Origin of the sequence: Ralstonia sp. Ralssp110 (assembly GCF_047325135.1) — a bacterium.
In the GTDB taxonomy this organism is placed as follows: domain Bacteria; phylum Pseudomonadota; class Gammaproteobacteria; order Burkholderiales; family Burkholderiaceae; genus Ralstonia; species Ralstonia mojiangensis.
This window is the reverse complement of the sequence record NZ_CP168610.1, coordinates 2,089,517-2,202,719: the sequence shown is the minus strand read 5'-3', so window position 1 is coordinate 2,202,719 and position 113,203 is coordinate 2,089,517. Positions and strand designations below refer to the sequence as shown.

The following is a 113,203-nucleotide window of genomic DNA, read 5'->3' as shown; positions in this document are numbered from 1 at the left end:
TTACTGAAGTTCGCGAAGCTACGGCTGAAGAAATCGAGCACGGCCACGTGCACGGTGAAAACGGCCTCGAAGTCGTGGACGAGGATGAAGACGACGACAAGCCGCACACGCTGCACTGATCGGCAAGTCCATCGAGATGCGAGAACGGGAGCTTCGGCTCCCGTTTTTTATTGCACCGGCGCTGGCGTGATTTCCGACGCCGGCGCGGGAGTGTTGTCGAGACGGCGGCTGCGGATATGGAACAGCGGCGTGCGGCCCGGCGTGACGGACACTTCCAGCCAGCGATCGAGCACTGGCGAACCATAAGTGCGTGCGCGCATGACGTGCGAGTCCGGGCGCCCGTCTTCGTCCTTGAGCGGGCGGTCGAGCATGAAGGTCTGGCTGGCGCCGTGGATGAGTAGGACGGCACCGTCGTAGTCGCGCGTGAGCGTTCGCAACTGGCGCTTGAGTGCCAGGTAACCGTCATGCGAACGCCGACGCAGCAAGCCGTCAAGCAGGTTGGGCGCACGGCGCCGTTCCCACCCGTCTTCGAAAAGCGGATCGGCCTGCATCATGATGACCACGCCGGCCATCTTGCGTTGGTGTGCGACGGCAAAGGCGCGCGCTAACCATTGGCGATTGGCTTCGAGGCGATCTTCGTATTCGCCGTTGCGGCCGCCCGCGATCTTGTAGTTGTTGTTGTCGCCAGGCACGTTGAGGGTGACGAACAGCACGTCGCTCATCGTCCAACGCGTGTTTTCGCGGTAGCTGCGGAACTTGGCCTGATCGGACTGGCGCATGACGGTCATGGTGCGCTGGCCGAGCGTGTTGTCGTCTGGGTAGAACAGCTCGCGCAGGCGCAACAGGCGTTCCACCGGGTCGAAGCTGCCGGCGGCGGGGCGCTGGCAGTCGCTCCAGTCGTGGTCGCCGGGGATGTAGATGACGGGCGCTATCAGGCTGTCGAGCAGGTCATGACGCGCTTCGAGCAGCGTGTCGGAGCACGATTCATCGCGGCCCTTGAGGTTGCCCAGGTGAACGACGAAGGCCGGATGTTCGGCGTCGATGGTGTCGAGCAGTGTGCGCACGGTCGCGACATCTTCGGGGCGTTCGGGAACGTTGCCGATGACCGTGAAGGCGAAGGCGGACGGCGCGTCATTTGCGGACTTTGCGGTCTTGGACGCCGCCAGCGCAGCCCCCGGCAGCAGCACCGCCAGTGCCAAGGCGATGCATGGAAGCATGCGGGAAGCTGCGCCGGGCCGGGTCATCGGGTCAGGCGGATGGGCTCGCCAGCGCCTTGAGCCGGTACAGCGCTTCGAGCGCTTCACGCGGCGTCATGTCATCGGGATCGATCCCGGCGAGTGCCTCCGTCAGTGCGCTGTCGGGTGCTTCGGCGTCGTCGTCTTCATCGTCGATGGGCGTATCCGCAGCGAGTGCGAACAGGTCCAACTGAGGCGTGGCGCCGGTGTCGGCGGAATGCTGCTCCAGCCACGCGAGCCGCTTGCGTGCGGCGCGAATGACCGGCTGCGGCACGCCCGCCAACTGCGCGACCTGCAGGCCGTAACTCTGGCTTGCCGGACCGTCCTGCACGGCATGCAGGAAAACGATGCCATCACCATGTTCGACGGCGGAGAGGTGCACGTTGGCAGCCTGAGCAAACTCCTGCGGCAGTTGCGTCAACTCGAAATAGTGCGTGGCGAACAGCGTGTGGCTGCGGTTGTGCGACAGCAGGTGGCGCGCAATCGCCCAGGCGAGCGCCAAGCCATCGAACGTGCTCGTTCCGCGTCCGATTTCGTCCATCAGCACGAGGCTGTTGGGTGTGGCGCGGTGCAGGATGGCAGCGGCCTCGGTCATTTCAACCATGAAGGTCGAACGGCCGCCCGCCAGATCGTCGGCGGCGCCGATGCGCGTGAAGATGCGGTCGATCGGGCCGATGACGGCCGCTTCCGCCGGCACAAATGCGCCCACGTAGGCGAGCAGCACAACCAGCGCGGTTTGCCGCATGAAGGTCGATTTACCACCCATGTTTGGGCCGGTGATCAGCAACAGCTTACGCGCCTCCTGCAGCATGCAGTCGTTGGCGACGAACTGTTCGACTTGCTGTTCGACCACGGGATGGCGTGCGCGCGTCAGCTCAATGCCCGGTGCATCGGTCAGCATGGGGCGCGACCACGACAGCGCGTGCGCACGCTCGGCGAGCGTTGCCAGCACATCGGCCTGCGCCAGCGCGGCCGCAATGCGCTTGAACTCGGCCAGATGCGGCAGCAGTTTCTGCAGCAACTCTTCGTAGAGGACTTTCTCGCGCGACAGGGCACGGTCCTGCGCGGACAACGCTTTGTCTTCGAACGCCTTCAGCTCGGGCGTGATGTAGCGCTCGGCGTTCTTCAGCGTCTGGCGGCGGCGGTAATCGTCCGGAACCTTGGCGGCCTGGCCGTTGGTGACCTCAATGTAGAAGCCGTGCACGCGGTTGTATTCGACGCGCAGATTGGCGATACCGGTGCGCTCGCGCTCGCGGGCTTCCAGATCGACGAGGAACTGGCCGCAGTTTTCCGAGATGTCGCGCAGCTCGTCGAGGTCGGCGTCGTAGCCGCGGGCGATGACGCCGCCGTCGCGCACCATGGCCGCCGGCTCGGCCATCACGGCGCGCTGCAGCAGGGCGTGGGCGTCTTCGGGCAAGCTGAGCGCGGCGTACAGCTCGGTCAGCAGCGGAGCCGCGTCACTCTGCGGCAGTTCTTCGCGAATCTCGGGCAGGCGCGCCAACGTGTCACGCAAGGACGACAGATCGCGCGGCCGCGCCGACAGCAGCGCCAGCCGCCCTGTAATGCGCTCCACGTCCGACAGCGTGCGCAGCGTTGCCCGCAACGTTTGCCAATCGCTGCCGAGCAGCACTTCAATCGCTTGCTGACGCGCTTGAGGCACGGCGCGACCCCGCAGCGGATGATGCAACCAGTGGCGCAGCAGGCGGCTGCCCATGCTGGTCGCGCAGGTGTCGAGCAGCGAGAACAGCGTCGGCGATTCCTGCCCGCGCAGCGTCTCGGTCAGCTCCAGGTTGCGGCGCGTGGCGGTGTCCAGGCCGATGAATTCGCTTTCATGCTCGACGGTCAGGCCGATCACGTGGCGCAGCGATTGGCCTTGCGTGGCCGCTGCGTAATTCAGCAGCGCGCCAGCAGCCGCCAAGGCGGCCGTTAGCGTTTCCGCGCCAAAGGCGACGAGGCTCGCCACGCCGAGTTGTTCGCGCAGGCGGCGGGTGCCGGCTTCCACGTCGAAGTGCCAGTCGGGCAAGCGCGTGCGGGCGACATCCACCTGGATGGTGTTGAGCGTCGCATCGTCGGCCAGCACTTCGGCGGGGCGGATGCGTTCGAGTTCGCGGTCGAGCTGGTCGGGGCTGCATTCCATCACGCGCAGTTCGCCGCCGACGAGGTTGAGCCACGCCAGACCGATCAGCGGCGCCGTGCCGCGTTTGCCAGGCAGGTGCGCGATGGCCAGCAGATGGTTGTTGACCTTGTCGGACAGCAGCGCGGCGTCCGTCAAGGTGCCCGGTGTGACGACGCGCACGACCTTGCGCTCGACCGGTCCCTTGGCGGTGGCGGGGTCACCAATCTGCTCGCAGATGGCAACCGATTCGCCCAGCTTGACCAGCTTGGCGAGGTATTGCTCGGCAGCGTGGAACGGGATGCCCGCCATGCGGATCGGGTGCCCATTGGAACTGCCGCGTGCGGTGAGCGTGATGTCGAGCAGGCGCGAGGCTTTTTCGGCGTCTTCAAAGAAGAGCTCGTAGAAGTCGCCCATGCGGTAGAAGACAAGCGTGTTCGGATGCCCAGCCTTCAAGCGAAGGTACTGCTGCATCATCGGGGTGTGCTTGTCGAAAGGGCCGTATTTCGGGTCGATCTCCAGAACCGGAGCGGAGTGTTCAGCCATGAGTGCTCAAAGCGCAGCGCGCCGCCCGATGTGATCCGATCAGGCCGCGCGCGGAAGGTGTTGAATCGCGCAATTGTTGCACACCCGCGATGCGGCTTCACCGTCCATCGTCGGTGAGCCGGGCTTCGAGAAAGTCGAGAAAGCACGCGATCCGCGAAGCCAACTGCGTGTTGCGGTAATACACCGCGTGAATCGGCTGCAGCACCTCGACCGTGGCATCCGGCAGCACCTGTACGAGATCGCCCGTGCGTCGGTCTTCAGCGCTCATGAAGTCAGCCAGGCAGACGATGCCGACGCCCTGGAGCGCGAGCTGCCGCAGCGTTTCACCACTGGACGCCTTGAGCGTGGGTTCGATGCGCAACCGGTCGCCGTGCGGGCCGCGCAGGGGCCATTGGTTCAGCGATTCCGGCTGCCCGAAACCGAGCAGGACGTGCTTCTGCAGGTCATCCACGTTGCGTGGCCGGCCGTGCGCTTTCAGATAGGCGGGGCTTGCCAGCACGCGAAGCTGCCGCGTGCCGAGCAGCCGCGCCCGCAGGGTGGAGTCACGTAGCGGGCCGATGCGGATCGCCACGTCGGTGTCTTCTTCCAGCAGATCGATGATCAGGTCGTCGGTGTTCAGCTCCAGTTCGATCTGCGGATACTGCGCGCGGAAGTCCGGCACCAGCGGCGCCACCACATGCAGCACGAACGGCATGGCAGCGTTGATGCGCAGACGGCCTGCGGGCTGCTGGCGGCGCAGGGCCATCTGCTCCTCGGCCTCGTCGACGGCGGCGAGGATGCTGCGCGCCCGCGCCAGAAATGTCGCGCCCTCGTCGGTGAGCGACAGCCGCCGTGTGGTGCGCGACAGCAGGGTGGTGCCCAGCTTCTCTTCCAGCCGGCGCAGTGCACGGCTTACGCCCGACACGGTCTGGCCGAGTTGCTCGGCGGCGGCCGTAACGGAGCCCGTGTCGACCACGGTGCGAAAGGCAAGCAGTTCTTCGAGCGTGGTTTTCATCGCTTATTGTCAATTCCAGATCAAAAGAATTCTGCCTAATGTGGCGCCATTTGCAAAGATCGCTGCCGGCGGTGTCCGCTCTGCACGGGTGCAAATGCACCGCGGCCGGCTCTCGCGCGGGTGTGCCCCCTCAAGATTGGCGCTCCGCCTGCCGATAGACCATCCGGACCCCTAAAACCATAGCGGAACCGCATTTGCGCAAACGGCGCCTCGCGGCTCCGCATCCGGAGACTCTGGAATGAGCAAGCTCAGCTTTCGCCAAAAGCTTTGGCTGCCGTTGGTCATCAGCCTTGTCGCGCTGACCTTGATCTCGGTATTCAACGCGTATCAGGCGCGTGAGATCCGCGTGGAGGAGCGCAAGAACAACCTCGTCAGCGTGACGACCATGGCCATGAACCTGGCCAAGCAGTACGACGACCTGACCAAGAACGGTACGTTGACCAAAGACGCCGCGCAGAAGGAGGCGCTCGACCGCTTCAAGGCGCTGCGCTACGACAAGGACGGTTACTTCACCATCACGAGCTCCAACAACGTGGTGGTGATGCACCCGATCAAGCCCGAGTTCATCGGCAAGGACCAATCCGGCTTCAAGGATGCGCAAGGCAATGCGGTCTACATGGGCCTGACCAACGCGGCCAAAGATCCCAAGGGCGGATTCACCAGCTACGTCTGGCCGAAGGTCGGTGGCACGGAACCGGTGCCCAAGACGGCTTTTGCAATGCGCTATGAGCCGTGGGACTGGGTCTTCTCGACCGGCGTCTACATGGACGACATCAATGCCGCATTCATGACTTCGCTGTACCAGACGGGCGGCCTGCTGGTGCTGGTGGGCGGCTTGCTGGTGTTGCTGGGCGGCATCGCGAACCGCGGCCTGCAGCGCACGCTCGGCGGGGACCCTGCCTACGCAGCCGATGTGGCCAATCGCATCGCCGGCGGCGACTTGACCGTCGAGATCGCCACCCGTGCCGATGACAACCACAGCCTGCTCTACGCCATGAGCCGCATGCGCGGCGCGCTGGTGCAGACCATCGGCCGCATCAAGGGCGCTTCGGAAACCATTGGCACCGCCACGCGCGAGATCGCCAGCGGCAACCTCGATCTGTCGTCGCGCACCGAGCAGCAGGCCAGCTCGCTCGAAGAAACGGCTTCGGCCATGGAACAGCTGATGTCGACCGTGCAGCAGAACGCCGACAACGCCCAGCAGGCCAACCAACTGGCCGCGTCCGCTTCGGATGTGGCCGTGCGCGGCGGTGATGTGGTGACGCGCGTGGTGGAAACCATGGGCTCGATCAACGCGTCGTCGCGCAAGATCGTCGACATCATCGGCGTGATCGACGGCATCGCTTTCCAGACCAACATCCTCGCGCTGAATGCCGCGGTGGAAGCCGCCCGCGCCGGTGAGCAGGGCCGCGGTTTTGCCGTAGTGGCCGGTGAAGTGCGCAGCCTTGCGCAGCGCAGTGCCGCTGCCGCCAAGGAGATCAAGGCGCTCATCGACGATTCCGTCGTCAACGTGGATGCGGGCAGCGCGCTGGTGGAAGAGGCCGGCACGACCATGCGCGAGATTGTTGCGAGCGTGAAGCGCGTGACCGACATCGTTGGCGAGATTTCGTCCGCCAGCCAGGAGCAGCGCTCGGGTATTGAAGAAGTCAGCCACGCCGTCACGCAGCTTGATGACGCGACCCAGCAGAACGCCGCACTGGTGGAGGAAGCCGCCGCAGCCGCGCAATCGCTCGAAGAGCAGGCGGTGAGCCTGACGCAGGTGGTGGCGCAATTCCGCCTCGATACACATGCGCTCCGTGCTCCAGCCATGGTCGCCAAGGTTGAGCCAGTGGTTGCGCCGGTCAAGCCGGTCGCAATTGCAGCGCCGGTAGCACCCAAGAACGAAGCGCCGCGCCGCGATGCCGCTAAGCCGAGCACCGATGCCGCCAAGCCCAGGCTGACCTCACGCAAGCCGCCTGTGCTGCGCAAGGCGGCGGCCAAGCCGGTCTCCCAGGCCGAGAAGAGTGCGCCCGCACCGGCAGTCATACCGGCAAGCCTGACCAAAGCGAGGCCGCTGGTGGCCGCCGGAGATGATTCGGACTGGGAAACGTTCTGACCCGCGACTGACTTTCACCTCGTTGATTTGACGCGCGCAATCGCGTGCTTGCCTGCCCGGATTCCGGAGACAAGATGGACCGCATTTTGAAGAACACCAGCGTGCGCGCTGGCCTGCTGGCGATTCTGATCACCTTTGCACTGATGATCGTGGTCGGGGCGGCGGTGGGTGTGCTGGCTTTGCGCACCACCAACGCTGCCACCGAGCGCGTGCATGAGATTTCCGACCGCAGCATGCTGTTGAATGACGCGTACAAGGACATGCAGCGCGCGCGCACCGGCATGTCGCGCTTGTACAGCGTGTTGCGCGAGAACATGGATGAAACGGCCAAGACGGCTGCGCTGGCCAGCTCGGAGAAAGGCTTGAAGAAGTCCATCGAACAGGTGGAGGCGTTCAAGAATGCGCCGCCCATCGAAGGTGTTGACGAGTCGCTGCGCCAGGCAATCGTCCAGGCCGCACAGACGCACATCGAAGCCGTGCAGCGCGCCCTTGCGGCCCTGCGCGCCGGTGATGCCGCAGCCTATGCCCCGATCAACTACAAGGACGTGACCGATACCGGTGCGGCCTGGTCGGTGCAGATCGAGAATTTCCAGCAGCTCGTCAAGAAGCTGTCCAAGGACGAGGCTGACAATGGCCGCTCGCGCTATGAAACGATCCTGAAGTTCGTCGCGCTCGGTATCGCCATGGCGCTCGCGTTGATCGTGGTGGTGTTCTACGGCCTCAAGGCCTTCGTGATCACGCCGCTCAACGAAGCGGTGACTGTACTCAGTCGCGTGGCCGAAGGCGATTTGGCCGTTCACGTCAAAACGGGTGGGCGCAATGAGCTGGGCAGCCTGCTGGCTGCCGTGGGCCGCATGCGCGAGAGCTTGGTGAACACCGTGCGTCAGGTGCGTAACAGCTCGGATTCGGTCAACACCGGCGCGCACGAAATCGCCAGCGGCAACCTTGATCTGTCCTCGCGTACCGAGCAGCAGTCGGCCTCGCTGGAGAAGACCGCCGCCAGCATGGAGCAGATGACCTCCACCGTCACCAACAATTCCGAGAACGCTCGCCAAGCCAGCGCGCTGGCGTCGAACGCGGCTGACTTGGCTTCGCGCGGCGGCGACGTGGTGCGCGGCGTGGTGGCCACTATGGACGATATCAGCGCGGGCTCGCGCAAGATGGCCGACATCATCGGCGTGATTGATGGCATTGCGTTCCAGACCAACATCCTGGCCCTCAACGCTGCCGTGGAAGCCGCTCGCGCTGGCGAGCAGGGCCGCGGCTTTGCCGTGGTGGCTGGCGAGGTGCGCGCGCTGGCTCAGCGCAGTGCTGCCGCTGCCAAGGAAATCAAGACGCTGATCGACGATTCGGTATCGCGCGTGCAAGCGGGCCACACGCAAGTCGCGCAGGCCGGCGAGACCATTACCGAGACGGTTGAGGCCGTACGCCGCGTCGCCAATATCGTTGAAGACATTGCTTCGGCATCGGCCGAGCAGACGCAGGGCATCCTGCAGATCGGCCAGGCCGTAACAGAGATGGAGCAGGTGACGCAGCAGAACGCCGCGCTGGTCGAGCAGGCGGCTGCCGCCGCGCAATCGCTCGAAGAACAGGCGCAGAACCTCTCGCAGGTGGTGTCGCAGTTCCGGTTGGACGGGGCAGAGACCCCTGCGACGGCCGCGCAGAAACTTGAGAAGGTCGCCAAGCCCGCTGCCAAGGCCGCGGCAAAGTCAGTTAGCGCCGCCAAGCCCGCGCGCGCGGTTGCGCGCAAGCTTGAAGCGAAGGTCGCTGCTCAGCCAGCGGCGTCTGCGCCGGTCGCGCCTGCCACTGCCGTTTCTGCTCCTGCCCGCAAGCAACCTCTGGCCGTGGCCAGTGGCGGTTCCGACGCCGATTGGGAAACGTTCTGATCGGTTGAGAGCTCAGGCATCAAGTGCTGGGCCATCGATGCGTTTGGCCCAGCTTTCCACCTCGCCGCGTGCGAGGCGACCCTCAACAAGTTTCTGCCATGACGGCGTGAGCGGCAGCGTCAGCATGTCGGCCAGCGCTGCACGATCGAGCATGTTGCGGTAAAGCACGTCGAGCACGCGCGCTAGCGGCCATTGCGGCCATGGGCGCTCGAGCCATTCGAGCGCATCGCCCGCGCGCAGTGTGCCGCCTTCCAACACCCGGTAGTACCAACCCGTGCGCCCTGTGTTTTGCACCCGGCGTGCCATGTCGCGCGCATTGAAACGGTCGTTCAGCTTCCAGCACGGCTGACGCAGTTGCGACACTTCCAGCACTACGCTGCCCGCTCGCAGGCGATCACCCACGCAGATGTCCACTTCGGTGATGCCCGTCGTGCTCAGGTTCTCGCCAAAGGCGCCGGGCTGTGCGAGCACGGGCTGCGCGCCGATGTCCGCTTGCCAAGCCGCGTAGTGGTCGAACGGGTAGTGGTGAATCGCCTTGTCGGGGCCGCCGTGCACACGCAGATCGCCTTGCTCGTCACCGACAATGCCGTTGATGTCCACCTTCACCACGCCGCTCACGGGGCGCTTATCGATGGCGCTGCGCGAGCCAGGGCGCGTGTAGTCGACAGCGCGCCCGGTGAGGAGGGCATCGATGCGGATGGGGTCGGGCAGCGTCATGCAGCCTCCGCGCGATCCAGCCAGGCGTTGAAGACTTCGCGCGCGCGTTGCGACAGGCGCCCCGCAATCGCCGGCACTTGCGTACGCAGCGCGCGTGGGTCGATGCCTGCCGCACCGAGTTCCGCCGCATGCCCGATTAGCCACGCTTCCAGCTCCTCCAGATTTGCCTCCAGATGGAATTGCAGCCCCAGGGCGTGGTTGCCAATGGCGAAGGCTTGCTCTGCGCAAACTGTCGTGAATGCCAGCCGCCGCGCGCCCGGCGGCAAGTCGTACCGGTCGCCGTGCCAGTGCAGCACCGGCGTGCCGTCTGCGAGCGGCGCGAGCGGCGAGTCTGCCCCTTCGGCCGTGAGCGTGATGGGCGCAAAGCCGATCTCCTTCACGCCCATCGGCTTGACCGCCGCGCCCAGTGCCCGCGCCATCAACTGCGCCCCCAGGCAGATCCCAAGCAATGGCTTGCATGCGGCCAGTCGCCGCGCAATGGCGGCGGCTTCATCGCCCACGAACGGATACGTTGCATCGTCATATGCGCCGATTGGCCCGCCCAACACGATCAGCAAATCGGCCGCGGCCATGTCGTCTGTGGGCACGGGCTGCACGCCCACGTCCACGGTGCGAACGGTGTAGCCGCGCCCTTCCAGCAGCGGCTGCAGGATGCCGAGATGCTCGAACGGAACGTGGCGCAGGGCGAGGGCGGTTTTCATGGCAGGCGATGACGGTTGGAGGCGAAGCACATTGTGAATGAGGGGCGCGGCTCGCAAAAGCCGTGCGGCTGGCGAGGATTTGTCTTGCGACATTAGCGCCTTGGGCCCCACGCTTGGCGATGCCTCGGTGGCGGACTCCTCCGCGCGCAACACGAAAGGCCTCGGCGGCGCGGCGTTAACCTGCGGACTAAGCGTCGCTTATATCGGTTGTTAGCAACGTGCATTGCAACCCCCACGAAAAACCCGGTTTGAGGGGATGTCAGTGTCACGTCATCTCATTAAGATCGCTCCCCACAGAGTGCCGCCTCGGTACCGATAAAAAGATTCTGGAGGGAGTTGTGCGAAAGCCAATGCTGCATTGGGCCGTGGCGTGCATTGCCATGGCTTGCCTGAGCGCGTGCGCGCCGATGATATCTACCGCGCCAGCCATGCTGTCCACCGACAACGCGACGGGTCCATCGCGGATTCAACTGAAATCGGCAACGGAGATCCGCCTGGAGACCGGCTATACGCGCACGCTTGCGGCCGGCTCCAACTGGCAGCGCGTGGGGACGCTGTCGCAAGGCGCTGTCTACCGCCCAGTCGGTACGATCTTCACCATTGAAGGCCGGCAGGTTCACGAAGCCTACCTCGTGATTGCCAGTCAACGTCTGGTCGGGTTTTACCTGCCCGGCGAGCAGGCGTACTCCCCGCTTTCCACAGCTGTATCCATCACAACAGGAGAATCAAAATGAAGGGAGTTTTGCGCGCATTGGCTTCGGCCATCGGTATCACCGTTCTGATGGCGGGTTGCGCGTCAGGCGTGAAGTATTCCGAGATGGCTTCGTCGATTCCGACGCTCAAGCAGGATGAGGGACGCGTGTACTTCTTCCGCTCGTCGTCGCTGATCGGCGCGGCACTGCAGCCGGACATCAAGCTGAACAGCGAAGTGATTGGCCAATCCAAACCGGGCGGCTTCTTCTTCGTTGACCGTCCGGCTGGCAAGTATGTCGTGTCAACAGCCACCGAGACCGAGAAGACGCTGAGCTTCGCACTGGACGCCGGTGAGACAAAGTACGTGCGCACGTCGCCGTCGCTGGGTCTGATTGTCGGCCGCGTGGTGCCAGAGCTTGAAACCCCGGAAAAGGCACAGGCCGAACTGCCGTCGTTGAGCTTTGCGCCCAATCAGCCGCCGGTCGCCAAGAAGTAAGCTGGAAGAAAAAAGCCCGCTTCGCGCGGGCTTTTTTATTGGCAGCTACCGGTTGGCAGCGATCAAGCCTCAGCCTTCGACCGCGAGAACGGCGAGGTGATCTTGATCATCTGCACGAAGGCCTTAGGGTTGCCCGCCAGGATTTCACCCTGGTCAAGGTAGCCAGATTCGCCGGTGTAGTTGCCCACCAGACCGCCCGATTCCGTCACGAGCAGCGAGCCGGCGGCCATGTCCCATTTGCTCAGGCCCTGCTCGAAGAAACCGTCGAGGCGGCCGCAGGCAACGTAGGCGAGGTCCAGTGCGGCGGCGCCGGGGCGACGCAGGCCAGCGCAGTTTTCCGTCATGGTCGCAAACAGACGGGTGTAGTCGTACAGGCCTTCCAGATCGCGGTACGGGAAGCCCGTCCCGATCAGGCAGTCGGCCAGTTTGTCGCGGCGCGTGACGCGGATGCGGCGGTTGTTCAGGAACGCGCCGGCGCCCTTGGAGGCGGTGAATAGTTCGTCGCGCGTCGGGTCGTACACCACGGCCTGGGTGACGACGCCACGCTGCATCAGTGCGATCGAGACGCCATATTGCGGGAAGCCGTGGATGAAGTTGGTCGTGCCGTCCAGCGGGTCGATCACCCAGACGTTTTCGCTGGCGGTTTCGCCGTCGGCCCAGGATTGGCCGGACTCTTCCGCTAGAATCGCGTGATCGGGGTAGGCAGTCTTGATGACTTCGATGATCGCCGCTTCAGCTGCGCGGTCGACTTCGGTGACGAAATCGTTGTGTTGTTTGCGCTCGGTGCGCAGGCTATCGACGTCGAAGGACGCGCGGTTGATGACGGTGCCGGCCTTGCGAGCAGCCCGGACGGCGATATTGAGCATCGGATGCATGTGGGATCTCCGCGCCTGGCGCGCCGATTTTTCGGAAGCGGCCGCAGGCGAAACAACACAACGAATTGTAGAAGAACGAGCGGCGGGCCAATCTCGCGATCCTGCCCGCCGTCAAAAGAGTGGCCGTATTGTATATGAACCCCGCCCCAGGCGCCCCGCGAATTGCGCCAATGAGCACGTCGAACACAACTCCTACCGACCCGGAAACGCTGCGCCAGCGCGCCGCGCGGTGTCGTTTCGTGCTGGTCGAGACCAGCCACCCCGGCAATGTCGGCTCCACGGCACGTGCGCTCAAGACGATGGGGTTCGGCGAGCCCGGCAGCTTCGTGCTCGTACGCCCCCGCGAGGCGGACGCCCAATGCCACGCCGATGCCGTTGCCATGGCAAGCGGCGCCGATGATGTGCTGGCCGCCGCCCGCGTGGTCGACGACATTGGCGAGGCGCTGGTCGGTGCCTCGCTCACCATTGCGCTCACCGCCCGCCCGCGCGAATTCGGGCCGCGCCGCATCGGCCCGCGTGCCGCTGCAGAAGAAGTGGCCGCACTGCTGGCCGCGCCGGACACCACCGTCGCCTTCGTCTTCGGCAATGAGCGGTTCGGGTTGCCCAACGAGGTGGTGGAGCGCTGCCATGTGGTCACGCACATTCCAGCCAACCCGGCGTATGCCTCGCTGAACCTGTCGCAGGCGGTGCAGTTGATTGCGTACGAAGTGCGTATGGCGCTGCTGGCCGGCACTGGCACGGGGGACACCCGCATGGAGGGCGTCGGCTTTGTTGGCGAACCGGCCACCGCCGAGCAGATCGACGGGATGTTCGAACATTTGGAGCAGGGCCTTGTTGAGATCGGTTTTCTCGACCCCGCCCAGCCGAAAAAGCTGATGCCGCGCCTGCGGCGTCTGTTTGCCCGCACGCAGTTGGAGGCCGAAGAGGTCAACATCCTGCGCGGGATCGCCAAGCGTATGCTCGGCCGCCACGCCGAAGCTGCCACGCCGCCCACCGGCGCAGCCGACGACTGTCGCTGACCGCCCTGAAAGCCACCCGTTGTTGAGCAAGCGGGGCGGCATCCCCCGCATGTCTGGTTAAAACCCTTGCCGCAGCGCGGTAAGGCAATGCCTTACACTGCCCTCAGCGCGTTGCGCATATAGATATAACGATCCACGCACCTCAAGATGTTCACACGCATTCGCGAAGATATCGGCGCCATCATGGAGCGAGACCCGGCCGCACGCAGCCGCTGGGAAGTGCTGACCTGCTACCCAGGTCTTCACGCCATCATCGTCCACCGGGTTGCCCATGCGTGTTGGTACGGCGGGTTCCGATTGCTGGGGCGGTGGTTCTCGCACCTTGGCCGCTTCCTCACCGGCATCGAGATCCACCCCGGCGCGACAATTGGCCGGCGCGTGTTCATCGACCACGGCATGGGTGTCGTGATCGGCGAGACGGCCGAGATCGGTGACGACTGCACGATCTACCAGGGCGTCACGCTGGGCGGCACGTCGCTCTACAAGGGGGCCAAGCGGCACCCGACGCTCGGCAAGGGCGTGGTGGTGAGCGCGGGCGCCAAGGTGCTCGGCGGTTTTGTCATCGGAGATGGCGCGCGTGTTGGGTCCAACGCGGTCGTGCTTAAGCCGGTGCCGCCGGGCGCAACGGCGGTTGGCATTCCGGCGCGCATCATCGAACGCGATGTCGCTACCGAGGCCCGGTCCGCGCTCAAGCAGGAGTTTTCCGCGTATGGCATTACGCCGGATGCGGATGATCCGGTATCGCTGGCGCTCAAGCGGCTGATCGACCACAGCGAGCTTCAGCAGGAGCGTATCGAGTCGATTCTTTCTGCGCTTGATCGACTGGGCGCGCACCTGGAGAACTCGCCGAACGATCCGTTCGATGCGAGCGAGCTGAAGCGGATGCTCAAGTAAGCAAAGGGCCGGTGGCGACAGCTTATGTCGTCACTTGCTCGACCGTGAGCGCGCCGTCTTGCAGTTTCAGAAAACTGCCGCGCGGTTGCTCCTGATCGAAATCCCAGTCGGAAAGTACCCAGCGGCTGCCCCTCGGCTCGTGATGCAATTGCGGGCGGTGCGTGTGGCCGTGGATGAGCGTGGATGTATTGGATGCCTTGAGCAACGCGTCTACCGCTTCGGGTGCGACGTCGCCCATCATCGCGGCGGCGCGCGGCTCGCCGGCGACATTGGCAGACATGGCGCGGCCAGCTTCGCTCTCTGCGCGCATCTTTTGCGCGATCTTCAGCCGCCAGCGCAGCGGCATCGTCAGGAATATCCGCTGCACCCAGCGCTTGCGCGTCCAGTGGCGAAAACGCATGTAGGCCGTGTCGCGCGTGCAGAGGGCGTCGCCGTGGGCGAGCACGATGCGCTGGCCATCATCCGCTTCCAGCACCGTGGGGTCGGGCAGCAGCGTGGCATGCGCAGCCTTCAAGAAACGCTTGCCGAGCAGGAAGTCGCGATTGCCGTGCATGAACAGCACGCGCGTGCCGCCCGCTGCAACTTCAGCGAGCAGGTTGGCGATGTGCTGGTGGAACGGATCAGCCAATTCTTCATCGCCGACCCAGTATTCGAAGAAGTCACCCAGGATGACGAGCGTGCGGGCCTCGCGGGCGCGCGTGCGCAGGAAGCGCTCGAACGCGGCGGCGGTGGCCGGCATGCTGGCCGTCAGGTGCAGATCCGAAATAAAAAACACCGGCGCGGAAACCCGGACCGGTGTCTTCAGCGCGGATGCCTGTGAGGCGTGCGCTGCGTCAATCATTCGATCACTTCAGCGCTTTCGATGATCACGTCTTCCATCGGCACGTCCTGGTGGAAGCCACGGTTGCCCGTGCGCACCGAGCGGATCTTGTCGACGACGTCCATGCCTTCGGTCACTTTGCCGAACACGGCGTAGCCCCAGCCTTGCGGCGTCGGCGACGTGTGGTTCAGGAAGTCGTTGTCGACCGTGTTGATGAAGAACTGCGCCGTGGCCGAGTGCGGATCGTTGGTGCGTGCCATGGCAATGGCCCCGCGTTCGTTCTTCAGGCCGTTGTTGGCTTCGTTGTCGATCGGAGCCTTCGTGGGCTTCTGGTTCATCTTCTCGCCCGGCTCGAAGCCGCCGCCCTGGATCATGAAGCCCTTGATGACGCGGTGGAACACCGTGCCGTTGTAATGGCCATCCTTTACATAGGCGACGAAGTTGGCGACCGACTTGGGTGCCTTCTCGGCGTCCAGGGCCAGGGTGATGTCGCCGTGGTTGGTGTGCAGCTTGACTTGGGTCATGGTGAATTCCTTGGGTGGGGCAAAAAGCGTTATTTGGAGACGACGGTGGCCGATTCAATCAGGATCGGCTTCACAGGCACATTCTGGTGCGGGAACTTCGTGGTGGTTTCCACCGCCTTGATCTTGTCGATGGTGTCGGTGCCATCAACCACCTTGCCGAAGACGGTATAGCCGTAACCGTCCTGACCAGGGTAGTTGAGCATGTTGTTGTCCACCACGTTCACGTAGAACTGCGCGGTGGCGGAGTTCGGGTCCATGGTGCGGGCCATGGCGATCGTGTACTTGTCGTTCTTCAGGCCGTTCTTCGATTCGATTTCGACCGGCGGGCGGGTGTCCTTCTGTTTCATGTCGGCCGTGAAGCCGCCGCCCTGGATCATGAAGCCGTCCATCACACGGTGGAAGATCGTGCCCTTATAGAAGCCATCCTTCACATACTGCAGGAAGTTGGCGACCGTCTTGGGCGCCTTGTCCGGATACACCTCAACGGTGAAGTTACCCATTGACGTCTTGAACTGGACACGCGGTGCGGATGCGGTGGCTGCCGTGGCTGCGGTGGCGGTCACGGCCAGTGCACACACGAGCCCGGCGAAGAGGGAGCGAATACGGAGCATGGTCAGAAAGAGAGAACTTGGGGTGGGAAAAGCAGGATCGGCCGCGTCTTCTTCTTACTGACGCTTCGCCGGCTTGGCGCCCACGCCGCTGGCTGCGGGCAGCGTGGTCGTGGCGGGTTTGGACGCAGGGTGCACGCCGGGCAGATCGGGCAGGGCATCCAGGCGTGCGCGCGCGGTGGCGTTCTTCGGGTTCAGCTTGATCGCACTCTGATACGACTGCGCGGCCAGGCGGACGTAGACGTCACCCAGGTTGGATTGCGCCATCGCATTCTCCGGCGCCACGCGGTTCGCCATGATCAGGCTGTCGCGGGCGCGGAGCAGTTCGCCGCGCTCGGCATACAGCGCAGCCAAATTGATATAAGGCTCGGGCAGTTCCGGGAAGTCCTGTGTCATCTGGCTGAAGGCGACGATGGCATCATCGGCGCGGCCCAGGCCGGCAAGTGCCACGCCGCGCTGGAAGCGTGCCTGCGCGTTGCGCGGCTGGGAGGCGACATCCTTGTCCAGCTCGGTCAGCGCCTCGGTGTATTGCTTCTTGGCCAACGCTTCGTCGATGCGCTTCTGGCGCGCAACCTGCGGCGCTTGCTGCGTGCTGGGCATCAAATCGGCCGGCAAGGCAAAGCCGGCGGTTTGGGCGAAGGCCGGTGCCGCCGACATGGCGAGCAGGCAAGCCAGGGTTGCAGCGGTCTGACGCAGCGGTCTGTTCATGAGAATCGGTTCCGTTATACTCCGCCGCATTCTAACAAACCGTCTTTGTGCGCAGCAGCGGCCGTGCGCGCCAGGAAAGGTTCTTGACGGGGAGCATGCCAGGCGTACCGGCAGGCGGCCCCGTCAGCGCAGTTCCGGTAAGATATGCCGCTAGTTTTGCAGGCGCCGCACCGGCGCCAATTGCCTCCAATTTGGTCCGCCCGCAACGTTGTACATCGCATGCGCGGCGCGCTGAGTCTCCCGACACCGCTTCATGGAATCACTCAAGATCTACAACACGCTCGCGCGTGAGAAACAGACGTTCGTCCCCATCGAGCCCGGCCGCGTACGCATGTACGTGTGCGGGATGACGGTGTACGACTACTGTCACGTCGGGCATGCGCGGGTCATGGTGGTGTTCGATATGGTGCAGCGTTGGTTGCGCGCGTCAGGTTACGACGTGACCTACGTGCGCAACATCACCGACATCGACGACAAGATCATCAAGCGCGCGGTCGAGAACGGCGAGACGATGAGCGCGCTCACCGGCCGCTTCATCGCTGCCATGCACGAAGACGCCGATGCGCTTGGCGTGCAGCGCCCCGACCACGAGCCCCGCGCCACCGAATACGTGCCGCAGATGCTGAACATGATCGGCAGGCTGCAGGCGAACGGCCTCGCCTATCAGGCGACCGACGGCGACGTGAACTACGCGGTGCGCAAGTTTCCCGGTTACGGCAAGCTGTCGGGCAAGTCGCTCGAAGACCTGCGTGCGGGCGAGCGCGTGGCTGCCAACGATGCCAAGCAGGATCCCCTCGACTTCGTGTTGTGGAAATCCGCCAAAGCTGAAGAACCGGCTGAATCACGCTGGGCCTCGCCGTGGGGCGAGGGCCGCCCGGGCTGGCATATCGAGTGCTCGGCGATGAGCTGCGAGCTGCTAGGCGAGCATTTCGACCTGCACGGCGGCGGCGCCGATCTGCAGTTCCCGCATCACGAGAATGAAATTGCGCAGTCCGAGGGCGCGACCGGCAAGACGTTCGTCAACACGTGGATGCACAACGGCTTCGTGCGTGTGAATGACGAAAAGATGTCGAAGTCGCTCGGCAACTTCTTCACCATCCGCGACGTGCTGAAGGTGTATGACGCGGAGGTCGTGCGTTTCTTCATCCTGCGCTCGCACTATCGGAGCGACTTGAACTACAGCGACGCGCACCTCGACGACGCGCGCCATGCGCTTACGCGCCTGTACACCGCGCTGAAGGATGTGCCCGCCGCGGCCGGTGCAAAGCCCGACTGGAGCGAGTCGCACGCTAAGCGCTTCCTCGAAGCGATGAATGACGACTTCAATACGCCGGTCGCCGTGTCGGTGCTGTTTGAGCTGGCGAGCGAGGTGAACAAGACGCGCTCGCCCGAGCTGACCAATCAACTGGCTGCGTTGGCCGGTGTGCTGGGCCTGCTGGGCCGGGATCCGCACGCGTTCCTGCAGAGTGGCGTGTCGGCCGATGGCCTGGACGGCGCAGAAGTGGAAGCGCGTATCGAAGAGCGCCGCGCGGCCAAGGCTGCCCGCGACTTCGCCCGTGCGGACGCCATCCGTGCCGAGTTGCTGGCCGCTGGCATCGTTCTGGAAGACAAACCGGGTGGCCTGACCGAGTGGAGACGCGCATGAACGCGGTGGCCAAGAAAGCCAACGTAGTGCGCAGCACAGCCGCCAAGAAAACGCCGGCGGTGAAAGTGCCGTCTGCCAAGAAGGTGGCCGCCAAGAAGGTCGATGGTGTGGCGAGCAAGTCGGTCGTCGCCAAGAGTGCGGCGATCAAGCCTGCCAAGTCCCCGGCCAAACGCATGCCTGCGCCTGCAAGCAAGGTGCCGCTGCCCGAAACGCTTGCCGCCAGCGAGGCACTACCTGTGCCAGCAGAAGTGGTCCTCTCAGGCCCACCCGAGTATTGGCAAGAAGCCTGCGCAGACCTGATGAAGCGCGACCGCATCCTGCGTAAGATCATCCCGACGTACGGCCCGGCGCACTTGGCTTCCCGTGGCGACCCGTTCGTCACGCTGGCGAGGTCGATTGTCGGTCAGCAGATTTCAGTCAAGGCCGCGCAATCGGTGTGGGAACGAGTTGTGACTGCGTGCCCCAAACTTGTGCCTGCCCAGTTCCTGCGCGCCGGCCAAGAGAAGCTGGCAGGGTGCGGCCTGTCCAAGCGCAAGGCCGAGTACATCCTTGACCTAGCCGACCACTTTCGTAACGGCACCGTGCACGTTGCCAAGTGGGCCGAGATGGAAGACGAGGACGTGATTGCCGAGTTGACGCAGATTCGCGGCATCGGTCGATGGACGGCCGAGATGTTCCTGATGTTCAATCTAATGCGCCCGAATGTGCTGCCGCTGGACGATATCGGGCTCATCAACGCGATTTCACAAAATTATTTCAGTGGCGAGCCCGTCACTCGCAGCGAAGCGCGTGAAGTGGCCGCCAACTGGGAACCGTGGCGCACCGTGGCCACGTGGTATATGTGGCGCAGTCTCGACACGGCGACCACCTATTGATCTGTTCATTCCGATGAAACGGAGCGCGTCGCCCGGCGGTCAAAATCCGGTAGAATGCGCGCCTTCAAGAGCCTTTCAGAAGATCCATGAAAACAACCTTCCTGGAGTTCGAGCAGCCGATCGCAGAACTTGAGGCGAAGATCGAAGAACTTCGCTTCGTACAAGACGATTCCGCTGTCGACATTTCTGAAGAAATTTCCCGCCTGGCTTCCAAGAGCCAGCAGCTCACCAAAGATCTGTACGCCAACCTGACGCCATGGCAGGTCGCGCAGATCGCCCGGCACCCGCAGCGTCCGTACACGCTCGATTACGTCCGCGAGATCTTTACCGACTTCCACGAATTGCACGGCGACCGCACCTTTGCAGACGACCTGTCGATCGTGGGCGGTCTGGCGCGCTTCAATGGCCAGGCTTGCATGGTGATCGGTCACCAGAAGGGCCGCGATACGAAGGAGCGCGCGCTGCGCAACTTCGGCATGTCCAAGCCCGAGGGCTACCGCAAGGCCAAGCGCCTGATGGAGCTGGCCGATAAGTTCGGTCTGCCGATCTTCACCTTCGTGGATACACCGGGCGCATTCCCGGGCATTGATGCGGAAGAACGCGGCCAATCCGAAGCCATCGGTCACAACCTGTTTGTGATGGCCGGCCTGAAGGTGCCCCTGATCGCCACCATCATCGGTGAAGGCGGTTCTGGCGGTGCATTGGCCATCGCCATGGGCGATTCCGTGATCATGCTGCAGTTCGCCACGTACGCCGTGATTTCGCCGGAAGGCTGCGCGTCGATCCTGTGGAAGACCGCAGAGAAAGCGCCGGAAGCCGCCGAGGCACTGGGCCTGACCGCGCATCGTCTTAAGGCGCTGGGCCTGATCGACAAGATCGTCAACGAGCCGCTGGGCGGCGCGCATCGCGATCCGAAGAACATGGCGACGATGCTCAAGCGCGCGCTGGCCGAGTCGCTGCGCCAGTTCCAGGGCATGAAGACATCGGAACTCCAGACGCGCCGGCACGAGCGCCTGATGGCTTATGGCAAGTTCAAGGAAACCGAAGTCCGCTGATTCGTCGGCTGATCTCGTCAACAAGGTCGCACAACGCGTTGCCGCGTGTGCGGCCTTTGTTGCTTCTGGCGGGTCCGAAACTCCAATTGTGGCGATTGCCCTGTCGGGCGGCCGTGATTCCGCCGCGCTTCTGCACGCAAGTGCTGCGTGGCGTGATTCGGGTGCACGCGTGCAGCTCGTTGCCCTGCACATCCACCATGGCTTGCAGGCCGATGCCGATGTCTGGGAATGCGCCTGCCAACGCATGGCAGAAGCAGCCGGTGTTGCGTTTTACGCGCGTCGCGTCCATGTGGCGATCGATGCGGGGCAGGGCGTTGAGGAAGCGGCGCGCGACGCCCGATATGCCGCGCTCGAAGCGCTTTGCGCGCAGACGGGGGCCTCCATTCTGCTGACGGCGCATCATCAGGATGACCAGGCTGAAACCGTCCTGCTGCAATTGATGCGTGGCGCCGGTCTTCATGGCCTCGCTGCCATGCCAATGGCTCGAGCGGGTGCTGTCACGTTGTTGCGTCCATGGGTGGATGCACCGCGTAGCGAGATCGAACTGTATGCGCACACCCACGCACTCAGTTGGGTCGAGGACCCATCCAACACCGACGCACGCTACGCAAGGAACGCGTTGCGTCCGCTGCTTTCGGGCATGGCGAATCATTTCCCGGCGTATCGCGAAGCGCTGTCCCGCAGCGCTGGGCACTTGGCGGATGCCGCCGCGTTGATCGACGAGATCGCACGGGCCGATTTGATGCATATCGCTTCGGCGGATGGGTTGGATGTGGCGGCGCTGATTGCGCTATCCGCGCCACGTCAGCGTGCGGTGCTGCGTGCCTGGTTGGCCGATTCAGGAATGCGCGCGTTGTCCACGCGTCGCCTTGAGGATCTGCGTACGCAACTGATTGACGCGCGAGACGATGGCGCGCTGTGCATTGAATTATCTGCGGTACAAGTCAGGCGCTACCGCGGGGTTGCTCGTGTCGACGCCGGCGCCAACGAAGCATTGGAGCCGGTCGCGGTAGCCATTGGAGCGACGGCGTTTGAACCGGAGCTTCGAACTGAGCAACGCGTGAATGTAGCCGCATGGGGCGGGACGCTGCTGTTTGCGCCCGTGGCAAGTGATGGCGTTGCTGCACAAGCCTTGAAAGCGCCGCTGTCGCTGTCGCCACGCCGCGGTGGCGAACGCATCGTGCTGCGCTCCGGCGCACCGTCCCGAGCGCTCAAACAGGCGTATCAGGAGGCCGGCATTCCGGCGTGGGAACGCCAGCGGTTGCCGCTGCTCTATGCGGGAGAGATGCTCGTGTTCGCAGCTGGGCTGGGAATGAATCGGGCCGCCACGCACAGCGGGGCTGGCTGGCAGATCACATGGACTGCAGCCGCCGAAGGTGCGCCCTGACACACATTGTCACGGAGTGAATTGCTTGCCGATCGATGCAAATTGCTGTATTTTCAAAAGCTTTTGCACCGCTTCGCCTCCTCCTGATCTTTCCAAGATGGCTCTCATCGTTCACAAGTACGGTGGCACCTCGATGGGTTCGGTTGAACGCATCAAGAATGTCGCCAAGCGCGTTGCCAAGTGGCACCGCGCAGGTCACCAGATCGTGGTCGTTCCATCGGCTATGTCTGGCGAAACCAATCGCCTGCTGGGCATGGCCAAAGAGATTTCGGCCCAGCCCGACCCGCGTGAACTCGACATGATTGCCTCGACCGGCGAGCAGGTGAGCGTGGGTCTGCTGGCCATCGCGCTGCACGCCGAAGGCATCGATGCCCGTAGCTACACCGGCTGGCAAGTGCCTGTGAAGACCGATTCGGCTTACACCAAGGCTCGTATCCAGTCGATCGACGACGAGCGCGTGCGCGCGGATCTCGACGCCGGTCGCGTGGTCGTCATCACGGGTTTCCAGGGTATCGATAGCGAAGGCCACATCACCACGCTGGGCCGTGGCGGTTCGGATACCTCGGCCGTGGCGGTTGCCGCTGCGCTCGAAGCCGACGAATGCCTGATCTACACCGACGTCGACGGCGTGTACACGACCGACCCGCGCGTGGTGGACGATGCCCGTCGCCTGGACAAGATTACCTTCGAAGAGATGCTGGAAATGGCCAGCCTCGGTTCCAAGGTGCTGCAGATTCGCTCGGTGGAGTTTGCCGGCAAGTACCGCGTGAAGACCCGCGTGCTGTCGTCGCTGACCGACCCGCTGATGCCGCTCGACATCGAGATGAACTCGGGCACGCTGATTACTTTTGAGGAAGATTCGAACATGGAAGCCGCCGCCATTTCCGGCATCGCCTTTGCCCGCGACGAAGCCAAGATCACCGTGATCGGTGTGCCGGACAAGCCTGGCATCGCGTATCAGATCCTGGGCCCGGTCGCCGACGCCAATATCGACGTCGACATGATCATTCAGAACCAGTCGGTGGAAGGCAAGACGGACTTCACCTTCACCGTGCCGCGTGGTGAATACCAGCGCGCCCTGGCGATCCTGAACGACAGCGTGAAGGCGCATATCGGTGCGGCCAGCGTGTCGGGCGACCCGAAGGTGTCGAAGGTTTCTGTGGTGGGTGTGGGCATGCGTTCGCACGTGGGCATCGCCAGCAAGATGTTCCGCACGCTGTCGGAAGAGGGCATCAACATTCAGATGATCTCCACCTCGGAAATCAAGATCTCGGTGCTGATCGATGAGAAGTACATGGAGCTGGCCGTGCGCGCACTCCACAAGGCGTTCGAGCTGGATCAGGCGTAATCGGCTGAGCTAGCACCGGATGGCCGGGGTGGCGACCCTCGGGGCCACAGATTCTCACCGCGTGTCGTGCAGTTGCCGTTGACCGGGTGGGGTGAAGTGGCTAGAATACGCGCTTCGTTGCACGGGCTCCTTCGTGTGACGCAAGTTTGGGAGACGTGGCCGAGAGGTCGAAGGCACTCCCCTGCTAAGGGAGCATCCGGGCCAAAACCTGGATCGAGGGTTCGAATCCCTCCGTCTCCGCCAGTTTGGCGCTTCTCGCGGGAAGCGCGCATAACAGGCGGATGCGAGTCGAGCTGACGTGACGGCTCGCATTGCACTGCACGTCAAAAAGCCCGCATGGTTTGCGCCATGCGGGCTTTTTCTTTGTCTGTTGCTCTGTATGAGTCGCAGTCTGACATGCGCGCCCCATCCGAAGATGGCGCGCGCATCATCAATGCATCAGCCTTGGCCGACGCTCTCCGGCACGCCTGCGGTCACGTTGAAGCCGCAATCGACGTAGGTGATCTCGCCGGTCACGCCGCTGGCCAGGTCCGACAGCAGGAACGCAGCCACGTTGCCGACTTCCTCGATCGTGACGTTACGGCGCAGCGGGGCCACGTCTTCCATGTACTTCAGCAGCTTGCCGAAATCCTTGATGCCGGAGGCCGCGAGCGTCTTGATCGGGCCGGCGGAGATGCCGTTGGCGCGAATGCCCTTCGGCCCGAGCGCGCCCGCCAGGTAGCGCACGCCGGCTTCCAGCGATGCCTTGGCCAGGCCCATCGTGTTGTAGTTCGGGACGATGCGCTCGGCACCCAGGTACGTCAGGGCGAGCAGCGAAGCATTGGGCGAGAGCATCGGCAGCGCGGCCTTCGCCAGCGCGGGGAAGCTGTACGCCGAGATGTCGTGCGCGATGCGGAATGATTCGCGCGACAGGCCGTCCATGAAGTTGCCGGCAATCGCTTCGCGCGGTGCAAAGCCGATCGAGTGCACGAGGCCGTCGAAGTGGCCCCAGTGCTGACCGAGGTCTTCGAACACTTTGGCGATCTGTTCATCGCTGCCGACGTCGCAATCAAACACCAGTTTGCTGTCGAACTCGGTAGCGAATTCAGTAATTCGGTCCTTAAAGCGTTCGCCGACGTAGGTGAAGGCCAGTTCCGCGCCCTCGCGCTTGCATGCGTTGGCGATGCCGTAGGCGATCGAGCGGTTGGACAGAAGGCCGGTAATCAGAATGCGCTTGCCAGCGAGGAATCCCATGGTTTCTCCGTACAAATGTGGGGCAACGTCGCGCTGTGGTCACTCGTCACTGCGCTTAGGCAGCGTCGGTATCCCGGGCGCGAGGCAATTAGGTGGGCGCGATCATACCGGAAAGCGCGGGGCGGCTCCGTATTTGCGCAGTGCCGCACAACCGCTGCCAGCCTTGTCAATGCGGGACGATCCCCGGGCCGGAATTGGTGGGATTGCCGTGTGAGGGCGTTAGAATCGTCGAAAACAGTTTTTCAGACAGCGATCAATCGGATCAACGCATGCAAGGACTTTGGGGGCAAGGGGCGCAATGAGCGTGCGCGTTGCGACACACAAGCGATTCATGGCGCTGGTCAGCCTGCTGGCGGCGATCTGCGCGACACCCGCCTGGGCGGCCCATGGCTACGCCGAATATGGCGACCTCAAGTATCCAGCCGGTTTCTCGAACTTCGGCTATCTGAACCCGAAGGCGCCCATCGGCGGCATGCTGCTGCTCGGCAACCCCGACCGGCGCACGAGCTTCGACAAGTTCAATCCGTTCACGATCAAGGGGACGTCGGCGCCGGGGCTCAATCAGCTTGTCTTCGAAAGCCTGCTCATTACGAGTTGGGACGAGACCGCCAGCGGCTATGGGCTGCTCGCGGACGACGTGACGGTCGCCCCTGACGAGCTTTCGGTCACGTTCCACATCAATCCGCGCGCGCGATTCTCCAACGGCGATCGCGTCCGTGCGTCGGACGTCAAATACTCCTACGACATGCTGATGGGCAAGGGCGCAAGCCCCGCCTACCGCAGCATGACAGCGGATGTGGCCAAGGTGACGGTGGTGGACGCGAGCACCATCCGCTTCGAGTTCAAGCGCAAGAACAAGGAGCTGCCGCTCATCGTCGGCGGGTTGCCGGTGTTCTCGCCAAAGTGGGGCAAGGGCAGCGGCAAGCCCGACGACCCGGATGGCGGCAAGGATGTCGCGTTCGACAAGCTGACCTTCCAGGATCCGATTGCCAGCGGCCCGTATGTGATCGAACGCTTTGATCCGTCGCGCGGCATTACCTTTCGGCGCAATCCCGAATATTGGGGCCGCGACCTGAACGTGCGCCGTGGCTCGTTCAATTTCGAACGCATCCAGTACAAGCTCTACAAGGATGAAACCGCCCGCCTCGAAGCCTTCAAGGCCGGCGAGTACGACGCCATGGTCGAATACCGCGCCAAGAACTGGGCCAAGAGTTACGTTGGCGTGAAGTTCCGCAGCGGCGAGCTGATCAAGAGCGAATTCCCGCATCGCAACGGCGCGGGCATGCAGGGCTTTGTAATGAACCTGCGGCGACCGTTGTTCCAGGATCTTCGGGTGCGCAAGGCGCTGGCGCTGGCGCTCGATTTCGAATGGCTCAATCGCCAGCTTTTCTATGGCGCCTATCGCCGGCTCGACAGTTATTTCGCCAATAGCGAGCTGGCCGCGTCCGATTCGCTGACGGGCATGCCCAGCAAGGGCGAATTGGCGTTGCTGGAGCCGCTGCGCAGCAAGCTCGATCCGGAGGTGTTTGGCGTGCTGCCGGCACCGCCTTCAACTGACCCTCCAAGCTCACTGCGTGACAACCTGCGGCAGGCGCGCCGCCTACTGGCCCAGGCCGGTTGGACGTACGCAGACGGCGCGCTGCGCAATAGCAAGGGCGAGCCGTTTGTCTTCGAGATGCTCGACGATGGGGGCGCCATGAGCCGCGTCATGGCTGCGTATGCGCGCAATCTTGAGAAGCTCGGCATTCAGGTCAACCAGCGTATGACCGATTTCGCGCTCTACCAGAAGCGGTTGGAAGAGTTCGATTTCGACATGATCTCGCTGCGCTTTCCCGATTCGCAAAGCCCTGGCAACGAGCTGAAAGACCGCTTCGGCTCCGCTGCGGCTGATGAAGCTGGCTCGGACAACGTGATCGGCCTGAAATCGCCGGCCGTGGACGCGCTGATCGACGACGTGCTACGCGCCGACAATCGCGACGAACTGGTCACCGCTTCACGCGCGTTTGACCGCGTGCTGATGCAAGGCTGCTATGTAATTCCGCACTGGTATTCGGCTTCGCACCGCGTGGCCTACAACAAGAACCTAATGTACCCGGATCGTCTGCCCTATTACTACTCGGCAGAGGCCTGGGTACTGACGGCCTGGTGGCGGACGCCGGAATCCGCCCAATCGGCTGCCAAATGACCGCATCGGTGACACCATGTTCGCGTACCTGATCAAACGGTTGCTGCTTCTCATCCCGACGCTGATCGGCGTGATCACGCTCACGTTTGTCGTGATCCAGTTCGTGCCCGGTGGCCCGGTCGAACAGATGATGATGGAGATGAAGGGGCGGGGCGCCGGCGGCGAGGCTAGCGGTGGCGGCGCGTTCGACTATCGCGGCCGTCGCGGCGTGGATGCCGAGAAAATCAAGGAAATCCGCGCCTTGTATGGTTTCGACAAGAGCCCCGTTGAGCGTTACTTCCTGATGCTTGGCCGTTTTGCACGCTTCGATCTGGGTGAGAGCTACTTCCAGCATCGCAGCGTGTGGGATCTCGTCAAGTCGAAATTACCGGTGTCCATTTCGATCGGGTTGTGGACATTCTTTCTCACGTACCTGATAGCGGTGCCGCTCGGCATTGCGAAGGCGGTGCGGGCGGGCAGCCGGTTTGATCTGGTGACCAGCATCATCGTGTTGGTCGGCTACGCCATTCCCGGGTTCGTGCTTGGGGTGTTGCTGCTGGTGCTGTTTGGCGGCGGCACCTTCTTCCAGTGGTTCCCGATCCGCGGCATCACATCCGACAACTGGGATCAGCTCAGCCTGCTCGGCAAGATCACGGATTACCTTTGGCACATCACGCTGCCTGTCATGGCGTCGGTGGTGGGCAGCTTTGCCGTCATCACCATGCTGACGAAGAACGCGTTCCTGGAGGAAATCCGCAAGCAGTACGTGCTGACGGCGCGCAGCAAGGGGCTGTCGGAGCGGCGCGTGCTGTGGAAGCACATCTTCCGCAACGCGCTGCTGCCTTTGGTGACAGGCTTCCCGTCGGCCTTCATCGGTGCATTTTTCACGGGGTCGCTGCTGATCGAGCAACTGTTCTCGCTCGATGGCATGGGCTTGCTGTCGTATGAGGCGGTGATGCGGCGCGATTATCCGGTCGTGCTCGGTACGCTGTATCTGTTCACGCTGATTGGGCTGGCTGCGCGGTTGATTTCCGACGTGTGCTATGTGCTGGTTGATCCGCGTATCCATTTCGGCTCGGTCGGACGATAGGCGGGCCGGCAACCATGACCCAGTATTCGCGCACTTCCACGCATCCAACCAATACGGCAGCGCCGCATCCGGTGAGACATTCGCCGTCCCCCCTCAAGCGTGCGTGGCGCCGCTTCAAGCAGCATCGGCTGGGCTATTGGAGTCTGCTCATCTTCGTGGTGCTGTTCGTGCTCAGTCTGGGCGCCGAATGCATTTCCAATGACCGCCCGCTAGTGGTCAAGTACCACGGTCACTGGTATTTCCCGATCGTGAAGGCATACCCCGAGACGACCTTCGGCGGCGATTTTCCGACCCCGACGGATTACCTCGATCCGTTCATCCGAGACAAGTTCAAGGAGCCGGGAAGCTTTGCGATTTACCCGCCCAATCCGTATTCGTACGAGACGCTGAACTACTTTTCGAAAGAGCCCAACCCCGCGCCGCCCTCTGCCGAGAACTGGCTCGGCACCGATGACCGCGGCCGCGATGTGTTTGCGCGGCTGCTGTATGGCTTCCGTGTCTCGGTGCTGTTCGGGCTGGCGCTCACGGTGCTGGGCGTGCTGGTCGGCACATTGACCGGCGCGCTGATGGGCTTCTTTGGCGGGCGCTTCGACATGGTGTCGCAACGGCTGATAGAAATCTGGAGTTCGATGCCGGAGCTGTACCTGCTGATCATCTTTGCGTCGATCTTCACCCCCAGCCTCGGGCTGCTGATCATCCTGCTATCGCTGTTCGGCTGGATGAGCCTGTCGGATTACGTGCGTGCCGAGTTCTACCGCAACCGCTCGCTTGACTATGTGAAGGCCGCGCGAGCGATGGGCCTGTCCAGTTGGCAGATCATGTGGCGCCACATCATGCCCAATAGCCTGACGCCCGTGATCACCTTCCTGCCGTTCCGCATGAGTGCAGCCATTCTTGCGCTCACCAGCCTGGATTTCCTAGGCCTCGGCGTGCCGCCATCCACACCCAGCCTTGGTGAACTTCTCGCACAGGGCAAGGCCAACCTCGATGCATGGTGGATCTCTCTGTCGACATTCGTGGTGCTTGTGCTGACCCTCGTGCTGTTGACCTTCATGGGCGACGCGCTGCGCGATGCCTTCGACACGCGCCTGTCATTCGCGCAACTGCGCACGCGCCAGAAACCGGCGGGGGTGAAATGACCCGCGTCGATCTGCGTTCTTCCGCACCGAAGTCCGACGGTCCGCTGCTGCGCTTGGATGACTTGTGTGTGCATTTCGAATCGGAGCACGGCGAAGTGACGGAAGCCGTCAAGCATGTCTCGCTCGACTTGCACGCTGGCGAACGCTTCGCTTTGGTGGGCGAATCCGGCTCGGGCAAGTCAGTGACTGCGCTATCGATCATGCGATTGCTGGCCGATGCGCAATACAGCGGCCGCATCCTGCTCGAAGGCCGCGACTTGTTGGCCGCGAGCGAGCGCGAGATGCGCGGCCTGCGTGGCGCCGATGTCGCCATGGTGTTCCAAGAACCGATGACGGCGCTCAATCCGCTGTACACGATTGGCAACCAGATCGTCGAAACGCTGGAGCTGCACGAAGGCCTGGACAAGCGCGCCGCTAAGGCACGTGCAATTGCGCTGCTGGAGCGCACCGGCATCGCCGAGGCGTCGCGCCGGTTTGACGCTTTTCCACACCAACTATCGGGTGGCCAGCGCCAGCGCGCAATGATCGCCATGGCCCTGGCTTGCTCGCCGAAGTTGCTGCTGGCCGACGAGCCGACCACCGCGCTGGACGTGACGGTGCGCATGCAGATCCTGCAATTGCTGCGCGAACTGCAGGCCGAGTTCGGCATGGCCATCATGCTGATCACGCACGACCTGAACATGGTGCGCGCCTTTGCCGAGCGCGTGGGCGTGATGGAGCGGGGCGTCTTGGTCGAAACCGGCAACACGGCCGACGTATTTGCCGCGCCTCAGCATCCGTACACCGTGCGCTTGCTTGAGAGCCGCCCGCAGCGCGACGTGCTGCCACTGGTGCCGCTTGCACCCGTGCTGCTCGAAGCCGACAAGTTGACCGTTACCTACGAACGCCATCGCCCCGGGTTTGCCGGCTGGTTCAGATCCGACCCGTTTACCGCGGTCGATTCCGTGTCGCTGCAACTGCGCGAAGGCGAGACGCTCGGCATCGTGGGTGAATCGGGCTCTGGCAAGACCACGCTCGCCCAGACGCTGCTCGGGCTGCAGGCGGCAAAGAGCGGCGACTTGCGCTTCCTCGGCAACTCGCTGCTACGTATTTCGCGCGACGAGCGCCGCGCTGTGCGTGCGCGCATGCAGGTGGTGTTTCAGGACCCGTACGGCTCGCTGTCGCCGCGAATGACGATCGAGGAGATCGTCGGCGAAGGGCTCGCGCTGCATCAACCGCACGTCAACGCTACAGAGCGCCGTCACCGCGTGATCGAAGCCCTGCGCGAAGTCGGTCTGGACCGCACGGCGCTGGGCCGCTATCCACATGAATTCTCGGGCGGGCAGCGCCAGCGCGTCGCCATTGCCCGTGTGCTGATCCTCAAGCCGCAGTTGCTGGTGCTTGATGAGCCGACTTCCGCACTTGATGTGTCGATCCAGCAGCAGGTGCTTTCACTGCTGTCAGCCCTTCAGAAAAAGTACAACCTGTCGTATCTATTCATCAGCCACGACCTTGCCGTCATCCGCGCGATGTCACATCGCGTGGTGGTGATGAAGGATGGAAAAGTGGTGGAAGAGGGCGACACTGAAGCGGTGTTGGCGTCCCCCTCGCACCCCTACACTTGCAAGCTGATGGCGGCTGCCTCACTCATCCCTGCGCGGGATAACCCGTAAAACCCACCGCTTGTGCCCCAAATCAGTGCAGTTTTGATGCGCTGTTTTTGTAAGAATGCGCATCTAAAGTCATGTCTAAGTGCCTGATTTGCATGTGGATTCCGAAGAATTTGTAACGACCTTTGACAAGTCAAAGTGTCACTTTTATCATCCTGCGAGATTGTTTTAACAAGATTCGGACTGTTCTCATTTGCGGCGGCATATGTTTGCCACATCATCACGAGTTTCCGAGGGAGAACCAATGCAGCATTTCGTACTTCATTCCATGGCGCGCCTGGCGGTAGGGGTTGTGATCGGCTGCGGCGTGATCGTGTCGAATGCAGTGCATGCTGATACGGTCTTCAAGGACACGGAAGTCCGCGCCGACGTCAAGCCCGAAGCCAAACCGGGCCTCATCTCCAACGTGATGAGCAAGACCGGCGACGTGGTCATGAACGCACTAGGCATGATCGGCCTGCGCTACCGTTTCGGTGGCAACACACCGGAATCGGGCCTCGACTGCAGCGGCTTTGTTCGCTATGTCTTCAACGACACCTTCGGCTTCCTGCTGCCGCGCCGCGCTGTAGAAATGAGCCGTGTCGGCACCAGCGTAGACACAGCTGAACTGCGTCCTGGCGATTTGGTGTTCTTCAACACCATGCGCCACACCTTCTCGCACGTCGGTATCTATATCGGCGATAACAAGTTTGTGCATGCGCCGTCCACGGGAAGCAAGATCCGCGTGGATGACATGACCGCCTCGTACTGGGTGACGCGCTACAACGGCGCCCGTCGCATCGAAGGCAACTCCGGTGCCGCCATCAAGGACGGCGCCGACAACTTTGTCGAGCAACTCAAGCGCGTCGACCCGAACGCCGCCGGCAAGCCCCTGGCCATGTACGGCGGTTGATTCGCTGTCACACAATAGAAAAAAGACCGCTGCGGCGGTCTTTTTTGTTGTCTCCCAAAGGGGGTATTTAGTGCGACGGCAGCGGGGTGCCGACGATGGTCTGCGTCAGATGCAGCTTCTCCCGCAGCAGCGGCATGGCGGCTTGGGCAGCCTGCTCGCCTGCCAGAATCGCCTCGTTGCGCGCGGTGAAGTCGCTGCCCTTAACGAACGGTAGCGACGGTGTGATCACCACGTCCGCCTGGGCCAGCTCGGTCTTGTTGATGCTCTGACCCATGATGGCCGTCGTCTGCAGCAGCATGCTCGCCTGCCCCGACACCGCCTGGTTGGACGGGTCTGCCGAGATATTCACTGCAATCACGAACGTTGCGCCCATCTGCTTGACGTACGTCACGGGCACGGGCGCCACCAGCCCCCCGTCCACGTACTGGCGGCCGCTGATCGTTACCGGCTGGAACACACCGGGGATGCTGCACGACGCACGCACAGCCTGACCAGTATTGCCGCGCCGGAACAGGATCGGCTTGCCGCTCGCGAGGTCCGTCGCGACGATGCCCAGTGGAATGTGCATCTGCTCGATGGACTTCTGCTTGACCAGCCGGTTGATGTACTTCTCCAGCGCCTCGCCCTTGAGCCAGCCGCCGAAGCGCGTGCCGAACGGCAGCGCCCAGTCGGCGATCATGGCCTCGTCCATCTTGAGCGCCATGCGGTTCATTTCCAGCCCCGACATACCCGATGCGTAGATCGCCGCCACCACGCTACCGGCGCTGGTGCCGGTGATGAAGTCGATCTGAATACCTTGGGCTTCCAGCATCTTGATGACGCCGATGTGCGCAAAACCGCGCGCGGCACCGCCGCCCAATGCCAACCCGATCCGCACGGGCTGTGTGGCGGGCTGGGCTGTGGGCGGCAGCACCGCTGTGGCGGGGGTGAGGGGCGTTTCGGTTTTGCCGGACGAGAAACCCGTCACGGTGCAGGCGGAGAGGACGGAGGCGCCGGCGGCGCCCAGGAAGAGGCGGCGTTGCATGAGGAGGTTGGGGCGGTTTGGTATGCCGCGCAGTGATGTTCAGTCGTAACCGAGCGCACTGCGGCCGGCCGCCATTGTGCCAAAGTTCAGCGACAGGTCGGCCGGATATGCGTGGCACGGTTGCTATAATTTCGGTTTTGATAGAGGCCGCTCAGGATCCGCGCTCGCGGTCCGACTACGCGGCCTTATTCGTTCAGCCATTCCTATGACACAGCGCGTCCGCACTCGTTTCGCTCCCAGCCCCACCGGCTTCATCCACCTCGGCAACATCCGCTCGGCACTCTATCCGTGGGCTTTCGCACGCAAGATGAAGGGAGACTTCATCCTGCGCATCGAAGACACCGATGTGGAGCGTTCCAGCCAGGAAGCTGTCGACGTGATCCTCGAGGCGATGGACTGGCTGGACATGGACATCGATGAAGGCCCGTTCTACCAGATGCAGCGCATGGACCGTTACCGCGCCGTGGTCGCGCAGATGGTTCAGCAGGAACTGGCTTACCCGTGCTACATGAGCACCGAAGAACTCGACGCCCTGCGCGAAGCGCAACGCGAGCGCGGCGAAAAGCCCCGTTACGACGGGACTTGGCGCCCGGCACCGGGCAAGGTTTTGCCGACGCCGCCGGCGGGCGTGCAGCCGGTGATCCGCTTCAAGAACCCCATCGGGGGCAGTGTCGTGTGGGACGACGCAGTGAAGGGCCGCATCGAGATCTCCAACGACGAACTCGATGACCTCGTGATCGCGCGTCCTGACGGTACGCCCACATACAACTTCTGTGTGGTCGTGGATGACATGGACATGCAGATCACCCATGTGATTCGCGGCGACGACCACGTCAACAACACGCCCCGCCAGATCAACATCCTGCGCGCGCTGGGCGGTACGCCGCCGGTCTATGCTCACCTGCCGACCGTGCTCAACGAGCAGGGCGAGAAGATGAGCAAGCGCCACGGTGCCATGGCTGTTACGGGTTATCGTGATGCTGGCTATCTGCCCGAAGCCATCGTCAATTACCTCGCCCGCCTGGGCTGGGCGCACGGCGATGCCGAAATCTTTTCGCGCGAGCAGTTCATCGAGTGGTTCGACCTCGAGCACCTGGGCAAGTCGCCTGCGCAATACAACCCTGAGAAGCTCGCCTGGCTGAACAACCACTACATCAAGCAGGCCGACAACGCGCGTCTGGCTGGTCTGGTGAAGCCGTTCATTGAAGAGCTGGGTGGCAAGGTGGATGGCGGCCCCGTGCTGGCAGATGTGATCGCCCTGGTAAAGGATCGCGCCAACACGCTCCGTGAAGTCGGCCAGACGGCGCTGCTGTTCTATCGTACGGATATCTCTGTCGAGCCGGAACTGGCCGCACAGCACCTCACCGACGATGTGCGTCCGGGCATTGCCGCGCTGGCTGAGAAACTCAGCGCGCTGCCCGAGTGGAAGCGCGAGGCCATTGGTGTCGTCTTCAAGGAAGTGCTCGCGGCAAATGGCTGGAAGATGCCGAAGCTGGCGATGCCGGTGCGCTTGCTGGTAGCGGGACAACTGCAAACACCGTCGATTGATGCAGTGTTGGAACTGTTCGGCCGCGACGTTGTTCTGCATCGTCTCGCGGCGTGATGTGTGCGGCGCAAAAAATTTTGCGAAAGGGTATTGCCAAGCGCTAAACACTTCCCCTATACTCTTGTTTTCGCTGCAACACGAAGCGAAATGCAGTAAGAAGCAAGCAGTAAAAGGCAGTACCTTGGGGCTATAGCTCAGCTGGGAGAGCGCTTGCATGGCATGCAAGAGGTCAGCGGTTCGATCCCGCTTAGCTCCACCAAAATGCCGGAAGATTCGATTCAAAAAATAATTTGAAAAGAGGCTTCCAAAACGCAAAAAAGTTCGTTATAGTAGCGGACTTCGCAGCGTAAGACAGAAAGCGTTGCAAAACAGTTTCTGTCCCCTTCGTCTAGAGGCCTAGGACATCACCCTTTCACGGTGAGTACAGGGGTTCGAATCCCCTAGGGGACGCCAAAACAAGAGCTTAACCAGAAGCTCATTAGCAGAATCAGTCGCTAGCTGATTTTGCAACCGACACGGAGCGGTAGTTCAGTCGGTTAGAATACCGGCCTGTCACGCCGGGGGTCGCGGGTTCGAGTCCCGTCCGCTCCGCCAAATCAAAACCCGCTGCTTGCAGCGGGTTTTTTCTTTTGCGCTTTCAATTCAATCCACGCAAATCAAGATTGATACTGCTTTAAAGGGGGGAATACCTCGCTTTAATCGGCAGCGCGGCTTACGCGATTGAAATAGCTGACCAGCAGCGCACCTGCCACCATCAAACTCAGCCCATTGGCGGCCCAGAAACCAGCTGCGCCGCGCAGTGCCGCAGCAATGTCCCCCAACAGCCCAAAGCCGAGCACATAACCGCCGCCAAGCCCTACGCCCCACAGCGATAGCGCATAGATCACGGTCGGGATGAGCGCGATCTTGTATGCGCGCAGGATGAACGCTGTCATGACCTGCAGGGCATCGAACATCTGGTAAAAGGCGATGAAAGGCAACAGCGGCACCGCGATTGCCAGGACAGTGTCATCGTGCGTGTAGAGGCTGACCAGCTCGCGCCGCAAGAACAACACGGCCGCGCCAACGATGACCGCGCACATCACCGCCAACTTGATGCCATTCAGCGAGATGCGTCGCGCTGCTACGCGATCGCGGGCGCCGATTGATTGCGCAGCCAACGTGGACGTTGCGATTGATAGCGAGAGCGGCACCATATACGCAACCGCTCCAAGGTTGGCGGCAATCTGATGCCCGGCCAGGACCACCGTGCCAAGGCGCGCGATGAAGATCGCCATCAGCGTGAACGACGTGATCTCGATCAGGTAGGTGAAGCCCATCGGCACCCCCAGACGTACCAGCGCCCACAGCCGCGCACGGTTGGGTGGTGAGTAGTGCGTGAAAATCGCGAACGGCTTGTAAGCCGGATTGCGCATCAAAATGGCAGCCGCTGCGACGAACCATAGCCAGCTGATGATCATCGAGGCGAGTGCGCAGCCGGGGCCACCCATCGCGGGGACGCCCATGCCGCCGTACAGAAACAATGCGTTGAGCGGAAACTTGATGGCGAGCCCGGCGAGCTGCAGTACTGTCACCATCACGGGGCGCGACAGCGCGTTGTTCAACGCAGAGTAGATCCGGAAGCCGAGCGCTGCAGGCAACGCGAGTGCTTCATACCGCAAATAGGCAGTGGCTTTCTCGGCGAGCTCTGGCGTGGCGTCTGCCAGGTGCAGCAGTGGGGCAGGGAACCACAGGATCAGCATGCCGATCGCCGCGAGCACCAGTCCGAGCCAGACGGCCTGGCGAACTTCTTCGCCGATCTCGCCGTACCTTTGTGCGCCGTAGAGTTGTCCGGCGATGGGCGAGACCGCTTGCAGCACGCCCATCAAGCTGATGTACACCGTGACGTAGATCGACCCGCCGAGCCCGATCGCAGCGAGGTCCGCTGCAGAGGCGCGGCCAGCCATTGCCGTATCGAGTACGCCGAAGGCGATAACAGCCAACTGGCCGATCAGTACTGGCCAAGCCAGTTCGGTAATGCGGCGGACGTCGGCGACAAACATGTAGGCTACGGAAACGTTACTGACGCAGCTTGCGTCGGCGTGTGGTTGCCTGTGTGGGCGGCGGATGTGTGGCGGCCGCTGCCTCCGTCAAGCGGTACATGCGGAAGTGCTCGTCGCGGTCGGCGGGGCGGCGACCTTCCCAGATCAGGCGCCACTCGTAGTTGGAGACGCTCGTCGGTGCGCCGTAGTCGTACGGGTCATGACGCAGCAGGATGTCGCAGTTGTCCTCGGCGCTGCCAAAACGGATGTGACCGAAGTATGCGAATGAGGCAAGCTGCGCATCGCCCATGCGGATCGGCTGCACACATGTGTAGGTGCGCGGCAGCGCCAGGGCGGCGGACTGCGCGACATCGCGGTACGTCTTGGCGTAGTTGATGGTGGGCAACCACAGCGTCATCATCAGCACCCACATGAGCGTGGTGCCGGCGGCCGAGATGACCACCGCGCGCCAGATGGCCTTGGGCGCCCGCGATGTGCGCCAGACGACGATCAGCACCCACGCCGCGGTCACGAGCAGCGCGCAGACCAATGCGGTCCAGCTGAACTCGGGTCGGTAGCCCGGCACGATGCGGTACACGTTGCGTGCAAGCTGGGGCGGAAAGCCCGTCATTTTGGCGATCCACAGCAGCCATAGCGTGCCGCCCAGGATGGTGAAGGCCAGCAGTGCAAACCAATCGATTGCGCTGATGGCGCCCCGCTTGAGCGTTGGCAGCGCGAACGTGGCCATCACGGCCATCGGCGGAATCAGCAGCAGGAAACCGTCGTCGCCCGGGTGAGGCTGCATGAGCAGAAGCACCAACTGCGGCAGCAGGACGGCCAACGGCAACGTGATATGCGGAGCGGTGCGCATGCCGCCCCAGCTCTTCCACGCCCATGCGGCCAGCGGCCAGACGGGCCACGCGAACAGCGGCAGGTTGCGCGCGACAAAGCCGAGCGAATGCGCTGTCGGGCCAGCGTATTGGTGGCGATCGAAGCGTGCCCATTCGCGGACGTAGGTCACGGCGTCAGTTGGATTATTTGCCAGCAAGTAGGCCGCCGCCGGCCATGAGCACCCCAGTGCGAGTGACACGGGCAGCGCCACTGTCAGCAGCGGACGCAGCGGCAGCACGCGCGTGCCATGCGCGGCGATCAATACGGCCACAGTAATTGCCAATGGCAGGATTGGGCCGCCGGCCAGAGACAGGCAGCCGATGCCGACGCCATAGATAAGGCTGCCGTGTACCGGCTTGTCCAACGCCCGGATCAAGCCATACACCGCGACCGCCACGAAGCACAGCGCCCCGACCAACGGTGTTGTTTCGTGGCCGCGTTGCGCCAAGCCTACGCAGGCTAGGAAGATCAGCAGTGCGCCATCGGCCAGCGTACGGCCGTAGTCGCGCGTGTTGGGTTGGCCACCGAAGACGAATTCAAACGGTTGAACTTCCGCGCGGCGGCCCAGCAGATAGGCGCCATACCAGATGCACGCGCTGGTGGCGAAGAAGAAGAGGGCGGTGGCCAGGCGCGATGCATCCGCTGGACCCAGCCATTGTCCGAAGAGGCGAATGAACGCGCCGCCGATCCAGAACACCAGCGGCCCCGATTGCACGACGGGACGCCCGACGATGTTCGGCATCAGCCAGTCCTGCGCGTTGCCGGTGGCCAGCGTCCACATCGCGCCGAAGCCGGCGGCGTCTTCGTTCTTCCACGGGTCGCGCGAGAACAGGCCCGACAGGCCGTAGATCACGCAGATGGCGAGCAGCAGCCAACGCGGCAACTCGCGGGTGGCGGCAGCAGTCAGGCGGATGCGCGAGACGCGGGTGGTGTTCATCGAGTGTCAGACCGGGCGAGCCCGATCGGGGTTGCACAGCGACGTGCGGATCGTAAAAAGGGGCCGAATCAACGGCCTACCATGTGCCGAGAAACAAAAAAGGCAGCCGGAGCTGCCTTTTTCTGACCAGTGAGACGGTCCATCTGATGAGCCGTCTCCGGCGCCGATATTACTTGGCAGCCTTGCCGATCTTGCTGCCGAACTTGTTGCGGAACTTTTCGACGCGGCCGGCCGTGTCCAGAACCTTTTGCTGGCCCGTGTAGAACGGGTGCGATTCGGACGAGACTTCGATCTTGGCCAGCGGATATTCCTTGCCGTCCAGCGTGATCATTTCCTTGGTCTGGATGGTCGAGCGGGTGATGAACTTGAAGTCGCTGGACATGTCCTGGAACACGACTTCGCGGTAATTCGGGTGAATGCCTTCTTTCATGATGAGCCCTGGGGTAGAGGTAGCCAATTCGCGGCGCGCTTCAGGTGCTCACATGGTAGGAGCCACCGTGCGACCAGCCCTCGAATCACTTGCCGGGTGGAGAAACGAGGATTATGCCAGAGAAACAAAGGCTTGGGCAACGCGCTTGCCACAAAAACCGTCGTGCCGTCGCGCTGAAAAGTGACCCAAGAAGCCTATTTCGATCAGGGTTTGGCCAAGCGCTCGATCGTGAGCACGCCGTGACCATCCAGATCCATGGTCTTGGTGTCGCCGACGCGCAACGAGGTGTCGAGGTTGCGCGCCCAGGTGTCGACCCGTGCGGGGGCCTCGGCGTCCGGCGAGGGCTGAAACCGATGCAGCGTTACGCCGATGGACAGCGTCTGGAACTCGCCCGACACGACCATCGGCCGCAAGGTGAGGTCCACGCCGGTCTTGGCCCAGCGGTGGCGCATGAATTGGCAGGTGGTGGTGTCGCAGCCTAACGGGATCGTGTCGTCGGGCAGGCCGGCGGCGAAGCGCGCCTCCCATTCTTTGCGCGGCATCGAGCCGTCCACGTCGTACGTGTGGGTGCGTTCGAGCAGTGCCACATGCTGGCCCGTGGTGGATTCGTCGGCTGAAAGTGTGACGCGTTTGGTTTCGGATTGCCCATCGAATTGCGCGGTGACGCTGAGGACCACGGGCACGGTTGGTTGCGCCCACGCTGCGCCGACAGCGAGACAACAACCGAGCAGCGTTGTGCGAAGTGCTTGGCGAATCGTCATGGCAGGAATCCCTCCTGGCGTTGCTCAGCGTCCAGCACGCGCCGTGCCGGATCTTGCAGGTAGAAGGCGTGCAGGAGCGCGTACAGCGATGGGAGCGTCTCCAGCAAGGCTACCGGTTCGACGAAGAACACTTCCGACGCTACCGCAAAGAACTCGGCCGGATGCTGCACGCCATAAGGGTCGAGCAATGAAAGGATCGGGTCGTCGCCCCACCGGCGCTCCGGAATCTGCTCGCAACGATTGGCAAAGGCGTCGTATTCAGCATAGAGGTCATCTGCCCATTGCTCGCGGTCAACATTGGCATGCAGGCGCGATGAAAACGCCGGGATACCATCCGACTCGCCGTTGAGCATGTCGAGCTTGTGCGCGAACTCGTGTACGACCACGTTGTACGGCTGCGCGCCTGGCTCGGCCAGCGCACCCCCCAGTTCGATGTCCTGCCACGAGAGGATGACGGGGCCGTGCTCCCATGCCTCACCGGCAGCTTCTTCACGCACGTTGTGCACAACGCCGTCTTCATCCATGACTTCCTTGCGGATGACGAACTCGCCCGGGTAGATGACCACGCCGTGCCATCCGCCGTACCACGACATGCCCAGCTCCAGGATCGGCACACTGGCTTGCACGGCAATGCTGATCACCATGTCGTCGGTGAGCGGCAAATCGTGCGCGGTGGTGAATTCCTTTTCGGCGATGAAGAGCGTGGCCGTTTCACGCAGACGTGAAAGGTCCGCGTCAGACCAGTCGAGCAGGAAGGGCAGGCCATCGAGCGCGCGCGACCACAGCGCGTCAGAGATGGCGTAGCGGGTCAGGCGCCGCGTGCGTGCGCGGCCGGAGAACCACCGGAGGACGGACGAAAGCATGCGTCCAGTATATCGGCCGTCGCCAGCAGCTTTGCGACGCTCGCGTGCGCTCTTGTCGGAGGATCAAGCGACCGAGAGGAGCCGCGCGCCGCGCTGATTGGCGACGTACACCGCCTCGGTGCGGCTGCGGACTTTCAGGCGCCGATACAGCGTGCTGATATGCGCCTTGGCCGTTGCCTCGGAGATGTTCAGCATGCGGCTGATGGTCTTGACTGGATGCCCGCGCGAGAGCAGGACCAGAATTTCGTACTGGCGCGGCGTAATGCCGAGCAGCTTCGGATCGGTCTGCGGATCGCCTGCGAGCGCCGGATTGGGCGCGCCATCCAGGCGTGATTCTGGCAGCAACGCGCTGGCCGGAATGTATTGACCGCCCACCAGCACCAGCTCCAGCGAAGCCGCAATGACTTCGCCCGGCGAGTGCTTGAGCGTGTAGCCTGACAAGCCCATCTGCATGAGCGTGCGGATGATGTCGGGCGATTCGGATTCGGCCAGCACGACCACGTGGCGCGCGTGAGGCCGGTGCATGATCTCGCCGATGGCCGACAACTCGTCCAGATGTGGCAGCGGAAGGCCGATGACAAGAAGGCCCGCGTCGGCATTGGTTTCGATGGCGTCGAACATCCCTTCGTCCGGTTCGACGACTGTGACGCCAGTGACGCCCTTGAGCGCCCGTAGCAGGTGCGCAATGCCTGTGCGCACCAACGGATGGGCTTCGATCAAAACAGTGTTCATCGTTGTTCTCGACCTGTTACCGATCTTGCGAACATCCTTGTCGCCCAGGCGAGATACAGGCCGGAGCAGACCCCCGTTCCGAATCATTTTAGTGGCGGAAGTCAAAAATGACAGCCGCCGCGGCCATGCCCCGGGACCCTCGTTGCTGCCTCTTGGCTACTGTAGCCCAGCGTTCGCCAAGGCGCGCACTTCAACCAACGGAAAGCCAGTACCCGATAACGGCGGTTTTCATGGCGACAGCTGTTTCAGTCGCGACACAAAAATCGCATGCCATGCCGGGTTGGACAGCTCTCCGTGTGGAAAATATCCCGTTAAAACAAGGTGTTAGCCGTCATGGCATGGATGTCGCTCTATACCCGTTGGGGAGGAGCGAGCCATGCCGACAATCGCGCAGCGCTGTGCTCGACGTTTGCCGTTCGGGTGGACGGTCGAGAAGACCGGAGTGGTCGCAAGCCGCACGGCCATGACCGCCATGGCGCCTGCGCTCGCAGTAGACGGCGATTTCGTCGTGCAGCGTGCAATCACACTGCTGATCGCCCTTCGAAGCGTTCTCGCCGATACGTTGCCGGCGCGACTCGCATTCGGTCTTGTTCCCACCCGCGCATTCGATCCATCCACCGGTTCTATCGTGTCCGCGCTCTCGGACGGCGAACTGAGTACGTCGTATGCGTGGCTTAACAATCCAACGGCGACGGGGCTTGTGCAACCCCCCTGGAAGTGGGGTGTGCCTCCGGTTACGCCAGCTATGGCGCCGCGTTACCGGCGCCGCGACAGTCTCTTGGCAGGGACCGTCGCTCGTTGCCCGACCCCGAGCGCACCAAAATGTGGCGCTTTCGCAACGTGCGCCGGACACATCGGCGTAACGGCTGTTCAACGGTTTCGTGCTCCGTCCCCCGGCGGGCACTCTTTTCTCAATGGCCATCCTCGAACGGGATCCCGATGCAAACCAACCTGACCGCGTTTGCAGCACTGGCGCCGCCGGCCCATTCGGGCGGCCAGCAGCAAAATTCAGCGCATTGAACCAAGTATTGGAGGGATCAGATGAGGAATGTGGGAGGCAGGCCCTGTCGAGCCGTTCCTCCCTTTTCCCAAAACACATCTGGGGGCGCAGCTGCCACGCTAGGCCGGATGCAGCGGATGCTCCGCCCGAATGCCGTGCTTCTGCATCAATCGATACAGCGTGACGCGCGACACCGCCAGTTCGCGTGCCGTCATGCCCATATGGAAGCCGTTGCGGGCGATAGCCGTGCGGATAGCATCCGACTCGGCGCCTTCGCGCGCTTCTTCGAGCGTCTGGCCCGACACGGATGCATAGCCTTCGAGGTGCAGATCTGCAGCGGAAATCTTGCGGTTGTCGGTCATCACCAGTGCGCGGCGCACGCGGTTGATGAGTTCGCGTACGTTGCCCGGCCACGGGTAATGCATCATCGCGTGCAACGCGCAGGGCGTGAACCCGCGGATGCGATGCGAGGCTTCGCTGGCGTGCTGGGCGAGGATGTGTTCGGCCAGCAACACGATGTCGCTGCCGCGCTCGCGCAGTGGTGGCACTGACAAAGTCAGCACGCACAGTCGATGGAACAGGTCGGTGCGGAATCCGCCGTGATGTTGGGCTGCTTCCAGATCCACGTGCGTTGCCGAGATGATGCGGAGGTCCAGCGGAATCGCCTGGTGCCCGCCCAGCCGCGTGATCGTGCCTTGCTGCAGGAAACGCAGCAGGCTGACTTGGCTCTCGAGCGGCAGGTCGCCGATTTCATCGAGGAACAGCGTGCCGCCATTGGCATGCTCAACCCAGCCGATATGACGTTGATGCGCGCCGGTAAATGCGCCTTTCTCGTAGCCGAACAATTCCGACTGGATCAGGTGCGGCGGAATCGCACCGCAGTTGATGGCGATGAACGGCCCGCCCGCGCGCGAGGAGGCTTCGTGAATGGCCTGCGCAGTCAGTTCTTTGCCGGTGCCGGACTCCCCTGCGATAAAGGCCGGCGCACTATTCTGCGCGACCTTGCGAATGGCGCGGAACAGTCCGTGCATGGCGGGGCACTCGCCCAGCATGTGCGCATGATTGGCCTTCGGTGCCGGCGTGGCCTCCTGGGCGAGCGAGGCCATGCCCCAGGCGTGACGCAGCGAATACGCAGCCTCGTCCGTACGAAGCGGCATCTGGACGTAGTCCACGCAGTAATCGCGCACCAGCTGGCGTACGCGCTCCTGGTTCAACATGGCCGGTGGCAGCGCTGCCACCCAGCCAACATGCGAGACCTGCATGCAGCGTTCGAGCAAATCCAGCTCCGCAGCCGAGAACGCGCTGCCGAAATCGACCAATCCTGCCTTGGGAGCGCTGTCGCGAATGGCGCAGCCCAGTTCACGCATCGACGTTACGCGCCGCACGTGCCAGTCTGCCCCTAGAATCGTCTCGTCGATCTCCCCCATTCCCGCGCGCGACGCCACTACGACGGTTCGGCACGCAGCAGTACATTCCAGCGACTCTTCGCGCATGGTTTCCCCCGTTCGATTTTTGGTGTGGTTCCTTCTTTGCCGAGGCGGCTCAGCCCGGGCAGGCTTGCAGTATGGTTGCCGGGTTTCTGTTTTGCGATGACGTTTAAGGACGATGGTTGCAAACGCTTGCGCGCCCGACCTGTAATGCAAATGAACTAGCGAATTTCACAACTTTGACGAGAAAATCCGCTGGAAAAACAGACAGTTGACGCAGCAATAAAAAAGCGCACCACAATGGGTGCGCTTTTCGCTATGCAGGCAGGAGACTTAGCCGCCGCGTCGCATCATGTCGAAGAACTCGGCGTTGTTCTTGGTCGTCTTGAGTTTGTCGAGCAGGAATTCCATCGCCTCGACTTCATCCATGTCATGGATGAACTTACGCAGGATCCACACCTTCTGCAGGATGTCCGGCTTGATCAGCAATTCTTCGCGGCGCGTGCCTGACTTGTTCAGGTTGATGGCGGGGTAGACGCGCTTCTCTGCCAGGCGGCGTTCCAGGTGCACTTCCATGTTGCCGGTGCCCTTGAATTCTTCGTAGATCACGTCGTCCATGCGGCTGCCCGTTTCGATCAGCGCCGTGCCGATGATGGTGAGCGAACCACCTTCCTCCAGGTTACGTGCCGCACCGAAGAAGCGCTTCGGACGCTGCAGCGCGTTGGCGTCGACACCGCCGGTCAGCACCTTGCCAGAGGTCGGCACCACGGTGTTGTAGGCGCGGGCCAGACGCGTGATCGAATCCAGCACGATCACCACGTCCTTCTTCAGTTCGACCAGGCGTTTGGCCTTTTCGATGACCATTTCAGCCACTTGCACGTGACGCACGGCAGGCTCATCGAACGTCGATGCCACCACTTCGCCGCGCACGGTGCGCTGCATTTCGGTCACTTCTTCCGGACGCTCGTCGATCAGCAGCACGAACAGCTCCGCTTCCGGATGGTTGGTCGCGATGGCGTGCGCAATGTGCTGCAGCATCACGGTCTTGCCCGACTTCGGGCTTGCCACCAGCAAGGCGCGCTGGCCGCGGCCGATCGGGGCAATCATGTCGATGATGCGACCGGTGATGTTCTCTTCGGCTTTGATGTCGCGTTCGAGCGTGAGCGGCTTGTTCGGGTGCAGCGGCGTCAGGTTCTCGAACATGATGCGGTTCTTGACCGCTTCAGGAGGCTGCGTGTTGACCTTGTCGACCTTCACCAGCGCGAAGTAGCGCTCGCCATCCTTGGGCGTGCGGACTTCACCTTCGATCGTGTCGCCGGTGTGCAGATTGAAACGGCGGATCTGCGACGGGCTGATATAGATGTCGTCGGTGCTGGCCAGATACGAAGTTTCCGGTGAGCGCAGAAAACCGAAGCCATCAGGCAGCACTTCAAGCGTGCCGTCACCGAAAATCGTTTCTCCCTGTTTCGCCTTCTTTTTCAGGATGGCAAACATCAATTCCTGTTTGCGCATGCGCTGCGCGTTATCGATCTCCAGCTGCCCCGCCATTTCCAGCAATTGGGACACGTGCAAGGATTTCAGTTCTGTCAGATGCATAGACGAAAGATGAGGGAAGGGCCCGAACGGGCGGCGAAACGAGAGACGGGGGAGGGGGGAACGGTCGAGCGAACGCTCGGGGAAACAGATTGGCTGCCATCTTAGCACAACGCTGGCGAGCTTCCAGGCGGAAGTGCGCCAGCGTGTGTGGGGGGCAACGCGAAGGGTCGCCCTCAGCCGAAAATGGCTTACAGGTGGCTGTCCAGGAATGCGGTCAGTTGCGACTTGGACAGTGCGCCCACTTTCTGGGCGGCCACAGCGCCATTCTTGAACAGAATCAGCGTCGGGATGCCGCGAATGCCAAACTTGGCCGGCACGCCCTGGTTCTCATCGACGTTGATCTTGGCGATCTGCACCTTTTCGCCGTAGTCCTTGGAAACTTCGTCCAGGATCGGGGCGATCATTTTGCAGGGGCCGCACCATTCGGCCCAGAAATCGACCAGCACGGGTTTGTCGGACTTGAGCACGTCTGCCTCGAAGGACGCGTCGCTCACATACTTGATCTGTTCGCTCATGGCGGGAACCTCTGTTATTTCGTAAAAGCTGGCGACGTGCGCCGAACCCATACATTACACGATTACACGAACCGGCGTGTATTGGGACCACTGTCGGCGCGGGTGCTGCTGATATAGTACCGACGCCCCCATTTTCAATCGATTCAGCCGTTGATTCTGCCTATCACGCCGATAGCCGCAGGGTCTTCGCTTTCCGGTATATCGCCATATTCCCTCGCATGCAGACGCTCGCCTTCGCGCCTGGCCCAGCATTCCTTTCCCGTGCCGCCGACGCTGCATGGCGCTTTCTGGATGCGCATGCACAATCCTCGGGCACGGCCACGATTGTTGTGCCGACAGCCGCGCAGATTCCGGGTGTGCGCAGTGCTCTGCATGCCAGCGCGCAAGCGGCCGGCGCGCCGCGTTTGCTACCGCGCATTCTGACGCTGGGGCATTGGCTGCTTGATTTGCCGCCGGAAGCGGATTCGCCCGCGGCGCGCACGCCGCTGTCTCGACTGCTCGCGGTGCAGCAGGCCCTCAAGACTCAGGCATGGCTGCGTGAAGCGCTTGGCGCGCAGGACGATGCAGCCCTTTGGGGCGTGGCGCAGGTACTCGTGACGGTGTCGGATGAGCTGTCGCAACGTTGGCTGACGCTGGACGCAGCACACAGCGGGGCAGATGGGCGCCCCGACGAATTGGAGTCGGCGCTGGCTGAGGCGTTGGAGCGCACCTACGCACAGTTGTCCGAACGCTTTCTCGGTACCGAATCGCGCATCGTGCTGACGTTCTGGCGGTTGCTTTCGGGCGCGGCGGACCCGATTCCAATGCGGTTGCGTGCCATGCGCCGCTTGCTGGACGAACTACGCGGGCCGATCGTGTGGATGAGCCCGACCGATCCCGAGGCGGTCGATCTGGATTTCCTGCAGCGCGCCGCCGAACGCGTGCCGGTGCTCAGCATCGGCTATGACTGGAACGCGCCTGAAACCGCCGCGTCTGCGGCGCCTTCCACACACGCGGATTTCCGCGATCTGCTGCTGCACGCCTGGCCCGAATGCGCCACGCCCTTTCAGGCGCCTGAAGATGGTGCCGATGCGCTGATTCCGGCGCCAATCCTGCGCATTGCCGGCGCTGCCCGCTTTGAGGACGAGGCCGCCTTTGCCGCGCATACGCTGGTCGATTGGTTGAACGCCGGACGCCGCTCGTTGGCGTTGGTGGCGCAGGATCGCATCGTTGCGCGGCGTGTTCGCGCGTTGCTGGCACGTGTGAACGTGCCGGTGCGCGATGAGACTGGCTGGAAGCTCTCCACGACGCGCGCCGCTGCGGCGCTTATGCGCTGGGTCGACGTGGTGCAGGGGGATGGCGATACCGCGGCGCTGCTCGATCTCATCAAAAGCCCGTTCTGTTTGCGCGATGCCGACGCCGGCACCGCCACGCCCGCATGGGTTGCAGAATTGGAGCGCCGGGTGCGCCGGCATAACGTTTCGGGTGGCTGGGGACGGCTGCGCCGGCTGGTGGCCGGTCGTCCGGCCGAAGATGCCGAGGGCGTAGCAAAGGTCAGCCGCCTGGCCGATCGCCTGGGCGTGCTGGCCGACGAAGCGGCGCTGTGGCGCCGTGCCGGCAGCGCCACGCTCGACGCGTGGATAACGCTGTTGGCAGGCACGCTCGATCGTCTGCATATGCGCACCGGTTTGCAGAACGACGACGCAGGGCGCCAATTGCTGGATTGGATTGACCGCCTGCGAATCTCCATACATGGCAGCACCGATGCGGGTGCGAGGTTCTCGCTCACGGAGTGGCGCGCGTTGCTCTCGATGCTGCTTGAGTCCGCCGTCTTCAGCGAGCCTTCACCGCCAGCGGACCGGCGTGTTGTCATCCTACCGTTGAATGGTGCTCGGATGCGGCGCTTTGATGGCGTCGTGGTGGTGGGTTGCGACGATGCGCAGTTGCCGTCGACGCAGCCGGAATGGCTGTTCTTCTCCAACGACGTGCGACGTGAGCTCGGTTTGCCCGATCGCGCTCAGCGCTTTGCGCAGCAGGCGCGCGACCTGGCCGAAGTGCTGCTCAATCAGCCCGAGGTGGTGCTGACCTGGCAACGCCACGGCGGACGCGGGGAGCCGCATCGCCTTTCCGGTTGGCTCGAACGCTTGCAGCGCCGGTTGGCGGTGAGCGGCGTGCGTATCGATACGTCGGTCTCGTTGCCCAGTTTGCAGACGACGAGCCAGCCAACCGATATGCCGGCGCCCGCCGCGCCGACGCTGGTGCCGTCCACGCTGAGTGCGGCTGCATACAACAGTCTGCGCCGCTGCCCGTACCAGTTTTTCGTCGGTCGCATGCTGCGGCTGGGCGAGTTGGAAGAGGTTTCCGACGAGCTGGAGAAACGCGACATCGGCGAAATTTTGCACGCGATTCTGCATCGCTTTCACCGGCAGTTGCTGGAAGCGCCAATGCACGATCCGGCCGATCGTCAGGGGCTGCTACAGACCATCACCGACGAACAGTTCGGCCCTCTGTTGGCCGAGGACGGCAACGCGTTGCGCTTCTATCGGCGCTGGCTCGGCGTGATGCCGTCGTACTTGGCGTGGCAGGCCGCGCGTGAGGCCGACGGCTGGCGCTTTGAGGCGGGCGAGGTCGATGTCGATACGTCCATCACGTTGCCGGACGAGCGCCCGCTGCGCCTGCGCGGTCGCATCGACCGCATCGACGTGCACGACGAACACGGCGTGGCGGTGCTCGACTACAAGACACAATCGCAAATGGTGCTGGTGCGTCGTGCCAAGACGCCGTTTGAGGATTGCCAGCTACCGTTTTACGGCGTGCTCGATGCGCGTGCAGATTCGGGCGGCTGGGTTTCGCTCGACGGAGAGGCGCGCGGCGACAAGCGCGACGTTGCATTGCCCGACTTCACGCAGGTTGTCGACTGGCTGATCGAACAGATGCAAAAGGACATGACTGCCCTTGCAGCGGGTGCACCGCTGCCTGCGTTCGGCGATGAATCGGCGTGCCGCTACTGCGCGGCGCGCGGCCTCTGCCGCAAGGGGTATTGGACAGACGGCGCACCGCGCGAGCCGGAGGGTGCGGCATGAGCGATCACGCTTACGAACGCGACGGCGCACCCGTCTCGCCTGAAGCTTTTTCGCGCGCCGCGTGCGACCCGGAGCGCTCCGTTGTGGTGGAAGCGTGCGCGGGCAGCGGCAAGACGTGGCTGCTGGTCACGCGCATGTTGCGTTTGCTGCTGGCAGGCGCCGCGCCGTCGGACGTTCTCGCCATCACGTTTACACGCAAGGCCGCCGAAGAGATGCGCCAGCGTCTGCTCGACATCCTCGCGCAGCTGGCCAGCGCCGATGATGAGGGCGTCGTGCGCGAGCTGATCGCCCGCACGGTGGACGAGCGTGATGCGCCCGCACTGATTGAAACCGCCCGTGGGCTGTATGCGCGCGTGCTGGAATCACCATCGCGCATGGCGATTGATACGTTCCACGGCTGGTTCGGGTCGCTGCTGCGTGGGGCGCCGCTGTCGTCTGGCGTGCAGCAGGGCGCGTCGTTGCGTGAAGATGCCGGGCGGCTGAGGCGTGAAGCCTGGGCGCCTTTCTGGCGCGGCTTGCTGGCCGAAGATCACGCTGACTTGCGCGCCGCGTACGAAGCGCTTGCCGATCTGGTTGGCGATTTTCAGGCCAGTCGCCTGCTCGATGCCATGTTCCACCAGCGCAGCGACTGGTGGGCGTACAAGTCGCAGGCGGGCGGGCGTCCGCTGGATGCGTTGGACGCACTGCTTGGCGACGATGCGACAGTCGATCCGCTGATCGAAGCACTGCAGGATGCGGCGTTGTTGGCCGACATGCTGCGCGTGTCCGGCTGGCTTGGGCGGGGCGGTGCGGCCGAGGGCAAGCGCGCGGTGACCATCGAATCGGCGGTGACCGCGGCGCGCGGAATGAACGTGTCGGACGAGGCCGCTCGCGCGCAAGCATTTGATGCGCTCTTCGCCGCTTTCCACACGCAGGCCGGCAAGGCACGCGCCTGCAAACCGACCAAGGCACTCGTCAAAGCCGTCGGCGACGAGCACGCACAAACGCTGGTGACCTTGCACACCACGCTCTGCGAAACGCTGACGACAATTCAGGCGCGCCGGCAGGAAGCCCTGGTGCGCGCCGTCAACGCAGCATTGTTTGCGTTGGGCGACGCGTTGATCGATCGCTATCAGGCGTACAAGCGCCAGGCGCGCGCGATGGATTTCACCGATCTCGAATGGGAAGCGGCGCGCCTGATGCAGCAAGAGGACACAGCTGCTTACCTGCAGGTGCGGCTCGACGCGCGCTACAAGCATCTGCTGCTCGACGAGTTTCAAGACACGAACCCCATGCAGTGGCGCATCCTGCAAGGTTGGCTGGCCGGCTACGCGGGCACTGGCACGCAGCCGAGCGTGTTTCTTGTGGGCGATCCTAAGCAATCGATCTATCGTTTCCGGCGCGCCGATGCACGGCTGTTCGACGCTGCGCGTGAAATGCTCGTTGCGGAATTCAACGCGACTGTGCTGCGTACCAATCGCACGCGTCGCAACGCGCCGGCCGTGCTGGAGTGGGTCAACGCCGTGTTCTTGCAAGCGCGGGCGCGCGGCGACTATCCCATCTACGCCGAGCAAAGTACCGCCGTGGACGCACCCATTGGGCAGGCGCTGCTGTTGCCGCTGGTGCCGGTGTCCGAAGCCGAGCAGGCCGACGAAACCGCCCCCCGGGATACGCTCACCGAACCGCGCGAAGAGACCGGCGATTCACAGCGATATGCCGAGGGCCGCCAAGTGGCCGCTTGCCTGCACGCATTGCACGCCAATGAGCGCATTCGCGAAGGTGGTGTCGAGCGCCCCGTGCGGTGGAGCGATTTCCAATTGCTCGTCCGCCGCAAACGCTATCTCGCCGATTACGAACGTGCGCTGCGGGACGCCGGCGTGCCGTATCTGAGCCCGCGCCGTGGCGGTTTGCTGGCTACGCTCGAAGCGCTTGATCTGTGTGCGCTGCTCGATTTCCTTATGACGCCGCAGGCCGATTTGTCGCTCGCGCATGTGCTGCGTAGCCCCATCTTCGCCGCCACGGACGGCCACCTCATCGCACTGGCGCAGTTTGGCGAAGGCGCGGTCGCATTGACATGGTGGGAGCGCCTGACAGCGCTGGCCGGCCAGACTGATGCGGCGGCCACCTTGCGCTACGCGCATCGCATGCTCTCGCGCTGGCTGGCGGTGGCGCCTACGCTGCCCGTGCACGATCTACTCGATCACATCGTCTACACCGGCGAACTCAAGCGCCGCTATGCCGAGCGCGCACCGGCCGCAAACCGCGACCAAGTGCTCGCCAACCTGGACGCGTTTTTGAAGCTCGCGCTCGATCTGGATGGTGGTCGCTATCCGAGCCTGCCTAAGTTCATGGCCGAGCTGCGCGCCATCCGCCAGGGTGACGAGGACGAAAGCCCTGACGAAGGCATGCAGGGCGACACAGAGGTGCCGGATGCAATCGACGCCGAAGTCGCCAGCGAAGGTCTTGATGCGGTACAGATCCTGACCGTGCATGCCTCCAAGGGGCTGGAAGCGCCGTTCGTTGCGCTGCTCGATAGCCACCACAGCGACGCGCGTGTCGATACGGCCGGCATCCTGATCGACTGGCCGCCCGGCGCGCAGGCGCCTGCGCATTTTTCCGCGTTCAGCAAGGCGTCCGAGCGCGGCCTCGCGCGCGAGCCTCTCTTCAAGCAAGAAAACGAGCTTGCCGAGCGCGAGAACTGGAACCTGCTCTACGTAGCGATGACGCGTGCGCGGCAAGCGCTGATCGTGTCCGGCGTGGCGAACAAGCGTGATGCCACGGCGGCCCAATCTGTCGACGAAGGTGATGCGCCCGAGGTGGACGGCACGGCGAGCTGGTACACGCTGCTCGCCGCGGCAGGCGTAGCGTCACCCGCTCCGGTAGTTGATGGCGCAGCCGATGCGGCTGTCAGTGCATCAGGGCAGGAGGCAGTCTCGTATCACGATTTCCGCGCGCCGCTTACAGTGACGGTGCGTGTTGGCGCTGCCGGCGCTGTCGCTGAGGGCGCTGCCGATATCGTTTTTGACCAAGGTGCTGTCGTGCAGGGCGAATTGCTGCATGCGGTGCTCGAGCGCCTGACGCGCCGAGGTTTGCCCGAACAGGCACCTGACGCCGAGACCATCGCGCGCTGGTTCAGCGCCACCGGCGTCACGCAAGCCGACGCCACACGCACCGCCGATGCCGTGCGCCGGATGCTTTCAGCCGAGACGCTAGCGCATGTCTTCGACCCCGTGCGCTTCGACGTCGCGCATAACGAGATCGAACTTTTCGGCCCTGACGGCGCGCTGTTGCGCATCGATCGCCTGATTGAACGCGGCAACGACATCCTCGTCGTCGACTACAAGCTGCGCTTGCTGCCGGTCGAACGCGCCGCCTATGCAGATCAGTTGCGCGGCTACGTGGCTGCCGTCACGCCGATGTATCCAGGGCGCACCGTGCGCGCAGGCGTGGCTACCGCACAGGGCGAATGGATCGATCTGGAATCGTTGCCGAAGCCCGTCCAGGCATCACATGACGACAGCCAAGGCGCGCTGTTCTGATGCGGGCGGCAAAAACAAAAAAGGGGAGGGGTGATGCAGAGGGGAAAAGAGAAGGGGGACGAGCCTGACCCTCGGCACTGGCGGAAAACGGCTGTGGCTGCTTCGTTCCCGACCTGACCAGGTTGACCGCGCCACCATGCGAGGAGGCCCGTCCGACCGGCATTGTAACCGACTCCCGCGTCCCCACCTGAATATCCTTGCAATTCGCTCGGCGCGCATGGCGGTTGACCCCTCCGAAACCGCGTCGGAAATCCACCTCGCTTTGCTACAATCCGCCGCATGAGTTATCAAGTGCTCGCCCGCAAGTGGCGCCCTCGCGATTTCACCACGCTGGTCGGTCAGGAACACGTGGTGAAAGCGCTCACGCATGCGCTCGAACAGCAGCGCCTACATCACGCATACCTGTTCACGGGCACGCGCGGTGTCGGCAAGACGACGCTGTCGCGCATCCTTGCTAAATCGCTCAATTGCGTCGGCGCGGATGGGCAGGGCGGCATCACCGCGCAGCCGTGCGGTGTGTGCCGCGCCTGTACCGAGATCGATGCCGGGCGCTTTGTCGATTACATCGAGATGGATGCCGCCTCCAACCGCGGCGTCGACGAGATGGCCCAGTTGCTGGACCGCGCGGTCTACGCGCCAACCAGCGGCCGCTTCAAGGTCTACATGATCGACGAAGTGCACATGCTGACCAACCACGCCTTCAACGCGATGCTGAAGACGCTGGAAGAACCGCCCGAGCACGTCAAGTTCATTCTCGCGACCACCGATCCGCAGAAGATTCCGGTGACGGTGCTGTCGCGTTGCCTGCAGTTCAACCTCAAGCAGATGCCGCCGGGGCACATCGTGTCTCACCTCGACCGCATTCTTGGCGAAGAGGGCATCGCCCACGAGCCGAATGCGCTCCGTCTGTTGGCTGCCGCTGCGCAGGGTTCGATGCGCGATGCGCTATCGCTTACCGACCAAGCCATCGCGTACAGCGCCGGCGAGGTGAGCGAGGCTGCCGTACGGGGCATGCTCGGCGCGATTGATCAAAGCTACCTTGTGCGTCTGCTCGATGCGCTGGCCGATGAGAACGGCGCGGCGCTTGTCGCGATCGCCGACGAGATGGCCGGGCGCAGTCTGAGCTTCTCGGGCGCGCTGCAGGATCTTGCATCCTTGCTGCAGAAGATTGCGCTGGCGCAGGTCGTGCCTGCCGCTGTGCAGGACGACTGGCCCGAGGCCGACGATGTACGTCGCCTTGCGGAGCGGTTCGACGCGCAGGCGGTGCAACTGTTCTACCAGTTTGCCAACCTGGGCCGGAACGAACTGGCGCTTGCGCCGGACGAATACGCCGGCTTCACGATGACGCTGCTGCGCATGCTGGCGTTCCAGCCCGGACAGTCGGGTGGGAACGCGCCGCCGCCTTCAGGCGGTGGCGGCGGGAAACGGGCGATGCCGCTGGCGGTAACGCCGGCCGCATCGACGCGCCCGGCCGCCACAGCGACCGCGCCCGTGGCGGCACCGGTTGCTGAGGTTGCGCCAGTGGTGGTGCGTCCGGAGCCGGTGGTCGAGGCGCCGCGTGCGACTTACCAGGCAACTCCGCCGGCGCCGGCGCCCGCTGCGGCCGTTGCAGATACGCCGGCTGCTGCGGCCCCAGCGCGTCGCTCGCCGGCAATGGAAGCGTTGGCCGCTGCGCGTCAGGCGTCAAGCCGGGGCCGTGGTGGTGCTTCGGCGCCTGCTGCTGCACCGGTAGCCGCGCCTGCGCCTGTGGCTCGTCCTGCTGCTCCCGTCGCTCCCGTCGCGGGTCCACGTCCGAATCCGGCTGCTGCTGTTTCCCCGCCGCAACGCCGTGAACGGCCCGTTGCAGTTGCCACGCCCGCCGATGATGGCCCGCCGCCCTGGGATGAAATGCCGGGCGAATTTGCTTCGCCGTCGCTTGAAGAGATGGACGCAGCCTTTGCCGGTTGGGATTCCGCTTCGAGCGTGCGCCCTGGTGCGCCTGAACCGGCGGCAACCCGTCCAGCACAGATCGAGACGCCGGCAGCCGCACCCGTGCCGGTCAAGACGGTCGCCCCGGAGCCGGTAGCCGCTGCTACGCCGCCTGACTTGAGCGCCAGCAGCCTTGCCACATTCGACGGCAATTGGCCGGCGCTGGCAGCGAGCCTGCCGATCCGCGGTCTGGCCCAACAGCTGGCTTACCAGAGCGAGTTGGCAGCCGTGGAAGGCGTCACGATGCGCCTTCGCGTGCCGCTGCCCCCACTCACCGATGCCAACGTCGTCGAGCGCCTGGAGGCGGCACTGACGGAACATTTCGGTACGCCCGTTCGCGTGGCGTGCGAGATCGGACCTGCACGCGCCACCGCGGCGGCTTTGGATGCCGAGCAGCGTGCCGAACGCCAACGCAATGCGGAAGACGCCATCGCCGCCAACCCGTTTGTGCAGGCGTTGGTTCGGGACTTTGCCGCTCAGGTCGTCCCCGGTTCGATCCAACCGCACGCGCACTGAGCCCCATTCCAAGACTGAACATTGAATACCGGCGCGCCAATCTGAACAGCGCGCCTTGCACGACCCATTTCAAGGAGCAACGACCATGATGAAAGGCCAGATCGCCGGGCTGATGAAGCAGGCCCAGCAGATGCAGGAAAACATGAAGAAAGCGCAGGAGCAACTCGCTCTGATCGAGGTGGAAGGCGTGTCCGGCGCGGGCCTCGTGAAGGTGGTGATGACCTGCAAGAACGACGTGAAGCGTGTGTCGATCGACCCCAGCCTGCTGGCCGAAGGCGAAGACAAGGATCTGCTGGAAGACCTGATCGCCGCCGCGTTCAATGACGCCGTGCGCAAGGCCGAGGCAACCGCGCAAGAGAAGATGGGCTCGCTCACTTCCGGCCTGGGCGGCATGGCGAGCATGCTGCCGCCCGGCTTCAAGCTGCCGTTCTAAGCGACGCTCATCGGGATCGCGCCATGGTGCTGGAATCTGCGCTGCTGCACGTCAGGCCCGGCCAGGAAGCTGCCTTTGAGGCGGCCTTCGGTGAGGCTCGCCACATCATCGGCGCGATGCGGGGCTTCGTTTCGCTGTCGCTGTCGCGCTGCATGGAGAAGATGAGCGATTATCTGCTGCTGGTGCAGTGGCAGACGCTGGAAGATCACACCATCGGCTTCCGGCAATCGCCCGAGTACCAGCGCTGGCGTGCGCTGCTGCATCACTTCTATGATCCGATGCCGGAGGTGCTGCACCACACGACCGTTCTGGAGCACGCGTGATGCGTAACGCTCCAGGCACGCCGTCGGCGCTGCAGATGTTGGTTGAGGCCCTGCGCGTGCTGCCGGGCGTTGGCCCCAAGTCTGCCCAGCGGATGGCGTACCACTTGATGCAGCACGACCGCGAAGGCGCTGCACGGTTGGCGCAGGCGCTGTCGGATGCGACCGAATCGATCCAGCATTGCAGCCGTTGCAATACCTTCACTGAGCAGGAAATCTGCGAAACCTGCCTGGATACGCGTCGCGATGCGTCGGTCCTGTGCGTGGTGGAAACGCCCGCCGATCAGATGATGATCGAGCAAACGCTGACCTATCGCGGCCAATACTTCGTGCTGATGGGGCGGCTTTCGCCGCTGGACAACATCGGCCCGAAAGAGATTCACCTCGAACGGTTGCTAGCCCGCGCGACCGATCCTGCGCTGGGCGGGCCGTGCGCCGAGGTCATCCTCGCCACCAATTTCACCAGCGAAGGCGAGGCGACAGCCCACTACATCGGCGAGATGTTGAAGGCGCGCGGAATCAGGGCGACGCGTCTGGCGCGCGGTGTGCCGGTGGGCGGTGAGCTGGAATACGTGGACGCGGGCACCATTGCCCGCGCGGTGCTGGATCGGCGCCAGCTCTGAGCTGGCACACACGAACCTCAGAATTCGGTATGCAGGCGTGTACCGAAGAACACCGCAGGACCGCGGTCCGCGTTGTAGCCGGGATTGCGAATCCATTGCGCGTCGGCGCTGATCCACAGGTGCTTGGCTGCCTGGAAGCTATAGAAGGCCTCGACGATCTGCTCGGGCGCATAGTTGAGCTTGCCGTCTCCCAGAAATACGCCCACGCCGCCTTGCTGCAGATAGCGGCGGTGATCCGGCGATAGCATGTTGATGGCTGCCGCCAGGCCCACCGTGTCTTCCGAACGTCCCCACTTGCTGCCCTTGACGAGCGTGCCGAACGACACCGAACGGTCGATTTCCGTAAAGGCGTAGGTTTCCGTCTTGCCATCTGCCCACGATGCGCGTGCGAAGACGCCAACGTCATCGTTGATCTGCTGTTCGCCGCCAATACCGATCCCCACCTTGGTGTTGTCGCGTCGCGCGAGGCTGATGTCGGGCGCGCTGCCCGTCGACTGGCCAAGGGCAAGGGCATCGTCGTAGCGCGCCATGTTGGTCCTGTTGCGGAACAGCATGACGCGCAGCTTGCCGGGCTGGCCGGCAAGCGTGTGGCTGCGCTCCACCTCAAATACGTCGCCGTAGTGACGGCCGATTCGCGTGTCCAGCGGTAGGCCGTTGGACTCTTCGGGTTGGATGAAGCGGCCAATGCGGTAGGCCCAGTCGCCGTCGTAGTACTCCAGCGCCGCGCCCCATGTGTAGCCACGCGCATCGGCGGCGTAGTCGAATGCGCCATGCGTGAGGAACGACCAGTTCAGGAATTGCGTGCGGGGGTCGTGCGCGTAGGTCACGCCGTCGAACACGTCCAGCACCGAAAAATTACCGGCCGTGAAGACCAGGCGACGCTTGTCGACCGGGCCGGCAAACTGGTTCATCGCGGCTTCCTGGTCTTCGGTGCCGCCGCCGAGTCCGACCGTCTGGCGGAAGAAGGCGCGTGCGCGGTAGAGCGTCGGGTTTGCACCGGCGGTCTTGGCCAGCTCGCCATTGGTGAATCCGCCCAGGCCATGCAGACCTGAGAAGGGCTGACCGAGCGCCATTTCCGGATTGATGTGCACTTCAGCGCCTTGCCACAGGCGCATACCCAGATCGAGCGTGGTCGTGACCGAATAGCTGGTGGTGGATTTACCCGACAGGCTGTTCGGACCGCTGTATGGCGAGTGGAACGACAGGTCGTGCTGCCACACGTAGGTCGCTTGGCCGTGCACGGCAAAACGATCGGGATCGTTGATCGCCCAGTGGGTGGTGTCGCCTGTGCCGCTTTCGGCTGCCAAGGCACGGCCGGCGCTCAGGGAAAGGACACACAAGGCGGTCAGGCGGGCAAGACGGAACGGAAGCAACATGGCAGCAAGCAGAGAGAACGCCGTTAGAATCCCTTCTCGGATCGGGGAACGGCCAAAAGCCCGCCATGTTAACCGTGGGCGGATGACGGCCGAATGAAACACGCAGGAAACATGCCCCGATATTGCATCGATGTTGTGTATTTCCCACCTTCAGCTCTCCGCGATGAATCTCGCCCGCTTCGATCTCGTCACCCTTGGCCTGTTTGTGGCGGTGGCCCGGCTGGGCAGCATCTCGGCTGGGGCCCGCCAATCGCACTTGGCCGTGGCCGCGGCGAGCAAGCGGATTTCCGATCTGGAGGCCGCCGTAGGCGCGCCGCTGCTGTATCGCCATGCCGCGGGCGTGGAGCTGACCGAGGCCGGTCAGGCGTGCTTCCGCCACGCTGTCGGCATCCTGCAGGACGTCGAGCGCATGGCGGGTGCGCTGTCGGACTTTGCCGCCGGCACGCGGGGGCTGGTGCGCGTGTGGGCCAACACCTCGTCGATTACGCAATTCCTGGCCGATGACCTGGCCGCGTTCATGCTGGCCAATCCGGCCATCCGCATCGCGCTGGAGGAGCAGGACAGCGGCGATATCGTCGCCGCGCTGCGCGAGAACCGGGCGGATCTCGGCATCTTCGCGGCCGGTACGCCGTGCGATGGGCTGCAATCGTTCGACTACCGCGAAGACGATCTCGCCTTGGTCACGCCGCGCGGGCATCCGTTGGCCGGGCGCAAGCAGGTCCATTTCGCCGACGCCGTGGATTTCGATTTCGTCAGCCTGCCGCCGGGCACGTCGCTGGCCGCGCAACTGGTCGACGAAAGTCTTCGCCTGGGCAAGCCGCTGCGCCTGCGCATCCAGGTGCGCAGCTTCGAAGCCGTCTGCCGGATGGTGGCCTCCGGCCTGGGCGTGGGTGTGTTGCCGCGCATCGCCGCACAAGGGCATGTATCGAGCCTGCCGGGCGCGGGTCTGGCGCTCGTGGCGCTCCAAGACGAATGGGCTCATCGCCGCTTGCTGGTGGGCGTGCGCGACCCCGATGCGCTGACCAGCTCCGCGCGCCTGTTGATGACGCATCTGCTCGGCAACCCCGCCGCACTCTGAATTCAACGCTCTCTATACGACCATGCCGACACAGGTTTTGCAGGACATCCGCGTGCTCGAACTCGGGCAATTGATTGCCGGGCCGTTTGCCGCCAAGACGCTCGCCGACTTTGGCGCCCAGGTCATCAAGATCGAGCCGCCGGGGCAGGGCGATCCGCTGCGCAAATGGCGGATGCTGCATGAGGGCACGTCGGTCTGGTGGGAGGCGCAATCGCGCAACAAGCAGTCGGTCTGTGTCGACCTGCGTGTGCCGGCAGGGCAGGAAGTCGTACGCAAGCTGGCCGCCGAAGCCGACGTGCTCATCGAGAACTTCCGACCCGGCACGATGGAAAAGTGGGGGCTGTCGTACGAGGTGCTTTCCGCCGTCAACCCGAAGCTCATCATGCTGCGTGTGTCCGGCTACGGCCAGACGGGCCCCAAACGGGATGAACCTGGCTTTGCCGCCATTGCTGAAGCCATGGCGGGCCTGCGCTATTTGACCGGCGAGCCGGGGCGGCCGCCTGCCCGCGCTGGGCTGTCACTTGGCGACACGATCGCCGGCTTGCACGGCGCGCTAGGCGTGTTGCTGGCCTTGTACGAACGGGATGCGCGTGGCGGCAAGGGGCAGGTGATCGACGTGGCGCTGTATGAGTCCGTGTTCAACCTGACGGAGAGCCTGCTGCCCGAGTACTCCGTGTTCGGCGCAATTCGCCAGCCCGCGGGCGGGGCGCTGCCGGGCATCGCCCCGTCGAACGCGTACCGCTGTGCCGGTGGCGAATACGTGTTGATTGCCGCCAATGGTGACAACATCTTCCGCCGCCTGATGCAACACATGGGCCGGCAAGATCTGGCCGACGATCCTGATTTGGCCCGCAACGACGGCCGCGCCGCCCGGGCGGACGAAATCGATGCCGCCATCAACGCCTGGACGGGCACGCTGCCCATCGCCGATGTGCTGGCCGCGCTGCATGCTGCCGAGGTGCCCAGCGGCCCGATCTACACCGTTGCCGACATTGCCGCAGACCCTCACTACCGCGCGCGCGGCGTGATCGAAACGGTGCGCGCGCAGTCGGGCATCGATGTGGAGATGCCGGGGGTGGTGCCCAAGCTTTCCGTCACGCCGGGCGCCGTGCAGGCCAGCGCGCCGCACCTGGGCCAGCATACGCGCGACGTACTGCGCGGCCACGGGCTGACCGACGCGCAGATCGACGGGCTGGTGTCGCAAGGCATCATTGCCGAAGCCAAAAGCTAAACAGCTAGGACGATCCCGCATGTTGTGTTGCAAATCGTTGCGGTAATATCGCCGCCAAGGCAGTGAATGCCACACAACAGGAGACAGGCATGGGGACACGAGTCATTGGGCGCTGGGCAAAATGGATGAGCGCAGCACTGTGCGCGACGAGCCTGCTGGCTTCCAGCCCCGCCGTTCTGGCACAGGGCAAACCTGAAAAGAGCAAGGTCACCATCGCGGTGGGCGGCAAGGCGTTGTTCTACTACCTGCCGCTCACGATTGCCGAGCGCCTGGGCTACTTCAAGGACGAAGGCCTGGACGTTGAGATCGTCGACTTTGCCGGCGGTGCGAAAGCTCTGCAGGCGGTGGTTGGCGGCAGCGCCGACGTGGTGAGCGGCGCGTATGAGCACACACTGGTGCTGCAGGCCAAGGGCCAGATGTACCAGGAGTTCGTGCTGCAAGGGCGTGCGCCGCAGATCGTGCTGGCGGTCAACAACAAGACGATGCCCAACTACAAGTCGATTGCCGATTTGAAAGGCAAGAAGATCGGCGTGACGGCTCCGGGTTCGTCGACCAACATCATGGTCAACTACGTGCTGGCGCGCGCCGGCATCAAGCCGAACGAAGTGTCGATCATCGGCGTGGGCCCGAGCAGCGGGGCGATTGCCGCCGTGCGTGCCGGCCAGATCGACGCCCTGGCCAACCTGGATCCGGTGATGTCGATGCTCACGCAGAAGAATGAAGTGCGCGTGGTCTCGGATACCCGCACGCTCGCCGATACCAAGGCAGTCTTCGGCGGCAACATGCCGGCCGGCTGCCTGTATGCATCCACCGCGTTCATTCAGAAGAATCCGAACACGACGCAGGCGATGACCAATGCCATGGTGCGCGCGCTCAAGTGGCTGCAGAAGGCGGGCCCGTCGGACATCGTCAAGACGGTGCCGGAGGCCTATCTGCTGGGCGACCGCGCGCTGTATCTGGCGGCGTGGGACAAGGTGCGCGAAGCCATCTCGCCAGACGGCACGATGCCCGCCGACGGCCCCGCCACGGCACTGCGCACGCTGTCGGAGTTTGATGCGGAAGTGAAGGGCAAGCAGATCAAGCTCGACCAGACCTTCACCAATACGTTCGTGCAGAAGGCCAACGCCAAGTACAAGTAATTTCGACAGGCTTTCAGCAACGCGCCCGGTTTCACCCGGGCGCATTGCTTTTGGACCGCAGACCATGTCCCATCCCGCGCTTTCGTTCGATCAGATCACCTGTACGTTCATCTCACCCGACACGCCGGGCCAGCGTTACACCGCTGTGCAAAACACCTCGCTGGAGGTGCAGGCCGGCGAGTTCGTCTCCGTGGTGGGCCCGACTGGCTGCGGCAAATCTACGTTGCTGAATCTGGCTGCGGGCCTGCTGCAGCCGTCTTCCGGACAGGTGCGGGTCTTTGGCGAGCCTCTGCTCGGCATCAACCGTCGCGCCGGCTACATGTTCCAGGCAGAGGCGTTGATGCCATGGCGCAGCGCGCTCGACAACGTGATGGCCGGGCTGCAGTTTAGGGGCATGCCCGACAAGGAAGCGCGTGACCTTGCCATGTCGTGGCTCGCGCGCGTGGGTTTGGCTGGGTTTGAAGACCGCTATCCGCATCAGCTTTCCGGCGGCATGCGCAAGCGCGTGAGCTTGGCGCAAACACTGGTGCTCGACCCTGACATCATCCTCATGGACGAGCCGTTCTCGGCGCTCGACATTCAGACGCGCCAGTTGATGGAAAACGAGGTGCTCGATCTCTGGGCTGCTAAACGAAAGGCGGTGCTGTTCATCACGCACGATCTGGACGAAGCGATTGCCATGAGCGACCGCGTGGTCGTCCTGGCTGCCGGCCCTGGCACGCACCCGATCGGCGAATTCACCATCGACCTGCCGCGCCCGCGCGATGTGGCCGAGATTCGTGATCAGGCCGGCTTTGTCGACCTGCATTCGCGCATCTGGGATGTGCTGCGCGAAGAAGTTCTCAAGGGCTATGCGCAGCACCGCCGCGTGGCTTGACCTGAATCTGATCGATTGCATCCATGGCTAACCGTCCGCTTTCTCCATTCGCGCTGCGCACTTGGCAGCTTGGTCTGCTGGTCCTCACGTTGGGCGTGTGGCACTTCGCCACGCGCTCGCAGGAAGTTGCGTTCTTCTTCGGAGAACCGCTCATTGTTGCCCAGCGCGTCTGGGCGTGGTTCGTTACCGAAGGCGATATTTATCAGCACCTTGGCGTGACATTGGCCGAGACGGTGCTGGCATTTGCCATCGGCACGGCCACCGGCCTAGGCGCAGGCCTGTGGCTGGCGCTGAGCCCGGCGGCTTCGGCGGTGCTTGATCCGTACATCAAGGCGGCCAACTCGATGCCGCGGGTGATCCTGGCGCCGATCTTCGGCGTGTGGTTCGGACTGGGTATCTGGTCGAAGGTCGCGCTGGCGGTGACGCTGGTGTTCTTCATCGTTTTCTTCAACGTCTACCAAGGCGTGAAGGAAGTGAGCCCGGTTGTGCTGGCCAATGCGCGCATGCTGGGCGCATCGCAGCGGCAACTGCTGCGCTTTGTCTACCTGCCGAGCGCGACGAGCTGGGTGTTCTCATCGCTGCATACGTCGGTCGGTCTGGCCTTTGTCGGGGCGGTGGTGGGTGAGTATCTCGGCTCGGCGCGCGGTGTCGGTTACTTGATCCTCCAGGCCGAAGGAACCTTCGACATCAATACCGTGTTTGCGGGCATCGTCGTGCTGACGGTATTTGCGCTGGTACTCGACTGGCTCGTCGGCTTGATGGAAAAACGCCTGATGCGCTGGCAACCGAAGAGCGGCGAGACTGAAAAACTCTAAGCAAGCGCGCTAACGACGCAAGCGTCACATCGACCCTGCCGTGAGCAGGGTCATGCAACTAGACGGTCGGTCTACTACAATGCCATCCATCATGAGCAAGCACCCCGAACCCGTCACCGCTGAAGGCGCCGAAGCCCGGCATGACACCCGCGACCGCATCCTGGACGCCGGTGCCGAGCTGATCCTCGGGCGCGGCTTTTCGGCCGTCGGGTTGGCTGAAATCCTCGGCCGCGCACAAGTGCCCAAGGGTTCGTTCTATTACTACTTCGGGTCGAAGGAAGATTTTGGCGTTGCCATGCTGGAGCGCTATTTCCAGGACTACGACGCGGGCGTTGTGAGCCTGTTCAACGACACGCGCATCACCGCCCGCGAGCGGCTGCTGCGCTATTTCATGGCCTGGATCGATCTGCACGAGCGCAGCGCGTGCGAAGTCACCTGTCTGGCGGTCAAGCTGTCGGGAGAGGTATCGGATTTGTCGGAGCCGATGCGCAAGGTGCTGTCGACTGGGATGACGCGCATGGTCGAGCGCATCGCCACGGCAATCGAGGCAGGCGTCGCCGACGGTTCGTTAGCGCCTGTGGAGGATGCGCGTCAGCTGGCCGAAGGGCTGTACGCCATGTGGATGGGCGGCGCGCTGTTGGCCAAGGCGCACCGCACGGTCGCCGCATTCAAGAGCTGTGTGGCGCAAACTGAAATCCTGCTGGCCAAGCCGAAACACTGATTGCAACCCAAACCATTGCCGGCGAGGCATGTTCCTCGCTTTTTCTTTGATTCCGGTTCTAGATGACCGGTCGAATAGTCTCTCTTTCAGGAGCTGATATGACCCAACAATTGCTGTCCCCGATTCAGACCGGCCGTACGACTCTCGCCAATCGTGTCGTGATGGCGCCGCTCACGCGCTCGCGCGCGGGTCAGCCTGGCGACGTGCCGACCGAGCTGAACGTGACCTATTACGCGCAGCGTGCAACCGCTGGCCTGATTGTCACGGAAGCCACGCAAATTTCCCGCCAGGGCCAGGGCTACGCCTGGACGCCGGGCATGTACACCGACGAACAGGAAGCCGGCTGGAAGACGGTGGTGGATGCCGTGCACGCCAAGGGCGGCCGCATCTCGCAACAGCTCTGGCACGTGGGCCGCATTTCCAATACGTTGCTGCAGGAAAATGGCCAGGCACCTGTCGCGCCGTCGGCCATCGTCGCAAAGGGCGCACAGAGCTTTGTCGTGCAGCCCGACGGCACGCCCGCCAATGTGCCGACCAGCGAGCCGCGCGCGCTCGCCACGGAAGAAATCCCTGGCGTTATCGCGCAATATCGTCAAGCCGTGCTGCGTGCACGCCGTGCAGGTTTCGATTTCGTTGAAATCCACGCCGCCAACGGTTACCTGCTGCACCAATTCCTGTCGACAAACAGCAACCAGCGCACCGACCAATACGGCGGCTCCCTGGAAAACCGCGCCCGACTGATTCTCGAAGTCGTCGATACCGCTATCGCGGAGATTGGCGCAGACCGAGTCGGCATCCGCCTGTCTCCGCACTTCGTCGCGCATGACATTGCCGACGCACAGGCTGAAGAAAGCGCGTTGTACCTCGCCCGCGAGCTGACCAAGCGTGGCATCGCCTATTTGCACATTGCCGAGCCGGATTGGGCCGGCGGTCCCGAGCTGACCAACGATTTCCGTCGTCAACTGCGCGACGCCTTCAAGGGCACGCTCATCGTGTGCGGCCAATACACGGCGGAAGAGGGCGAGCAGATGATCGCCTCCGGTCTGGCGGATGCCGTTGCGTTCGGTCGTCCGTTCATCGCCAATCCCGATCTGGTGGCGCGCTTCCGTGCCGGCGCATCGCTCAACCAGCCAGATCGCGCAACGTTCTACGGTGGCCAGGAAAAGGGCTACACCGACTATCCGACGCTGGAAGAAGCGGCCTGATAATCCGTTGCACCAAAGAGAAAGCCGCGCAGGCGATCAACCTGCGCGGCTTTTTTGTCTCCAGCGCGTGCGTTCTTTAAGGCTGGATCACCACCTTGCCCGTCACCTTGCGCGCCGCCATGTCCAGCAGCGCTTGTGTCGTCTGCTCCAGCGGATAGCGCGCCGAGATATGCGGACGGATCTTGCCTTCCTGCATCCAGCCGAGCATCTGCATCATGTTCGCCAGATTCGCCTTCGGCTCGCGACGAGCAAACTCGCCCCAGAACACGCCGACCAGCGACGCGCCCTTCAGCAGCGCGAGGTTCAGCGGCATCTTCGGAATCTCACCGTTGGCAAATCCGACCACGAGGTAGCGGCCGCGCCAGGCAATTGAACGGAAGGCCGGTTCCGCATAAATACCGCCGACCGGGTCATAGATCACGTCGGGGCCTTTGCCATCGGTCAATTCCTTGATGCGCTCGCGCAGGTCTTCGGTCGAATAGTTGATAAGTGCATCGGCGCCGTGGTCTTTGCAGACCGCCAGCTTTTCGTCGCTCGACGCCGCCGCGATGACGCGTGCGCCGATCGCCTTGCCGATCTCGATGGCCGCCAGTCCAACGCCGCCGGCCGCGCCGAGCACAAGCATCGTCTCGCCGGCCTTCAGTTGTCCGCGATCGACCACCGCGTGGTGCGACGTGCCGTACGTAAGCGTGAATGCGGCGGCGGTGTCGAACGCCATGCCAAGCGGCATCGGCATCACCACTTTGGCCGATGCTTTCACCTGTGAAGCAAAGGCGCCCTGGCCAAGGAAGGCGATCACGTGGTCGCCGGCCTTGAGGTGTGACACGCCTTCGCCTACCGCATTGACCACGCCCGCGACTTCCGAGCCGGGCGTAAACGGCAACTCCGGCTTGAACTGGTACTTGTTCTGGATGATCAGCACGTCAGGAAAATTCACCCCCGCGGCCTTTACGTCGATCACGACTTCGCCGGTGCCCGGCGAGAGGTCCGGCAGCGTTTCGATCACCAGCGATTCGGGCGGGCCCCAGGTCTTGCAGACGACGGCTTTCATCTTGTGTCTCCTCAACAGTCTTGCGTTGGATTGTTCGCCATCTCGCATGCATTGCACGCGATCTCGTCTGGCAGTGTAACCGAATAAAAGCACGATCGTTCGATTTAACCGGATGCGATGAATCGTGCGGCTTGTCGATGCATTTTTTGTAAGCGTGCAGAACGTATGCCCGAGCACGATTCGAGAACGTTGCTCGGTTACAATCCGCGCCATGCATATTCTCATTGCCAACGACGACGGATACCTCGCGCCCGGGCTCGCGGCGCTGCATCGTGCGCTGAGCCCCCTGGGCCGCGTGACGGTGGTCGCACCGGAGCAGAACCACAGCGGCGCGTCGAACTCGCTCACGCTGCAGCGCCCGCTTTCGGTGTTCGAAGCGACCGACGGTGCCCAGAAGGGCTTTCGCTTCGTCAACGGCACGCCGACGGACTGCGTGCACATCGCGCTTACCGGCATGATCGAGGAGAAGCCCGACCTGGTCGTCTCCGGTATCAACCAGGGTCAGAACATGGGCGAAGACGTGCTGTATTCCGGCACCGTCGCCGCTGCCATCGAGGGCTATCTGTTTGGTATTCCGTCGATTGCGTTCTCGCAGGCCGACAAGGGCTGGACGCACCTCGACGCCGCCGAGCGTGTTGCCCGCGAGGTGGTCGAGCGCTATTTGACCGATCCACTGGACGGCCCGGTCCTGCTCAACGTCAATATCCCGAATCTGCCCTACGGCGAGCTGGCCGGTTGGCGCGCGACGCGTCTGGGCAAGCGACATCAATCGCAGCCAGTGATCCGCCAAGCCAATCCGCGCGGCGAGCCGATCTTCTGGGTCGGTGCCGCCGGCGATGCGAAAGACGCCAGCGAGGGCACCGATTTCCATGCCGTCGCGCATGGCTTCGTTTCGCTGACACCGCTGCAGCTCAATCTGACCGATACGGCCCAACTGCGCACCGTGCGCCGCTGGCAGACGCCATGATCGTCACGGTGGCTCATGTCTGAACGCCCGCGAGACCGGCGCTTTCCGTTGACGCTTGACGCAGTGGTCGAGCGCAAGCCCGTGGAGCGTCAGCGTGAAACGCGTATCTCGTCGGGGGTGAGCGCAGTGTCACGCCCCACGCCAGTGCGTATGGCATCCGTCGAGCGCGCGTCGCCCGCATCCGCGCCTGCGCCTGTGCCACAGCGTGTGGCAGGTGTCGATGCGACAGTGGGTGCTGTCGCAGCGAGCGCCGTCCAGGCACGCGCCGCGGCAGCGCACGCGGCGGCCGGCGGCATGGCGTCGGACCGTGCGCGTCAGGCGCTGGTTGGCCGTGTGCAGGCGGGAGGCGTGAGTGATAAGCGCGTGCTCGCCGCAATCGGCACGGTCCCGCGTCATCTGTTTGTCGATGCCGGCCTTGCCTCACAGGCATATGAAGATTCCGCTTTGCCGATCGGTCATCAGCAAACGATCTCCAAGCCGTCAGTGGTCGGACGGATGATCGAGTTGTTGTTGAGTGGACGGTCCGGCCGCACTGGCATGCCGCTGGCGCGCGTGTTGGAAATTGGCACCGGCTGCGGCTACCAGGCAGCCGTGCTGGCGCAGCTCGCCGATGAGGTGTACTCGATCGAGCGCGTCCGCCCGCTGCATGAAAAAGCCAAAGCGAACTTGCGGCCACTCCGTGTGCCAAACATCCGTCTGCACTATGGCGACGGCATGCTGGGGCTGCCGAAGGCCGCGCCGTTCGACGCCATCATCCTGGCGGCGGCAGGGCTAGAGGTGCCGCAGGCGCTTCTCGACCAGCTGACCGTCGGCGGCCGGCTGATTGCTCCGGTGGCTACCGATCGCAACAGCGGCCCCGCGCAGCAGCTCGTTCTCATCGAGCGCCGCAGCCGCTTCCAGTTTCACAGTACCGCGCTTGAAGGCGTTTTCTTTGTCCCGTTAAAATCAGGAACTGTTTAGCATGTTCATTTCCCGGAGCTCCATGAACCGTCCAAGCCCCGCACGCGCAGGCCGGCTCGCCGTGGCGATGGTGTCGGCCGCACTACTGGCGGCTTGCGCATCCTCCGGCAACCAGGCCCCTGTTCTCGACCGCACCTCGCGTGCCGGCAGCACTGGCACCGTGTCGCAAGAGCCGCCGCCCCCTGGCTACTATCGGGTCAAGCGTGGCGATACCTTGTACAGCATCGCCTTGCGTAATGGCCAGGCGCCGCGCGACCTGGTGGCCTGGAACAACATCGCCAACCCGAATCAGATCGAAGTCGATCAGCTGTTACGCGTGGTTCCGCCAAACGCGGAGGTCAGCAGCACCGGGGCAGTGGTCACGCCGGTTCGCCCCGCCAACACGACCACCCCGCCGGCCGATTCCACGCCGGTGACGCCGCCGCCCGCAGCGTCGTCCAGTGCTCCTGCCGGGGCAAGCGACGGCGCAATCTCGCTGGCCTGGCCAGCACGCGGCTCGCTCATCAACCGTTTCGATGACAAGAGCAACAAGGGCATCGACATTGGTGGCAAACGTGGTGATGCTGTGGTCGCTGCCGACGACGGAAAAGTGATCCACGTTGGACCCTTGCGTGGGTACGGGAATCTTGTCATCATCAAACACAACGACACGTTCCTGACCGCCTACGGCAACAACGACAAGGTTCTGGTCACCGAGCAATCCACGGTTAAGAAAGGGCAGAAGATCGCCGAAATGGGCAGTACCGATGCGGATCGCGTGAAGCTTCATTTTGAAGTGCGCCGCAACGGTAAGCCGGTCGATCCGATGCGCTACTTGCCGCCTCAATAGAGGAATGCATGCCGCGCCAGAAAGCCGCCACGCCCGTCACCCCCGCCGATGACAACATCGACGCTGCTGTAGAGGGCCAGCGCACCCCAAATGGGCGCGCGGGGCGGCGCGCGCGCGGCGAGGCGCAGCCTCCTGCTGAAGAGATCGAAGTCGTCGACGCGCTTGTCGACGACCTGCCTGTTTCCGATTCCACCGAACTCAGCGACACGTCGGACAGTGCCGACGAGCCGGACGAAGAAGAGGAAGAGGCCGAAGAGGCCGAGGAAGCCGCACCCGAGGAAGATTTCCGCAAGGTGCTGCAGGCTGAACTGGCCGCAGACACCGTTCAGCACTATCTCAATCGCATCAGCATCAAGCCTCTTCTGACACCGGCTGAGGAATTGCATTTCTCAACGCTGGCTAAAGCGGGCGAGTTTGCCGCGCGCCAAGTCATGATCGAGCGCAATCTCCGCTTGGTCGTGAGCATTGCGAAGGGCTATCTGAATCGTGGTGTGCCACTGCTCGATCTGATCGAAGAGGGCAACCTGGGTCTGATGCACGCGATCGAAAAGTTCGATCCGGAACGCGGATTCCGCTTCTCCACGTATGCAACGTGGTGGATCCGCCAGAGTATCGAGCGCGCGATCATGAATCAGGCGCGCACAGTTCGTTTGCCCGTGCACGTAATTCGCGAGCTCAACCAGGTGCTACGCGCCAAGCGCCATCTGGAAAAGAGTGGCGTGGATGGCCGTGACGCAAGCCTCGAAGACATCGCCCACCTGCTCGGCAAGACCACGGAGGAAGTGCAGGACGTGCTCTCGCTCAACGAGCACACGACTTCACTGGATACGCCGTTCGATCTTGATCCCGGCACGAGCCTGCTCGATTTCTTGTCGGACGAGCATGGTGCCTCGCCCGATCAGGAGGTTGCACATCGCGAGCTGTCGCAGTTGATGAAGTCGTGGCTCGCACGCTTGTCCGACAAACATCGCTATGTGGTTGAGCGCCGCTTTGGCCTTAACTACATTGAGCCTGCAACGCTGGAAGAACTGGCCGCCGAGATGGGTTTGACCCGCGAACGTGTACGCCAGATTCAGCAAGAGGCGCTGGTCAAGCTTAAGCGCCATTTCGCCTCGCAAGGCGTGCGCAAGGACGCGGTGCTGTAAAGCGCCGCAGCCTCTTTTTCTTTCTCCTCTGTTTTCAGTCGTTCCGCAGCTCCAGCAGCATCGGTTGGTGATCCGACGCCTGCGTGGCGCTGTTGACTTCTGCGCGCACTACCCGCGGCTTCAGTGGCTCACTGATCAGCATGAAATCGCACGCATAGGCCGGTTCGGTCCAGCCGGCGCGGTCGTGCACGCCGAAAGTCGGTGGCTGCGGCGTTGCGCCGTGCGCAATCTCCCACGCATCATGCAAAGCGGGTTCGCGAGTGAATGGCACGGTGGCCAGGCGCTTGGGCGTCGAATCCGGCTTGCAGTTGAAATCGCCGCAAACGATGGTTGCTGACGTCTGCGCAAGCGGGCGGAAAGGCCCGGCTTCAGGCTCGGTGCCTAGCACGGACGGTTGATTCGTACGCGCGCAACCTTCCGTGTGGATGGCTCGCAGTGCATCGATCTGCGCCACACGCTGAGGCTCCGAGTAATACTCCAGATGCGTTGTAACGACGCGCAAGGCACCAAACGGCGCCTGCACGATCGCCTCAATGGCCATGCGTGGAATGTACGGCGTCGCATCGGGCGGGCAGGGCAATGCGTGGCGCCGTATGTAATGCACGGGCAGACGCGTGGCAATGGCGTTGCCGAAGCACTGTACATGCCCGCCGTTGTGGCGCTCCAGCGCGAATCCGCTGATGATGGTGTATTCGCTGCCAAGCGCGTCGGCGAGTTCGCTCCATTGGTCGGGGCCGGGTTGGCCCGGCAGATCGCTGAAGCCTGAGGTGACTTCCTGCAGGCACAGCACGTCGAATTCGGCCATTGCTCGGGCTTGCGTGAGTTGGCGCTCGAGGCTGACGTGCCCGTCGACGCCGCGGCCCCACTGGATATTCCACGTCAGGATGACGGTGCCCATGCTGGTCCTCCGGTGTCTTACAATGCCGCCCTTGTCCTCATTTTGCCCAGGCTCGCTCGTGTCTCAAGCTGCACCCAACGTCACGCCTTCCTCTTCTGCTCCAGCAACGGTTGCGCCGGACACGCCGTCAGGCAAGCCCCGCGGCCGACGTAAGCCCGAAATGCCCGTGGTAGGGCCGCTGGAAATCGTCTCTCTCGATGGCGAAGCGCGCGGCATCGGTCGTTTGATGAACGAGGATGGCACGCCGGGGAAGGTTGTCTTCGTGGAAGGCGCGTTGCCGGGTGAGCGGGTGATGTACCGCAGTCACCGCGTCAAGCCGTCGTACGAGCAGGCGAGCGTTGTGAACATTCTGCGCCAGTCAGCTTCGCGCGTGACGCCGCAGTGCAAGTTCTTTGGGGTGTGCGGTGGCTGCTCGATGCAGCATCTGGATTCGAGGGCGCAGGTTGCGATCAAACAGCGCGTCCTGGAAGACGATCTGTGGCATTTGGCTAAGCTGCGTCCAGACGTGGTATTCCGGCCAATTGCTGGCCCCGATTGGGGCTACCGCTATCGCGCGCGTTTGACCGTGCGTCATGTTGCGGCCAAAGGCGGCGTGCTGGTGGGTTTTCACGAGCGCAAAAGCAGCTATGTGGCGGACATGACGTCGTGCGAGGTGTTGCCGCCGCACGTGTCCGCGCTGTTGGTGCCGTTGCGCGAGTTGGTGGGGCGCTTGTCAATCGTGCAGCGTATGCCGCAGATCGAGCTGGCCGTCGGCCAGGATGTGACCGCGTTGGTGTTGCGTAACCTCGAGCCAATCACCGCGGAGGATGAGGCTGAGCTGCGCGCTTTTGCCGATCATCACAACGTTCAGTTCTGGCTGCAGCCCAAAGGGCCGGATACGGTTTATCCGTTCCATCCGCTCGATCGTACGCTGACGTACACGCTGCCAGAGTTCGGCATCAGCATGCCGTTCAAGCCGACGGATTTCACGCAGGTCAATCACCAGATCAACCGGGTGCTGATGTCGCGGGCGCTGAAGCTGCTCGACGCACAACCGGGCGATCGGCTGCTCGACCTGTTCTGCGGTATCGGCAACTTCACGCTGCCAATGGCCACGCGTGCCCGCGAGGTTATGGGTATCGAAGGCAGTGAGGCGCTGACGACACGTGCGCTTGCCAACGCCCAGCACAACGGCTTGGACGCGAAGACGACATTCGCTTGCCGCAATCTGTTCGAAGTGACGGCCGATGATATTGCCGCGCTGGGCAAGTTTGACCGTTGGCTGATCGATCCGCCGCGCGAAGGCGCGCTGGCTGTGTCCAAGGCGCTGGCTGAGCTGTCTCAGCGTGGCGATGATGCGGCTGATCTGCTGCCGAAGCGCATCGTTTACGTGTCATGCAATCCGGCCACGCTGGCGCGCGATGCGGGTTTGCTTGTGCATGAAGCTGGCTACAGGCTGGCGGGGGCGGGCGTCGTGAACATGTTCCCGCACACATCACACGTGGAATCGATGGCAGTATTCGAGCGCGACTGATCGCCCATCATGTAGTCTTGCGTGCAAAAGAAAACCGGCGCACTCGGCGCCGGTTTTTTATTTCATTAGCCGCAGCGATGAAGCTTAGTTGCGGTTGCCGCCGAAGATCCCCAGGATCGCCAGCAGGTTCGTGAAGATGTTGTAGACGTCCAAGTAGATCGCCAGAGTGGCGGTCACGTAGTTGGTCTCGCCACCGTTCACGATGCGCTGCACGTCGAACAGAATGTAGGCAGAGAAGATCGCGATGGCCAGCACCGAAATCGTCAGCATCATCGCCGGCAGCTGCAGCCAGATATTGGCCACTGAGCCAACGATCAGCACCAGCACGCCCATGAACAGCCATTTGCCCAGGCCGGAGAAATCGCGCTTGCTGACTGTGGCCACCGTCGCCATCACACCGAAGATGATCGCCGTGCCGCCGAACGCCGTCATGATGAGCGACGCCCCGTTCGAGAAACCCAGGATCATACCGATCAGTCGCGACAGCATGAGCCCCATGAAGAACGTGAAGCCGAGCAGCAGCGCCACGCCGACTCCACTGTTCTTGAAGCGCTCAATGGCGTAGAAGAAGCCAAAGGCCACTGCCATGAAGATGACGAAACCCATCAGCGGGTTGCGTCCCATCAGGTTGAAGCCGGTAGCGACACCGATCCAGGCACCGAGGATGGTGGGGATCATGGAAAGCGCGAGCAGCCAATAGGTATTGCGCAGCACGCGGTTGCGGACCGCCAACGCGCCGGCGGTGCCGGAAGCGCCAAAACCGTACGTGTTGAGTTGGTTGTCCATGCGAACTCCTTGGGGTGAATGACATTGCAGACAATGCGACGACACAGCGAATGTGGCATCCGAAGCCGGCTTTTGCAAGCCGCATCGTCCTTACTTGGAGGGTCAGCATGCCATGCGGTTCCGGTTGGTGGCGGGCAATCGCGGCGGAAAACACCGTTCGCAGGTGACTTTTCGTGCGCCCAATAAGGGGATGCTAAGGCGCGTTCATCGAAAGCCAGTCTGTTCAGGGTGAAGTGATCGCTGCGCCTCTTTTCTCTCCCGACATGCGCGGCATCGGGTTGCACCGCTTGACATCCAATCTGGCTTCCTCCCGTGTTAGAATCTAACGTTTATCTTTCACGTAACACCTTCATTTTTTGGAGTTTTTGATGGCGCTCGAACGCACTTTGTCGATTATCAAACCGGATGCCGTGGCCAAGAATGTTATCGGCCAGATCTACGCCCGCTTCGAAGGCGCAGGCCTGAAGGTCGTCGCGGCCAAGATGATCCATCTGTCGCGCGCAGAAGCTGAGCAGTTCTACGCCGTGCACAAGGAGCGCCCGTTCTTCAAGGATCTGGTGGACTTCATGATCTCGGGCCCCGTGATGGTGCAGGCGCTGGAAGGCGAAAACGCAATCGCCAAGAACCGTGACCTGATGGGTGCAACCGATCCGAAGAAGGCTGAGAAGGGCACGATCCGCGCCGACTTCGCCGACAGCATCGACGCCAACGCCGTGCACGGTTCGGACGCTGCTGAAACGGCTGCTGTGGAAGTCGCTTTCTTCTTCCCGGGCTTGAACATTTACAGCCGCTAAGCGTCAACACTAGACTGGAATTGGTAGTTTTGGGTTGCAAGTCATGAGCGATGTGGTGAATCTTCTCGATTTCGACGCACAGGGTCTTCTCGCGTACTGCGAGAGCCTGGGCGAGAAGTCGTTTCGCGCCAAGCAGTTGCAGCGCTGGATTCACCAGTCGGGTGCGTCCGACTTTGGCGAGATGACCGATCTCGCCAAGTCGCTGCGCGAAAAGCTCGCGACCCGCGCCAACATCCAGGCACCGGCGGTCATTACCGATCACCTCTCGTCGGACGGCACGCGTAAGTGGCTGGTCGACGTGGGGCAGGGCAATGCCGTCGAGACGGTCTACATCCCCGAAGAGACCCGTGGCACGTTGTGCGTATCGTCTCAGGCGGGATGTGCCGTCAACTGCCGGTTCTGTTCAACCGGCAAGCAGGGTTTCTCCCGCAATCTCAGCACTGGCGAGATCATCGGTCAGCTGTGGATGGCCGAGTTCGCCATGCGCAAGCAGCTCGGTCGCGGCCCCAAGGACGACCGCGTCATCACCAACGTGGTGATGATGGGCATGGGCGAGCCACTGCTGAACTACGACGCCGTGGTGCCGGCGCTGGCTTTGATGCTGGATGACAACGCGTATGGCCTTTCGCGCCGGCGCGTAACGGTATCTACCTCCGGCGTGGTTCCTATGATGGACCGCCTTGCGCGCGATGTGCCCGTGGCGCTTGCTGTGTCGCTGCATGCGTCCAACGATGCGCTGCGCGACGTGCTCGTGCCGCTCAACAAGAAGTATCCGCTGGCCGAACTGATGGCTGCCTGTCGCCGCTATCTTGAATTCGCGCCGCGCGATTTCATCACCTTTGAATACTGCATGCTCGATGGGGTCAACGATACCGTCGAGCACGCCCGTGAACTGCTGCGCGTCGTGGCCGACGTGCCGTGCAAGTTCAATCTGATCCCGTTCAACCCGTTCCCGGAATCGGGGTTGAAGCGCTCGAACAATGAGCAGATCCGCCGCTTCTCACAAGTGTTGCTGGACGCCGGTATTGTCACGACCATCCGCAAGACGCGGGGCGACGATATCGATGCGGCCTGCGGCCAGCTCGCTGGCGAGGTCAAAGACCGTACGCGCTTGGCCGAGCGCGGCAAGTTCGGCAAGATCGTCGAGATCCCCGTGGTCGGGGCCGACTCAACTCACCGCATGGGTACCGCATGAAGCGTTGGTCGACAGCTGTCAGTCTGGTCTTCACGCTGGCAGCCGCCGGGTGCGCATTGTCGCCGCCGGTCCAGACACAGACACGAGAAGTCACGACCGTACCCGATCAAAAGGCTGACGCCGGCCGTCGCGCCGCGATCCGATTGCAACTTGCGACGCAGTATTTGGAAGCCGGCCAGAGTGCGACAGCGTTAGAGGAAATCAAGAACGCCATCGCGATCGATCCGAATGTCCCGAACGCGTATCACATCCGTGCGCTGGCTTATATGAATCTCGGTCAACGCGAACAGGCTGACGAGAGTTTCCGCAGCGCTCTGGCCGCAACACCGCAAGATGGTGACCTGCTGAACAACTACGGCTGGTTCCTGTGCTCGCAAGGAGGCAAGCCAGATCAAGGCATGGCGATGTTGCGCCAGGCCATCGAGGCGCCCGCCGCCGGCAGCCCCGCCAAACCGTGGACGAACCTTGGCGTCTGCCAGATGCGTCAGGGCGATCTGGACGGCGCGGAGAAGAGTCTGACGCGCGCCACGTACATCGACGCAAACAATCTGCTGACCAACCTCACGTTGGCGCAGCTTTACTACAAACGCCGCGAATATGCGCGTGCCATGCCGTTTATCGAACGTGTGAATGGCCGTGGCAATGCGACGGCAGAAAGCCTGTGGCTGGGCGCTCGCATCGCGCGCCGCCTTGGCGACACTTCGCAGCAGAACGCATGGAGCGCGCAATTGCAGCGTCGCTTCCCCAATGCGCCCGAAGAGGCGGCATTCGAACGAGGAGCCTGGGATGACTGATCGCGACGTGGCAAGCGCTGCCGACTTCTCTCATGGGACGGTGCCTGCCTCGAATCCGCCTGCGGCCGCGTCGCCGGAGCGCGACGAAGCGCTGCGCGAGATTGCCGAACGCCTGCGCGGCAGCCGTGAGCATCAGCGTCTGACGGTCGACGATCTAGCCACGCGATTGAAAGTGGCGCCGGGCAAGTTGTTGGCGGTGGAATCGGCAGATGTCGGAGCATTGCCCGACATGACGTTTACCAAGGGGCTCATTCGTGCCTATGCACGCGCGCTGCAGGTCAATGTAGATGATCAGCTTGCGCGTTTGAACGCGCGTGCGCCGGTCACCAACATCGGCTTGCGTCCTGAGGGTGGGCTGGGTGAATCGTTCTCCGACAAACCGAGCTTTGCCAAGCGTCGGAGTGGCAGTGGCCGCTGGCTGATCGGCGTGCTGGTTGCGGTGCTTGTGGCGGCTGGCGCGCTGGCCGGTATGGACCGTCTCAAGCAGTGGTTCGCCACGCAAACTGCGGCTACGCAAAACACCGACTCCACCGCGAAGGAAGCACCGGCGGTGGAGCAAGCCGCCCCCGCGCAAGTGGCTCCAGCGGTTGAGCAGGCGCCCGCAGAAACGCCGGCTGCTTCGATGCCGACACCGTTGACGCCCGTTACGCCGGCCGCTCCGGCCTCCGGTGTGGTGACTGCGCCGCTGGCTCCGCCGCCCACGCTGCCGCGTTCGGACAATGGCGCTGCGCCGGCGCCTGCTGTAGCAGTTGCGGGTGCCAAGCCGGCTGTGATTAATGTCGACGCTCCGGTCGCTGCGCTGCCGACAGAAACCGCCAAGCCGGCTGAATCGGGCGGTGGCTCGGTCTCGATACGCTTCTCCGGTTCGTCCTGGTACGAGATCAAGGACAAGACTGGGAAGACGCTTGCCAGTGGCATTTCCAAGGAAGGTGACGCACGCGATCTGACCGGTACGCCGCCCTTCAAGGTCGTCTTCGGCAATGCGGAAGCCGTTGAGTCGCTGGCCGTGGGCGGTGCCACCGTCGATCTCCAGAAGTACGCCCGCAATCGCGTGGCACGGGCCACGTTGCCCTGAACCGTTTTGTAATGGCGTGACGCCTGCGGGCGGTACGTCTTGTCTGATCATGGAAATCACCACGCCTCTCGATTGCGCTCCAGCCTTGGTGGGCCCATTGCCGCGCCGGAACTCCCGCGCGGCCGAAATCCGCTGGGGCGACCGCGTGGTGCATGTCGGCGGAGACGCGCCGGTCTGTGTGCAATCGATGACGAATACCGATACGTCGGACGCCATCGGTACCGCAATCCAGGTAAAGGAGCTCGCGCGTGCAGGCTCTGAGTTGGTGCGCATCACGGTGGATACGCCGGCCGCTGCCGCCGCGGTGCCGGCCATCCGCGAGCAGCTTGACCGCATGGGTGTGGATGTGCCGCTGGTGGGCGATTTTCACTACAACGGCCACAAGCTGCTGCAGGACTATCCGGAGTGTGCGCAGGCGTTGTCCAAGTACCGCATCAACCCGGGCAACGTCGGGCAGGGTGCCAAGCGCGACACGCAGTTCGCGCAGATGATCGAGATCGCCTGCCGCTACGATAAGCCGGTGCGTATCGGCGTGAACTGGGGCAGCCTCGATCAGGATCTGCTTGCGCGCATCATGGACGAGAACGCGCAGCGTGCAACTCCATGGGATGCGCGCGCTGTGATGGTCGAGGCGCTGATTACCTCGGCGATCCAGTCCGCGCAAAAGGCCGAAGAGCTGGGCTTGCCAGGCAGCCAGGTCATCCTGTCGTGCAAGGTCTCCGCCGTGCAGGATCTGATTGCCGTGTACCGCGAGCTGGCGCGCCGCTGCAATTACGCGCTGCACCTCGGCCTGACCGAGGCCGGTATGGGTAGCAAGGGCATCGTCGCTTCCACGGCGGCGTTGTCGGTGCTGTTGCAGGAAGGCATTGGCGACACGATCCGCATTTCGCTCACGCCGGAACCGGGTGCGCCCCGCGAGAAGGAAGTCATCGTCGCGCAAGAGATTCTGCAGACCATGGGCCTGCGCAATTTCACGCCCATGGTGATTGCGTGTCCGGGTTGCGGGCGCACGACCAGTACGGTGTTCCAGGAGCTGGCGGCACGCATCCAGTCGTACCTGCGCGAGCAGATGCCGACGTGGAAAAAGCAGTACCCCGGTGTCGAAGAGATGAACGTGGCCGTGATGGGCTGCATCGTCAATGGCCCCGGTGAGAGCAAGCACGCCAACATCGGCATTTCACTGCCAGGCACGGGCGAGTCGCCGGCGGCGCCGGTGTTCGTTGACGGCGTGAAGGTGAAAACGCTGCGCGGCGAGCGCATCACAGAAGAATTCCAGACGATCGTCGACGAGTACGTGCGCACGCATTACGGCGCACAGACCCCGGCGACGGTCTAATGCGGCACAGGCTTCGAAGCCCGAAGCCAGAGCAAGAAACGACCGGTCGGTCCCGCATTCAGGTAGATGCGAGACGCAGGCTTTCAACGTGACATCATGAGCGATACACAAAAACAACGCGTGCAGAAGATCGCCGGCGTCAAAGGCATGAACGATCTGCTGCCCAGTGACGCCCCGCTGTGGGAGCACTTCGATAACGCCGTGCGCAGCATGCTGCGCGCCTATGGCTACCAGCAGATCCGCACGCCGATCGTCGAGCAGACGCAATTGTTTGTGCGTGGCATCGGCGAGGTGACGGACATTGTCGAGAAGGAGATGTACACCTTCACCGACGCATTGAACGGCGAACAGCTGACCATGCGCCCGGAAGGCACCGCTGCCGCCGTGCGCGCCGTGATCGAGCACAACCTGCTGTACGACGGCCCGAAGCGCCTGTGGTACACCGGCCCGATGTTCCGCCACGAGCGCCCGCAGCGCGGCCGTTACCGCCAGTTCCATCAGGTGGGCGTGGAAGCACTGGGCTTTGCCGGCCCGGACATCGACGCAGAAGTCATCCTGATGTGCCAGCGCCTGTGGGACGATCTCGGCCTGGTCGGCCTGAAGCTGGAGCTGAACTCGCTCGGTCAGGCGGAAGAGCGCGCTGCGCACCGCGCCGACCTCATCAAATATCTGGAAGGCTTCCAAGACATCCTCGATGAGGACGGCAAGCGCCGCCTATACACCAACCCGCTGCGCGTGCTTGACACAAAGAACCCGGCGCTGCAGGACATGGCCGCAGGTGCCCCCAAGCTGATCGACTACCTGGGCGACGAATCGCGCGCGCACTTTGAAGGTGTGCAGAAGCTGCTCAAGGCGAACAACATTCCGTTCACCATCAACCCGCGTCTGGTGCGGGGGCTGGATTACTACAACCTGACCGTCTTCGAATGGACGACGGACAAGCTGGGCGCGCAGGGCACCGTGGCCGGCGGCGGCCGCTACGACCCGCTGATCGAGCGGATTGGCGGCAAGCCTGCCCCCGCGTGCGGCTGGGCGATGGGCGTCGAACGCATCATCGAACTGTTGCGCGAGGAAAAGCTCGAGCCCGAAGCGCAAGGCTGTGACGTCTACATCGTCCACCAGGGCGATGAGGCGCAGGTGCAGGCGCTGATTGCGGCAGAGCGACTGCGCGACGCCGGCCTCGACGTCATCCTGCATGCCTCGCCGGAAGGCCGCAACGGTAGCTTCAAGTCGCAGTTCAAGCGCGCTGACGCTAGTGGCGCATCCTATGCGGTTATCATTGGCGACGATGAAGTCACCCAAGGTGTTGCGCAGATCAAGCCGCTGCGTGGTGATCCGACCGCGGATGCCCAGCAGACCGTGCCGTCGGATCAGCTGGTCGACCGCCTGATCGATGCCATGGTGGCCAACAACGATTAACCGCGCCAGTGCGTTCGGCAGCGAACCACCGCGACCCACATCCAATATCAAGCTCTGCAAAGCATGGCCTACGATCTCGAAGAACAGGAACAAATAGAGAGTCTCAAGCACTGGTGGCGTGATAACGGCAACGTGATCACGTGGATCGCCATCGTGGTGCTGCTGGCTGTGGCCGGCTGGTTTGGCTGGAAAAACTGGCAGCGCAAGCAGGCCGGCGAAGCGTCCGTGCTGTACGAACAGGTGCAGAAGGCCGTTGATGGCAAGGACGCTGAGAAGATCAAGCGCGCCGCGACTGACATGGAAGACAAGTTTGGCGGCACGGCCTACGCGCAAATGACCGCGCTGGCCGCGGCCAAGGCGCTGTACGAGGCCAACGATGCGACCGGCGCCAAGGCGCAGTTGCAATGGACGGTTGATCATGCGCGCGACGATGAATACAAGGCGCTCGCCAAGCTGCGCCTGGCTGGCCTTCTGCTCGACGAGAAAGCCTACGATCAGGGCATCGCGCTAGTCTCCGGCGACGTTGCGCCGGCGTTCGCCGGGCTGTACGCCGATCGTCGCGGTGACCTGTTGGCCGCGCAGAACAAGAACGAAGACGCCCGTGCTGCCTACAAGTTGGCGCTGGAAAAGTTTGGTCCGGCCGACGCTTCCGCGCGCCAGATCGTGCAGTTCAAGCTGGATGCCCTGGGCGGCGCCTGATTGGCGCACCCGGTGCAATTCAACGCATAACAAAAGGATCCCGATTTCATGATTCACGCACTTGAGCAGGGTGGTGTCGCGCGCGGTGTTGCACAGGCGGCACGCGTGGCAGTGCTGGCACTGGCAGCGACGGCTGTCCTCGGCGGTTGCTCGCTGTTCAGCAGCAAGAACAAGCATGAGCCGGCCAAGCTGAAGGACGTTCAGCAGGTGCTGGCCGTGCGCCAGGTGTGGAGCGTGAGCGTCGGCAAGAGCGGCCGCTACGTGATGCAGCCAGCGGTGGCAGGCAACAATGTCTACGTGTCGGCTGCCGGCGGTACCGTGACCGCCCTGGATGGCGCCACCGGTCGGGCAGTCTGGCAAGGCAAGGCGGACGTGGACCTCACCTCCGGCCCAGGCAGCGACGGCACGCTGACGGCGGTGGCAGGTGAGAAGGGCGCGGTCATCGCGTTCGACGAAAAGGGCGCGCAGAAGTGGAAGATCGCCGTCAACGGTGAAGTTCTGACAGCGCCGCTGGTGGGCCAGGGATTGGTGATCGTTCGCACGACTGATGGCCGCGTCCTGGGTCTGGACCCCAGCAACGGTGAACGCAAGTGGATTTATCAGCGTTCTCCGTCGGCACTGAACCTGCGTAGCAGTCTGCCGATGATTTTCGCCGGCGATAACATCGTCCTCGGTTTTGCCGGTGGCAAACTCGGTGCGCTGTCGGCCAGCAATGGCGCGTTGCGCTGGGAAGCTGCCGTGTCGTATCCGCGTGGTGTATCGGAAATCGAGCGCCTGAACGATGTGACCGGTGCACCGTCGATCAACGGTTCGCAAGTCTGTGCGGCCAGCTTCCAGGGGCGCGTGGCTTGTTTTGATCTGAGCACCGGCGCTCCGCGCTGGGGTCGTGATTTCTCGTCGCCGACCGGTGTGACGCAGGATGATGACGGGCTGTTCGCGGCGGACGAGAAGTCGGTGGTCCACGGTTTTAACGCACAAAACGGTGCCGATCTCTGGAAGAACGACGCACTGCTGTGGCGCGACCTCGGTACGCCGCTGGCGTTTGGCCGTGCGGTCATCGTGGGCGATTCCGAAGGTTGGCTGCACTTCCTATCACGTGACGACGGCAAGTTCGTCGCCCGCGTGAAAACCGACAGCAGTGCCATTGGCGCAGCACCCGTAGTGGTTGGCCAGACGCTGGTCGTGCAAACCCGCGGTGGCGGCGTTTACGGCTATCTGCCGAAATAACATCGGCCGCCTCGGCCCGGATGGGCTGCGGCGGTACACGCATCACATCGGGGCGGCCTCGCCGCTTTGAACTTGCGCCCGCGTACCCCGCGGGCGTCTTGCATCTGTGTCGTCAGGCATTCAGCCGTGCAGATGCCAACCGCAGTTGCAACACTCAGAATTTGCCGTGGCGCCTTTCGCGTGCGGCACACAAGCATGAAACCAGTCATTGCCCTCGTAGGGCGGCCGAATGTCGGCAAATCGACCCTCTTCAACCGTCTGACGCGCTCGCGTGACGCGTTGGTCGCGGATATCCCTGGCCTGACGCGCGATCGCCACTACGGCGAAGGCCGCGTGGGCGACCGTCCGTTCATTGCCATCGATACGGGCGGCTTCGAACCCGTCGCCAAGGACGGCATCGTTGCGGAGATGGCGAAGCAGACGCGCCAGGCCGTGGTCGAGGCCGATGTCGTGATCTTCATTGTCGATGGTCGTCTGGGCTTGGCGCCGCAGGATCGTGTGATTGCCGACTACCTGCGCAAAACCGGGCGCCGCATCCTCCTGGCCGTCAATAAGGCCGAAGGCATGCGCTACACCGCCGTCGCCAGCGATTTCTATGAGCTTGGTCTGGGCGACCCGGCCGCCATCTCGGCCGCGCACGGCGATGGGGTCAACGACCTTGTGGCCGAGGCGCTGGATCTGGCCTTTGCCGAGCGCCCTGAGCTTGCCGAGGCAGCCGACGCGCACAACCATGGCACCCGTATCGCCATCGTTGGCCGCCCGAACGTAGGCAAGTCGACGCTCGTGAACGCGCTGATTGGCGAAGAGCGTGTGATCGCGTTCGATATGCCGGGCACCACGCGCGACGCCATCTATGTGGATTTCGCGCGTAACGGCAAGCCTTACACGCTCATCGATACGGCCGGCTTGCGCAAGCGTGGCAAGGTGTTCGAGGCGATCGAGAAGTTCTCGGTGGTGAAGACGCTGCAGTCCATTGCAGATGCCAACGTGGTTGTGCTGATCCTCGACGCGCAGCAGGACATTTCCGATCAGGATGCACATATCGCCGGGTTCATCGTCGAGTCTGGGCGCGCGCTGGTGATCGGCGTGAACAAGTGGGATGGTCTGACCGGCCATGCTCGTGATCGGATCAAGCACGATATGGAGCGCAAGCTGCAGTTCCTGTCGTTTGCCAACGTGCATTACATCTCGGCCAAGGAGCGCACGGGCATTGGTGCGCTGATGAAGTCTGTGGACGCCGCTTACGCAGCTGCCATGGTCAAGCTGCCGACACCCAAGCTCACGCGCGTGCTGATGGAGGCAGTTGAGTATCAGCAGCCGCGTCGTGCCGGCGTCTCGCGCCCGAAGCTGCGCTACGCGCACCAGGGCGGTTCCAACCCGCCGATTGTGGTGATTCACGGCAACGCGCTGTCGAATATCCCCGAGACCTATCGCCGTTTCCTGGAGGGGCGTTTCCGCGAGGCCTTCCAACTGAAAGGCACGCCGCTTCGGATCGAATTTCGTACGAACAAAAACCCGTACGCTCAATCGAACGATTGAGCGTATGGGCGGTGCTCGACAACGGGGGCGTGTGACGCGGGGGCATTCGAACGGGGGATCACCAAAATGGCCGAGCCATTTCATATGGCGGGGTCATCGGTTTTCCGTTTGCTTTCCCTGATTTCTAAGGCTAAATTCTCGAGACATGGCGCTTGGAGTCTGCAAACCCAGGCGCCATTGGCGTCATTTGGACGCGTCTGGCCGACTCTTTTGACGAACTTTTTTTGCGTCGCCTGCTTGAACCCGGGCTTCCTAGCCCCATAACCCATCACTAAACCTATAAATCTGGAGTGTGCCATGAGCAACAAAGGGCAATTGCTACAAGACCCGTTTCTGAATGCGCTGCGTAAGGAGCATGTGCCGGTGTCGATCTACCTCGTCAACGGTATCAAGCTGCAAGGCAACATCGAGTCGTTCGACCAATACGTCGTGCTCCTGCGTAACACCGTGACGCAGATGGTGTACAAGCATGCGATCTCCACCGTGGTGCCGGCCCGTGCCGTGAATTTCCGCGTGGACGAAGCGCCTGACGCCTGATTCTGCCTCGCTCCCGCCGCCGTCCGCGCGGCGGGACGCACCCACCCCCGTTTCTCCCTTCTCTATTTCCCGTTTGGCATCCCATCCCACCTCCAGCTCGGAGCCGACGCGCGCTATTTTGGTCGCCGTCGATTTTGGCAAACATGATTTCCAGGAAAGTCTGAGTGAACTGGCACTGCTAGCCTCCACAGCCGGCTCTGAACCTGTGCGCTCGGTTACGGGCAAGCGTTCCCGGCCTGATGCAGCGCTATTCATCGGCGCGGGCAAGGCGGAAGAGGTGAGGATTGCCGCAGACGAGGAAGACGCGGAAATCGTCATCTTCAACCACGCGCTGAGTCCTGCTCAGCAGCGTAACCTCGAGCGTTTTTTCGGGCGCCACGTGGTGGACCGGACCGGCCTCATCCTCGATATTTTCAGCCAGCGCGCCCAAAGCCACGTCGGCAAGGTGCAGGTGGAACTTGCGCGCGTGCGATATCAGGCAGCACGTCTCGTGCGGGCGTGGAGCCATTTGGAGCGCCAGAAGGGCGGCGTGGGCCTGCGCGGCGGCCCGGGCGAGCGTCAGCTCGAACTGGATCGCCGGATGCTGGACGAACGCGCCAAGCGGCTGTCGTCCGAGTTGGACAAACTGCAACGTCAGCATGACACACAGCGCCGTTCGCGCAGCCGCAACGACGCGTTTTCTGTCTCCCTGGTCGGCTACACCAACGCCGGCAAATCGACGCTGTTCAATGCGCTGACCAAGGCACGCGCGTACGCGGCCAACCAATTGTTCGCCACGCTGGATACGACCTCCCGCCGGCTGTACCTGGAAGGGCTGGGCAATGTGGTGTTGTCGGATACTGTCGGCTTCATCCGCGATTTGCCGACGCAACTGGTGGCGGCTTTCCGCGCCACGCTGGAAGAGACCGTCCACGCCGACGTGCTGCTGCATGTGGTGGACGCCGCCAGCACCGTCAAGCATGAGCAGATGGAGCAGGTCGATCGCGTGCTAGATGAAATCAACGCCAGCGGTATCCCGCAGATTCTTGTGATGAACAAGATCGACGCGGCGGAGGAGCTGCGTGCGGCTGGCCCTCGCATTGAGCGCGACGAAACCGGCGCCGTAAGGCGTGTGTTCGTTTCTGCCATCGAAGGTACCGGGCTCGATTTATTGCGGGAGGTGCTGGTTGAGACGGCAATCCGCCTGCGTGAGCACCCCGCGCCGCATGACGGCGATTTCGATCCGCGCTTCGATACCCGCCGTGATTCGCTGCCGGCGCACCGTGACGAACTGTCGCAAAGCTTGCCGAACAGCGGTTCTTCAGCCAAAGGTGACGAAGAGGGCTGATAGAATGCCCCGTTACTCCTTCGCAGTCAGACAATCAGGACAAGCCCGACCGCTCATGCCCGAGATTTCGACCCAGTCTTCTTCCATGGCCTCGCCGCGTCACGCGCGAGGTTTGTGGCACCGCTTGCGTGTGCTGCTTTCGCTGAACGATCCGCGCTGGGGTCGCGGCGATGACAACAACGCCGAGCGCGAAGACAAAGACGAACCGAAACGTCAAAGCAAACCGCCCCAGGATGGCCCCCCGGACCTCGACGAGTTGTGGCGCGACTTCAATCGCCGTCTGAACAACCTGTTCGGTCGCAAGGACAGCGGTAACGGTAACGACGGCCCCACGCCGCTGCGTCCGGGTAACGGCCGCGGTGGTTCGGGCCTGGGCGTCGGCGTGCTGCTGGCGGTGCTCGTCGGCCTGTGGCTGGCCAGTGGCTTCTTCATCGTGCAGGAAGGCCAGACGGGCGTGATCCTACAGTTCGGCCGCTTCAAGTATCTGGCAACGCCGGGTATCAACTGGCGCCTGCCGTATCCGATCGAATCGCACGAGATCGTGAACCTGTCGGGTGTGCGCACGCTTGAAATCGGTCGGACTACCCAGATCAAGGACACGAACCTGAAAGACTCGTCGATGCTCACGCAAGACGAGAACATCGTCGACGTACGGTTCTCGGTTCAATACAACATTGCCAACCCGGTCGACTACCTGTTCTACAACCGTACGGACCGCGGCGGCGATGAAGAACTGGTGACGCAGGCGGCCGAGACGTCGGTGCGCGAGATCGTCGGCCGCAACAAGATGGACGCGGTGTTGTACGAAGGGCGCGATGCCGTTGGCCGCAACCTGGCCGAGTCGATTCAACGCATCTTGTCGGCATATAAGACCGGCATCCGAATCCTTAGCGTCAACGTACAGAGCGTGCAGCCACCCGAGCAGGTCCAGGCCGCGTTCGACGACGTGACCAAGGCGGGCCAGGACCGCGAGCGTGCTATCTCCGAAGGCCAGGCTTATGCCAACGACGTGGTGCCGCGCGCCAAGGGTACGGCCGCACGTCTGGGTGAAGAGGCGCAGGGCTACAAGGCGCGAGTCATCGCACGTGCGGAAGGCGATGCGGCCCGCTTTGCCTCGGTGCAGCGTGAATACGCGAAGGCGCCGCAGGTCACGCGCGACCGTATCTATCTGGAAACCATGCAGGACATTTACGCCAACTCAACTAAGGTGATGGTCGACCAGAGCAACGGCAGCCTGTTGTATTTGCCGCTGGACAAGCTGATCGCGCAGACGCAGGGCGATACATCGCGTCCCGCTGTCGCGCCTGGTGCGTCGCCTCAGGACAGCGGTTCGGCGCAGGGCGTGCCGACTCCCTCCAATCCGTCACCGGCCAATGACGCAGACTCGCGTTCGCGCGAAGCACTGCGCAACCGTGACCGCGATTCGCGCTAACAGGAGGGCACTATGAATCGTCTGATTTCTGCCTTCGTGGCGCTGGTCATTGCCCTGGCGGTGTTTTCGTCGGTGGTGTTCGTGGTGGACCAGCGGCAGTACGCCGTGGTGTTCGCCTTTGGTGAGATCAAGCAGGTCATCAAAGAACCGGGCCTGCACTTCAAGCTCCCGCCGCCGCTGCAGAACGTGGTGTTCATGGATAAGCGCCTGCAGACCATCGATGTGGCCGGCGCTGATCGCTTCATCACAGCAGAGAAGAAGAACTTGCTGGTCGACTGGTTTGTAAAGTGGCGTGTATCTGACCCGCGTCTGTTCTACGTGAGCTTCAAGGGCGATAACCGTCTCGCGCAAGACAGCATGACGCAGAAGATCAACTCCATCGCTCGCGATGAGTTTGCGCGCCGCACCGTTTCTGACGTGGTCTCGACGGATCGTGAAGCCGTGATGCAGAGCATCCTCAAAGGCGTGCAGGAGTACGGCAAGTCTGTCGGCGTAGACATTATCGATGTACGCCTGAAGCGGGTGGACTTGCTGGCTAGTGTGACCGAATCGGTCTATCGCCGCATGGAAGCCGAGCGCAAGCGCGTGGCCAACGAGCTGCGTTCGACCGGTGCTGCAGAGGGCGAAAAAATCCGTGCCGATGCCGATCGTCAGCGCGAAGTCGTCCTGGCGGATGCCTACCGCGATGCGCAGAAGATCAAAGGTGAAGGCGATGCCCGTGCCGCGGACATTTACGCCGATGCGTTCGGCCGCGATCCGCAGTTCGCCGCATTCTGGCGCTCGATGGAGGCGTATCGCGCGTCGTTCCGTGATCGGAAGGACGTGATGGTGCTGCAGCCGAACAGCGATTTCTTCAAATACATGCGCAGCCCGAACGGCGGCAGCTCGACGCCAGCGCCGGCTGCCCAGACGGGGCGCCATCGCTAGTACAATGCGTCGCTGATCATTTGAGGCGGACAAACCCCGGCTTGCCGGGGTTTTGTTCGTTCGCCAACCGCATCCCATGGAAGAGTCACTCCCCACCGTTTTGCTGGCAGCGTGCGCGCTGGTGCTCGTATTCGAGGGCATCCTGCCGTTCGTGGCGCCGCGGGCTTGGCGACGCGCCTTCCAGACCTTGATCGAGCTGCCGGACGAGAAGCTTCGCGTGATTGGTCTGGTGTCGATGGCGATCGGGCTGATCCTTCTGCGGTTGTTGCATCGCTAGCCCACTTCCTGCGTTTTTACGAATTTCTGCCGTACCAAGACTCCCGAGCGAGACCGCCATGCCGACCAATTGGCTGCTACCTGAATCCATTGCTGATGTGCTGCCTTCTGAGGCGCGCAAGATTGAAGAGTTGCGCCGCCGCATGCTCGACCTGTTCCGCACTTACGGCTACGAACTGGTCATGCCCCCGATGCTGGAATACATCGAGTCGCTGCTCTCGGGCACCGGTCACGATCTGGACCTGAAGACGTTCAAGCTGGTCGACCAACTTTCGGGCCGCACCATCGGTCTGCGCGCGGACATCACGCCGCAAGTCGCCCGTATCGATGCGCACTTGCTGAACCGTGCTGGCGTGACGCGTCTATGCTATGCGGGATCGGTATTGCATACACGCCCGAGTGGATTTCACGTCACGCGTGAGCCGCTGCAGATTGGGGCCGAGATCTATGGCCATGCCGGCCTGGAAGCCGATCTGGAAATTCAGGAGTTAATGCTCGCCGCGCTGTCGGCCGCTGGTCTAGCGGATGTGCGCCTGGACCTTTGCCACGTTGGGGTGGTCGCGGCGTTGCTGGAGCAATCGCCAGTTGCCGTCCGCATTCAGGATGACCTCTTCACGGCGCTCGCCGCCAAAGATGTCCCCGCTTTGCGTGCTATTACGGGCGACTTGCCGCCGACACAGCGCGACGCCATCAACCTGTTGCCGGCACTGTACGGCGGTGTCGATGTGCTGGACCGTGCGCGTAAGCAGTTGCCCGCGCTGCCCGCCATCGGGCGTGCGCTGGACGATTTGGCTACGTTGGCCGAGCGCGCAGGCGGTGCAACCGTCAACATCGATTTGGCCGACCTGCGCGGCTACCACTACCACAGTGGTGTGATGTTCACTGCCTATGTGGCCGGTGTGCCGAATGCCGTGGCGCGTGGCGGCCGGTATGACAAGGTCGGAGAGGCTTTCGGCCGTGCTCGCCCGGCGACCGGTTTTTCGCTGGACCTGCGCGAGGTCGCCGGCATTTCGCCGGTGGAAGCGCGCGCCGCTGCCATCCACGCGCCGTGGTCTGGTGATGCCAAGCTGCGCGAAGCGATTGCCGCGCTGCGCGCCGCGGGCGAAATTGTCATCCAGTCGCTGCCGGGCCACCCGGAAGATCTGGAGGAGTTTGCCTACGACAGGCAACTCGTCGAAGAGGGCGGTCGCTGGATCGTCAAGCCCCGCAACGCTTCGGTCTGAGGTTGTTGCATAACGTTGTGTAAATACCCGGTAATTTCAGGGAAGGCCCTGGCAACAAGGGTAGAATACGTTTTTAACCCATCTGCAAATTCAACATGTCCGCACCAGCAGTGAGCCAAGGACGCAATGTCGTCGTCATCGGCACCCAGTGGGGTGACGAAGGTAAAGGGAAAATCGTCGATTGGCTGACCGATCATGCGCAAGGCGTGGTTCGTTTCCAGGGCGGACATAACGCAGGCCATACCCTCATCATCGGCGGCAAGAAGACGATTCTGCGTCTGATCCCGTCGGGCATCATGCGCGATGGCGTCGCGTGTTACATCGGCAACGGTGTCGTGCTCTCGCCTGAGGCGCTGTTCAAAGAAATCGACGAGTTGGAATCGGCCGGCGTGCAGGTGCAGAACCGCCTGCGCATTTCGGAAGCAACCAATCTGATCCTGCCGTACCACGTGGCCATCGACAAGGCGCGCGAAGCCAAGCGCGGCGCCGCCAAGATCGGCACCACCGGTCGCGGTATCGGCCCGGCATACGAAGACAAGGTGGCCCGCCGCGGGCTGCGCGTGCAGGACCTGTTCGACCCGGCATACTTTGCCGAGCGTCTGCGCGAAAATCTGGACTTCCACAACTTTGTTCTGACGCAGTACCTGAATCACCCGGCGCTGGACTTCCAGCAAACCCTGGACGAGATGCTGTCGTATGCAGGCCGCATTGCTCCGATGGTGACGGATGTGTCGGCCGAACTGTTTGCCGCCAACGCAGCCGGCAGGAATTTGATGTTCGAAGGCGCACAGGGCACGTTGCTCGATATCGACCACGGTACTTATCCGTTCGTCACGTCGAGCAACTGCGTGGCAGGCAATGCCGCCGCGGGTGCTGGCGTCGGCCCGGGTCAACTGCATTACATCCTTGGCATCACCAAAGCGTATTGCACGCGCGTGGGCTCGGGCCCGTTCCCGAGCGAGCTGTACGACGCGGACAACCCGGCGCGCCAAGATCCGATCGGCGTGCGCTTGGCCAATGTCGGCAAGGAATTCGGCTCGGTTACGGGGCGGCCGCGTCGCACGGGCTGGCTGGACGCCGCCGCTCTGCGTCGTGCGATCCAGATCAACGGCGTGTCGGGCCTCTGCATGACCAAGCTCGATGTGCTGGATGGCTTGGAAACCCTCAAGCTGTGCGTCGGCTACATGCTTGATGGCAAGGAAATCGACATCCTGCCGCGTGGCTCCGATGCCGTGGCGCGTTGCCAGCCGATCTACGAAGAATTCCCCGGCTGGAACACCTCGACCTTCGGTCTGAAGGAGTGGGATGCGCTGCCCGAGACCGCTCAGGCTTATCTGAAGCGCGTCGAAGAAGTGGCTGGTATTCCGATCGCTATGATCTCGACCGGCCCTGATCGCGACGAGACCATCCTGCTGCGCCACCCCTACAAGGACTGATGCGCTGCTCGCAAATTCGCCCGGTGATTCGCCGGGCGAATTTGCATGGAGCGCCGTTTTTCATAGAACACGATAGCGGCCACTCGCGCCGCATTCACGATACGACGAGGTACACCATGAACCAGCCGATCAACGACGACTCGCATCTGTGGGTGTCGTGGGATGACTACCACGGCCTGATTGAGCGCTTGGCGCTCGTCGTGCACGAGTCGGGCTGGAAGTTTGACAAGATTCTGTGCTTGGCGCGCGGCGGCTTGCGTGTTGGCGATCAGCTTTCGCGCATCTACGATCTGCCGTTGGCCATCCTAGCGACCAGCAGCTATCGCGAAGCCGCTGGCACGCAGCAGGGCGATCTCGACATCGCGCAATACATCACGATGACCCGCGGCGAGTTGTCGGGCCGCGTGCTGTTGGTGGATGATCTGGTGGATTCGGGCATCACGCTGGAGCGCGTTGGGCGTCACCTGAAAGAGCGCTATCCGGCCGTGACCGACGTGCGTACCGCTGTGCTGTGGCACAAGGGGTGCTCGAAGATCAAGCCTGACTATGCTGTTCAGTTCCTGCCAACCAACCCCTGGATCCATCAGCCATTCGAGGAATACGATACGCTGCGCCCGCATAACTTGGCGGCGTGGATCAAGCGCGGCAAGTCACGTTCGGCCGGCAACGGTGAAGTGCCGAGCGTTTAAGGCGTTGGTCGATCGCGTCGAGGTGTGAATGGAGTGGCGTGTGCGGCTTGCGTCGTGCGTGCCACTTCGGTAACCTGCTGTCACGGGCTGCAACATTGGCCCGAAACCCGCGTACGGATTGGCTTTGCAGGAATTAGCCAATGCGAGCTGCGCGGTTGATCGAAGCGTGGTGTGTCTTTATGGATGCGCCGGGCTTCGAGCCCACCCAGCGTTTGGGCGGTGAGACCGGAGCCCCGGCCTCGGCCCTGGCGCGAGAGCCAAGACACAATGCACGTCGCCCTTCGCGGAATGTCGCATCAGCAACCAAGCAACAGCAATCTGGCCGCGGAAAAGAAAAACGGCGCAACTTGCGTTGCGCCGTTCCTAAACTCTGGTGCCCAGGAGAGGACTCGAACCTCCACGGAGTTACCCGCTAGTACCTGAAACTAGTGCGTCTACCAATTCCGCCACCTGGGCAGGTGTGCGTGTACCGAAGCTGTAATTATTACGGGATCCTGCGATCCTGTCAACACTCTAGAAGAAAAAATTGAATCAACCGACTTATCCGATCCCGAGCCGCGAGGAAATCCTCGGTGTGCTGCGCACGTCGGGGTCTCCGCTGTCTGCCACCGACATTGCCAAGGCGCTGTCGGTCACGCGCAAGGAGCATGACGGCTTTATCAAGCGTCTGACCGCCATGGAGCGGGATGGTCAGATCGAACTCAACCGCAAGGGGCGCTACGAATTGGCGCACCAGCCCAATTTTATCGAGGGCCGCGTGATCGGCCATCGCGACGGCTTCGGCTTCTTCGTGCGCGATGACGGCGAGCCCGATATCTTCCTGCCCGAACGCGAGATGCAGAAGGCCATGCACGGTGACCGCGCCCTGGTGCGTGCCGTCGGCTACGACCGCCGCGGGCGCTCGGAAGGGCAGATCGTCGAGATCCTGCAAAGGGCCAACAAGCGCGTCATTGGCAGGTTGCTGTCCGAAAGCGGCACGCTGGTTGTGGCGCCTGAAGACAAGCGCCTCGGCCGCGACATCCTGATCGCCCCGAAGGGGCAGGGCAAGGCCAAGGTCGGCCAAGTAGTAAGCGTTGAGATCCTGGAATATCCGGACCGCTACGTACAACCGATTGGCCGCGTGGTCGAAGTGCTGGGTGAGATTGACGACCCTGGCATGGAGATCGAGATTGCCGTGCGCAAGTACGGCGTGCCGCACGAGTTTTCCGAGCCGACGCAACGCGAGGCGGAAGCGCTGCCCGACGTGGTCCGCGATGCTGATCTGGCCGGTCGCATCGACTTGCGCGATGTGTCGCTCGTCACCATCGACGGCGAAGACGCACGTGACTTCGATGACGCTGTCTACGCGGAGCCCGTCAAGATCGGCCGCAGCAAGGGCTGGCGCCTGATTGTGGCAATTGCCGACGTGTCGCATTACGTGCGGCCTGGGCATCCACTGGATGCGGACGCCATTGATCGCGCGACTTCGGTCTATTTCCCGCGCCGCGTGATTCCGATGCTGCCGGAGAAGCTCTCCAACGGCTTGTGCTCGCTGAACCCGGAAGTGGACCGCCTGTGCATGGTCTGCGACGCGGTGATCACTGCCAAGGGTGAGATCAAGGCTTATCAGTTCTATCCGGCGGTGATGCACTCGAAGGCGCGCCTGACCTACAACGAGGTCTGGGCGATTCTGTCGAACGTGAAGGGCCCGGAAGCGGCCAAGCGGGCGCCGCTGGTGCCGCATCTGCAAGACCTGTACGAGCTGTATCAGACGCTGCTCAAGGCGCGCCGCGAGCGTGGCGCGATCGACTTCGACACCACCGAGACGTACATCGTCTGCAACGCGCAGGGCAAGATCGAGCAGATACTGCCGCGCACCCGCAACGACGCACATCGGCTGATCGAGGAGTGCATGCTGACGGCCAACGTCTGTGCGGCCGAGATGCTCGAGAAATACAAGCACCCGGCGCTGTACCGCGTTCACGCAGGCCCGACCGAAGAAAAGCTGCAGGCGCTGCGTGCGTTCCTGAAAACCAGCGGCTTGACGCTGGGCGGCGGTGACAAGCCGCAGGCGGCCGATTACGCCGAACTGATGGAGAAGGTGGCCGCGCGTCCTGATGCACCGATGCTGCAGACCATGCTGCTGCGCTCGATGCAGCAGGCGGTCTACAGCCCGGACAACATCGGCCACTTTGGCCTGGCGTATCCGGCGTATGCGCATTTCACGAGCCCGATCCGCCGCTACCCGGACTTGCTGGTGCATCGCTCCATCAAAGCGATCCTGCACCGCACGCGTTACGTGCCGGCGCTGGCACCAGGCGTGCAGTTGAATAGCGCGCTGTCGCCCAAGGCGCGTCGTTTGCAAGCCGAAGCCGAGAAAGGCGTGCCGGCAGCGGTTGTCAACAAGGCCAAGGCGGAAGCGATCTGGAATGAACTGGGCGTGCACTGTTCGGCCAACGAGCGTCGCGCCGATGAAGCCTCGCGCGACGTCGAAGCCTGGCTCAAGTGCTACTTCATGCGCGACAAGCTCGGCAACGAGTTCTCGGGTACCGTCAGCGCCGTCACCTCGTTCGGTATCTTCGTGCAGCTCGACGAGCTGTACGTGGAAGGCCTCGTGCACGTGACCGAGCTGGGCAGCGATTACTTCCAATACGACGAAGCCCGCAACGAACTGCGCGGAGAGCGCACGGGGATCCGTTATCGGTTGACTGATCGCGTGCGAGTGCAGTTGCTGCGCGTGGATCTGGATGCGCGGAAGATGGATTTCCGCCTGATCCAGGAGCCCTCAACCAAGGCGCTGCGCCCGGCCAAGGTGACCGGTGCGCCGGAAGCCGCGACCGCGCGTCAGTCCGCCGGGGCAACGCCGGCGCCCTCGGTTGGCCGCAAGAAGCCGCGCCAGTTGGCCGCATTGCTGGGCGGGACGGCCAAACCGGAGGAGTCGTTCGACGAGACGCTTGATCGCGTCATCGAAGAGCAGCCGGTGTTCGAGCCGGGTGGCCGTGCACTGCCCCCGGGCCATGCCCACGCCAAGCCAGCGCGCAAGAAGCAGCCGGCGCGCAGCACGAAGCCCAGGGGCGGCGCCAAGACCACCGCGCCGCGCAAGGCAGCAGGCAAGGCCCCGCGCAAGACCAAGGGGCGTTAAAGCGGGCGGGGAGCGTGGGCAGACGGGTACAATCGCGCCATGTCTAAATCCAAGCTCCTCATCGGCTTTCACGCCGTTACCGCCCGACTGCGCCACGGCGCCAAGTCGATCGACGAAATCTACTTCGAGGCCAACCGCCGCGACCGCCGCATGCAGGATTTCCTGAAAGCTGCGGAAGCAGCGGGCGTGCGCCTCATTCCTGCTGACGCCGACCGCTTGCGCGGGATTGCCGGCACCGATCGCCATCAGGGCGTGGTTGCCAAGGCAGAGTCGCTTTCGCTGGCGCTCAATCTGGATGAACTGCTCGACGGCATTGAAGGCACGCCGCTGCTGCTGGTGCTCGACGGTGTGACCGATCCGCATAATCTGGGCGCGTGCCTGCGCGTGGCCGATGCCGCTGGCGCGCACGCCGTGATTGCGCCGAAGGACCGCAGCGTTGGCATCAACACGACGGTCGCCAAGGTGGCCAGCGGCGCGGCCGAAACCGTCCCGTACATCACCGTGACCAACCTGGCGCGCACGCTGCGCGAGTTGCAGGAGCGTGGCGTATGGGTGATCGGCACGGCTGATGAAGCCGAACAGGGTCTCTACCAAGCCGACTTCAAAGGCCCCATTGCCATCGTGATGGGCGCCGAAGGCGAGGGCATGCGTCGCCTCACGCGCGAAACGTGCGACGCGCTGGTCAGCATTCCCATGGCGGGCAGCGTGGAAAGCCTGAACGTATCGGTGGCCAGCGGCGTGTGCCTGTTTGAAGCTGTGCGCCAGCGGGCAGCGGCACCTGCCAAGAAGTAATGCGCGTCGAACCCACGGCCGCATCCGATGCGGCTGCATTGGCCCAGGCCCACGCCTGGGTCGAGGCCGCCCAGCACGTTATGGTGCTGACGGGGGCTGGCGTCTCGGCTGAATCTGGCGTGCCCACGTTTCGTGATGCCTTGACCGGCCTGTGGTCGCGCTTCAACCCCGAAGACATGGCCACCGAGGCCGCGTACCGCAAGCACCCACGCATGGTGTGGGACTGGTATCAGGAGCGCCGCGAGCGCGTGTTGCAGGCGCAGCCGAATCCCGCCCATCTTGCGATTGCCGCGCTGGCCAAGCGCAAGACGGTGACGCTCGTCACGCAGAACGTCGATGGTTTGCATCAGCGCGCCGGCAGCGAAGGGGTGATCGAGCTGCACGGCAACCTGTTTGCTGACAAGTGGCTGGGTGGCTGCGGCAAATGCGATATCGCCACCGCCGAGCCGGGGCGCCCACCGCGTTGTGCGGCGTGTGGCGCGATGCTGCGCCCGGGCGTGGTGTGGTTTGGCGAGCCACTGCCGCTGGTAGCGAACTACCGCGCAGAAGAGGCCGCCAATACCTGCGACCTTTGTCTGGTGGTCGGCACATCCGGCATGGTGTATCCGGCGGCCGGGTTGCCGGGGTTGGCGAAGGACCACGGTGCCAAGGTGATCGTCGTGAATCCGGAACCGAGCGCCCTGGATGCAACGGCCGACTTGGTGATCCACCAGCCGGCGGGCGTGTGCCTGCCCGCCATGCTGGGATAAGACCCGGTTTTTTTCTTACGCCGCTGCGCGCAGCGGCTCAATCAGCGCTTCCAGCTTGATCGCGTCCGCCGCAAACAGGCGGATGCCTTCTGCCAGTTTTTCGGTGGCCATTGCGTCTGCATTCATGTGCCAGCGGAACGATTTCTCGTCGGCGGGCAGCCGCACGATATTGGCTGCGTTGGCGTTGTCGGGAGACAGCTTGCGCTCGACCGGCGCATCGGATTGCTGCAGCTGGGCGAGCAGATCCGGGCTGATGGTCAGGAGGTCGCAGCCAGCCAGTTCGACGATCTGCGAGATATTGCGGAAGCTCGCGCCCATGACCTCGGTGGGGTAGTCGAACTTCTTGTAGTAGTTGTAGATGCGCAGGACGGACTGCACGCCGGGGTCGTTCGCGCCGCCCTGCGCGACCGGATCCCAGTTGGCGCCGGCATCTTTTTTGTACCAGTCGTAGATGCGGCCGACGAAGGGCGAGATGAGCTGCACGCCCGCTTCTGCGCACGCCACCGCCTGGGCCAGCGAGAACAGCAGCGTCATGTTGCAGCGGATGCCTTCTGCACGGAGCTGATCCGCCGCGCGGATGCCTTCCCAAGTCGACGCGATCTTGATCAGCACGCGCTCACGCGCCACGCCCCGGGCTTCGTACAAGGCGATCAGATGCTTGGCCTTGGCGACCGTCGCCTCGGTGTCGAACGACAGGCGCGCATCGACTTCGGTCGACACGCGGCCGGGGATGATCGACAGGATCTCGCAGCCGAATGCCACGAGCACGGCATCGATGATGTCTTCCACACTGTCGCTGCGGGCGTCGCGCACGGCTTGCTCCAGCAGCGGGCGGTATTCGGCCTTTTGCACGGCCTTGAGGATCAGCGACGGATTGGTCGTTGCATCGTGCGGCGCGTAGGCGCGCATGGCCTGGAAATCGCCCGTGTCGGCGACGACGGTGGTGAACTGCTTGAGTTGATCGAGCTGAGTCATGAAGCGAGTCCGAAGTACGTTCCAGCGTTGCGCTGGAGGTGGAAAGGTGAATCGATTGTACTCCGCAGGTTTGGCTCCGCCAGCCGGCCGGGAGCCACCGCATTGATCCGGTACACTACCGGGTTTTCCGATTCCGACCGAGTGTTTGCGATGACGCAGGATGAACTGAAGGCGCTGGTGGCGCAGGCTGCAGCAGATTACGTATTGGCCAACGTGCCCGAGGGCGCCGTGCTGGGTGTCGGCACCGGCTCGACGGCCAATCTGTTCATCGACGCGATGGCGCCGCACAAGGCGCGCTTTGCCGGCGCGGTGTCCAGCTCAGAGGCGTCGACGCGCCGGCTGCAGGGCCATGGCTTTACGGTGCTCGATCTGAATGAGGTCGATGCCATTCCCGTCTACGTGGACGGCGCTGACGAAATCGATGGCTCAGGAGCCATGATCAAGGGCGGCGGCGGTGCGCTCACGCGTGAAAAGATCGTTGCCTCGGTTGCCAGCGTGTTCGTCTGCATTGCTGACGGCAGCAAGCTCGTTGAGACGATGGGCGCCTTCCCGTTGCCGGTGGAAGTGGTGCCCATGGCACGCGCTGCGGTGGCCCGCCAACTGGCTGCGCTGGGCGGTCAGCCGCGTCTGCGCATGACCAAGGAAGGCCAGATCTACAAGACTGATAACGGCAACGTGATCATCGATGTGGTGGGCCTGCGTATTGCCGATCCGAAGGGCCTCGAATCGATCGTCAATGATATTCCGGGTGTGGTGACGGTCGGCCTGTTTGCAAAGCGCGGCGCCAACGTGCTGCTGCTGGGTACTGAAGCGGGTGTGCAGCGGCGTGATTTCTGATCGCCAGGTGTTTCGCGTCGAAAAGCCGCTCGCGTAAATGGGCGGCTTTTTTTATGCTCGTTGCGGCACTTCGGATGAGCGTTGTCCAAACAAAAAGCCGTTCAGTTTGTGCTGAACGGCTTTTTTATTGGTAACGGCAAATCAGGCCGAGGGCGGTGGCACGTAGCCGGCAGCCTCGTCTGCGCCGTCGCCAAAGAAGTACTTCTCGGTTTGCTTGAGCAGGTACTGGCGTGCGCGCGAATCGGCCATGTTCAGGCGGTTTTCGTTGATCAGCATGGTCTGGTGCTTGAGCCAGCCAGCCCAGGCTTCCTTCGAGACGTTTTGCCAGAGTTTCTTGCCCAGTTCGCCGGGCAGGGGCGGGAAGTCGAGACCTTCGGCTTCCTTGTTGAGCTTGACGCAGTGGACCATGCGGGCCATGGGGATTCCTCTTGTGTGGCGGGAGCGCCGCTCGAGCGCGACGCAGGTGCCGCTATTGTAAAGGCCGCGCGCCGCCGGGCTTGGATTCCACGACGCGCGCCAAGGGTTTAGAGCTTCTTCATCAGCACCATCGAGCGCCGCTGCCAGTTGTACAGCTTGCGGCGGTCTTCCGGCAGGTCATCCACGCTGGCGCGCACGAAGCCGCGCTTGAGGAACCAATGCTCCGTCCGCGTGGTGAGCACGAACAGGCGCTTGAGGCCCAGCGCACGGGCGCGCACTTCGGTGTGCTTGAGCAGGCGTTCGCCGTCGCCGGTGCCTTGGCTGTCTGGGGAGACGATCAGACAGGCCATTTCGGCCATGCCGTCTTTCGGGTACGGATACAGCGCCACGCAGCCAAAGATGATGCCGTCGTGCTCGATGACCGAGAAGTTGGCGATGTCGCGCTCCAGCAGACGGCGTTCGCGCGGCACCAGCGTGCCGTCCGCCTCGAGCGGTTCGATGAGCGAGACGATGCCGCCCACGTCATCCAGCGTGGCCTCGCGCAGGTATTCCAGATCGGTGTGCGACACCATAGTGCCCACGCCGTCGTGCAGGAACAGTTCCAGCAGGATGCTGCCGTCCAGCGCGAACGGGATTACGTGCGCCCGGCGCACGCCGCCGCGCATCGCCTTGACGATGTGCTGCAGGTAATAGGCCGTGTCGTGCGACAGGCTACCGTCGCGCAGGCGCTCGATGGCTGTCTCCATCGACAGGTCCTGCTGCAGCTTGCCCACGCGGTCCATGATGCCGGGCAACTCCGTGATGAAGATGAGCTTGTCGGCCTTAAGCGCCGTGGCGGTGTTGGCGGCCACGTCTTCCATCGACAGGTTGAACGCCTGGCCCGTGGGCGAGAAGCCCAGCGGCGAGAGCAGCACGATCTTGCGATTGGACAGGGAGTGCTGGATCGACTCCGCATCGATCTTGCGCACCAGCCCCGTGTGCTGGAAGTCCACGCCGTTGACGATGCCCACCGGCCGCGCCGTCACGAAGTTGCCGGATACCACCGACATGCGCGCGCCGGCCATCGGTGTGTTGGGCAGGCCCTGGCTGAAGGCCGCTTCGATATCCAGACGCAGTTCGCCGGAGGCTTCCTTGGCGGATTCCAGCGCGGCGGCGTCCGTCACGCGTACGCCATCCACGAACTGTGTTTTCACATTGCGCAGGGCAAGCTGTTCTTCCACCTGCGGGCGCGAGCCGTGCACCAGCACGATGCGCATTCCCATCGCATGCAACAGTGCGACGTCGTTGACGAGCGCGCCCAGCATGCCGGCCTGGACCAGCTCGCCGCCAAAGCCGATCACGAAGGTCTTGTCGCGGAAGGAGTGAATGTAAGGCGCCACCTCGCGCAGCCAATCCACAAACTGCTGCTGTTCGGGCGTGGGCGGAATTGGGGCGACGTCGACGGGGGCGGGCGTGTGCGCCGCCAGCGAAACGCCGGAGGCGGGGGCGGAGGAGCGAGCGGTCACGGACGGAGGAGGAAAAGCGGCACGGGGCGCGGGCCGGCGTAGGAAAGATGCGCGGATTATAATCCCGCCCGATGTCAGATTCCCACGCCCAGCCGCCCCGGCCACGCCCGGCGGCGCCCTCCCAGAAATCGCCGAAAGACACGCCGCCGCCCGAGCGCAAGCCCGGTGGCAATGCTCGTCCGCAGCGCCGCCAAAAGCCCACGCCGGAAGAACTCGCCGCGGCGCTGGAGGCGCGCCGCGCACGAGCGAACCGCGTCCCGCCGATCACGTTTCCCGAAGCGCTGCCCGTGTCGGCTCGGCGCGACGAGATCGCTCAGGCCATCGCCGCTAATCAGGTGGTGATCGTCTCCGGCGAGACCGGCTCGGGCAAGACCACGCAGTTGCCGAAAATCTGCCTGTCGATCGGGCGGGGTATCGGCGCGGGCGGCACGGGGCTGATCGGGCATACGCAGCCCCGTCGGATTGCCGCGACGTCTACGGCCAAGCGCATCGCGCAGGAAATCGGCACGCCGGTGGGCGAGCATGTGGGCTTCCAGGTGCGCTTTAACGACACGCTCTCGGCGGGTGCGTCGGTCAAGCTGATGACCGACGGCATCTTGCTGGCCGAGACGCAGAACGATCCGCTGCTGCGCGCCTACGACACGATCATCATCGACGAGGCGCACGAACGCAGCCTCAACATCGACTTCCTGATCGGCTATCTCAAGCAGCTTCTGCCGCGCCGGCCCGACCTGAAGGTGATCATCACTTCGGCGACCATCGACGCGCAGCGGTTTGCCGAGCACTTCGCAGGCCCAAAGGGGCCAGCGCCAGTCATCGAAGTCAGCGGTCGGTTGTATCCGGTTGAGGTGCGCTATCGTCCGATTCAGCGCGACGAGAAGGACAAGGAGCGTGATCTCTACGAAGCGCTCGTCGATGCGGTGGATGAGCTTGCCCGCGAAGGCCCGGGCGACGTGCTCATCTTCCTGCCCGGCGAGCGCGAGATTCGCGAGGCTGCCGAGGCGCTGCGCAAGCACCATCCCGCGCATACCGAGATCCTGCCGCTGTTTGCGCGCTTGTCCGTGCAGGAGCAGGAGCGTGTGTTCCGGCCGTCCAACGCCCGGCGCATCGTGCTGGCGACGAACGTGGCCGAGACCTCGCTCACGGTGCCGGGCATTCGCTACGTTGTTGATACGGGGCTGGCGCGCGTGAAGCGCTATTCCTATCGCAACAAGGTCGAGCAACTGCAGATCGAGCCGGTGTCGCAGGCCGCTGCCAACCAGCGTGCCGGTCGATGCGGCCGGGTGGCCGACGGCGTTTGCATCCGCTTGTATGAAGAGGCGGATTTCATTGCGCGGCCGCGTTTTACCGATCCGGAAATCCTGCGTTCGTCGCTGGCGGCGGTCATTCTGCGCATGAAGGCGCTGCGGCTGACGGACGTCGAGCAGTTTCCTTTCATCGAGCCGCCGCTGGGCCGCGCAATTGCCGACGGCTACCAGCTCCTGCAAGAACTCGGCGCCGTCGACGATGAAAATGCGTTGACTCCGCTGGGCAAGCAGGTCGCCCGCCTGCCGCTGGACCCCCGCGTGGCGCGGATGATTCTGGCCGGCCGCGACCACCAGTGCCTGCGCGAGATGCTGATCATCGCGAGCGCCTTGTCCGTGCAAGACCCGCGCGAGCGCCCGCAAGAACTCCAACAGCAGGCTGATCAGGCGCATCGCCAGTTTGCCGATGAGAAATCGGAGTTCCTCGGCTGGGTGAAGCTGTGGAAATGGTTTGAAGAGGCCATCGCGCACAAGAAGTCGAACAAACAATTGCAGGATCAGTGCCGCGCGCATTTCCTGTCGCATGTGCGGCTGCGTGAATGGCGCGACGTGCATTCGCAGTTGCATACCACGGTGGCGGAGCAGGGCTGGAAGCTCAACGAATCCGATCCGACGTATGAGCAGTTGCATCTGGCACTGTTGACGGGCTTGCTCGGCAATATCGGTGTGCGCATCGAAGAGGCGGATGGGAAAGGCCGGGAATACCTCGGCGCGCGTGGTATCAAGTTCTTCCTGTGGCCGGGTTCGGTCATTGCGCGCAAGGCGGGCAAGTGGGTCGTGGGTGGCGAACTGATCGAAACCAGCCGCCTGTTCGGCCGCACGCTGGCACGTATCGAGCCCGAATGGGTGGAAAAGGTCGGCGCGCATCTGCTGAAGGTGTCGTGGAGCGATCCGCATTGGGAAAAGAAGGCTGGCCAGGTGATGGCCTTCGAGCGCGGCACGCTGTACGGGCTGCCGGTCTATCAGCAGCGCCGCGTGCACTTCGGGCCGATGCAGCCGAAGGAAGCGCGCGAGATGTTCATCCGCCGCGCGCTGGTCGATGGCGAATTTGAAACGCGTCTGCCGTTCTTCACGCACAACCAGCGCCTGGTGCGCGAGATCGAAAACCTCGAACACAAGTCACGTCGACAAGACGTGCTGGTGGACGACGAGCTGATCTACGCGTTCTACGACAGCCAGATTCCGGCGGACATCTACAACACTGTCTCGTTCGAGCGCTGGTATGCCGAAGCCGCCAGCGCGGGCGGCAAGAGCGGCCAGAAGCTTTTGTACCTGAATCGCGATGACCTGATGCGGCATGAGGCGGCCGGCATCACGACCGAGCTGTTCCCGAAGATGCTGCCGATTGCCGGCATCGACATGGGCTTGACGTACCACTTCGAGCCCGGCAGCCCGCGCGATGGCGTGACGCTCACAGTGCCGCTGTACGCGCTCAACCAGGTGCCCGCGCAGCGTACCGAATGGCTGGTGCCGGGCATGCTCAAGGAGAAGGTGCATCTGCTCTTGAAAAGCCTGCCGCAGAAGCTGCGCCGCCACTGCGTGCCGCTGCCGGACTACGCCGCGGGGTTCGTCTCGCGCGTGCGGTTGGGGGATGGCGAGTTGCTGGACCGCTTGATCGCCGATGTGCGCGAGCAGACTGGCATCGCGCTCAAGCGTGCCGACTTCAAGCTCGAGACGCTGCCTGCGCATCACTTCATGAACTTCAAGGTGATCGACGAGCACGGTCGCCAGCTCGACATGGGGCGCAACCTGGCCCAGTTGCGGGCGGAACTCGGCGGCCGCGCGCAGCAGACATTCCAGTCGATCGCCGCGCAGGACGCTGCCGTGGCTGGAGCCCAGAACGAGGGCGCCAAGCCCGGCAAGGCAGGCAAGTCTGAAGCTCCGGCAAACGCCGCACTTTACTCGGGCCTGACCACGTGGAATTTCGGCGAGTTGCCGGAACTGCTGGAAGTTCGCAAAGGCAGCCAGACGCTGTTCGGCTATCCGGCGCTCGTCGATGCCGGTGACCACTGCGATGTGGAAGTCTTCGATGATCCGGCAGAAGCCACGCGCATCCATCGCCTGGGCTTGCGGCGGTTGTTCGCAATCCAGCTGCGCGAGCCGTTGAAGTATCTGGAAAAGAACATCCCGGGCCTGTCGCAGATGGCAATCCAGTTCATGAACTTGGGCACGCAGGATGATCTGCGCGACCAGATCCTGAATGCCACGCTGGAGCGCGCCTGCCTGCAAGACCCGCTGCCGACCGATGACGCCAGCTTCGGTGCCCGCAAGGACGAAAGCCGTGCGCGCCTGACGTTGCTGGCGCAGGAAATTGCGCGGCTGGTTGGCGCCATCCTAGCCGAATATGCGCAACTGCCGCGCAAGCTGCAGATCGCCAAGCCATTTGCCGCCGCCACCGCCGATATCGACGCGCAGCTCAAGACGCTGATGCACAAACGCTTTATCGAGGCGACGCCGTATGCGCAGTTGGCGCACTTCCCGCGTTACCTGAAGGGCATCGCGCTGCGCATCGACAAGCTCAAGGCTGACCCGACGCGCGACACCCAGCGGATGCAGGAGATGGCGCCGCTCGTCCAGCAATATCAACGTGCGGAAAAAGCGTTGCGCGTGCAAGGGCAGGGCGGCAATGACCCGCGCATGGAGGAATTCCGCTGGATGCTGGAGGAGCTCCGCATCGCCCTGTTTGCACAGGAGCTGCGCACGCCGGTGCCGATGTCGGTCAAGCGGCTGCAGAAGGTGTGGGAATCGATGCAGCGATAGCTGCAATGCGTTGTTGGGAGCGGGGAAAGTTCCCGCTTTCTTTTTTTGATTTGTGTCAGCGACGGCGTAAATGCGAGCGTTAGAATGGCTGGCTAAGTTGCTGAATCTTCTCGATATGTCTGCCTTGCGCGCCTCGTTTGCCTCCCGTTGGTTTTCCACGCTTGTCCTCTCGGCCGCTGCTTTGATGGCAGCGCATGCGGCGCGTGCCGAAGTCGTCACCGTGCTCAACTCGGGCGACGCAAGCGTCTCTTTGATCGACAAAGACACCCGCAAGGTGCTGGAGACGTTCCCCATCGGCAAGGAGCCGCACCACCTGATCGCGACGCCTGACGAAAAGTCGTTGATCGTCGCCAACGCCGTCGGCAACGACCTCGTTTTCCTCGATCCCGTCACAGGCAAGATTCAGCAGCGCGTGCCGCGTATCGACGATCCGTACCAGATCGGCTTCTCGCCCGACCAGAAGTGGTTTCTGACCACGGGCAACCGTCTGGACCGCATCGACATTTACCGCTGGGACGGCCATGCGCTGACCATCGCCAAACAGATTCCAGCGGCCAAGACGCCCAGCCACATTGCCTTCACTGCCGACAGCAAGATCGCGTTCGTCACGGTGCAGGATTCCAACGAGGTGATGGCCATCGACCTGCCCACGCAGAACGTCATGTGGCGCATGACCATTGGCTCCGCGCCCGCCGGCGTGTGGGTGACGACCGATCAGAAATACCTGCTGGTTGGCATGACCGGCGCCGATTACGTCGAAGTGATCGACTGGCACAACCGCACCAGCGTCAAGCGCATCCCGACCGGCAAGGGCGCGCACAACTTCCGCGCGCTGGGTGACAAGCGCCACTTGTTCCTGTCGAACCGCGTGTCGGGCACGATCAGCATCATCGATCAGCAAACGCTGACCAAGGTGGGCGACATCACGGGCCTCCCGCCCGGCCCCGACGACATGGAGTTGACCGCCGACGGCAAGCAACTGTGGGTGACCTGCCGCTGGGCCAAGCGCGTGGCGATTGTCGACGTGGCAAGCCGCAAGGTGGTGGAAGAGATCAAGGTTGGGCGCTCGCCGCACGGTATTTACTTCCGCACGCGCGCTCCGCTGATTTGAGCGTGACGAAACGACGACGATGAAATCCGGCCTGTCGATGTTGCGTGCTGTAGCGGCCTCGGCTGCGCTGGCGCTATGTGCGCTGGCCACGGCTGCGCCCGGTGGCGTGAATGCCGGCGCGTGCAAAGGCACCGTCTACCTGACATTCGACACCGGCAGCATGAGCCAGGCGCAGTTGATTGCCGACACGCTGCGCCGCCATCGCATTCACGCCACGTTTTTCCTGGCCAACGAGAAAACCATCCACGGCGACAGCACGCTGGATGACGGCTGGGCACCGTATTGGAAATCGCTTGCTGCCGACGGCCACGCCTTCGGTACGCACACCTTCGATCACGTCTATTACAAGGGCGAGGCGGGTGCGGGCAAGGTCCGCTTCCGCCCGCAGTTTGGCGAGCAGGGCGGCCGTAATGTCGTGTGGGGCGAGCCTGAGTTCTGTGCGGAACTGAAACACAGCGCCGAGCGCTTCAAGGCCATGACCGGTCAGCCGATGGATCCGCTGTGGCGTGCGCCGGGTGGTCATCTTTCTGCGACGACCGAGGCCTGGGCCAAGCAATGCGGGTTCGCCCACGTTGCATGGGCGCCCGCCGGTTTCCTGGGTGATGAGTTGCCGTCCGAGCGCTATCCGAACGACGCGTTGCTGCAGAAGGCGCTGTCCAACTTGCGCGATGGCGACATCACCATGGCGCATCTGGGAATCTGGTCGCGCAAGGATCCGTGGGCGCCCGCGGATCTGGAGCCGTTGATCACCGGCCTGGAACGCAAGGGTTTCTGCTTCGCTACGCTGCGCGATCATCCGCAGTACCAAGCGTGGTTTGCTGCCCACCCGGCACACACTGCGGCCCGCTGACATGTTTGACTGGATCGCCGACACCTTCACGCAAGCGCAGGACGTGCTCTTCCAGCACCTCGTGATGCCGATCACCTATGCCGTCGGCCTGGGTGGTTACGTTGAAGATGCCTATCCCGGCACGGAATGGCTGCTGATGGGGCTGGTGCAGATCGCGGTGCTGCTGCTGATCTTCCGTCCGCTGGAACGCTGGCGCCCGGTGGAGCCGCTGCAAGATCGCAAGGCCGTGCGTGCCGACATTTTCTACACGCTCTTTCACCGCCTGGGTTTCTTCCCGTTGCTGATGTTTTTCACGCTGCAGCCGCTGATCGACGACCTTGACGGCAAGCTGCGCTTCTGGGGCTGGGCGCATCTGAACGTGGAAGACTGGTGGCCAGGCGTCACGTCCGTCGCCGTCGTCAGCTTTCTGATCTATCTGGTGTTGTTCGACCTGCTCGACTACTGGTATCACCGCCTCTCACACAAATTTCACTGGTGGTGGAACCTGCATTCGCTGCATCACAGCCAGCAGCAGATGACGCTGTGGTCCGATGACCGCAACCACATCCTCGATGATGTACTGCGTGGTGCGGTGTTTGCCGTCGCGGCGCTGGTCATCGGGGTTGAGCCTTCGCAGTACGTTCTGTTGGTTGCCATTTCGCAATTGCTGCAGAGCCTGCAGCACGCCAACGTGCGGTTGCATTTCGGGTGGCTGGGCGACCGGCTGCTGATCTCGCCACGCTTCCATCGGTTGCATCACGCGATTGGGCTGGGCCATGAAGTGCCGGGCAAGCCGGGCGTGCTGGGCGGCTGCAACTTTGGCGTGCTGTTCCCGTGGTGGGACATGCTGTTCGGCACCGCCATCTTCTCGCCCGAGTATCACGCCACCGGTATCCGCGATCAACTTCCCGCACCGCAAGGGCGCTCGCGCGACTACGGGCGCGGCGTGCTGCGTCAGCAGTGGCTTGGCCTCAAGCGCTTGTTCGGCCGAGCGTAAAGCTCACGCGCGACGGCGCCAGCGTCATTTCTGCACGCTGTGCTAGGCTGTTCGCTCCCTGATTTCCCGATTTCTGCATGAACGACCTGATTCGCTCATTTGGCCGGGCGCTGCTCTCGCAACTGCATCCGCGCATGCTGTTCCTGACGGTCCTGCCTTTCGTCGTGGCCGTGGTGGTCTGGGGAGGGGTGCTGTATTTCGGCTGGGATGCCATGAACGGCATGGCCCGCAACGCCGTGGAAGGCTGGGCCTTCATGGGCTGGATCAAGAGCGGCCTCAACGCCATCGGCATGGCCGGATTGTGGTCGGCCATTGCGCCGCTGCTCGTGATCACCTTGCTGGTGCCTGTGATTGTCGTATCAATCCTTGTGCTGGTGAGCGTGGCATCGGTGCCGGTGGTCATGCGTTTTCTTGATCGCAGCTATCCGCAGCTTGAGCGTCGCAAGGGCGGCACGGTACTGGGCAGCCTGATGCATGCGCTGCTATGCACGCTGGTGGTCATTCTGGTAGCGATCGTCACGCTGCCGTTGTGGCTGATCCCCCCGTTTTTTGCACTGATTCCACCGTTGCTGTGGGGTTGGCTCACGTACCGTTTGATGACGTACGACGCGTTGGCTGACCACGCTACAGCCGAAGAGCGCCGTGCGATCATGCAACGCTACCGGCTGCCGCTCCTGGGCATTGGCGTGGCCGTCGGCATGCTGGGCTCCGCGCCCACGCTGCTGTGGGTATCGTCGGTGGTGACGATTGTGCTGTTCCCGATCATCGCCATCGCCGTCATCTGGCTGTACGTGCTGATCTTCATTTTCTCGGCGCTGTGGTTCGGCCATTTCTGCTTGCGCGCGCTCACACGCCTTCGTGCTGAAGCGCCGCCTGCGCGCATGGTCGAGGCCATCGAGATCGAGGTCACTACCATTGAATTGCCTCGCGAATAATCAGAAACCATCGGAACTGACATGGCTTTCGGCATGATCATCATCGGCGACGAGATTCTCTCCGGTCGCCGCGAAGACAAGCACCTGCGCAAGCTGATCGAAGTGCTCGGCGAGCGCGGCCTGGCGTTGGAGTGGGCGGAATACGTCGGCGACCAACCCGCGCGCATCACCAGCGTGCTCAAGCGTACCTTCGCCAACGACGACGTGGTGTTCTGCACTGGCGGTATCGGCGCGACGCCCGATGACCACACACGCCAATGCGCAGCTGCTGCGCTGGGCGTGCCGCTGGAGCTGCATCCGGAAGCGCGCGAGCAGATCACGTTGCGCATTTCCGAGTCGGCTAACGGTGACCCGGTCAAGGCAGATGTCTCCACGCCCGAAAACCAGCACCGCTTCAAGATGGGCGAGTTTCCGCAGGGCGCACGCATCATCCCGAACAGCTACAACCGCATCCCCGGTTTCTCGGTGGCACATCACCATTTCATGCCGGGTTTTCCGGTGATGGCGTGGCCGATGATGGAGTGGGTGCTCGACACTTATTACGCCGATCAATTTCACCGCGCGCCGCGCGAAGAGCGCTCGTTCCTGGTATTCGGCTTGCCGGAGTCGCGGCTCACACCGCTGATGGAGCGCGTCGAAGCCGAGTTCGATGGCGTGAAGGTCTTCAGCCTGCCCAGCGTGGGCGATGCCGCGCGCGGCGAGCGCTATGCCCGCTCGCACATCGACCTGGGCGTAAAGGGCTCACCGGAGGCTGTGACGCGCGCCTATGTGGTGCTGCGAGAGGGCGCGTTGGCGCTGGGCGGCGAGATCTTCGAGGCGGACGCCCCCGCGGCGTCCTGACGTTCAGCAGCGTGCCTCAGGCGCCGTGCCAGGGCAGGCCCCGGAAGCACCAGCCTTCCACGGTCTTGCGATGGCCCTCGGTGTCTTTGGCGCCCTCAAAACCTTCGAGCACATCCATCGCTGCCGCATAGCCCGCCTGCGCGGCCGCCACTGCAGCATGCTTGGAGCGCGCGGCGCTACGGCATAGGAACAACACCGGCACGTCCTTCGGCACGGCGGCTTCCAGCGCGCTCAGGAAGTTGGCGTTGCGCACGCCGCCTGGATACTGATTCCACTCCACATGCACAAACTGGCTTGGCGAAACGTCCGGCGTGCCAACCCAGTCGAGTTCGGCACGCGTGCGCACGTCCACGAGCCGCGCTTGCGGGTCGGCGGCCAACAGCGCGGCAGTCTCTTGCGGCGACAGCGCGCCAAAGTACGGCAGCTGATCTGCCTCGCGGCGAGCGGCGGCGGCCTCGAGCAGGGACTCGCGAGTGAGCGTAGTGGCAGTCATGGTGATTGAGCGTGTGAAATGGGAAACAATCATTTTAGCGCTGCCGTCACATCGGTCGGGCGGAAATCACCTAAACGGTGCGGGCACAGCCTTAACGCACTACAACGGTGCTATTTAAGTTTTTATGCACCTTTTTCGTGCGTTGACTATGCTGCTTGAACAGCCTTGCTCATATGGGCGAGGATTTTGCCTGACACCGTTCGGCTGGATTGCGGGAGCACGCACCGTGTCAGACATGGGTTGGCGCGGCACTGCACTGTTTGCGGGAGTGCTTGCCCATTGTCGGGCCGGAATTGGCATAGTTTCTGCTAAGATTCCCGCGGTCTTTTTCGGGGGCGTCCGTTTGTCGGACGACCTTGCTGGAAAGAAGATGTTTCGGAGTGAGGGCGAGTTGCAGCCGATGTGCAGCGATCCGTCACACAACCGGCTCACAATACTTTGCGTTATTGCGCTACCAGGAGAATGGCATGTCCCAAAGCATTGCAGACGTGATGAAGCTCGTGAAGGAAAACGACGTCAAGTTCGTCGATTTCCGCTTCACCGATACCAAGGGTAAGGAGCAGCACGTCTCGGTCCCCGTTTCGCACTTCGACGAAGATAAGTTCGAAAGCGGCCACGCATTCGACGGCTCGTCGATCGCCGGCTGGAAAGGCATTGAAGCGTCGGACATGCTGCTGGTGCCGGATGCAAACACCGCACACATCGACCCGTTCTACGAAGAGCCGACCCTGGTCCTGACCTGCGACGTGGTCGAGCCGTCGGACGGCAAGGGCTACGACCGCGACCCGCGCTCGATCGCCAAGCGCGCTGAAGCCTATCTGAAGAGCACGGGCCTGGGCGACACCGCCTACTTTGGTCCGGAACCCGAATTCTTCATCTTCGACGGCGTGACCTGGAACATCGACATGCAGGGTTGCTTCGTGAAGATCCATTCCGAAGAAGCTCCGTGGTCGTCGGGCAAGGACTTCGAACACGGCAACTCGGGTCACCGTCCGGGCAAGAAGGGCGGCTACTTCCCGGTTGCCCCGATCGACACCTTCCAAGACATGCGCTCGGAAATGTGCCTGATCCTGGAATCGCTGGGCATTCCGGTTGAAGTGCACCACCACGAAGTGGCGGGCCAAGGTCAGAACGAAATCGGCACGAAGTTCAGCACGCTGGTGCAACGCGCCGACTGGACCCAACTGCAAAAGTACGTGATCCAGAACGTCGCGCACACGTACGGCAAGACCGCCACGTTCATGCCGAAGCCGGTCGTGGGCGATAACGGTTCGGGCATGCACGTGCACCAATCCGTGTGGAAGGACGGCCAGAACCTGTTCGCAGGCAACGGCTATGCCGGCCTGTCGGAATTCGCGCTGTACTACATCGGCGGCATCATCAAGCACGCCCGCGCGCTGAACGCCCTGACCAACCCGGGTACGAACTCGTACAAGCGTCTGGTGCCGGGCTTTGAAGCTCCGGTCAAGCTGGCTTACTCGGCTCGCAACCGTTCGGCTTCGATCCGTATTCCGTACGTTGCGAACCCGAAGGGCCGCCGTATCGAAACGCGCTTCCCGGATCCGCTGATGAACCCGTACCTGGGCTTCTCGGCTCTGTTGATGGCCGGCCTGGACGGCGTGCAGAACAAGATCCACCCGGGCGAAGCTGCCGACAAGAACCTGTACGACCTGCCGCCGGAAGAAGACGCAAAGATCCCGACCGTGTGCTCGAGCCTGGATCAGGCCCTGGAGTACCTGGACAAGGATCGCGAGTTCCTGACCCGCGGTGGTGTGTTCTCCAACGCCATGCTCGACGCCTACATCGAACTGAAGATGGAAGAAGTCACGCGCTTCCGCATGACGACGCACCCGCTCGAGTTCGAGATGTACTACTCGCTGTAATCTGCGAGCGCCCCGAGCGATATGTCGGGGCGAAGAGACGGTTATGAGAGGAGGGGCGGCGCAGGTCGCCCTTCCTTTTTATGAAGCGGAGTTTTGTGGCTAGAATGAGCGTCCGCCGGACTCCGGCGCCCGATCGACGTATCCGCCAGGTTCCATTCATGTTCCGTCCTTCCCCACGCATCGCATCCGGACTGCTTGCCGCCGCCGCGGTGTTTGCCACGCTGTCCGTGCAGGCACCCGCGTACGCTGATGATGTTTATCTGTGCACCGGCCCGAATGGCGTGCCGGAGTACCGCAACAGCGGCAACGTGAAAGGCTGCAAGAAGTTGACGCTGCCAGATGTGGTAACCGTCCCCGGCACGCGCAGCCCGCGCAGTGCAGGAGCGGCACCCGCACCGGCGCAAAACAATGCAGGTGGCGGTTTCCCCCGCGTGGACAACGCTACGCAGAAGGCACGTGACGGCGAACGCCGTCAGGTGCTGGAGGCCGAGCTGGCAGACGAGGAGCGCAAGCTCCAGGCGTTGAAGACCGAATACAACAACGGTCAGCCCGAGCGCCAGGGCAACGAACGTAACTATCAGAAGTATCTGGACCGCACCGCGCAGTTGAAGGGCGACATCGAGCGCAGCCAGGCCAATGTCGATTCCATCCGCCGGGAGCTGGGCAATCTCAAGGACTAGATAAACCATGCGTCGACTGATCCGCAAAGCGGCACGCCGCGATGAACAGGAACAGACGACGCCATCCGCGCCGTCAGCCTCCGCCCCTGGGTTGGAGGTCTCCGTAGGCGAGCCCATCGACGGGCCTCCGCCAATTCCGTTTTCCCATGGTGCACCGCCATCGTTCCCCGGGCTCGACGCGGTGCCCAATCCCATCCTCTTCGTCCGCCATCCGGCGCTGACGATCTTCTACGCCAATCCCGCCGCTGAAGCCGCACTGGCCGTGTCCCGCCGCCAGTTGGTGGAGATGTCGCTGTACGAGCTGTTTGCCGATCCGTCGGAGCTGGCCGAGATGATCGCCACCGTGGCAGCTCGCCAGTTCGACGCCAAGCGGCGCGACGTGTCGCTCGACCGGGTGGGCCATGAGCCGCTGCATGCGCATGCCGTCGTGGGCGCGCTCGACTTTGCGCCGGGCTCGGTGCTGCTTGAGCTTCTGCCCAATGAGCAGAAGATCCGCAGCGAGCGCGAAGAGCGTCTGCTCGACCTGACCTCCGCCAACAAGGAACTGATCCGCAACCTTGCGCACGAGATCAAGAACCCGTTGGGCGGCATTCGCGGCGCGGCGCAGTTGCTGGAGTTCGAGCTGCCGGAGCGCTCGCTGCGCGAGTACACGCAAGTCATCATCAAGGAATCCGACCGGTTGCAGACGCTGGTCGACCGCCTGCTCGAACCGCACCGGCATCCCCATATCGTTGGCGATGTGAACATCCACGAGGTGCTCGAGCGTGTGCGTTCGGTCGTGCTGGCGGAGTTTCCGCAGGGCCTGCATATCGTGCGCGACTACGACGCGAGCCTGCCGGAGTTTCGAGGCGACAAGGAGCAGCTCATCCAGGCCGTGCTCAACATCGTTCACAACGCGGCGCATGCGCTGGGCCCTCGCATTGCGCAGGGCGACGGCGAAATCATTCTGCGCACGCGCGTCGCACGCAAAGTTACGATTGCAAAACGTCTTTACAAGCTGGCATTGGACTTGCATGTAGTGGACAACGGTCCTGGTATCCCGGACGACATCCGCGAGCGAATCTTCTTCCCGCTGGTGTCCGGAAGGGAGGGGGGAAGTGGGCTGGGCCTGACACTCGCGCAGACGTTCGTGCAGCAGCACGATGGTCTGATCGAATGCGAGAGCAGGCCAGGTCAGACGGATTTCCGCATTCTCGTGCCGCTGCACTGAAGCGTCGCAGCTTCAACAACGCAGCACGAGACGGCCCAGGCGAGACGAAGTCAAGCAGACGAACCAACACATGAAGCCAATCTGGATAGTCGACGACGATCAATCCATCCGCTGGGTCCTTGAGAAGGCGCTGGCGCGTGAGAGCCTACTCTCGCGCAGCTTTACCAATGTGCGCGATGCGCTCAACGCGCTCGACGAAGAAACGCCGCAAGTCCTGATCTCCGACGTCCGCATGCCGGGCGGCTCGGGGCTGGATCTGCTGCAGGCCATCAAGGCCAAGCACCCGGGGCTGCCGGTCATCATCATGACCGCGTATTCGGACCTGGATAGCGCCGTGGCGGCGTTCCAGGGCGGCGCGTTTGAATACCTGGCCAAGCCGTTCGACGTGGATCGCGCGGTCGAGCTGATCCGCCGCGCGCTCGAAGAGAGCCTGCGCGAGGAGGAAATCGACGATCGCCTGAGCGATGCGCCTGAGATTCTCGGGCAGGCGCCGGCCATGCAGGACGTGTTCCGCGCGATCGGGCGGCTGTCGCAGTCCAATGTGACGGTGTTGATCACCGGCGAATCTGGCACGGGTAAGGAGTTGGTGGCCCGGGCGCTGCACAAGCACAGCCCGCGTGCGAGCGGCCCCTTCATCGCGCTGAATACGGCGGCGATTCCGAAAGATCTGCTGGAATCCGAGCTGTTCGGCCATGAACGCGGCGCCTTTACCGGCGCGCAGACCATGCGCCGCGGGCGCTTCGAGCAAGCCGAGGGCGGCACGCTGTTCCTCGATGAAATCGGCGACATGCCGTTCGATCTGCAGACGCGGTTGCTGCGCGTACTGTCGGACGGACACTTCTATCGCGTGGGCGGTCACAACCCGCTCAAGGCCAACGTGCGCGTCATCGCGGCGACGCACCAGAATCTTGAAACGCGCGTCAAGGACGGCCTGTTCCGCGAGGACTTGTTTCACCGCCTGAACGTGATCCGTCTGCGCTTGCCGGCGCTGCGTGAACGTCCGGAAGACATCACGCTGCTCGCGCGCCATTTCCTGCAGAAGAGCGCCAAGGAACTGGGCGTGGAGCCCAAGCGTATGTCGGACGATGCGCTGGCGCATATCGCCACGCTGCCGTTCCCGGGCAACGTGCGGCAACTGGAAAACCTCTGCAACTGGCTGACCGTGATGGCGCCGGCGCAGACCATTGAAAGCAAGGATCTGCCCGCCGATCTGGTGCGAGGCAACGCGCAGATGCTGCCTGCCATGGGCGATGCCCAGGCGCGCCCGGCCTTTATCGGCGAGCCGTCGCATGGTGGGGAACCGTATGGTGTTACGCCGTCGGTCGATGCGTTGCTTTCGACGACTTCAGTGGGCGCATCCATCGCCGCAGGCTGGGAGCGCGCGCTCGCAGGCGAGGCCAAGGCCATGCTCGAAGCGGGCCAACCTGACGTGATGGACGCGCTTACGCGTCGCTTCGAAAAGGCAATTTTGGAGGCTGCGCTTGGTGTTACGCGCGGGCGCCGTGTCGAGGCGGCAACACGCCTGGGCATCGGCCGCAACACCATCACACGCAAATTGCAGGAGCTTGGCTTCGACTGACGCGCCGTCAGCAGGGCCAGTCCACCGAATATCGTCGAGCTTGGCGATTGGGATTGGGCGGATTTCCGATAAGGGAGTCCGCCCCT

96 protein-coding genes, 5 tRNA genes and 1 other RNA gene (1 of these 102 only partly in view) are annotated in these 113,203 nt (G+C 63.1%); 71 read left to right on the top strand and 31 right to left on the bottom strand.

Features of this window, described 5'->3' with window-relative positions; genetic code table 11:
* A protein-coding gene (locus ACEN9T_RS19190) for an FKBP-type peptidyl-prolyl cis-trans isomerase (RefSeq protein WP_092971515.1) crosses the window boundary here: on the top strand, nt 1-119 show its 3' end. 409 nt of this gene lie to the left of the window's left edge; only the last 119 of its 528 coding nucleotides appear in the window; its start codon lies off the left edge, out of view; the stop codon is at nt 117-119.
* Between the two features lie 48 nt (nt 120-167).
* On the opposite strand, the gene ACEN9T_RS19185 is transcribed toward ACEN9T_RS19190, so the two are convergent.
* The 3 genes from ACEN9T_RS19185 to ACEN9T_RS19175 all read right to left on the bottom strand — a co-directional run bounded on the left by ACEN9T_RS19185 (nt 168) and on the right by ACEN9T_RS19175 (nt 4,888).
* Entirely contained in the window at nt 168-1,244 is a 1,077-nt protein-coding gene (locus ACEN9T_RS19185; protein ID WP_413706778.1) for a metallophosphoesterase, read from the bottom strand.
* Nucleotides 1,245-1,248: 4 nt separating this feature from the next.
* Nucleotides 1,249-3,894: a DNA mismatch repair protein MutS gene (gene mutS / locus ACEN9T_RS19180; RefSeq protein ID WP_413706777.1), complete on the bottom strand. Its 2,646-nt coding sequence runs from the start codon at nt 3,892-3,894 to the stop codon at nt 1,249-1,251.
* A 97-nt stretch (nt 3,895-3,991) separates the two neighbouring features.
* On the bottom strand, nt 3,992-4,888 hold the full coding sequence (locus ACEN9T_RS19175; protein WP_413706776.1) for a LysR substrate-binding domain-containing protein: 897 nt from the start codon (nt 4,886-4,888) through the stop codon (nt 3,992-3,994).
* 238 nt (nt 4,889-5,126) lie between these two features.
* Here ACEN9T_RS19175 and ACEN9T_RS19170 point away from each other — a divergent pair, with 238 nt between their 5' ends.
* Nucleotides 5,127-6,983 carry a methyl-accepting chemotaxis protein gene (locus ACEN9T_RS19170; RefSeq protein ID WP_092971511.1) on the top strand — a complete coding sequence of 619 codons (1,857 nt, stop codon included), beginning with the start codon at nt 5,127-5,129 and terminating at the stop codon, nt 6,981-6,983.
* Between the two features lie 74 nt (nt 6,984-7,057).
* Nucleotides 7,058-8,869 carry a methyl-accepting chemotaxis protein gene (locus ACEN9T_RS19165; protein ID WP_413706775.1) on the top strand — a complete coding sequence of 604 codons (1,812 nt, stop codon included), beginning with the start codon at nt 7,058-7,060 and terminating at the stop codon, nt 8,867-8,869.
* Between the two features lie 12 nt (nt 8,870-8,881).
* On the opposite strand, the gene ACEN9T_RS19160 is transcribed toward ACEN9T_RS19165, so the two are convergent.
* Both ACEN9T_RS19160 and ACEN9T_RS19155 read right to left on the bottom strand, forming a co-directional pair.
* The gene (locus ACEN9T_RS19160; RefSeq protein ID WP_413706774.1) at nt 8,882-9,586 is read right to left on the bottom strand and encodes an MOSC domain-containing protein; all 705 of its coding nucleotides are present in this window, start codon (nt 9,584-9,586) and stop codon (nt 8,882-8,884) included.
* A complete protein-coding gene (locus ACEN9T_RS19155) occupies nt 9,583-10,287 on the bottom strand; it encodes a glutamine amidotransferase (protein WP_413706773.1) in 705 nt (234 codons plus the stop codon). Before ACEN9T_RS19155 ends, ACEN9T_RS19160 begins: the two co-directional genes overlap by 4 nt.
* Before the next feature lie 428 nt (nt 10,288-10,715).
* Here ACEN9T_RS19155 and ACEN9T_RS19150 point away from each other — a divergent pair, with 428 nt between their 5' ends.
* Together ACEN9T_RS19150 and ACEN9T_RS19145 are read left to right on the top strand one after the other, a co-directional pair.
* Nucleotides 10,716-11,021, top strand: a complete 306-nt coding sequence (locus ACEN9T_RS19150) for a hypothetical protein (protein WP_413706772.1) — start codon at nt 10,716-10,718, stop codon at nt 11,019-11,021.
* The gene (locus tag ACEN9T_RS19145) at nt 11,018-11,476 is read left to right on the top strand and encodes a DUF2846 domain-containing protein (RefSeq protein WP_092971506.1); all 459 of its coding nucleotides are present in this window, start codon (nt 11,018-11,020) and stop codon (nt 11,474-11,476) included. The genes ACEN9T_RS19150 and ACEN9T_RS19145 overlap by 4 nt, the downstream gene beginning before the upstream one ends.
* A 62-nt stretch (nt 11,477-11,538) precedes the next feature.
* Here the strand turns inward: ACEN9T_RS19145 and ACEN9T_RS19140 are convergent, their stop codons facing one another.
* Entirely contained in the window at nt 11,539-12,351 is an 813-nt protein-coding gene (locus ACEN9T_RS19140) for an inositol monophosphatase family protein (protein WP_012435285.1), read from the bottom strand.
* 134 nt (nt 12,352-12,485) lie between these two features.
* Here ACEN9T_RS19140 and ACEN9T_RS19135 point away from each other — a divergent pair, with 134 nt between their 5' ends.
* Nucleotides 12,486-13,370 carry an RNA methyltransferase gene (locus ACEN9T_RS19135; protein WP_413706771.1) on the top strand — a complete coding sequence of 295 codons (885 nt, stop codon included), beginning with the start codon at nt 12,486-12,488 and terminating at the stop codon, nt 13,368-13,370.
* A gap of 147 nt (nt 13,371-13,517) precedes the next feature.
* Complete coding sequence (cysE, locus tag ACEN9T_RS19130) at nt 13,518-14,264, top strand: serine O-acetyltransferase (RefSeq protein WP_413706770.1); 747 nt, start codon at nt 13,518-13,520, stop codon at nt 14,262-14,264.
* A 22-nt stretch (nt 14,265-14,286) separates the two neighbouring features.
* Here the strand turns inward: cysE and ACEN9T_RS19125 are convergent, their stop codons facing one another.
* From ACEN9T_RS19125 to ACEN9T_RS19110, 4 genes are read right to left on the bottom strand one after another with little or no spacing between them, the layout of a single operon-like run.
* Entirely contained in the window at nt 14,287-15,105 is an 819-nt protein-coding gene (locus tag ACEN9T_RS19125; protein ID WP_413706769.1) for a UDP-2,3-diacylglucosamine diphosphatase, read from the bottom strand.
* Nucleotides 15,102-15,608, bottom strand: a complete 507-nt coding sequence (locus tag ACEN9T_RS19120; RefSeq protein WP_024976009.1) for a peptidylprolyl isomerase — start codon at nt 15,606-15,608, stop codon at nt 15,102-15,104. The genes ACEN9T_RS19125 and ACEN9T_RS19120 overlap by 4 nt, the downstream gene beginning before the upstream one ends.
* A gap of 29 nt (nt 15,609-15,637) precedes the next feature.
* The gene (locus tag ACEN9T_RS19115; protein WP_413706768.1) at nt 15,638-16,219 is read right to left on the bottom strand and encodes a peptidylprolyl isomerase; all 582 of its coding nucleotides are present in this window, start codon (nt 16,217-16,219) and stop codon (nt 15,638-15,640) included.
* Between the two features lie 54 nt (nt 16,220-16,273).
* Nucleotides 16,274-16,924, bottom strand: coding sequence for a tetratricopeptide repeat protein (locus ACEN9T_RS19110; RefSeq protein ID WP_413706767.1), 651 nt, complete (start codon nt 16,922-16,924; stop codon nt 16,274-16,276).
* A 253-nt stretch (nt 16,925-17,177) separates the two neighbouring features.
* Between ACEN9T_RS19110 and cysS the strand changes: the two genes are divergently transcribed.
* The 6 genes from cysS (at nt 17,178) to ACEN9T_RS19080 (ending at nt 23,477) form a co-directional block, all read left to right on the top strand.
* The gene (gene cysS, locus ACEN9T_RS19105) at nt 17,178-18,569 is read left to right on the top strand and encodes a cysteine--tRNA ligase (protein WP_413706766.1); all 1,392 of its coding nucleotides are present in this window, start codon (nt 17,178-17,180) and stop codon (nt 18,567-18,569) included.
* Nucleotides 18,566-19,444 (top strand): DNA-3-methyladenine glycosylase 2 family protein, encoded by an 879-nt coding sequence (locus ACEN9T_RS19100; RefSeq protein WP_413706765.1) that lies wholly within the window; start codon nt 18,566-18,568, stop codon nt 19,442-19,444. Before cysS ends, ACEN9T_RS19100 begins: the two co-directional genes overlap by 4 nt.
* Before the next feature lie 86 nt (nt 19,445-19,530).
* Nucleotides 19,531-20,499, top strand: a complete 969-nt coding sequence (locus ACEN9T_RS19095; protein WP_092971498.1) for an acetyl-CoA carboxylase carboxyltransferase subunit alpha — start codon at nt 19,531-19,533, stop codon at nt 20,497-20,499.
* A complete protein-coding gene (gene tilS / locus ACEN9T_RS19090; RefSeq protein ID WP_413706764.1) occupies nt 20,468-21,886 on the top strand; it encodes a tRNA lysidine(34) synthetase TilS in 1,419 nt (472 codons plus the stop codon). Before ACEN9T_RS19095 ends, tilS begins: the two co-directional genes overlap by 32 nt.
* Nucleotides 21,887-21,983: 97 nt before the next feature.
* Nucleotides 21,984-23,234 carry an aspartate kinase gene (locus ACEN9T_RS19085; protein ID WP_092971496.1) on the top strand — a complete coding sequence of 417 codons (1,251 nt, stop codon included), beginning with the start codon at nt 21,984-21,986 and terminating at the stop codon, nt 23,232-23,234.
* Between the two features lie 149 nt (nt 23,235-23,383).
* Nucleotides 23,384-23,477, top strand: a tRNA-Ser gene (locus tag ACEN9T_RS19080).
* Nucleotides 23,478-23,672: 195 nt separating this feature from the next.
* Here ACEN9T_RS19080 and fabI read toward each other — a convergent pair.
* Nucleotides 23,673-24,467 (bottom strand): enoyl-ACP reductase FabI, encoded by a 795-nt coding sequence (gene fabI / locus ACEN9T_RS19075; protein ID WP_092971495.1) that lies wholly within the window; start codon nt 24,465-24,467, stop codon nt 23,673-23,675.
* A 298-nt stretch (nt 24,468-24,765) separates the two neighbouring features.
* On the opposite strand from fabI, the gene ACEN9T_RS19070 reads away from it, so the two are divergent.
* The 5 genes from ACEN9T_RS19070 (at nt 24,766) to ACEN9T_RS19050 (ending at nt 31,401) form a co-directional block, all read left to right on the top strand.
* Nucleotides 24,766-26,652 carry an extracellular solute-binding protein gene (locus tag ACEN9T_RS19070; RefSeq protein WP_413706763.1) on the top strand — a complete coding sequence of 629 codons (1,887 nt, stop codon included), beginning with the start codon at nt 24,766-24,768 and terminating at the stop codon, nt 26,650-26,652.
* A 16-nt stretch (nt 26,653-26,668) separates the two neighbouring features.
* Nucleotides 26,669-27,721, top strand: a complete 1,053-nt coding sequence (locus ACEN9T_RS19065) for a microcin C ABC transporter permease YejB (RefSeq protein ID WP_092971493.1) — start codon at nt 26,669-26,671, stop codon at nt 27,719-27,721.
* A 14-nt stretch (nt 27,722-27,735) separates the two neighbouring features.
* Nucleotides 27,736-28,860 carry an ABC transporter permease gene (locus ACEN9T_RS19060; RefSeq protein WP_092971492.1) on the top strand — a complete coding sequence of 375 codons (1,125 nt, stop codon included), beginning with the start codon at nt 27,736-27,738 and terminating at the stop codon, nt 28,858-28,860.
* On the top strand, nt 28,857-30,512 hold the full coding sequence (locus ACEN9T_RS19055) for an ABC transporter ATP-binding protein (protein ID WP_092971491.1): 1,656 nt from the start codon (nt 28,857-28,859) through the stop codon (nt 30,510-30,512). Before ACEN9T_RS19060 ends, ACEN9T_RS19055 begins: the two co-directional genes overlap by 4 nt.
* A gap of 241 nt (nt 30,513-30,753) precedes the next feature.
* Complete coding sequence (locus ACEN9T_RS19050; protein WP_027677664.1) at nt 30,754-31,401, top strand: C40 family peptidase; 648 nt, start codon at nt 30,754-30,756, stop codon at nt 31,399-31,401.
* Between the two features lie 67 nt (nt 31,402-31,468).
* Here ACEN9T_RS19050 and ACEN9T_RS19045 read toward each other — a convergent pair whose 3' ends face one another.
* A complete protein-coding gene (locus ACEN9T_RS19045) occupies nt 31,469-32,425 on the bottom strand; it encodes a patatin-like phospholipase family protein (RefSeq protein ID WP_092971490.1) in 957 nt (318 codons plus the stop codon).
* 205 nt (nt 32,426-32,630) lie between these two features.
* On the opposite strand from ACEN9T_RS19045, the gene gltX reads away from it, so the two are divergent.
* From gltX to ACEN9T_RS19025, 4 genes are all read left to right on the top strand, one after another.
* On the top strand, nt 32,631-34,028 hold the full coding sequence (gene gltX, locus ACEN9T_RS19040; protein WP_092971489.1) for a glutamate--tRNA ligase: 1,398 nt from the start codon (nt 32,631-32,633) through the stop codon (nt 34,026-34,028).
* Nucleotides 34,029-34,154: 126 nt separating this feature from the next.
* Nucleotides 34,155-34,230, top strand: a tRNA-Ala gene (locus ACEN9T_RS19035).
* 118 nt (nt 34,231-34,348) lie between these two features.
* Nucleotides 34,349-34,424: transfer RNA gene (locus ACEN9T_RS19030), tRNA-Glu, on the top strand.
* Nucleotides 34,425-34,488: 64 nt separating this feature from the next.
* Nucleotides 34,489-34,565 (top strand) — tRNA-Asp (locus tag ACEN9T_RS19025).
* Between the two features lie 101 nt (nt 34,566-34,666).
* Here ACEN9T_RS19025 and ACEN9T_RS19020 read toward each other — a convergent pair.
* The 9 genes from ACEN9T_RS19020 to trxA form a co-directional block, all read right to left on the bottom strand.
* Entirely contained in the window at nt 34,667-36,013 is a 1,347-nt protein-coding gene (locus ACEN9T_RS19020; protein ID WP_413706762.1) for an MATE family efflux transporter, read from the bottom strand.
* Between the two features lie 16 nt (nt 36,014-36,029).
* Nucleotides 36,030-37,820 (bottom strand): ArnT family glycosyltransferase, encoded by a 1,791-nt coding sequence (locus ACEN9T_RS19015; RefSeq protein ID WP_413706761.1) that lies wholly within the window; start codon nt 37,818-37,820, stop codon nt 36,030-36,032.
* A 169-nt stretch (nt 37,821-37,989) separates the two neighbouring features.
* Nucleotides 37,990-38,250 (bottom strand): type B 50S ribosomal protein L31, encoded by a 261-nt coding sequence (locus ACEN9T_RS19010; RefSeq protein WP_004626237.1) that lies wholly within the window; start codon nt 38,248-38,250, stop codon nt 37,990-37,992.
* Nucleotides 38,251-38,453: 203 nt separating this feature from the next.
* Entirely contained in the window at nt 38,454-39,011 is a 558-nt protein-coding gene (locus ACEN9T_RS19005; protein ID WP_413706760.1) for a hypothetical protein, read from the bottom strand.
* A complete protein-coding gene (locus ACEN9T_RS19000) occupies nt 39,008-39,874 on the bottom strand; it encodes a zinc-dependent peptidase (protein WP_413706759.1) in 867 nt (288 codons plus the stop codon). Before ACEN9T_RS19000 ends, ACEN9T_RS19005 begins: the two co-directional genes overlap by 4 nt.
* 63 nt (nt 39,875-39,937) lie before the next feature.
* Nucleotides 39,938-40,606 (bottom strand): LuxR C-terminal-related transcriptional regulator, encoded by a 669-nt coding sequence (locus ACEN9T_RS18995; protein ID WP_092971484.1) that lies wholly within the window; start codon nt 40,604-40,606, stop codon nt 39,938-39,940.
* A 1,119-nt stretch (nt 40,607-41,725) separates the two neighbouring features.
* Complete coding sequence (locus ACEN9T_RS18990; RefSeq protein ID WP_413706758.1) at nt 41,726-43,099, bottom strand: sigma 54-interacting transcriptional regulator; 1,374 nt, start codon at nt 43,097-43,099, stop codon at nt 41,726-41,728.
* Between the two features lie 267 nt (nt 43,100-43,366).
* Nucleotides 43,367-44,629, bottom strand: a complete 1,263-nt coding sequence (rho, locus tag ACEN9T_RS18985; RefSeq protein WP_004626250.1) for a transcription termination factor Rho — start codon at nt 44,627-44,629, stop codon at nt 43,367-43,369.
* 188 nt (nt 44,630-44,817) lie between these two features.
* A complete protein-coding gene (gene trxA / locus ACEN9T_RS18980) occupies nt 44,818-45,144 on the bottom strand; it encodes a thioredoxin TrxA (RefSeq protein WP_004626253.1) in 327 nt (108 codons plus the stop codon).
* Nucleotides 45,145-45,362: 218 nt separating this feature from the next.
* Between trxA and ACEN9T_RS18975 the strand changes: the two genes are divergently transcribed.
* Both ACEN9T_RS18975 and ACEN9T_RS18970 read left to right on the top strand, forming a co-directional pair.
* On the top strand, nt 45,363-48,206 hold the full coding sequence (locus tag ACEN9T_RS18975) for a PD-(D/E)XK nuclease family protein (RefSeq protein WP_413706757.1): 2,844 nt from the start codon (nt 45,363-45,365) through the stop codon (nt 48,204-48,206).
* Nucleotides 48,203-51,724 (top strand): UvrD-helicase domain-containing protein, encoded by a 3,522-nt coding sequence (locus tag ACEN9T_RS18970; RefSeq protein ID WP_413706756.1) that lies wholly within the window; start codon nt 48,203-48,205, stop codon nt 51,722-51,724. Before ACEN9T_RS18975 ends, ACEN9T_RS18970 begins: the two co-directional genes overlap by 4 nt.
* 54 nt (nt 51,725-51,778) lie before the next feature.
* Here the strand turns inward: ACEN9T_RS18970 and ffs are convergent.
* An RNA gene (gene ffs / locus ACEN9T_RS18965) (signal recognition particle sRNA small type) lies at nt 51,779-51,877 on the bottom strand.
* Between the two features lie 126 nt (nt 51,878-52,003).
* Here ffs and ACEN9T_RS18960 point away from each other — a divergent pair.
* The 4 genes from ACEN9T_RS18960 to recR all read left to right on the top strand — a co-directional run bounded on the left by ACEN9T_RS18960 (nt 52,004) and on the right by recR (nt 55,584).
* On the top strand, nt 52,004-54,208 hold the full coding sequence (locus tag ACEN9T_RS18960) for a DNA polymerase III subunit gamma/tau (RefSeq protein ID WP_092971480.1): 2,205 nt from the start codon (nt 52,004-52,006) through the stop codon (nt 54,206-54,208).
* An 85-nt stretch (nt 54,209-54,293) separates the two neighbouring features.
* Nucleotides 54,294-54,641, top strand: a complete 348-nt coding sequence (locus tag ACEN9T_RS18955; protein ID WP_024975986.1) for a YbaB/EbfC family nucleoid-associated protein — start codon at nt 54,294-54,296, stop codon at nt 54,639-54,641.
* A 23-nt stretch (nt 54,642-54,664) separates the two neighbouring features.
* Nucleotides 54,665-54,964 carry an antibiotic biosynthesis monooxygenase family protein gene (locus ACEN9T_RS18950; RefSeq protein ID WP_092971479.1) on the top strand — a complete coding sequence of 100 codons (300 nt, stop codon included), beginning with the start codon at nt 54,665-54,667 and terminating at the stop codon, nt 54,962-54,964.
* Nucleotides 54,964-55,584, top strand: a complete 621-nt coding sequence (recR, locus tag ACEN9T_RS18945; protein ID WP_413706755.1) for a recombination mediator RecR — start codon at nt 54,964-54,966, stop codon at nt 55,582-55,584. The genes ACEN9T_RS18950 and recR overlap by 1 nt, the downstream gene beginning before the upstream one ends.
* A 17-nt stretch (nt 55,585-55,601) precedes the next feature.
* Here recR and ACEN9T_RS18940 read toward each other — a convergent pair whose 3' ends face one another.
* Nucleotides 55,602-56,960, bottom strand: coding sequence for a carbohydrate porin (locus tag ACEN9T_RS18940; RefSeq protein WP_413706754.1), 1,359 nt, complete (start codon nt 56,958-56,960; stop codon nt 55,602-55,604).
* Nucleotides 56,961-57,123: 163 nt separating this feature from the next.
* On the opposite strand from ACEN9T_RS18940, the gene ACEN9T_RS18935 reads away from it, so the two are divergent.
* The 7 genes from ACEN9T_RS18935 (at nt 57,124) to ACEN9T_RS18905 (ending at nt 64,026) form a co-directional block, all read left to right on the top strand.
* A complete protein-coding gene (locus tag ACEN9T_RS18935) occupies nt 57,124-58,038 on the top strand; it encodes a LysR substrate-binding domain-containing protein (protein WP_206275381.1) in 915 nt (304 codons plus the stop codon).
* Nucleotides 58,039-58,060: 22 nt separating this feature from the next.
* Nucleotides 58,061-59,269 (top strand): CaiB/BaiF CoA transferase family protein, encoded by a 1,209-nt coding sequence (locus tag ACEN9T_RS18930; RefSeq protein WP_413706753.1) that lies wholly within the window; start codon nt 58,061-58,063, stop codon nt 59,267-59,269.
* Between the two features lie 89 nt (nt 59,270-59,358).
* On the top strand, nt 59,359-60,408 hold the full coding sequence (locus tag ACEN9T_RS18925; protein WP_413706752.1) for an ABC transporter substrate-binding protein: 1,050 nt from the start codon (nt 59,359-59,361) through the stop codon (nt 60,406-60,408).
* Between the two features lie 64 nt (nt 60,409-60,472).
* Nucleotides 60,473-61,285 (top strand): ABC transporter ATP-binding protein, encoded by an 813-nt coding sequence (locus ACEN9T_RS18920; protein WP_092971473.1) that lies wholly within the window; start codon nt 60,473-60,475, stop codon nt 61,283-61,285.
* 23 nt (nt 61,286-61,308) lie between these two features.
* Nucleotides 61,309-62,100: an ABC transporter permease gene (locus tag ACEN9T_RS18915; protein ID WP_413706751.1), complete on the top strand. Its 792-nt coding sequence runs from the start codon at nt 61,309-61,311 to the stop codon at nt 62,098-62,100.
* 91 nt (nt 62,101-62,191) lie between these two features.
* Nucleotides 62,192-62,821: a TetR/AcrR family transcriptional regulator gene (locus tag ACEN9T_RS18910; protein ID WP_092971876.1), complete on the top strand. Its 630-nt coding sequence runs from the start codon at nt 62,192-62,194 to the stop codon at nt 62,819-62,821.
* A gap of 98 nt (nt 62,822-62,919) precedes the next feature.
* Nucleotides 62,920-64,026, top strand: a complete 1,107-nt coding sequence (locus tag ACEN9T_RS18905) for an alkene reductase (RefSeq protein WP_413706750.1) — start codon at nt 62,920-62,922, stop codon at nt 64,024-64,026.
* A gap of 76 nt (nt 64,027-64,102) precedes the next feature.
* On the opposite strand, the gene ACEN9T_RS18900 is transcribed toward ACEN9T_RS18905, so the two are convergent.
* Nucleotides 64,103-65,077, bottom strand: coding sequence for an NADPH:quinone oxidoreductase family protein (locus tag ACEN9T_RS18900; protein ID WP_413706749.1), 975 nt, complete (start codon nt 65,075-65,077; stop codon nt 64,103-64,105).
* 211 nt (nt 65,078-65,288) lie between these two features.
* On the opposite strand from ACEN9T_RS18900, the gene surE reads away from it, so the two are divergent.
* Genes surE through rpoS form a run of 4 tightly spaced genes read left to right on the top strand, consistent with a single transcriptional unit; the run spans nt 65,289 to nt 68,978 of the window.
* Nucleotides 65,289-66,044, top strand: a complete 756-nt coding sequence (gene surE / locus ACEN9T_RS18895) for a 5'/3'-nucleotidase SurE (RefSeq protein WP_413706748.1) — start codon at nt 65,289-65,291, stop codon at nt 66,042-66,044.
* Between the two features lie 15 nt (nt 66,045-66,059).
* Nucleotides 66,060-67,004 (top strand): protein-L-isoaspartate(D-aspartate) O-methyltransferase, encoded by a 945-nt coding sequence (locus ACEN9T_RS18890; protein ID WP_413706747.1) that lies wholly within the window; start codon nt 66,060-66,062, stop codon nt 67,002-67,004.
* A gap of 1 nt (nt 67,005) precedes the next feature.
* On the top strand, nt 67,006-67,833 hold the full coding sequence (locus tag ACEN9T_RS18885) for a peptidoglycan DD-metalloendopeptidase family protein (RefSeq protein ID WP_092971467.1): 828 nt from the start codon (nt 67,006-67,008) through the stop codon (nt 67,831-67,833).
* Nucleotides 67,834-67,841: 8 nt separating this feature from the next.
* On the top strand, nt 67,842-68,978 hold the full coding sequence (gene rpoS, locus ACEN9T_RS18880) for an RNA polymerase sigma factor RpoS (RefSeq protein WP_413706746.1): 1,137 nt from the start codon (nt 67,842-67,844) through the stop codon (nt 68,976-68,978).
* 34 nt (nt 68,979-69,012) lie between these two features.
* Here the strand turns inward: rpoS and ACEN9T_RS18875 are convergent, their stop codons facing one another.
* Complete coding sequence (locus tag ACEN9T_RS18875) at nt 69,013-69,876, bottom strand: endonuclease/exonuclease/phosphatase family protein (RefSeq protein WP_413706745.1); 864 nt, start codon at nt 69,874-69,876, stop codon at nt 69,013-69,015.
* Between the two features lie 160 nt (nt 69,877-70,036).
* On the opposite strand from ACEN9T_RS18875, the gene rlmD reads away from it, so the two are divergent.
* Nucleotides 70,037-71,389 (top strand): 23S rRNA (uracil(1939)-C(5))-methyltransferase RlmD, encoded by a 1,353-nt coding sequence (gene rlmD, locus ACEN9T_RS18870; RefSeq protein ID WP_413708480.1) that lies wholly within the window; start codon nt 70,037-70,039, stop codon nt 71,387-71,389.
* 84 nt (nt 71,390-71,473) lie between these two features.
* On the opposite strand, the gene ACEN9T_RS18865 is transcribed toward rlmD, so the two are convergent.
* Nucleotides 71,474-72,175: a Bax inhibitor-1/YccA family protein gene (locus tag ACEN9T_RS18865; protein WP_252692736.1), complete on the bottom strand. Its 702-nt coding sequence runs from the start codon at nt 72,173-72,175 to the stop codon at nt 71,474-71,476.
* A 368-nt stretch (nt 72,176-72,543) separates the two neighbouring features.
* On the opposite strand from ACEN9T_RS18865, the gene ndk reads away from it, so the two are divergent.
* The 17 genes from ndk (at nt 72,544) to ACEN9T_RS18780 (ending at nt 90,100) form a co-directional block, all read left to right on the top strand.
* Complete coding sequence (gene ndk / locus ACEN9T_RS18860; protein ID WP_045204261.1) at nt 72,544-72,969, top strand: nucleoside-diphosphate kinase; 426 nt, start codon at nt 72,544-72,546, stop codon at nt 72,967-72,969.
* 43 nt (nt 72,970-73,012) lie between these two features.
* On the top strand, nt 73,013-74,164 hold the full coding sequence (gene rlmN, locus ACEN9T_RS18855) for a 23S rRNA (adenine(2503)-C(2))-methyltransferase RlmN (RefSeq protein ID WP_092971462.1): 1,152 nt from the start codon (nt 73,013-73,015) through the stop codon (nt 74,162-74,164).
* Nucleotides 74,161-74,958 (top strand): type IV pilus biogenesis/stability protein PilW, encoded by a 798-nt coding sequence (gene pilW, locus ACEN9T_RS18850; protein WP_092971461.1) that lies wholly within the window; start codon nt 74,161-74,163, stop codon nt 74,956-74,958. The genes rlmN and pilW overlap by 4 nt, the downstream gene beginning before the upstream one ends.
* Entirely contained in the window at nt 74,951-76,033 is a 1,083-nt protein-coding gene (locus tag ACEN9T_RS18845; RefSeq protein ID WP_413706744.1) for a helix-turn-helix domain-containing protein, read from the top strand. The genes pilW and ACEN9T_RS18845 overlap by 8 nt, the downstream gene beginning before the upstream one ends.
* A gap of 49 nt (nt 76,034-76,082) precedes the next feature.
* Nucleotides 76,083-77,369, top strand: a complete 1,287-nt coding sequence (ispG, locus tag ACEN9T_RS18840) for a flavodoxin-dependent (E)-4-hydroxy-3-methylbut-2-enyl-diphosphate synthase (protein WP_413706743.1) — start codon at nt 76,083-76,085, stop codon at nt 77,367-77,369.
* Between the two features lie 96 nt (nt 77,370-77,465).
* Complete coding sequence (gene hisS, locus ACEN9T_RS18835; RefSeq protein ID WP_413706742.1) at nt 77,466-78,788, top strand: histidine--tRNA ligase; 1,323 nt, start codon at nt 77,466-77,468, stop codon at nt 78,786-78,788.
* 63 nt (nt 78,789-78,851) lie between these two features.
* Nucleotides 78,852-79,487, top strand: a complete 636-nt coding sequence (locus tag ACEN9T_RS18830; RefSeq protein WP_092971457.1) for a YfgM family protein — start codon at nt 78,852-78,854, stop codon at nt 79,485-79,487.
* A 48-nt stretch (nt 79,488-79,535) separates the two neighbouring features.
* Nucleotides 79,536-80,714 carry an outer membrane protein assembly factor BamB gene (bamB, locus tag ACEN9T_RS18825; protein WP_092971456.1) on the top strand — a complete coding sequence of 393 codons (1,179 nt, stop codon included), beginning with the start codon at nt 79,536-79,538 and terminating at the stop codon, nt 80,712-80,714.
* 195 nt (nt 80,715-80,909) lie between these two features.
* Nucleotides 80,910-82,253, top strand: coding sequence for a ribosome biogenesis GTPase Der (gene der, locus ACEN9T_RS18820; protein WP_413706741.1), 1,344 nt, complete (start codon nt 80,910-80,912; stop codon nt 82,251-82,253).
* A 297-nt stretch (nt 82,254-82,550) separates the two neighbouring features.
* On the top strand, nt 82,551-82,790 hold the full coding sequence (gene hfq / locus ACEN9T_RS18815; protein WP_004626316.1) for an RNA chaperone Hfq: 240 nt from the start codon (nt 82,551-82,553) through the stop codon (nt 82,788-82,790).
* A 73-nt stretch (nt 82,791-82,863) separates the two neighbouring features.
* Nucleotides 82,864-84,117, top strand: coding sequence for a GTPase HflX (gene hflX / locus ACEN9T_RS18810; protein ID WP_413706740.1), 1,254 nt, complete (start codon nt 82,864-82,866; stop codon nt 84,115-84,117).
* Between the two features lie 55 nt (nt 84,118-84,172).
* Nucleotides 84,173-85,549 (top strand): FtsH protease activity modulator HflK, encoded by a 1,377-nt coding sequence (gene hflK, locus ACEN9T_RS18805; protein WP_092971454.1) that lies wholly within the window; start codon nt 84,173-84,175, stop codon nt 85,547-85,549.
* A 12-nt stretch (nt 85,550-85,561) separates the two neighbouring features.
* The gene (gene hflC / locus ACEN9T_RS18800) at nt 85,562-86,476 is read left to right on the top strand and encodes a protease modulator HflC (protein WP_092971453.1); all 915 of its coding nucleotides are present in this window, start codon (nt 85,562-85,564) and stop codon (nt 86,474-86,476) included.
* 76 nt (nt 86,477-86,552) lie between these two features.
* Entirely contained in the window at nt 86,553-86,753 is a 201-nt protein-coding gene (locus tag ACEN9T_RS18795; protein ID WP_092971452.1) for a DUF2065 domain-containing protein, read from the top strand.
* A gap of 58 nt (nt 86,754-86,811) precedes the next feature.
* Nucleotides 86,812-87,975: an ATP phosphoribosyltransferase regulatory subunit gene (locus ACEN9T_RS18790; protein WP_092971451.1), complete on the top strand. Its 1,164-nt coding sequence runs from the start codon at nt 86,812-86,814 to the stop codon at nt 87,973-87,975.
* Nucleotides 87,976-88,070: 95 nt separating this feature from the next.
* Entirely contained in the window at nt 88,071-89,411 is a 1,341-nt protein-coding gene (locus ACEN9T_RS18785; RefSeq protein WP_413706739.1) for an adenylosuccinate synthase, read from the top strand.
* A 116-nt stretch (nt 89,412-89,527) separates the two neighbouring features.
* Entirely contained in the window at nt 89,528-90,100 is a 573-nt protein-coding gene (locus ACEN9T_RS18780; RefSeq protein WP_092971449.1) for a phosphoribosyltransferase, read from the top strand.
* A 371-nt stretch (nt 90,101-90,471) separates the two neighbouring features.
* Here ACEN9T_RS18780 and ACEN9T_RS18775 read toward each other — a convergent pair.
* Nucleotides 90,472-90,556, bottom strand: a tRNA-Leu gene (locus ACEN9T_RS18775).
* Nucleotides 90,557-90,626: 70 nt separating this feature from the next.
* Between ACEN9T_RS18775 and rnr the strand changes: the two genes are divergently transcribed.
* The 3 genes from rnr to ACEN9T_RS18760 are packed head-to-tail and all read left to right on the top strand — an operon-like array spanning nt 90,627 to nt 94,762.
* Nucleotides 90,627-93,221 (top strand): ribonuclease R, encoded by a 2,595-nt coding sequence (gene rnr, locus ACEN9T_RS18770; protein WP_092971448.1) that lies wholly within the window; start codon nt 90,627-90,629, stop codon nt 93,219-93,221.
* Between the two features lie 39 nt (nt 93,222-93,260).
* Nucleotides 93,261-94,013 (top strand): 23S rRNA (guanosine(2251)-2'-O)-methyltransferase RlmB, encoded by a 753-nt coding sequence (gene rlmB / locus ACEN9T_RS18765; RefSeq protein WP_092971447.1) that lies wholly within the window; start codon nt 93,261-93,263, stop codon nt 94,011-94,013.
* Nucleotides 94,013-94,762, top strand: a complete 750-nt coding sequence (locus ACEN9T_RS18760; RefSeq protein WP_413706738.1) for an SIR2 family NAD-dependent protein deacylase — start codon at nt 94,013-94,015, stop codon at nt 94,760-94,762. The genes rlmB and ACEN9T_RS18760 overlap by 1 nt, the downstream gene beginning before the upstream one ends.
* Nucleotides 94,763-94,777: 15 nt before the next feature.
* Here the strand turns inward: ACEN9T_RS18760 and tal are convergent, their stop codons facing one another.
* Nucleotides 94,778-95,737: a transaldolase gene (tal, locus tag ACEN9T_RS18755; protein ID WP_092971445.1), complete on the bottom strand. Its 960-nt coding sequence runs from the start codon at nt 95,735-95,737 to the stop codon at nt 94,778-94,780.
* A 150-nt stretch (nt 95,738-95,887) separates the two neighbouring features.
* Here tal and rpiA point away from each other — a divergent pair, with 150 nt between their 5' ends.
* Nucleotides 95,888-96,574 carry a ribose-5-phosphate isomerase RpiA gene (rpiA, locus tag ACEN9T_RS18750; protein ID WP_413706737.1) on the top strand — a complete coding sequence of 229 codons (687 nt, stop codon included), beginning with the start codon at nt 95,888-95,890 and terminating at the stop codon, nt 96,572-96,574.
* Between the two features lie 141 nt (nt 96,575-96,715).
* Here the strand turns inward: rpiA and ACEN9T_RS18745 are convergent, their stop codons facing one another.
* A complete protein-coding gene (locus ACEN9T_RS18745; protein WP_092971444.1) occupies nt 96,716-96,991 on the bottom strand; it encodes an oxidative damage protection protein in 276 nt (91 codons plus the stop codon).
* Between the two features lie 107 nt (nt 96,992-97,098).
* Nucleotides 97,099-98,496 carry an amino-acid N-acetyltransferase gene (argA, locus tag ACEN9T_RS18740; RefSeq protein ID WP_024975949.1) on the bottom strand — a complete coding sequence of 466 codons (1,398 nt, stop codon included), beginning with the start codon at nt 98,494-98,496 and terminating at the stop codon, nt 97,099-97,101.
* A 71-nt stretch (nt 98,497-98,567) separates the two neighbouring features.
* Between argA and hrpA the strand changes: the two genes are divergently transcribed.
* The 6 genes from hrpA (at nt 98,568) to ACEN9T_RS18710 (ending at nt 107,272) form a co-directional block, all read left to right on the top strand.
* Nucleotides 98,568-102,560: an ATP-dependent RNA helicase HrpA gene (hrpA, locus tag ACEN9T_RS18735; RefSeq protein WP_413706736.1), complete on the top strand. Its 3,993-nt coding sequence runs from the start codon at nt 98,568-98,570 to the stop codon at nt 102,558-102,560.
* A gap of 115 nt (nt 102,561-102,675) precedes the next feature.
* A complete protein-coding gene (locus ACEN9T_RS18730) occupies nt 102,676-103,671 on the top strand; it encodes a cytochrome D1 domain-containing protein (RefSeq protein WP_092971442.1) in 996 nt (331 codons plus the stop codon).
* A gap of 19 nt (nt 103,672-103,690) precedes the next feature.
* Entirely contained in the window at nt 103,691-104,521 is an 831-nt protein-coding gene (locus tag ACEN9T_RS18725; protein ID WP_092971441.1) for a polysaccharide deacetylase family protein, read from the top strand.
* Between the two features lies 1 nt (nt 104,522).
* Nucleotides 104,523-105,497: a sterol desaturase family protein gene (locus tag ACEN9T_RS18720; RefSeq protein ID WP_413706735.1), complete on the top strand. Its 975-nt coding sequence runs from the start codon at nt 104,523-104,525 to the stop codon at nt 105,495-105,497.
* Nucleotides 105,498-105,574: 77 nt separating this feature from the next.
* The gene (locus ACEN9T_RS18715; protein WP_413706734.1) at nt 105,575-106,432 is read left to right on the top strand and encodes an EI24 domain-containing protein; all 858 of its coding nucleotides are present in this window, start codon (nt 105,575-105,577) and stop codon (nt 106,430-106,432) included.
* 21 nt (nt 106,433-106,453) lie between these two features.
* The gene (locus tag ACEN9T_RS18710; RefSeq protein WP_413706733.1) at nt 106,454-107,272 is read left to right on the top strand and encodes a competence/damage-inducible protein A; all 819 of its coding nucleotides are present in this window, start codon (nt 106,454-106,456) and stop codon (nt 107,270-107,272) included.
* 16 nt (nt 107,273-107,288) lie between these two features.
* Here ACEN9T_RS18710 and ACEN9T_RS18705 read toward each other — a convergent pair whose 3' ends face one another.
* On the bottom strand, nt 107,289-107,765 hold the full coding sequence (locus tag ACEN9T_RS18705; RefSeq protein ID WP_413706732.1) for a rhodanese-like domain-containing protein: 477 nt from the start codon (nt 107,763-107,765) through the stop codon (nt 107,289-107,291).
* Between the two features lie 467 nt (nt 107,766-108,232).
* Here ACEN9T_RS18705 and ACEN9T_RS18700 point away from each other — a divergent pair, with 467 nt between their 5' ends.
* The 4 genes from ACEN9T_RS18700 to ntrC all read left to right on the top strand — a co-directional run bounded on the left by ACEN9T_RS18700 (nt 108,233) and on the right by ntrC (nt 113,117).
* The gene (locus tag ACEN9T_RS18700) at nt 108,233-109,648 is read left to right on the top strand and encodes a 3-hydroxylaminophenol mutase (protein ID WP_027677605.1); all 1,416 of its coding nucleotides are present in this window, start codon (nt 108,233-108,235) and stop codon (nt 109,646-109,648) included.
* 158 nt (nt 109,649-109,806) lie between these two features.
* Nucleotides 109,807-110,328 (top strand): DUF4124 domain-containing protein, encoded by a 522-nt coding sequence (locus ACEN9T_RS18695; RefSeq protein WP_413706731.1) that lies wholly within the window; start codon nt 109,807-109,809, stop codon nt 110,326-110,328.
* Between the two features lie 7 nt (nt 110,329-110,335).
* A complete protein-coding gene (gene glnL, locus ACEN9T_RS18690) occupies nt 110,336-111,538 on the top strand; it encodes a nitrogen regulation protein NR(II) (RefSeq protein WP_413706730.1) in 1,203 nt (400 codons plus the stop codon).
* 70 nt (nt 111,539-111,608) lie between these two features.
* On the top strand, nt 111,609-113,117 hold the full coding sequence (gene ntrC / locus ACEN9T_RS18685) for a nitrogen regulation protein NR(I) (RefSeq protein ID WP_024975938.1): 1,509 nt from the start codon (nt 111,609-111,611) through the stop codon (nt 113,115-113,117).
* Nucleotides 113,118-113,203: the final 86 nt, after the last annotated feature.

Excerpts from the sequence above, each read along its gene's own strand:
- ACEN9T_RS19185 (WP_413706778.1), bottom strand. The coding sequence starts at position 1,244 with ATGACCCGGCCCGGCGCAGCTTCCCGCATGCTTCCATGCATCGCCTTG.
- mutS (WP_413706777.1), bottom strand. The coding sequence starts at position 3,894 with ATGGCTGAACACTCCGCTCCGGTTCTGGAGATCGACCCGAAATACGGC.
- ACEN9T_RS19175 (WP_413706776.1), bottom strand. The coding sequence starts at position 4,888 with ATGAAAACCACGCTCGAAGAACTGCTTGCCTTTCGCACCGTGGTCGAC.
- ACEN9T_RS19170 (WP_092971511.1), top strand. The coding sequence starts at position 5,127 with ATGAGCAAGCTCAGCTTTCGCCAAAAGCTTTGGCTGCCGTTGGTCATC.
- ACEN9T_RS19165 (WP_413706775.1), top strand. The coding sequence starts at position 7,058 with ATGGACCGCATTTTGAAGAACACCAGCGTGCGCGCTGGCCTGCTGGCG.
- ACEN9T_RS19160 (WP_413706774.1), bottom strand. The coding sequence starts at position 9,586 with ATGACGCTGCCCGACCCCATCCGCATCGATGCCCTCCTCACCGGGCGC.
- ACEN9T_RS19155 (WP_413706773.1), bottom strand. The coding sequence starts at position 10,287 with ATGAAAACCGCCCTCGCCCTGCGCCACGTTCCGTTCGAGCATCTCGGC.
- ACEN9T_RS19150 (WP_413706772.1), top strand. The coding sequence starts at position 10,716 with ATGCTGTCCACCGACAACGCGACGGGTCCATCGCGGATTCAACTGAAA.
- ACEN9T_RS19145 (WP_092971506.1), top strand. The coding sequence starts at position 11,018 with ATGAAGGGAGTTTTGCGCGCATTGGCTTCGGCCATCGGTATCACCGTT.
- ACEN9T_RS19140 (WP_012435285.1), bottom strand. The coding sequence starts at position 12,351 with ATGCATCCGATGCTCAATATCGCCGTCCGGGCTGCTCGCAAGGCCGGC.
- ACEN9T_RS19135 (WP_413706771.1), top strand. The coding sequence starts at position 12,486 with ATGAACCCCGCCCCAGGCGCCCCGCGAATTGCGCCAATGAGCACGTCG.
- cysE (WP_413706770.1), top strand. The coding sequence starts at position 13,518 with ATGTTCACACGCATTCGCGAAGATATCGGCGCCATCATGGAGCGAGAC.
- ACEN9T_RS19125 (WP_413706769.1), bottom strand. The coding sequence starts at position 15,105 with ATGATTGACGCAGCGCACGCCTCACAGGCATCCGCGCTGAAGACACCG.
- ACEN9T_RS19120 (WP_024976009.1), bottom strand. The coding sequence starts at position 15,608 with ATGACCCAAGTCAAGCTGCACACCAACCACGGCGACATCACCCTGGCC.
- ACEN9T_RS19115 (WP_413706768.1), bottom strand. The coding sequence starts at position 16,219 with ATGCTCCGTATTCGCTCCCTCTTCGCCGGGCTCGTGTGTGCACTGGCC.
- ACEN9T_RS19110 (WP_413706767.1), bottom strand. The coding sequence starts at position 16,924 with ATGAACAGACCGCTGCGTCAGACCGCTGCAACCCTGGCTTGCCTGCTC.
- cysS (WP_413706766.1), top strand. The coding sequence starts at position 17,178 with ATGGAATCACTCAAGATCTACAACACGCTCGCGCGTGAGAAACAGACG.
- ACEN9T_RS19100 (WP_413706765.1), top strand. The coding sequence starts at position 18,566 with ATGAACGCGGTGGCCAAGAAAGCCAACGTAGTGCGCAGCACAGCCGCC.
- ACEN9T_RS19095 (WP_092971498.1), top strand. The coding sequence starts at position 19,531 with ATGAAAACAACCTTCCTGGAGTTCGAGCAGCCGATCGCAGAACTTGAG.
- tilS (WP_413706764.1), top strand. The coding sequence starts at position 20,468 with ATGGCAAGTTCAAGGAAACCGAAGTCCGCTGATTCGTCGGCTGATCTC.
- ACEN9T_RS19085 (WP_092971496.1), top strand. The coding sequence starts at position 21,984 with ATGGCTCTCATCGTTCACAAGTACGGTGGCACCTCGATGGGTTCGGTT.
- fabI (WP_092971495.1), bottom strand. The coding sequence starts at position 24,467 with ATGGGATTCCTCGCTGGCAAGCGCATTCTGATTACCGGCCTTCTGTCC.
- ACEN9T_RS19070 (WP_413706763.1), top strand. The coding sequence starts at position 24,766 with ATGAGCGTGCGCGTTGCGACACACAAGCGATTCATGGCGCTGGTCAGC.
- ACEN9T_RS19065 (WP_092971493.1), top strand. The coding sequence starts at position 26,669 with ATGTTCGCGTACCTGATCAAACGGTTGCTGCTTCTCATCCCGACGCTG.
- ACEN9T_RS19060 (WP_092971492.1), top strand. The coding sequence starts at position 27,736 with ATGACCCAGTATTCGCGCACTTCCACGCATCCAACCAATACGGCAGCG.
- ACEN9T_RS19055 (WP_092971491.1), top strand. The coding sequence starts at position 28,857 with ATGACCCGCGTCGATCTGCGTTCTTCCGCACCGAAGTCCGACGGTCCG.
- ACEN9T_RS19050 (WP_027677664.1), top strand. The coding sequence starts at position 30,754 with ATGCAGCATTTCGTACTTCATTCCATGGCGCGCCTGGCGGTAGGGGTT.
- ACEN9T_RS19045 (WP_092971490.1), bottom strand. The coding sequence starts at position 32,425 with ATGCAACGCCGCCTCTTCCTGGGCGCCGCCGGCGCCTCCGTCCTCTCC.
- gltX (WP_092971489.1), top strand. The coding sequence starts at position 32,631 with ATGACACAGCGCGTCCGCACTCGTTTCGCTCCCAGCCCCACCGGCTTC.
- ACEN9T_RS19020 (WP_413706762.1), bottom strand. The coding sequence starts at position 36,013 with ATGTTTGTCGCCGACGTCCGCCGCATTACCGAACTGGCTTGGCCAGTA.
- ACEN9T_RS19015 (WP_413706761.1), bottom strand. The coding sequence starts at position 37,820 with ATGAACACCACCCGCGTCTCGCGCATCCGCCTGACTGCTGCCGCCACC.
- ACEN9T_RS19010 (WP_004626237.1), bottom strand. The coding sequence starts at position 38,250 with ATGAAAGAAGGCATTCACCCGAATTACCGCGAAGTCGTGTTCCAGGAC.
- ACEN9T_RS19005 (WP_413706760.1), bottom strand. The coding sequence starts at position 39,011 with ATGACGATTCGCCAAGCACTTCGCACAACGCTGCTCGGTTGTTGTCTC.
- ACEN9T_RS19000 (WP_413706759.1), bottom strand. The coding sequence starts at position 39,874 with ATGCTTTCGTCCGTCCTCCGGTGGTTCTCCGGCCGCGCACGCACGCGG.
- ACEN9T_RS18995 (WP_092971484.1), bottom strand. The coding sequence starts at position 40,606 with ATGAACACTGTTTTGATCGAAGCCCATCCGTTGGTGCGCACAGGCATT.
- ACEN9T_RS18990 (WP_413706758.1), bottom strand. The coding sequence starts at position 43,099 with ATGCGCGAAGAGTCGCTGGAATGTACTGCTGCGTGCCGAACCGTCGTA.
- rho (WP_004626250.1), bottom strand. The coding sequence starts at position 44,629 with ATGCATCTGACAGAACTGAAATCCTTGCACGTGTCCCAATTGCTGGAA.
- trxA (WP_004626253.1), bottom strand. The coding sequence starts at position 45,144 with ATGAGCGAACAGATCAAGTATGTGAGCGACGCGTCCTTCGAGGCAGAC.
- ACEN9T_RS18975 (WP_413706757.1), top strand. The coding sequence starts at position 45,363 with ATGCAGACGCTCGCCTTCGCGCCTGGCCCAGCATTCCTTTCCCGTGCC.
- ACEN9T_RS18970 (WP_413706756.1), top strand. The coding sequence starts at position 48,203 with ATGAGCGATCACGCTTACGAACGCGACGGCGCACCCGTCTCGCCTGAA.
- ACEN9T_RS18960 (WP_092971480.1), top strand. The coding sequence starts at position 52,004 with ATGAGTTATCAAGTGCTCGCCCGCAAGTGGCGCCCTCGCGATTTCACC.
- ACEN9T_RS18955 (WP_024975986.1), top strand. The coding sequence starts at position 54,294 with ATGATGAAAGGCCAGATCGCCGGGCTGATGAAGCAGGCCCAGCAGATG.
- ACEN9T_RS18950 (WP_092971479.1), top strand. The coding sequence starts at position 54,665 with ATGGTGCTGGAATCTGCGCTGCTGCACGTCAGGCCCGGCCAGGAAGCT.
- recR (WP_413706755.1), top strand. The coding sequence starts at position 54,964 with ATGCGTAACGCTCCAGGCACGCCGTCGGCGCTGCAGATGTTGGTTGAG.
- ACEN9T_RS18940 (WP_413706754.1), bottom strand. The coding sequence starts at position 56,960 with ATGTTGCTTCCGTTCCGTCTTGCCCGCCTGACCGCCTTGTGTGTCCTT.
- ACEN9T_RS18935 (WP_206275381.1), top strand. The coding sequence starts at position 57,124 with ATGAATCTCGCCCGCTTCGATCTCGTCACCCTTGGCCTGTTTGTGGCG.
- ACEN9T_RS18930 (WP_413706753.1), top strand. The coding sequence starts at position 58,061 with ATGCCGACACAGGTTTTGCAGGACATCCGCGTGCTCGAACTCGGGCAA.
- ACEN9T_RS18925 (WP_413706752.1), top strand. The coding sequence starts at position 59,359 with ATGGGGACACGAGTCATTGGGCGCTGGGCAAAATGGATGAGCGCAGCA.
- ACEN9T_RS18920 (WP_092971473.1), top strand. The coding sequence starts at position 60,473 with ATGTCCCATCCCGCGCTTTCGTTCGATCAGATCACCTGTACGTTCATC.
- ACEN9T_RS18915 (WP_413706751.1), top strand. The coding sequence starts at position 61,309 with ATGGCTAACCGTCCGCTTTCTCCATTCGCGCTGCGCACTTGGCAGCTT.
- ACEN9T_RS18910 (WP_092971876.1), top strand. The coding sequence starts at position 62,192 with ATGAGCAAGCACCCCGAACCCGTCACCGCTGAAGGCGCCGAAGCCCGG.
- ACEN9T_RS18905 (WP_413706750.1), top strand. The coding sequence starts at position 62,920 with ATGACCCAACAATTGCTGTCCCCGATTCAGACCGGCCGTACGACTCTC.
- ACEN9T_RS18900 (WP_413706749.1), bottom strand. The coding sequence starts at position 65,077 with ATGAAAGCCGTCGTCTGCAAGACCTGGGGCCCGCCCGAATCGCTGGTG.
- surE (WP_413706748.1), top strand. The coding sequence starts at position 65,289 with ATGCATATTCTCATTGCCAACGACGACGGATACCTCGCGCCCGGGCTC.
- ACEN9T_RS18890 (WP_413706747.1), top strand. The coding sequence starts at position 66,060 with ATGTCTGAACGCCCGCGAGACCGGCGCTTTCCGTTGACGCTTGACGCA.
- ACEN9T_RS18885 (WP_092971467.1), top strand. The coding sequence starts at position 67,006 with ATGTTCATTTCCCGGAGCTCCATGAACCGTCCAAGCCCCGCACGCGCA.
- rpoS (WP_413706746.1), top strand. The coding sequence starts at position 67,842 with ATGCCGCGCCAGAAAGCCGCCACGCCCGTCACCCCCGCCGATGACAAC.
- ACEN9T_RS18875 (WP_413706745.1), bottom strand. The coding sequence starts at position 69,876 with ATGGGCACCGTCATCCTGACGTGGAATATCCAGTGGGGCCGCGGCGTC.
- rlmD (WP_413708480.1), top strand. The coding sequence starts at position 70,037 with ATGCCCGTGGTAGGGCCGCTGGAAATCGTCTCTCTCGATGGCGAAGCG.
- ACEN9T_RS18865 (WP_252692736.1), bottom strand. The coding sequence starts at position 72,175 with ATGGACAACCAACTCAACACGTACGGTTTTGGCGCTTCCGGCACCGCC.
- ndk (WP_045204261.1), top strand. The coding sequence starts at position 72,544 with ATGGCGCTCGAACGCACTTTGTCGATTATCAAACCGGATGCCGTGGCC.
- rlmN (WP_092971462.1), top strand. The coding sequence starts at position 73,013 with ATGAGCGATGTGGTGAATCTTCTCGATTTCGACGCACAGGGTCTTCTC.
- pilW (WP_092971461.1), top strand. The coding sequence starts at position 74,161 with ATGAAGCGTTGGTCGACAGCTGTCAGTCTGGTCTTCACGCTGGCAGCC.
- ACEN9T_RS18845 (WP_413706744.1), top strand. The coding sequence starts at position 74,951 with ATGACTGATCGCGACGTGGCAAGCGCTGCCGACTTCTCTCATGGGACG.
- ispG (WP_413706743.1), top strand. The coding sequence starts at position 76,083 with ATGGAAATCACCACGCCTCTCGATTGCGCTCCAGCCTTGGTGGGCCCA.
- hisS (WP_413706742.1), top strand. The coding sequence starts at position 77,466 with ATGAGCGATACACAAAAACAACGCGTGCAGAAGATCGCCGGCGTCAAA.
- ACEN9T_RS18830 (WP_092971457.1), top strand. The coding sequence starts at position 78,852 with ATGGCCTACGATCTCGAAGAACAGGAACAAATAGAGAGTCTCAAGCAC.
- bamB (WP_092971456.1), top strand. The coding sequence starts at position 79,536 with ATGATTCACGCACTTGAGCAGGGTGGTGTCGCGCGCGGTGTTGCACAG.
- der (WP_413706741.1), top strand. The coding sequence starts at position 80,910 with ATGAAACCAGTCATTGCCCTCGTAGGGCGGCCGAATGTCGGCAAATCG.
- hfq (WP_004626316.1), top strand. The coding sequence starts at position 82,551 with ATGAGCAACAAAGGGCAATTGCTACAAGACCCGTTTCTGAATGCGCTG.
- hflK (WP_092971454.1), top strand. The coding sequence starts at position 84,173 with ATGCCCGAGATTTCGACCCAGTCTTCTTCCATGGCCTCGCCGCGTCAC.
- hflC (WP_092971453.1), top strand. The coding sequence starts at position 85,562 with ATGAATCGTCTGATTTCTGCCTTCGTGGCGCTGGTCATTGCCCTGGCG.
- ACEN9T_RS18795 (WP_092971452.1), top strand. The coding sequence starts at position 86,553 with ATGGAAGAGTCACTCCCCACCGTTTTGCTGGCAGCGTGCGCGCTGGTG.
- ACEN9T_RS18790 (WP_092971451.1), top strand. The coding sequence starts at position 86,812 with ATGCCGACCAATTGGCTGCTACCTGAATCCATTGCTGATGTGCTGCCT.
- ACEN9T_RS18785 (WP_413706739.1), top strand. The coding sequence starts at position 88,071 with ATGTCCGCACCAGCAGTGAGCCAAGGACGCAATGTCGTCGTCATCGGC.
- ACEN9T_RS18780 (WP_092971449.1), top strand. The coding sequence starts at position 89,528 with ATGAACCAGCCGATCAACGACGACTCGCATCTGTGGGTGTCGTGGGAT.
- rlmB (WP_092971447.1), top strand. The coding sequence starts at position 93,261 with ATGTCTAAATCCAAGCTCCTCATCGGCTTTCACGCCGTTACCGCCCGA.
- ACEN9T_RS18760 (WP_413706738.1), top strand. The coding sequence starts at position 94,013 with ATGCGCGTCGAACCCACGGCCGCATCCGATGCGGCTGCATTGGCCCAG.
- tal (WP_092971445.1), bottom strand. The coding sequence starts at position 95,737 with ATGACTCAGCTCGATCAACTCAAGCAGTTCACCACCGTCGTCGCCGAC.
- rpiA (WP_413706737.1), top strand. The coding sequence starts at position 95,888 with ATGACGCAGGATGAACTGAAGGCGCTGGTGGCGCAGGCTGCAGCAGAT.
- ACEN9T_RS18745 (WP_092971444.1), bottom strand. The coding sequence starts at position 96,991 with ATGGCCCGCATGGTCCACTGCGTCAAGCTCAACAAGGAAGCCGAAGGT.
- hrpA (WP_413706736.1), top strand. The coding sequence starts at position 98,568 with ATGTCAGATTCCCACGCCCAGCCGCCCCGGCCACGCCCGGCGGCGCCC.
- ACEN9T_RS18730 (WP_092971442.1), top strand. The coding sequence starts at position 102,676 with ATGTCTGCCTTGCGCGCCTCGTTTGCCTCCCGTTGGTTTTCCACGCTT.
- ACEN9T_RS18725 (WP_092971441.1), top strand. The coding sequence starts at position 103,691 with ATGAAATCCGGCCTGTCGATGTTGCGTGCTGTAGCGGCCTCGGCTGCG.
- ACEN9T_RS18720 (WP_413706735.1), top strand. The coding sequence starts at position 104,523 with ATGTTTGACTGGATCGCCGACACCTTCACGCAAGCGCAGGACGTGCTC.
- ACEN9T_RS18715 (WP_413706734.1), top strand. The coding sequence starts at position 105,575 with ATGAACGACCTGATTCGCTCATTTGGCCGGGCGCTGCTCTCGCAACTG.
- ACEN9T_RS18710 (WP_413706733.1), top strand. The coding sequence starts at position 106,454 with ATGGCTTTCGGCATGATCATCATCGGCGACGAGATTCTCTCCGGTCGC.
- ACEN9T_RS18705 (WP_413706732.1), bottom strand. The coding sequence starts at position 107,765 with ATGACTGCCACTACGCTCACTCGCGAGTCCCTGCTCGAGGCCGCCGCC.
- ACEN9T_RS18700 (WP_027677605.1), top strand. The coding sequence starts at position 108,233 with ATGTCCCAAAGCATTGCAGACGTGATGAAGCTCGTGAAGGAAAACGAC.
- ACEN9T_RS18695 (WP_413706731.1), top strand. The coding sequence starts at position 109,807 with ATGTTCCGTCCTTCCCCACGCATCGCATCCGGACTGCTTGCCGCCGCC.
- glnL (WP_413706730.1), top strand. The coding sequence starts at position 110,336 with ATGCGTCGACTGATCCGCAAAGCGGCACGCCGCGATGAACAGGAACAG.
- ntrC (WP_024975938.1), top strand. The coding sequence starts at position 111,609 with ATGAAGCCAATCTGGATAGTCGACGACGATCAATCCATCCGCTGGGTC.